Source organism: Streptococcus mitis (assembly GCF_009496285.1).
Classification (GTDB): Bacteria; Bacillota; Bacilli; order Lactobacillales; family Streptococcaceae; genus Streptococcus; species Streptococcus mitis_BP.
This window is the reverse complement of sequence record NZ_WIJK01000005.1, coordinates 1-88,884: the sequence shown is the minus strand read 5'-3', so window position 1 is coordinate 88,884 and position 88,884 is coordinate 1. Positions and strand designations below refer to the sequence as shown.

The following is an 88,884-nucleotide window of genomic DNA, read 5'->3' as shown; positions in this document are numbered from 1 at the left end:
GATAGGGTATGTCCCTTTTTATTTTTCTCAAATACAGATTTTTGAATGGAATATCAGATGATGAGACAAACTATTTTTGAAAAAAGAAAAAGACAAACGCCAAAAATAACGTTTGTCTTCGTTCTGAGAGGATCTAAAGTCCTCTTATCCTTCTAGCCTACTCTCTGCATCTGTCACCACTTGAGCAAGACTGGTTTGGCTCAGCTCCTGCTCCATGGCTAGCTGAATCTTTTGTAATTTCTCATCTAAAACCCCATGGATGTTAGCTCCTACTGGACAGGCTGGATTGGGATTGTCATGAAAACTAAAGAGTTGACCTGTCTTTCCAAGGCATTCGACCGCTTGGTAAACATCTAATAGACTGATATCCTCTAAGTCTTTGATAATCTCTGCCCCTCCAGTTCCACGCGCAACTGAGATCAACTCTGCCTTTTTCAGTTGGGACAAGGTTTTACGGATAATAACTGGATTGACTCCAACACTACTAGCTAGAAAATCGCTAGTCACCTTGCTTTCCTTCCCTTTTAGGGCAATAATAATCAACATGTGAGTTGCAATGGTAAATCGACTTGAAATTTGCATCCTCTTCTCCTTTTTTCGTCAGATTAGTTCTTTCTTTTCTTAAGTTTATTATATCTCTTCTAGTTGTAATGTCAAGAGTTACCACTAAGCCAGTCATCCAATTCAACATCATGTCCTTGACTCTGAGCGATTTCGTGCAACAAGTACTGATTGTGGGTATGGTGAATCCCATTAACTAAGCTTTCATAATAAACTTGGTAGTAGGGTAAATTTAAGTCTTTGGCTAGCTGTAATTCTGCCTCAATATCATAATCAACCCGACGAAAATCAGCATCTTTCAAGCCTTTTTCATCAAATTCTAAGATCATGTACTGGGCCCGCAAGTCCTTGCGTAAATTCTCAGATAAAAAGAAGGGTTGCCCAATGGAACCTGGATTCAGGATGAGCTGGCCACCACTACCATAACGAAGAAACTGCTGATGGATATGACCATAAATGGCAATATCGCAGTCCGGATTGGTGACAAGACGGTCAAAGTCCTCTTGCTTTCCAAGATGAATCAGCTCTCGCCCCCAATTTTTATCAGGCAAGTGGTGGCTAATCCCTAGCTTCAAATCTCCAAACTGGCGGTGCACTTGCAAGGGATAGTTCTGCAGTGCCTCAATCTCCTCGATGCTGAGTTCTTCCATAATATACTGACACTGGCGTAAGAGATAACGATGACTGGGTCTACTTTCATCTAACTGACGATGGCAGGCGCGCCATAAGCTCTCCTCCCAATTCCCTAAAACTCTATGGGTGATTGGTAAAGTGTCCAAAATCTGGAGAATATTTTTTCGTCCTGTTCCAGGCATGAGGATATCTCCTAAGAGCCAATACTCATCAACCTCTGACTTCTGGGCATCTGCCAGAACAGCTTCTAAGGCTGTTGTATTGCCATGTACATCCGATAATACTGCGATTTTTGTCATATCTCTTCCTCTTAGCTTTTCTAGTTTTATTATAACAAACTCCAAGTCAAAGTCAAAAAGCATCTATATTCCTATCGTTTTTTACTTTACTTTTTTAGTGAAAAGGAATACAATGAAGGTAATAAGAATGAGGAGGTTTTTGCTATGACACAACGTTATGAAAACATCATGGTAGCGGTTGACGGTTCCAAGGAAGCTGACTTGGCTTTCATCAAAGGGGTTCATTCAGCACTACGTAACCAAGCAAAACTAACTATTGCCCATGTTATTGACACACGTGCTCTTCAAAGCATCTCAACATTTGATGCCGAAGTTTACGAAGAATTGCAAGTAGAGGCCAACGATTTGATGGCTGAATACGAAAAGCGTGCAAAAGATGCTGGGCTCACAGACATTAAAGTTGTTATTGAGATGGGAAATCCTAAAACTCTCTTAGCTAAAACAATTCCAGATAAAGAAAAGGTTGATTTGATTTTAGTTGGGGCAACAGGACTCAATGCCTTTGAGCGTCTGCTAGTTGGTTCTTCATCAGAATATATCCTACGCCATACCAGCGTTGACCTTCTCGTCGTTAGAGATAAGGATAAAACTTTGTAATAAAAACAGAAATGAGGTTGGGATTTTTCTCCTAACCTCATTTTTTTATATAATAGATTGAATTAAGGTGTGAACAAAGAGATTGGGAAATCCAACTTAATTTCTAGAAGTTTTTTTAGAATCCGTAGTGTACTATTCTAGATTCAACCAACTATAAATTGTTGATGTCGTAGTTGGAGCTAGGAAATAAAAACATCATTCCCGGCTTCCTTTCCTACCGCCTATTTCTTATCGGCTCTTTCCTTGTGGCGTTCATAGGCCTTTATCTGACGCTCAATTTCCTTTTTAATGGCTGGTTCTGGAGCATATCTCTCCTCCCAGTCATCTGGTTTTAGGATTTTGTGAGTAACTGGATCAAAATGAGCTTTTCCATCGGGAAACATTTTACCCATATTGGCTTGATGGACAATATCAAAAATCCTTTCTGGATCCACTCCCATCAAAACAAAGCTACCATAGGTGAAATACAAGGTATCAATTAAGGCATCTACTTGCCCTATCAAATCTTGTTGAGCAGGTGTCTTCTTGACTACTTTCTCTGCTGCTTGATCCAATGCTTGGTGTAACTGTCCAACTGCCCGTTCGAAGTCTTCTTCAGAAGAGCTAGCAGCTCGAACAAACTCGACCAGTTCTTCTATCTTAAATCCCGCTCTATGGGTGGCACCTTCTAAATCCCAAGCCTTTGGTTCTTCCTGAGTTCGTTCATCCATCATGTGGTGGAAGGTCTTGACCTTATTGAAATGATAGTCACGGCTGACAAAGACTTTCTCTGAAGCCAAAACACCAAAGTGTTCCAAGGCCTTGTGAATCCCATCTTGCTGGTTGCTGGTTGTGATATGCTTCGCCACTTCCTTGACACTGCTACTACCATTGCCCATAGCAACTGACATCCCAACACCCGCCAACATTTCTAGGTCATTATCCGAATCACCAAAGGCCATGACTTGATTGAGATCAAAACCATACTCTTTTCCGACTCGGCGAATGCCTTCTAACTTGGAATTTCCTTGGTTGATGACATCGGCTGCAAAAGGATTACTACGAGTTAATTTCAAGTCTTTAAAATCAGCTGCTGCTTTCTCAGATTCTTCTGGCGTCATTAGCATCAAAACTTGATAAATGGGCTGATTCATCAACTGAAGCAAGTCTTCTTCCTTCTGAGGAACGACCTTACTCACCATTCGATTAAAGGAATGACTAACTGTACGAGTCAACATAGAGGGGACAAAATGACTCACTCTTTGTGAAAAAGAACCTAGGCCAAAAGACATAATTTTTGAACCCAGCATGGCATCCTTGGTCCCCAAAGCAATTTCCTTGCCCTCTTTTTTAGCATAGGCAATCAACTGCCGTAAATGAGATTTGGAAAGAGAACTTGTAAACAAGACTCTGTCTTTATTAAAGATATATTGGCCGTTATAGGTTATGGCAAAATCCAGATCTAAATCTTCCATTAAATCCTTAACAAAAAAAGGTCCTCGTCCTGTCGCTACTCCAACAAGCACTCCCTGTTCCTTCACAATCTTAATCGCGTCCTTAGTGGATTTCAAAACACTCTTGCGATCGTTGACTAGTGTTCCATCGATATCAAAAAAAACAGCTTTGACTTCCATCCTACCTCATTCTCCCCTTTTGTGATACAATGATTATACCACATTTCAGAAAGAGTGAGTAAATCATGCTTAAGAAAATCCTTGTTTTACATACGGGTGGTACTATTTCCATGCAAGCCGATGACTCTGGCGCTGTTGTAACTAGCCAAGAAAACCCTATGAATCATGTATCCAATCCACTTGAGGGAGTTGAAGTCCACGCCCTCGACTTTTTTAATCTGCCAAGTCCCCATATTAAACCAAAGCATATGCTGGCCCTCTATCAAAAAATTAAAGAGGAGGCTGATCATTATGACGGTTTCGTGATTACACATGGGACAGATACCTTGGAGGAAACTGCCTATTTCCTTGATACTATGGAGGTTCCTCACAAAACGATCGTACTAACTGGTGCCATGCGTAGTTCCAACGAACTTGGAAGCGATGGTGTCTACAATTATCTCAGTGCCCTACGCGTAGCGAGTGACGATAAGGCTGCTGACAAGGGTGTCTTGGTCGTGATGAATGACGAGATTCATGCTGCTAAGTATGTGACCAAGACGCACACGACAAATGTTAGCACCTTTCAAACGCCGACCCACGGCCCTCTTGGGCTCATCATGAAACACGAGATTCTCTACTTCAAAACAGCTGAACCCCGTGTTCGTTTTGACCTTGATAAGATTCAAGGCTTGGTCCCTATTATCCCTGTCTATGCTGGTATGACAGAAGAACTACTTGATTTGCTTCCTGTCGACCAACTGGATGGACTTATTATTCAAGCCTTTGGTGCTGGAAATGTTCCCAAGGAAACAGCACAAAAATTGAACGCCCTTATCCAAGAAGGACTTCCAATCGCCTTAGTCTCTCGTTGTTTTAACGGGATTGCCGAACCTGTTTATGCCTATGAAGGTGGTGGCGTTTGCCTGCAAAATGCTGGTGTCTTCTTTGTCAAAGAGTTAAACGCTCAAAAGGCTCGTCTCAAACTCCTCATTGCTATCAATGCTGGCCTCACAGGAGAGGAATTACGAGCCTATATGGAAGGATAATACTCTTCGAAAATCTCTTCAAACCTCGTCAACGTCGCCTTGCCGTAGGTATGGTTACTGACTTCGTCAGTTTCATCTACAACCTCAAAGCAGTGCTTTGAGCAACCTGCGGCTAGTTTCCTAGTTTGCTCTTTGATTTTCATTGAGTATAAAAAAGTCGGTGAGATAGAAATTACTAGATCAAGTCTTGTTTTCTAGTCACCCCCGCAAGACTTCTACCATCAACTTGATGCTTGAACTATTGGCTAAAAAGTTTTTACTACTAAAAAGCGAGGTCGGGATTTTTATCCCGACCTCTTCTTGTTAATCTTTACGAGTTGAATGACGTTCTACCAAACCATGTGGCAAAAGAACTTCACGCTCTTCTAACTCTTCCTTATGCATAATCTTCGTCAACATACGCATACTAATAGCACCAAGGTCATACAAAGGTTGCGCAATGGTGGTTAGGTTTGGACGAGTGTAACGCGCGATTTGCGAATCATCACTGGTGATGATTTCAAAGTCTTCTGGTACAGAAACTCCCTTGTCAGCAAGTCCGTTCAACACACCTGCTGCTAGTTCATCTCCTGTTACAATCGCTGCGGTTGCTTTAGAAGAAATCAAACGTTCTGCCAAGGCATAGCCATCATCATAACGGTATTTTGATTCGAAAACAAGACCTTCACTGTAGTTAATTCCCGCTTCTTTCAAAGCATCTTTGTAACCAGATAAGCGAATCTTGCCATTAATATCATCCACTAATGGTCCACTAACGAAGGCAATTTTTTTATTTCGTTTCAAGAGATGCCGGACTGCATCAACCGTAGCATGTTTATAGTCAATATTGACACTTGGAAGTTGGTGCTCCACATCCACTGTTCCTGCAAGAACCACAGGTGTGCGTGAGCGTGAAAACTCTGAGCGAATCTTCTCAGTTAAATGATAACCCATGAAGATAACGCCATCCACCTGTTTAGAAAAGAGAGTATTGACCACAGATACTTCCTTTTCATCATCCTCATCACTGTTAGCAAGGACGATGTTGTATTTGTACATCTCCGCGATATCGTCAATCCCTTTAGCAAGGGCAGAGAAATAAGTATTTGTGATATCTGGAATGACGACTCCAACTGTTGTCGTTTTCTTGCTTGCTAGACCACGTGCTACTGCATTAGGACGATAATCTAGACGTTCAATAACCTCTAAGACTTTCTTTCGAGTATTTTCTTTAACATTTTTATTGCCATTGACAACACGGCTGACAGTCGCCATTGACACTCCCGCTTCTCGGGCAACGTCATAAATTGTTACTGTATCATCTGTGTTCATTCCGTTTCCTTTCTACTTTGAAAATTTTGTTTTCATGATTCCACTGTTCTCATTTTACCACTAATTGTAAGCATTTTCAAGCGTTTGATGAAGATTCGTTGAAAAAATTTCAAAATCATTCTCATATTTTTAAAGGTAGTTGACTTTTCTTGATTTTTCTAGCAGTTTGCAGTATGATAATAAAAAAATCAATTAGGAGATAGGGATGGCTTTTACAGATTCTCATAGACGATGTGCCAGTTTCGGTGTGGTGACCAATTTACCCGACGATGTTATCGATTCAATCTGGTTTATAATCGATCATTTTTTAAAGCATGTTTTTGAGCTAGAAGATGAATTGGAATTTCGACTTTTGAATCATGAAGGCTCCATCACTTTTCGTTTTTCTAGTCAACATCTACCAACTACGATTGACTTCGACTTCAATCATCCCTTTGACCCACTCTATCCACCTAAAGTTCTGGTCATGGATATGGATGGGAAGGAAACCATTCTCCTACCAGAAGAAAATGACCTATTTTAAAAACTCTAGTCTCCTCTATCTACTTAGGAAACTAGAGTTTTCTTATTTTTTCAATCCTTGGTACAAGTGGCGAATCGGTTGTTTCAGTATTGGATGAATAAAATGCGGAGCTATTTCCTGTAAAGACTCTAAAACAAAGAGGCGCTCAGCAATATAAGGATGGGGCAAGATGAGGTCGTCTGTATAGATGATCTGGTCCTCTACAAAGAGCAAATCTAGGTCAATCAAGCGAGGTCCCCAATGCACCTCTCTGACCCGTCCCATCTCTGATTCAATCTCTAACAAGGTTTCTAACAAGATTGGAGTTGGCAACCAGGTTTCCACCTCAACCACTTGATTAGCAAAGCTATCCTGCTCCACTCCACCCCAAGGCTCCGTCGCTAAGACACTGGACTCTTTGAGAATATGGATGCCACGAGCTCGCAGTTTGTCAATAGCTTGCTCCAAGTTCGCTTGCTTATCCCCCATATTGCTTCCTAAAGCGATAAAGGCACGCTTTTTGCGACGGTGGATGGTTACTGAACAAGTATCAAGGGGCAGATGCACGGGTGCCCAAGGTTTTTTTAGTTCCAGCTCAATCTCTTGAACGAGAGGGTAGGTCTCAAAAGTACGCTCTACTAGTTTGTAGGCTACTGTTTCAATCAAATCCTCACTCGTTTCCTGAAACCATGTCGTCCATTGCTGGCAAAGTTCTCCGTAATGGACAGAAGCAGTTAAATCCAAGTCTGTCGCAGCCTTGGTCATATCATAGGATAGGGTGGCTGAAACGACAAACTTCTGCCCCAGTTCCTTCTCACTAGGAAAGAGTCCATGAAAGGCGAAAATTTCTAGGTCTTTAATTCGCAGTTGATCCATAACTAGTCCTTTCTAGAAAAATCCGCTTGACGCGGATTTTTTATAGTCCCATCAGACGATAAGCCTGATCCCGAAGATCCTTATCTGTCTCAAATAGACCACGAGCTACTGTAGTCAAGGTCGCAGTTCCTGGTTTTCGAACACCACGCATACTCATACACATATGTTCTGCTTCAATGACAACAAAAGCTCCCTTAGCACCCAAATACTCCATCAAGGCATCAGCAACTTCGATATTCAAACGCTCTTGAATCTGTGGCTTTTTAGAGTAAACTTCCACCGTACGAGCTAGCTTAGACAAGCCTGCTACACGCCCATCTGGGATATAGGCAATGTGAGCTCGACCATAAAATGGTAAGAAGTGATGTTCACACATGGTATGGAAAAAGATATCCTTTTCCACTACCATATTGTCATCGATAATCTCAAAGGACTTTGACAGGTGCTCTTCAGCAGTTTGCCCAAGACCTGAAAAAATCTCTTGGTACATACGAGCGACACGGGCTGGTGTTTCCTGCAAGCCTTCGCGATTTGCATCCTCACCAACTGCCTCGATAATCATTTTTACAGCTTCTTCAATCTTTTGTGTATCCATTCTAATTTTTCCTCTCCATTAGGTAGGCTCTCACTTGGGCTAAAAAGTATAATGAACCCGTGATAATCCTAACTGTTTTTTTCTCTTCATTTTCTGATAATTTTTGGTCTAGAAATTTTTGCCAATCTTGGTAGTTGAGATTTCTAGAATCAGACATCTCTTTCAAGACTTTTTCATCCGTCGCCCGACTATCCTCAAAATGAGTTAGCGTAATCTTATTATCGGGCAAGGTTTCTAGCAAGTCCAACATTTCCTCCAAGGCCTTGGTTTTGATACAAGTAAAGAGGATTTCCTTCTGATAGTCCGTAAAGCGTTCTTTCAAGGTAGCCAACAAGGCCTTGATGGCATGAGGATTGTGGGCCCCATCTAAAATCATCAAAGGTTCTCTAGAAACAACTTCCAAGCGTCCAGGCCAGCTTGTTTCTTCTAAAGCTTGAGCCACTAAAGCATTATCTGGCAATTCTCGACCAGTCGCTTGGCAATAGCTATCTAACAAGGCCAGCGCCATCCCAGCATTCTCAATCTGGTGCAAACCAAGCAATCCTGTTTGGAAACGACCTTGTCTAATAGAACTTGTATAGTCAAATGCCTCTCCAGTGACAATACTCTCATGATGGCTTACCTGATAATCTCTTCCATAAAAAATTCTAGCAGCCTGTTTTTCCTCTGCTATCTGGTCGATAACCACTAAGGCTTCTGGGACAATATTTCCTGTTACCAGGGGAACTCCTTGTTTGATAATTCCAGCTTTCTGCTCCGCGATAGCTTCCAAACTATCCCCTAGTAAAGCTACGTGATCCAGGCCAATGGTCGTAATACCTGTTAAGATAGGCTGACAAACATTGGTACTATCCAAAAGTCCGCCCATACCTACTTCCATAATAGCCACATCGACTTGCTCTGAGGCAAAGTAATCATAGGCTATAGCAGTGATAATCTCGAATTCTGTCGTTCCTTGTAAGGCTTGAGCATGCTCCCCTTCAAGTAATGAGCGATATTCCGACATTAAGACTTCTAGTTTAGCTTCTGGGATAGATTCCCCATTAATGGCAATCTGGTCTGTATAATGAATCAGATAGGGAGAGCTAAAGACACCAACTCTTAGTCCCATCTTTTCCAACATATTTTTCAAAAAAGCTATGGTAGATCCCTTACCATTGGTTCCACCGATGTGGATAACCTTGAGCTTAAGATGGGGATTGCCACGTAAGGCTAACAATTCCACCATCCTCTCCAAGCCGAAATGCGGTTGATCTGTCCGATAGTTTGCTATCCACTGATTGGTTTCGTTTTTATTCATCTTACTTATATTGTTTCAAATCTAAATTTTCCGCATGATCTGCCAGACGGATAGCAGACGCAATTTCGACTGCCATCTTGTGGCTGGCTACATCGTGCACGCGCACCACTTCCACACCTTGTCTAGCAGCGATACTAGTCACATGAGCCGAAGCCGTATCACGATTGCGGAAACCGACTTCTGTATCAGGACTGACTTCAAAGCCACTTTCTTCAAGGATATTGATAACAAAGCGCTTGCGAGAGACTCCTAGAAAGATTGGATAACCCATTTCGTGCAGTCTATCGATATCACGTAGGAGGAGCAAGTTTTCCTTCTTGGTCAAGCCAAAGCCAATCCCTGGATCTAGCATGATCTTGTCTTTCGAAATCCCTGCTTTCTCTGCTCTTGATAGAGCACGATCCAAGAAAGCTGCCATCAACTCTTCTACCGATAGTTGTTCGAAGTCAACTAAGTCTTCCTTGGTAAAAGGCTCTCCAAAGCCAAAATGAGGGAAGATAAGCGAACTAGGATGCTGTGGGCGTGCCATGACCGGATTAAACATGATGACTACTTGAGCTCTAGCCTTGGCAACTACCTCCGCCATCTTCTCATCACCCATGAGACCAGTAATGTCATTGACTATATTGGCACCAACCTGTAAAGCTGCTTCTGCAACCTGACTTTTCCATGTGTCGACCGAAATCAGAACATCACTTTCTTGACGGATAGCCTTAATGACTGGAACAATACGTTGAATTTCCTCTTCAATCTCAACATAGCTACTTCCAGGTCGAGTGGATTCTCCACCGACATCTAAGATAGTGGCTCCTTCAGCTATCAATTTTCGAGCCTGTTTCAAGGCTTCCTCAATAGCAAAAAATTGACCCCCATCAGAAAAAGAATCTGGGGTGACATTGATAATACCGCAAATAGCTGTTTTTGTAAGATTCCCTCTTTTTTCCACATTCATCACTCAAATTTCATTTAAATTGGTATTCCTCTATTTTACTGTTTTTTTTGGATTCTGTCCAATTATCCCTCACTACTCTCAAACTGTAAAAGGGCGCAAAAAAGAGAGTGGGATAGAAATCGGTAATTCGTTAGAATTCGATTTCGTCGTCCCACCTCCGCACAGTTGAGTAGGGCTGTAAAAGCTGATGAATTCAGCGTAGTAGAGCCCACTCAACCACTGCGTCTTGCTCGACAATCCAAAGACAATTGAGAGGCTAGGACTTTTGTCCCAGCCTCTTTTTATATTCTTATTTTTCAGTCAAAGCTGCAAGTCCTGGAAGAACTTTACCTTCAAGAAGCTCCATTGAAGCGCCTCCGCCAGTAGAAATCCATGAGAACTTGTCTGCACGACCAAGGTTGATAGCTGCGGCAGCTGAGTCACCACCACCGATGATTGATTTAACGCCTGGTTGTTTAACGATAGCGTCCATCACACCGATTGTACCAGCTTGGAAGTCAGGGTTTTCAAATACACCCATAGGACCATTCCATACAACTGTTTTAGCACCAGTCAAAGCTTCGTCAAATTTAGCGATAGATTTAGGACCGATATCCAAACCAAGGAATCCTGGGTCAACTGCTTCACCTTCAGTGTCTTTCACTTCAGTGTAGTCAGCAAATGCGTTCGCTTCTTTTGAGTCCACTGGCAAGATCAATTTGCCGTTTGCTTTTTCAAGAAGAGCTTTAGCAACATCCAATTTGTCTTCTTCCACAAGTGAGTTACCGATTTCGATACCTTGTGCTTTGTAGAATGTGTAAGTCATCCCACCACCGATAAGAACTTTATCAGCTTTTTCAAGCAAGTTTTCGATAACACCGATCTTGTCTGAAACTTTTGAACCACCAAGGATAGCCACGAATGGACGTTCTGGAGCTTCAACTGCTTCTTGGATGTAGGCAATTTCGTTTTCAAGAAGGAAACCAGCAACAGCTTTTTCAACGTTTGCTGAGATACCAACGTTAGATGCGTGTGCACGGTGAGCTGTACCGAATGCATCGTTTACGAAGATACCATCTCCAAGTGATGCCCAGTATTTACCAAGTTCAGGATCGTTTTTAGATTCTTTCTTACCGTCAACATCTTCAAAACGAGTGTTTTCAACCAAAAGAACTTGTCCATCTTCAAGAGCGTTGATAGCTGCTTCCAATTCAGCACCACGAGTTACACCTGGAAGAAAAGTAACTTCTTGACCCAATTTAGCAGCCAAGTCAGCAGCTACAGGAGCAAGTGATTTACCAGCTTTGTCTGCTTCTTCTTTTACACGTCCAAGGTGAGAGAAAAGAATCGCACGTCCACCTTGTTCAAGGATGTACTTGATAGTTGGAAGAGCTGCAGTGATACGGTTGTCATTAGTAATCACGCCATCTTTTACAGGAACGTTGAAGTCAACACGAACGAGAACTTTTTTCCCTTTCAACTCAACGTCTTTAACAGTCAATTTTGCCATTTGGAAAGACTCCTTAATTTTTTTTACGTGTTAATTATATCACAAAATCAATAAAAGAGATAGCAAAACCTTAAACTTTTATCCTGAAACAACTCGCTCTAGTAAATTAGACTTACTCTTTACTCTCTGAGGAAATCCCTCACTGTTTTTATCTTCATCTATGGTATGTTACTCATTTATAGAGAAAGAGCTACTGTCTGGAGTTGTGTCTTTATTTTTTGAACTAACTTTTCAGAAACCGTTCAATTTTTAAAAATCTATTTTGAAAGTTTTGCATTGCGATAGAAAAACTCTCAGAAATATCAGCATCGCATGTCTAAGAGTTGAATCACTTTTGTTCAGTTTAATTTCAAATTAAAGACTTATCCGCATCTCTAATTAAACCTATCCTGATACTTCATATTAAACAACCATTGAAGATTGACCACGGGTTTAGATTGTACATCAAGAATGGGTTTAAGGGTCTCTCTAATTTCTCCTTTTATCTTTTTTTCATCAATTGTTGCAGTATCAATTTTTTTATAATCTTTGTCGAGAGCCCACTCAAGCTCAAAATTTTTATTAAACTTATAGGACACATCGTTTTTATCACTGTAACTATAACCTCCAACAGACTCTCCAAAACTTGTAGGATAACCACTTGAATCGATAGAATTTTCGATAAAATTCGCTCCATTATCATAGCGAATACCTTCAATTTTCGGAGTATAAATCTCCCCCATGTTTTCAATCAACATGACTAAGTCGGGTTCTGTTTCTTCCTTATGAGGCATCCGTTGCGCATAATAAACTGAGTTAGATAGCAAATTAATCGTAGTAACAGCATACATACTCGCTCCTATAAATACTACTAAGCCAAGGCTCACTACTACAATGATTACAGCAATGACTACTTTTAACAATTTCATCTTCTTTTTCCTTTCTTATTCCCAAACCAATTCTTGATGAGAGTTACTAGAAATAACTCTATAAACAGACACAACCAAAAAAATTAAAAGCAGAACATGCAAACATTTCATTACAAGGTTTCTTATGGAGTAATAAAAATCTTAACACAAACATTCTAAGAATGCAAAAAGGCAGGAGCCAAAAATGATGGTCCTTGCCTTTTAAACTATTGTTGTTTCAAACTTTCGAATATATTATCCAATTTTGAATTCATCTATCATAAACATGTTTGTCCTATCAGACGGTCAATTAAGAAGTTTAAGTTAATCTTCTTTTTTCTTTTGAGCGAGTAGTCCAAAGCCACCAAGAACTCCAACCAAGCCTAAAGCAAGGAGATTTGCATCTACTTCTTCACCCGTACTTGGAAGTTGTTTTCCTTCAGGTTTTGAAACTTCCTGCTTAGCTGCTTGTGCTACTGGAGCAGGGGCAAGAGGTTTGTCATCTTGGACATCAACTTTTGACCCAATCTCAACAATCTCAGTTACACTTTCTTTGACAAGTTCTGTCCCCTTCAGACTGCGGTTTCCTTCTGCATCAACTTCTACAAGATTTCTACGAAGCCCTTCAACTCCGGCCTGAACAATTCGACGTTCTCCTGCTTGAAGGCTAGGATTTACTCGTTCTTCATGGCCGTATGCAACTTTTTCTTCTTCAATCACCAATGCTGGATTGCTAATTGTCAAATCTTTGACTCCATCTAGTGGCTGAACACGGCTTTCTACCTTCGTACCAACCTCAGTAATCTCTGCCACTGCTTCCTTGACTACCTCTGTCTGAAGAAGTGTGCGACTGCCTTTAGCATCTACCTCAATCAAGTGACGGATTTTCCCAGCCTCACCTGCTTGAACCAGACGGCGTTCACCTAGTAAAAGCTCTCCTGTCGGACGCTCTTGGTGTTTGAAGGCTACGGCTTCTTCTTTCACTTCCAATTCTAGTTTTTCGAGAACAAGATTTCCAGAACCGTCCAATGGTTGAACACGGCTTTCTACCTTAGTACCAACCTCAGTAATCTCTGCCACTGCTTCCTTGACTACTTCTGTCTTAAGAAGAGTACGGTTGCCTTTGGCATCCACTTCGATCAAATGACGGATTTGTCCTTCTGCACCAGCCTGAACGACTCGACGTTCACCCAACAAGAGGTCTCCTGACGGACGTTCTTGACTCTCGAAGGCTTGAGTTTCTGTCTCAACCACTAATTCAGGTAGTGCTTCAACTGTTGGGGCAGTTTCGCCTTCTTCTAAGCTACCTACATGATGGCTTTCTTTAACAAGGAGTTTTTTATTGAGTTCTTCCTTGAGGTTGGCAAATGCTTCTGGAGTTGGATTTGTTGAGCCAATAAGAGTTTCTGCTTGAGCGATGATTGGATCGTCTGCATTTTTCTCACGAACTTTTCCTAGAAGAGTTTCAAGCTCTTCCTTAGCTGTTTGATAAACCTGTACACCATTCAAGTCAGCACCTGCTTGTTTCAAGTCGTTCAAGGCTTGGTTGACTGCTTCTTGACTAGCGTCGTGGTTTTCTAGGACAGCTTTTGCTGCTTCAATCTTCTCAACGAGAGCTGCTTGTTTTTCAGCATCCGCAAATGTATAAGCTGTCGTTCCTTTGCGTCCTTGAGCAGATGTGATTTCTTGTTTCAGATATTCGTCGTTGACAGCTGCTTTAGGTGATACTAGAACATCAAATTCGACAGTTTGTCCTTGATAGTGCAATTGGAGTTTTTGACGGCCTGTTTTTTGAGCATCATAGCCTGTAATTTCGACTCCTTGGTCTGTAAAGCTATGTTCTGTCTCAGTTTCATCATCATACAAGACCTTGAAGCGTCCCTCTGATAAGTCAAGAGCATCGCCTACCAAGTAATCAATTTTCGGTTGTTTGCTAATATACAAGGCTGCGACTTCTTTTGGACCAGCTTCTTCACCAGTCACTTGAACCTTGAAGCTTCCTGCAACTGGAAGACCAAGATAAGTTACTGTTAACTCTTGTTCACCATGATGGTGAGCATCATAGCCGTTAACAACTACACCTGCATGACTGAGGTTGATGACTTCATCTGCTTCTTCACCCTCATATTTGACACGGAGAAGACCACCTTTAAGATTCAATTCCTCACCAACTTGATAACTTGCCTTTTTAGGTGCTACTTCTAGGCTGACAGCCTTAATCTTTCTCTCATCCTGAGGAATAGTCACAGCAAGAGTATTACTGATTTCTTTACCTGGCAATTGTGTACGATAGTAAAGAAGGCTCGGACGTTTTTCAAAGCTCAATGGATCTGTCGCCAAATCTCCTCCAACTGCTGTATTTAAGGTAGCGATTGGAGTTTGTGAATCTGCCTTGTCATAAACTGTGATGGTAGCTCCAGCAGGAACTTCTGAGAAGCCAAGCTGAATCTTATTGTCCGTTAGGACACGCGCTGCAACTTTAGCCATTGGAATATTTTGGCTCTCCGTATCAAGAGTTTCATACATCTTCCAGTTATAGATACGAATGGCTTTCCATGGTGTTCCATTGTCAGATGTAATAACGTGCAAACGCCATTCTTGCGCCGTAATTGGGCTATCAAGGGTAATGTCTGAAACGTGAGCTCTATTGCCACGAACAGCCTTGGCTAGTTTCCATTCTCCAGCTTCATCCTTGTAGTAGAGGTCGAAGTCTTTGGTATTCATCAAACCATCGTTGACAGATTCTCCACCAGCACCAGCGTGGTCCATGACCCATCTAACGACACGGCGTGGTTGTGTCAAACGGATATCTACGCTACCACTCAACTGAGCAGAAGACCATTTGTCAGATAGGCTGGTGATCGTACCATTCAACATACCTTCGATGCCTTCGCCGCCTTCTGTGTCTGGGAAGGTACTTCCGATAACAGTTGCTCCTGGAACGATATTTTCTGCTAATGGTCTTGGAAGACTTGTGTCTTGGACAGTCATCCCCCAGTCAAAGTTTGTTGTTGCTGCTTCAGAACGAAGGCCATTCTTACCAACTGCGACAACCTTCAACTCTTGACTAGTACCAGTTGCACTAGCTGAACGGCTAACTTTTGGTAGGTAGATAGTAGTGGCAGATGAGCCTGTCAATAGGCGCCAAGCATCGCCATCCTTCTCATAAACTTCATAGAAATCAGCATCTTTATTTCCAGTAAATTGGACAATAGCTTCTGCTTCTTGGGCATTTTTCAGAGATTGCTTAGCTACTTTTAGAGCTGTTGGTGCTTGAGGAGCCTCTTGATTATCTGTTACAGTCAACTCACCCAAGTTAAATTGATAATCCTTAAGGGCAGCAGTATTTTCAAAAGTAAGCTTGATGCCATAAATTGTCTTACCTGCCAAGGCACTCAAGTCAAATTCATCTTTTGTCCAATCGTCAGATAGAGTCAGTTCTTTACGAGCATTCTCTCCACCATAAGTATAGTTTTTCTGAGTCGCAAACTCTACATAAACCTTGCTTCCCTTACCACCCTTATGGGCAACCCGAAGTTTTGTTTTATCTGTTACTTCCAGTTTTGTAGAGTAGAGACGAACATCTTGATTGGTATTTTCAGCTAAATCACCCGCAAACTTAAGTGAGTTACCACCATTGTAAGCATCTTCAAAGTCATAGTCAGCTTGAAGTTTAGCACCTGATGAAGTTTGCCACCAGCGCCATGTAGGCAAGATACCTGATACAGAACGATAGTTCCATTCAGAATCCTTAGAAACTTTACCGTCCACAAACCATTTCTTACCATGTCCGGTGTTAAAGGATGTTGTAAAAGTACGTCCCACTGCTGGGGTGCGGTCAGCCACTAGGTTAGCAATACCGTACCAGTCCTTGTCTTCTGGTTTTTGTCCAGTTGGATCTCCTTGGTAGCCTGTGAAGAAGATATTTTCATTCTTGTGATAGTCTTCTCCTGTCTTCCCAAGACTAGTGATAGTATCAGGGGCAAAGAGACCTAGTGATAAGCGAAGTTTGCCATTTTCATCAAAAAGGGCATCCCATTTCACTTTTGTCTTGTAAGAACCACCTTGTTGCAATTCCAAACCTGCAAAAACATCATACTGACTGCGTCCTAGCCATTTCGCCATTGTTACAGAGTAATCATTTTTCTCTTTAGTCCAGTTAAAGTTGGCAAAGAAGTGATCTGCAGGAACCTTGTCCCCTTCTTTTTGCATGAATGGATAGTTGTATTCACCAAGTCCATCTTCGTGATAACGACCATATTCATAGGTCATGGCATCGTACCAAGAATACTTGACAGGATGGTTGACTTTAGCAGCATATTCCTTGGTATAAAGCATGAAGTCACGCATTTTCTTACCAAGAGGTGTTACGATATCACCTGTTGTTTCTTGGTTGATAAAGTAGCCGTCAAATCCATAATATTTGGCCAAATCAACCAACTTGCGAGCGATAGGGAATGTTCCGTCTTCGTCTTGTTGAAGGGCTGCAGCAAATTTTTCTTGGTCTGCAATGCTATTTGACCAGTTAAAGAATAAGGTACCCAATACAGGGACACCATTACGGTGACCAGCATCAATCACGTCCGGAGTTGGGACGAGCCCTTCCCAAAAGACCATGGAATTCAGGTACTGCCAGTAGTCAAAAGCGTAGGCTTTAAACTCTTCACCACCTACAGAAGCATGGTCTTTAGCCTTAGAGTTAGTGTTAGCAAGAGCTTCAACCTTAGCGTCCTTATTAGCTTTTTCGTTAACCACATATCCACGATAGCGCTTGGCTAGTTCTACTGAAGAGCGGTTAATAGCATCGTCTTCGCGAGCACCTGGTTCCCATTTCAACAAATCTTCCCATGTGTCAAACTTAATTTCTTTTGGTCGAAGACTTTTTTCTTCTTTCTTAGGAACGTCAGCGACAGTAGCTTTTTCTTCCAGCTTATTTTCTGTAGTTGCAGGCGTTTCTTCAGCCTTAGGCGTTTCAGCAACTGGATTAGTTGCTTCCTTATCAACTGCAGTCAATTGATCCAAGGTTGGCTTTTCTTCTGAAACAGGCTGCTCGCTTGTCTTGTCTTCCCTTGCTTCTAGCTCTTTCAATACTTCTGGTGCTGGTGTAGTTGCTTCTGCTGGAGTAGTGGTTGACGGTTGCTCCGAAGCTACTGCTGTTGTCCCCGTAGCATTTTCAGCAATAACTGCTTCTTCAGCTAAGACTGGTCCTGCAAATAGGATTGAACCAATCATCAAAGAGCAGGCACCCACTGACAATTTTCGAATACTATAGCGACAACGTTTTTCAAAAAATGGATTCTTCATTTTTTCTCCTTTTACTCTTAGAAAAGTAAGCGCTTTATTTTTGTTTTAAAAAAGTAGCTGCCCTAATAAAGATAATAGAACAGTTCATTACCATTTTACGCTATTTAAATGAAGAGTCAACATGAGTCCCAAAAGAACTATATAGAAGTGAAGAATTAATATAAATTAGACAATCATTGACCATTTTTTGAATAAAATCAACATTTTCTCAAAAAAAGAGCATTTACTACTTGTTAGATTTACTTTTATCCTTTAAAATAGAATGGGAGAGATTCCGCGATTATTTTTCGGAGGAAAAAGAAAATGTCCATTAATTGGCAGGAAATTATTTTTCACTTTTTAGGTGGTCTGGGACTATTTTTATATAGTATCAAGACCATGGGAGACGGTTTGCAACAAGCTGCTGGAGACCGCCTTCGATATTACATTGACAAGTACACAAGTAATCCCTTCTTAGGGGTCTTAGTGGGAATTGTCGTCACTGCCCTAATCCAGTCAAGTACAGGTGTAACGGTTATTACGGTTGGACTAGTCAGTGCTAGTCTCCTCACCCTTAGACAGGCCATCGGGATTATCATGGGAGCCAATATTGGAACGACCGTAACGTCCTTCATCATCGGTTTCAAACTTGGCGAGTATGCCCTACCCTTGATTTTCCTTGGAACCATGTGCTTATTCTTTACAAAAAACCGTACTGCAAATAATATTGGACGTATCCTTTTTGGTGTGGGTGGTATCTTCTATGCCCTCAACCTCATTAGTGCTGGGATGAGCCCTCTTAAAGACTTGCCTCAGTTTAAGGAATACATGGTTACCTTGGGTCAAAATCCTATCTTGGGAGTTGTGGCTGGTGCAGTCATTACAGTTCTGATTCAGGCATCTTCTGCAACCATCGGGATCCTACAAGGTCTTTATGCAGGTGGATTCCTCGACCTCAAAGGGGCACTACCAGTCCTATTCGGAGATAATATTGGTACAACCTTAACAGTTATCATCGCAGCAGCCGGAGCAAACATCTCTGCTAAACGAGTTGCAGCAACACACGTTACCTTTAACGTTTTAGGAACCATCCTCTGCTTAATCTTGTTAGGCCCATTCACTTCGATGATCGAGTACTTCCAGGCACTACTTCACCTCTCACCTGAGATGACGATTGCCTTCTCACACGGTGCCTTTAACGTAAGTAACACCATTGTACAATTCCCATTCATCGGTGCTTTGGCTTACTTTGTTACTAAGCTAATCCCTGGTGAAGACGAAGTTGTTAAATACGAACCTCTTTACCTGGATGAACAACTCATCAAGCAAGCTCCTTCTATCGCCCTAGGAAATGCCAAGAAAGAACTCTTGCACCTAGGAAACTATGCTGTTAAAGCATTCGATCTTTCTTACGACTACATTATCAATTCTAATGAAAAAGTCGCAGAAAAAGGACACAAGACCGAAGAAGCTATCAACACAATCGACGAGAAATTAACACGTTACCTCATTAGTCTATCTAGTGAAGCATTGAGCCAAAAAGAGAGTGAAGTCTTAACCAACATCCTTGACTCTTCTCGAGACTTGGAACGTATCGGTGACCACGCTGAAGCTTTGATTAATCTTAACGACTACTTGCAACGCAAGAATGTTCAATTCTCTAACTCAGCCCTAGAAGAGTTGGAAGAGATTTACCGTCAAACAAGCTATTTCGTTAAAGATGCTCTTGAAAGTGTTGAAAATAATGACCTTGAAAAAGCTCAAGCTCTTATTGAACGCCATGAAGCCATCAACAAGATGGAACGTGTCCTTCGTAAGACTCACATCAAGCGCCTAAACAATGGTGAATGTTCTACCCAAGCAGGTGTCAACTTTATCGATATCATTTCACACTATACTCGTGTGTCAGACCACGCTATGAACCTTGCTGAAAAGGTTTTGGCTGAACAAATTTAATATAAAAAAATGCTTTGATTCTTTCGAATCAAAGCATTTTAAATAGCTCTCCAATCATAATGGAAGAGGCAGCTGCACCCTTGTACCTTGCTTCTTCCTTTTGGATAAAACTGGCCAGATTGACTAACTCTGGCGCAGGTGTTCTAGGATTCTTGAGAAGTTCAAGTGTGACTAGCCCTGAAAGTCGAACTGCAAGCAAGCGCTCATTGGTGCTGGGCAACTGCTTAGCAGTTTCTAGGAGTGCAACCACTAAATCTTCACTCAAGTTTTGACGGGCATGATTGTAAAGGTCCCGTATCAAGGTTTCTAGGTTTGATTCTTCCATACCTATCACCTCCATCTTTTTAGTTTAATAATTTTTGATCAAATCTACTGTAGAACGATCCAATTTTTTAACCAAGGCTTGTAGAAAAGCTTGGGCTTCAAGGAAATCGTCCATAGCATAAAGTGTTTGGTGAGAATGGATATAACGAGCGCAGACACCGATTGTAGTAGAAGGTACACCAGCATTTTTCAGATGAGCTGCACCTGCGTCAGTTCCACCTTTTCCGCAGTAGTATTGGTACTTGATTCCAGCTTCTTCAGCAGTTGTCAAAAGGAAATCCTTCATTCCTGGGAGAAGCAAGTGACCTGGATCATAGAAACGAATCAAGGTTCCATCACCAATCTTACCTTGGCCACCATAAACATCACCAGCTGGTGAACAGTCAACTGCAAGAAATACTTCTGGATCAAATTTTGTTGTAGAGGCATGGGCACCACGAAGTCCAACTTCTTCTTGGACGTTAGCTCCAAGGTAAAGTTCATTTCCTAGTTTTTGGCCTGACAAGTTTTCAGCCAACTCGCTAACCATGAGCACACCATAACGGTTATCCCATGCTTTTGAGATGATATTTTTTTCATTGGCAGTGAGGATTGCGCTACTATCTGGAACAATTGTATCTCCAGGACGGATACCAAAACTTTCAGCCTCAGCCTTATCCGCAAAACCACCGTCAAAAACGATATCTGAAATAGCTGGCATAGTTGGTCCACCTGTGCTACGAGTCAAATGTGGAGGAACTGAACCTGAAATTACTGGAATCTCACGGCCTTCACGTGTAAAGAGTTTAAAGCGTTGGCTGCTAACAACCATAGGGTTCCAACCACCAATGCTGACTACTCGGAAGGTACCGTCTGCTTTGATTTCACTAACCATGAAACCAACTTCATCCATGTGAGAGGCTACCAAAACACGAGGTGCATTTTCAACTTCTGAGTGTTTAACCCCAAAAATACCACCCAAGCCATCAGTCACAACTTCATCCACGTGAGGTGTTAATTTTTCACGAAGATAAGCGCGAACAGGTGCTTCATGACCTGAGATAGCGGAAAGTTCTGTTACTTCTTTGATTTTAGAAAATAATGTTGTCATTTCTATCCCTTCTTTCTTTCAACCATTTTACCACTTTTTATAGGAGAAAGGTAGTGGAAATCAACATTTTACCAAGTAAGTTACTCTTATAACAATAAAAGAATCACAAATGTGATCCTTCTTCTCTTGTATTTCGCTTTAATGAAAAGTAGTCTGGTACTGGATCTTTACCCGTTTCAGACCAAGGATGGCAACGTAATATCCTAGCCAAGCCCATCAAAACTCCCTTGAATCCATGTTTTTCAATTGCCTGAATCATATAGTTTGAACAACTAGGCTCAAATCTGCAAGACGGTGGAAAGGCTGGCGAGATAAAGCGTTGGTAAAAGCGCACTGGCGCAATTAAGATTTTTTTCATTATTTATTATTTGTTACAGCCATGGTGTGTAGTTGGCTGATTTCTTTTTTATTGAGACGGCGTGATTCTCCTGGACGAAGTCCTGTCAAGTCTAGATGACCAAAACGAGTTCGAGAAAGTTTATCTACTTGGAGACCAACCGCTTCAAACATTTTTTTGACCTGGTGATTGCGTCCTTCATGGATGGTCAACTGAACAACTGAGCGGTTTTTAACTGGATCTACTTTAAGAATCTCATAAACAGCTGGTTTGGTTTTCTTACCATCAATCTCAACCCCTCGAGTCAAGGGACGGAGATTTTCTTTGTTGGCAATCCCTTTCACACGCGCAACATAGACCTTATCAATCTCATTACGAGGGTGAATCATCTCATCTGTAAAGTCCCCATCATTGGTCAAAATCAAAACTCCAGACGTATCCCAGTCCAAACGCCCTACCGGATAAATCCGTTCTTTGACATTGGGCAAAAGGTCGACAACAGTCTTACGACCCTTGTCATCTGTCACACTGGAAATCACTCCGCGTGGTTTATTGAGCAGATAGTAGACCTTTTCTTCGTTATAGATTGGTTGTCCTTCAACTTCAACCTTGTCGCCTGACTTGATGGTAGTTGCTAGTTCACGAACCACTTGGCCGTTAACCGTCACCAATCCTTGCTTGATCAACTCTTCTGCTTTTCTCCTACTGGCCACACCTGCGTGGGCAATATATTTATTGATTCTCATCTTCTTCTATCCTTTCACCAAACAATTGGCTTTCTTGTGCTTGAATATCAAGCTCATCTATCACTGGCAATTCTTCCAAATGATTAATACCCATGTAATCCAGGAAATAATCCGTCGTTACATAGAGATTAGGGCGTCCAAGAACCTCTTTTTTCCCGTCTTCTTTTATCAAGTCAAAGGCTTGCAACTTAGCTAGCGCTCCACTTGAATTAACCCCCCGAATAGCATCAATCTCGATCCGTGTGATGGGTTGCTTGTAGGCAATGATGGACAGGGTTTCAAGGGCAGCCCGAGACAGGCTCTGATTAATGGGTGCCTTAGAGTATTCTTTCAAAATGGCTGCAAATTGAGGCTTGGTTACCAATCTGTAGGCACCACCTGTCTCAATCAAGTCTAAACTGGAATCCTGGTCTTTTTCATACTTTTGGGCTAATTTTTCTAGACTCTGCTGAATCCCAGTCGGTGGCAAAGAAAGGAGCTCAGCCAACTGGCGAATCCTAATCCCCTCTTCACCCGCTACAAACAAGAGCGCTTCTATTTCTGCTAAAGTACTCATATTTCCCCTCTATCAAGATCGACTCTGCTCTACTTGATTTTCCTCATTCTTTTTCAGGAGATAGATATCTCCAAAGCTCTCTTTTTGAATTAAGAGAATTTCTTGGGTTTTAATCAACTCCAAGGTTGCTAAAAAGAGTGTGATGACCTCTTGTAAATCCTTGGTTTCTTTAAACAAATCTTGCAAGCATAATTGCTCACCTTCAACCAAGGCTTCTCGGACGATAACCATCATATCCTCAATCTTATACTCATCTCGCAAGATCGTTGTGTGACTTTGCGAGAATTCTTCCTTTTTCTTGGCAAGCAAGTTTGAAAAGGCTAAGAAAAGATCAATCGTCGTCTTATCATGCACAAGTTCAGCATCCTCATAAATCAGCTCTGTAGGTGCTTTTGAGTAATACTGAGCTCGTTCTTGATGCTTCACTTCCAACTGCTCTCCCAAAAGTTTAAACTTACGGTATTCTTCGATTTGAGAAAGGAGGTCCTGCTCTAAGTCATCCTCTAAATCCGTCACTTCTGCAACCTTCGGCAAGAGCTTGCGACTCTTAATCAGCATAAGTTGGCTAGCCATCACCATGTATTCGCCTGCAACTTCTAAACGCATGGCTTGTAAGGTCGAGATGTAGGCTAGATATTGCTCGATAACCTCTGTGATCGGCACATCATAGATATCCATCTGGTACTTTGAAACCAAGTGTAGGAGCAAGTCCAAAGGCCCTTCAAAATCTTTTAATTTAATATCCATTATCTATATTTTTCCAAGGTCATGACTGTCTTTAATCCTAATTTTTTAGCAATTTCGTACAAGTCAACCTTTTCTTCGATTTGTCTTAATATAAACTGTTCTCTCAATCCTTGGGCAGATAAGTCTGAAAAGCCTTTTTCCTTTAGAAAGGCTTCTAACTGACGAAAGGCCCACTGACGGGAGTATGGCTTCCCAGCTTTTTCAAAGAGGTAGTTCTGCCCCATCAAAGGTTCTAACTCCGCAAGCAGGTTTGTGGGAAGGCTCAAGATTCTTTGTTGAGAAGCTTTATTGACTCTCAACACTTGAAAATCTAGGTTCACATCACTTGTTTTTAAAGCTAGAATTTCACTTGGTAAGAGGCCCAATTCAACTATCAGTAAGGCCAACAAGCGTCCCTCTGGATAGGAACTTTCTTGCCAGAAAAAACTGAGGTCTAAAAGTTCTGAGTGAACTTGCTTTTTCTCAGCCTGTTTAGGCAATTCTAAACGATAAAAGGTGTCAATTTTCCCCTTCTGGTATAAAAAGTAAAGAAATTGATTGCAAGCAGAAACCTTACGCTTTTGGGCACTGATTTTAAACTGAGATAGTTGAGCTTGGTAGATTTTTAAACTTGTCTCAGAGATTCGTTCTCCCACAAAATCTAAAAACTGCTCCAAGTCATACTTATAGGATTGCTTAGAATTTACAGACAAACCTTGTTTTTCTTCTAAAAATGCTGAAATTCCTTCTCTCATTTGCTTCGAATCTCATATTCCTTACTAAAATCATGCAAGAGAGCATTGACAGCCTTAAGGATAGACTTCCGCGTGATAATGCCTTGGAAGATACCATCCTTGTCAACGACTGGTAGGAAAGACTCATCCACTAACTTATGTAAAACATCCGTCAGTGTATAGTCTGGACTGACAACTGCTACGTCCTTCTTGGTCATATGTACGATATCCGTATCTGCCATAGCTTCCTGACTCAAGCCCTGCTCCATCTGGTAAGCCAGAATATCTCTAAGTCCAATGGTTCCGACAAATTCTTTCTCATCAGTAACTACTGGCACTCTGGTATAGGTCATCTGGCTAAGGAGGAGAATTGCATGATCTGCATTGTGGGTATCAATGAGTACAGCCAAATTTTCAGCAGGAGTCAAAAAGGTTTCCTCTTGCTCCAGTAAAAACTGTTCAAACTCTTTGGCAATCATCGAGCGAACTCCTTAGATAAGCCTGGATAGACCTCATGGTTCCGTGTCAAAAAGTCCACTTTAAAGTAGCTATCATCAATCTCCACACGGGCATAGAGACATTCTCTGATAGTTCCACGTGGTTGACTAATAGAACCAGGATTTAAAAAGAGGGTCTTCCCTTCCATCCAAGCATTTGGAACATGCAAGTGCCCATAAAGACAGATATCTGCATCTTCCTCTTGAGCCCAAAAATCAAGCTTTTGGAAATTGAAGTTAATATCAAACAAATGTCCATGAGTCTGGATAATCTTGGTAGGACCCAGTTGAGTCACCAAACGTTCTGGATAGTCTGAATAAAAGTCCATGTTTCCTCTGACTACCTGGATTCCTTCCCAGAGTGGTGAATCTGGTCGAAGTTCCGAGTCACCATCGTGAAAAATGGCATCAACTTTCCCCAGATAGCGGTCACGGATTTCTTCTACAATTAAGCTATCGCCATGGGAATCGCTCATTACAATGATGGTTTGCTTTGCCATGATGGAAATACCTCCAAAAGTTTCTTAACGGCTAAGGCACGGTGAGATTGACTATTTTTTTCTTCAAGGGTTAATTCAGCTGAGGACTTGCCTGTCTCTCCCACAAGGAAGAGAGGGTCATAGCCGAAGCCATTTTCACCCTTAGGTTCAAAGTTAATGTAGCCAGGCCAGTCTGCTTCAACAACCAAACTTTCCTTGTTTGGACTGGCTACGACTAGGGTTGTATGGAATTGAGCCGAGCGGTCCTTGAGTTCAAAGACCATGGCCAATTCGTGCAAGAGTTTGGCATTATTTTCACGGTCAGTAGCTCCCATTCCTGCGAAACGAGCTGACCAGACACCTGGCAAGCCACCAAGGACATCGACTTTGAGACCTGAGTCATCTGCCAGAACCATCTTGCCCGTTAATTTGGAAATAGTTTCTGCCTTAAGGCGAGCATTTTCTTCAAAGGTCATACCTGTTTCGGCTACTTCAGGTAGGTCTGGATAATCATTTAGATTTTCTACGTCATAGCCCAGTTTGTCAAAGATAGCACGAAATTCCTTGGTTTTCCCCTCGTTACGAGTTGCAATCAACAAGGTTTCTCTGACTTTATTTGTCTCGAAAAAGTCCTGAACATTCACTCCTTCTTTAGGCAATTCTACATGAAGAAGTTGTCCATTTTCAACTAAAAGTAGGGCACCCTGACGTTGGATGACTTCCAAGTTTCGGTCCGCTTCTTGGTTGAGAATATCTACCACAAAGGAGAGTAGTCGATAGACTGAACCATATCGTAAAACAGTGACTGAAAGTGGAAATCCTCGCTCCTCATCTCGAAAGATTTTAGCCAAATCAAATAGCGGAAAATCTAACTCATCATCCGTCAAAGTCCGAATGCCACCAAAAACACTGTAGGATCCAACATACCAGTCTTGGTCATCCTTGTATTCATAAATTTTGTTTGTCATAATGTTACATGCTCCACATGAATCTCTTTTTCCAGCCACTTTGCTCCTATCTGGGCAAAACTTTGGCTATTTGCAGTTGTATAAAAACGGTGTTTAAGGGGCGCCGCATCTCGGCTACGGTTAATCTCAAAGTAATTGAGTAAGACTGAGATATCGCGCACACACTCAGCGCCACTATCGATCAGCTGAACCTTAGGCCCCATGACATTTTGGATGATAGGTCTGAGGAGTGGATAATGAGTACAGCCTAAAATCAAGCTATCCACTTTTCCGACTAAGGGACGCAAAGTTTCATAGACAACTTTCTTGGTCACACTGGTCGATAGAGCACCTGACTCGACCAAGGGAGCAAACTTAGGGCAGGCCAAGCTTTCCACTTGTAAATCTGGGTCTAGATCATGAATCTTTTGTCGATAAATATCTGATTTTACCGTCATCGGGGTTCCAATCACACCGATCTTCCCACCTTGACTCGCTTTGATGGCTGCTGATGCACCAGGCAAAATCACACCCAATACCGGAATATCCAACTTGGCTTTAATCTCTTCCCAGACGACTGCCGTTGCTGTATTACAAGCAATAACAATCATCTTAACATCCTTGGTCAAAAGAAAGTTGACCAGTTGCCAAGTATATTCACGAATCTGCTCAGCAGGACGGGGACCATAAGGAGCCCGTGCCGAATCTCCAATATAGACGATTTCTTCATGGGGAAGCTGGCGCATGAGTTCACGTACAACGGTCAAGCCTCCAACGCCCGAATCCAAAAAACCAATCGGTCGATTATCCATACAGTCTTCTTTCTAGTATTTTTTTCTGATTGATAGTTCATTATTATTCATTTCTTCCTGAAATTGCTGACAGACTGGGTAGCTCCCCACTGTCTCCCTCTTAATCATAATCAATTATCAATAGAATGCAAGGAAAAAGTCTTGTCCTTAAATATAAGTCAAATATAGTGAGAAGTCTGGAACTTTCATCCCAGACTTTTCCTATTTATTTCTTTTTATTGTTAGCAAAGGCTGCTTTTTGTTGGCGAATGATTTGGTGGTACACTTGTTGTACCTTAGCTTCGCTTGGCTTTTGACCATTTGCACTCAACAGAGTACGAACTGCTTCTGCGTTCAAACGTGGGTTATCCGCAAATTCTTTTTCGATTTGCTTACGTACCAAGTACATTCCTCCAAGAGCTCCCCCTAGAAAAGCTAAAACAATCAAGACAATTGCCAAAATAAGATCCATAATATTTCTCCTGTTTCTTTTTGAGTCTTCTATATTATACCATAAAGTCCCCCGCCTGACTAGTTTGATTTACGCTTACATCCACTGTGATTTCCTAAGTAATTAGCAGATACTTCATACTTAGTAAAACTTAGTAAAATAAGCCCATTTTCCTTGAAAGCCCTTGCAATAATTCCATTTATTTGTTATATTAAGATTATCCGAAAAAATCACATATATTTCTGAAGACTTATTTTTTTAAAAGAGAATGTATGCGCTTACAGATTTAAGGAAGGAGAATTTTGTGGATAAGAGATATTGGGAAAAATCCTGTAAGTATAGCATCCGCAAGCTAAGTGTCGGAGCTGCCTCTGTTTTACTTGGAGCTGTGTTTTTAGCAGCACAGGGTGTGGCTGCTGATGGTGTCGAGATTACGGAAAGTGAGGCAACAATTACTGAAACCTCTGCTAAACCGGATACGAAAGTAGAAGAAGTTGTTGCTTCTAACACAGAGACTCAACCTATAGCTGAATCAGCTGAAAAGCAAACAAACCCAGGGACAGAACTACCTCAAACTAGTAGTCAGTCAGAGACAAGTGCTACTACCGCCCCTGCTGACAATAAGGAGAGCGAGAAGCCAGAACTTCCTGTGAACAAGCAAGAACATTACGAATTACATTACAACCAACCAACTGCTCCTTCCTATGATGGATGGGAAAAACAAGCCCTCCCAGTCGGAAATGGGGAAATGGGTGCCAAGGTTTTCGGACTCATCGGTGAAGAAAGAATCCAGTACAACGAAAAAACACTTTGGTCTGGAGGCCCACAGCCAGATAGTCAAGATTACAACGGAGGAAACTACAAGGACCGCTACAAAGTCTTAGCCGAAATCCGTAAGGCCTTAGAAGACGGCGACCGTCAAAAAGCCAAACAACTAGCAGAGAGAAATTTGGTTGGGCCAAACAATGCCCAATACGGTCGCTACCTAGCCTTCGGTGATATCTTCATGGTCTTTAATAACCAAAAGAAGGGCTTGGAAAATGTTACTGACTATCATCGTGGCTTAGATATTTCTGAAGCTATCACAACTACCTCCTATACCCAAGATGGGACAAGTTTCAAACGAGAAACCTTCTCTAGTTACCCAGATGACGTCACTGTTACCCATTTGACTAAAAAGGGAGATAAGACGCTTGATTTTACCCTTTGGAACAGCTTGACCGAAGATTTGATTGCTAATGGAGATTATTCTTGGGAGAATTCTAAATACAAACAAGGGACTGTTAGCGTTGATTCTAATGGTATTTTACTCAAGGGAACTGTCAAAGACAACGGTCTGAAATTTGCCTCTTATCTTGGTATCAAGACAGATGGACAAGTCACTGCTCAAGATGGTTATTTGACTGTTACAGGAGCAAGTTATGCAACACTGCTACTCAGCGCCAAGACTAATTTTGCTCAAAATCCGAAAACCAACTACCGCAAGGATATTGATGTAGAAAAAACTGTCAAATCTATCGTCGAAACTGCCAAAGCCAAAGACTATGAGACTCTGAAAAATGACCACATCAAGGATTACCAGAGTCTTTTCAATCGTGTTCAATTAAACCTAGGTGGTAGCAAGTCTAATCAAACTACAAAAGAAGCTCTCCAAACCTATAATCCAACAAAAGGGCAAAAACTAGAAGAACTCTTCTTCCAATACGGACGTTACCTACTGATCAGTTCTTCTCGTAACCGGACAGATGCCCTCCCTGCCAACTTGCAAGGGGTCTGGAATGCTGTAGATAATCCACCTTGGAACTCAGACTACCACCTCAATGTCAACCTACAAATGAACTATTGGCCTGCCTACATGAGTAATCTCGCAGAAACAGCTAAGCCAATGATCAATTACATTGATGATATGCGCTACTATGGCCGTATCGCTGCTAAGGAATACGCTGGTATCGAATCCAAAGAAGGCCAAGAAAACGGTTGGCTGGTTCATACTCAGGCAACACCATTTGGCTGGACAACTCCTGGTTGGAATTATTATTGGGGCTGGTCTCCTGCTGCCAATGCTTGGATGATGCAGAACGTCTATGACTACTACAAATTCACCAAGGACGAGACCTATCTCAAAGAAAAGATTTATCCAATGCTCAAGGAAACAGCCAAGTTCTGGAATTCCTTCTTGCACTACGACAAGGCTAGTGACCGCTGGGTTTCTTCTCCATCCTACTCACCAGAACATGGAACCATCACAATTGGGAATACCTTCGACCAGTCTCTAGTTTGGCAGTTATTCCACGACTACATGGAAGTGGCTAACCATCTGAAAGTGGATCAAGACCTTGTAACAGAAGTTAAGGCTAAATTTGACAAGTTAAAACCACTTCATATCAACCAAGATGGTCGTATCAAGGAGTGGTTTGAGGAAGACAGCCCTCAATTCACCAACGAAGGTATTGAAAATCACCACCGTCACGTTTCTCATCTGGTCGGACTCTTCCCTGGTACCCTATTTAGCAAGGATCAACCTGAGTACCTTGAGGCTGCGCGTGCTAGCTTGAATCACCGTGGAGATGGTGGTACTGGATGGTCTAAGGCTAATAAAATCAACCTCTGGGCTCGTCTTCTAGATGGAAATCGTGCCCACCGTTTGTTGGCTGAACAGCTCAGATCTTCAACCCTAGAAAACCTCTGGGATACGCACGCACCTTTCCAAATTGATGGTAACTTTGGCGCAACCAGCGGTATGGCAGAAATGCTCCTTCAGTCTCACACAGGTTATATCGCACCATTACCAGCCCTTCCAGATGCTTGGAAAGACGGGCAAGTTTCTGGTCTTGTAGCACGTGGCAACTTTGAAGTCAGCATGAAATGGCAAGAAAAGAATCTTGAATCCCTCACCTTCCTTTCAAATGTTGGTGGAGATTTGGTTGTAGACTATCCAAATATTGAAGCAACTTTGATTAAGATTAATGGTAAGGAAGTCCAAGCTACCCGTATCAAAGATAACCGTATTCAGCTTGCTACTCAAAAAGGCGACGTCATTACCTTTGAAAACTTCCCTGGACGTGTGACTCGTTTGACAGCTGTTCGAAAAGATGCCATGACGGCTGAACTTGACTTTAACCCAGTCAAAGGAGCAAGTCATTATGTCATCCGACGAGAAAGCAAGGATGAAAACAGTCAAACTCCTAGCGTTCGTGAGTTTATCACCAACCAAACTCACTTTATCGATCGCTCAATTGATTCTAGCCATGCCTATACCTATACTGTTAAGGCTATGATGGGCGAACGTTCAACACCAGTTTCAGATGCTGCTTCTATTGATGCCTTTAGTGAGTTGGTAGATGACCGTGACAAACGCATCCAGTACGGCTCTGCCTTTGGAAATTGGTCTGACACAGAACTATTTGGTGGAACAGAGAAATACGCTGATATCTCAAATGGAAATTATTCTGATAAAGATGCGACTGCAACCATTCCATTCAATGGACCTGGTATTGAAATCTACGGACTCAAGTCATCTCAATTGGGACTTGCTGACGTTAAAATCGATGGCAAGTCTGTTGGAGAACTTGACTTCTATACAGCAGGAGCAACTGAAAAAGGGGTATTGATAGGACGCTACACAAATCTATCCTCAGGTCCTCATTTGATGACCATCACTGTTAAGCGCGAGCACAAAGGACGTGCCAATGAGCGTGCAAAAATTTCTCTCGATTACTTCAAAGTCTTCCCAGGACAAGGAGCAACTGTTGAGAAAATCGACGACCGTGACCCTCGTATCCAGTATGGTTCCATGTTTAAGGATTGGAGCGATGCAGAACTCTATGCTTCTACAGAAAAATACGCTGACATCAACGCTGATGATAGCCTCGCTTCTGAAGCCACTGCAACCATTCCATTCTCTGGAACAGGTATCCGAATCTATGGATTAAAAACAGCATCACTAGGCAAGGCACTTGTCACACTGGATGGAAAAGAGATGCCAGCTCTTGATTTCTACACTCCGGGAGCGACTGAAAAAGGTGCATTAATTGGCGAATTTACCAATCTAGCAGATGGCGATCACGTTCTTACTTTGAAAGTAGATCCGAATTCTCCCCAAGGACGAAAGAAAGTTTCTCTTGATTCCTTTGATATCTTAAAAGCTCCGTCCGTGTCACTCGATAGTCCAAGCCTTGAAGCCGTTAAGAAAGAAGACAAGACTGTTACTCTAACCTTACCAGCTGGTAATTGGGATGCTATCGCTGTGACCTTCCCTGGCATCAAAGATCCTCTCCTACTCAGAAAAGTCGATGAGGACCATCTTGTCACATCGGGCGAACAAACAGTATTAGCCATTAAGGACAACAAGGTTCAACTAGATATTCCTGAGGCTACAGATCGTAAAGCTGGCAATTCGATAGAAGCTTATGCCATCCAAGGTGCAACAACTACTAGTCCTGTTGTAGCTGTTTTTCCTAAGGACGAAACTGCTCCAGTTGAAGAAAAAATCCTTACAAGCAAAGGGGATGAGCCTGCTCCAGTTGTAACCATTCCTGAGTACACAGATCCTATCGGTACTGCAGGTGATCAGGAAGCGCCTTCTGTGGTTATCCCTGAATACACTGAGCCTATCGGTACTGCAGGTGATCAGGAAGCGCCTTCTGCGGTTATCCCTGAATACACTGAGCCTATCGGTACTGCAGGTGACCAGGAAGCGCCTTCTGTGGTTATCCCTGAATACACCGAGCCTATCGGTACTGCGGGAGACCAGGAAGCGCCTTCTGTGGTTATCCCTGAATACACTGAGCCTATCGGTACTGCAGGTGATCAGGAAGCGCCTTCTGTGGTTATCCCTGAATACACTGAACCTATCGGGACTGCAGGAGACCAAGAAGCACCTTCTGTGGTTATCCCTGAATACACTGAGCCTATTGGAACAGCGGGAGACCAAGAAGCGCCTTCTGTGGAAATACCTGAGTACACTGAGCCTATCGGCACAGCGGGAGATCAAGAAGCGCCTTCTGTGGTTATCCCTGAATACACTGAGCCTATCGGGACTGCAGGAGACCAAGAAGCACCAAGCATCACACTTCCTGAGTTTAAACTCAAAGTAATGAAAGATAAGACCACAAGAGCTCAAGTTATTAGTGGAACAACTGAACTCGAAGGATCAAGTTATCTTGACAGTCAAAAAGTTGAAAACAAAGAACTCTTAGGTAAAATATACGATGCTTATGCTCTTCAACTCAAGGATAAAGATGGCAAACCAATTCAACCAAAAGGTGCTGTACTCGTTCGTTTACCAGTTTTAGGTGCTGTCCAAGAAGTCTATCAGTTGACTCCGACAAAAGACTTAAAATCACAAGAGTTCACCATCCGAGATGGGTATCTTGAGTTTATCACTCTTGACCTGAACACCTATGCTATTGTTTACAAGACAGAAGGATCAACTATTAAACCTATCCCAGCTCATATGGAAGAAAGAAACCTAGAAACTACAAAACCATTGGTTGAAAGTAATGATGTCAATGACAAAGCCTCTACGAAGGAAAAACAACTTCCAGCTACTGGTGAACAGACTAGTCCTCTCCTCTTTATGGCAAGCCTCAGCCTAGCCCTCTCGGCTGCCTTCTTACTAAAAGGTAAGAAAGATTAAAAATTGTCCCCCAAAGGAATAAAAATTTATTCCTAGATAAAAAAGGATGGAAAATCATTCCATCCTTTTTCTGTTTTAACCTTATCAATAAAGTCACTGACAATCAAACACCTAGAAATCAAGCCCCAGAATAATCCATTCATCAACATAATCCCAAAAAGGTATCGGATATTCTGGCAACTCATCCTTTGACCAAAACACACCTCCTTCATCTATTGGTTTAGACAAGTCCAAAACGAGATACTTTCCCATACCATTGTTAAAAAAATTGTAATAACAGGAAATATCATCTGTTAACTGCTCCTCAAATTCCCAATCATAATCTGCTATTGGTTCAATCATATCTAAATCGTCTAATCCCATACTTTTACTCGTATAATCATTAAAACCTGCATGAATGTGTGTATAGAAATCACGGATACTTCCGTCAAGTTTTAGTTTTGACTGATTAAAGTGGTCTGTAAACTCTTGGTCCGAAATCGGCATTTTACCCTCATAAAATACTAGACTCTTGCTCTGATAAGTTCTAATGGAATAAAGCAAGGAATAGGTAGGTCCAATTTTGATAAGGTCTATAGCCTCCAGAAACTCTTCTAGATAAGAGATCGTATTGCTGAGTTCTTCAGCTAGATATTTTTTCCATTCTCCTAGGATGATTTGTTTTCTTTTAGAAAAATCTGATGTTTGAAACGCATCCCGCCAATATTGTGGAATAGGATGATTGGACAGATTTTCAAAATTAGATAAAATCTCGACCATCTCTCCAGATGGCACATATTTCTTTAAAAATTTAATTTTTCATTCATAAACTATCTCTATTCATTTCTGTAAAATCCCCTTGATGCCACTTTTCTTCAACTCTTAAGTCCTAGATAGATATAGTTTCGGGTCACAGGACAATCTTTTTCATCCTCACCCTAAAATAAAACCGATGTTCTCCAAATTCTTAATCCTTGCTTTTTAACTCAAGATCAAATTAGCTACAATAGGACTGACAAATACATAGAGAACACCTGTAACACCGATAGCTAATCCTCCCATAGCACCTGCAACTGGTCCATAGCGAAAGGCCGTTCCAGTTCCAACAGCGTGTCCTGTTCCACCCAGGGACAAACCAACCGCTACTGGATCGTCTATTTTTAGCCATTTTAGAAGTGTTGGTCCGATTACACTAGTCAAAATCCCCGTCGCTACGACAACTACTAAAGTCACAGTTGTCAAGCCCTGCAACTTTTCTGTAATCCCTACTGCCATAGCAGTCGTTACTGACTTAGGAAAGAGGGAAATAGCTAGGAAAAAGTCCATACCAAATATTTTGGCCACAAGGGCTGTGAAAGAGGTATTGACCACTACCGCCAGCAGACTACCAAAGAGAATACTGCGAGCATGATGCTTCATCAAGTGGAAACTCTTATAGAGGGGAATTCCTAAAGCCACTGTTGAAGGAACAATCAAGTTGTTAAGATAAACCCCACCTTGGTAGTAATCTTGGTAGGAAATGCCAGTCACCTTTAGAAAGATGATAATAAAAATAGCTGACAGCAACAAGGGAGTCGTTAAGGGATGAGGATAGCGTCTGAAAATCATCATTCCCCCGAGATAGGCTAAGATTGACAAGGCAATCCCAAATAGGGGATTGGATACAAATTCGCTCATTTAGCACCTCTTTCTTCGTAGTCACCTTCATAGCGTTTTTTGATAAATTGAACCACAAGCGCAATCAAGATGATATTGATTACTGCCGCAAAAAAGACAATCAAGACAATAGGTAGGAGATAGGGAGCAATCACATCAAACTTTTCCATAATTCCAACCGCAGGAGGTAGAAAGAGGATGGTCATGTTGGCCAGCAAAAAGTTCCCCACCATATTGACATGGCGGATACGCAGCCACTTGAACTGCAAGGCTAGAAAAAGAATAATCAAGCCGATAATACTGCCTGGAATGGGCAAATGAAAGAAACTGGAGATTCCTTCACCGATTAAAGAAATCACAAAGAGAATCATTAACTGAACATATAACTTCATTGTAAACTCCACAAATAGACTTTCTGCATACCAGTTTACTCTTTTTTCAGAAAATTTCAAGGAAATATATAAGAAACATCCTTCTTGCTATCCAAGCCAAAAAGGTGTATACTAATTGCGTGCGCAAGCATCATAGATGCACTAGTATGATTACACTATTATAGAGGGAAAGGAGATGGACATGACTTACTTAGAAAAATGGTTTGACTTCAACCGTAGGCAAGTAGAGCTAGAAGCTATTTTAGAAGAGACCATCGCTGAGCAAAGTGAACAAACCTTGACACTCAAGGAATTTTACCTCTTGCACTTTCTAAATCAGGCTGAAGGCAAATCCCTACGACAAATCGACTTGCCAGACAAACTCCACCTGAGTCCTAGTGCTGTTTCACGGATGGTGGCTCGCTTAGAAGCAAAAAACTGCGGTTTACTTAGTCGGAGATGCTGCGACCAGGACAAGCGAGCTAGTTTTATCTGCCTGACAAGCGAAGGACAGACTACCTTGGCTTATTTACAAACAGCTGTTGAAGAAAGCTTAGCAACAAAATCAAACTGGTTGGCCTAACATATTTTTTTGAAAAAACTTGCGTGCGCAATCATTTTTCTTGACATTCCTTTTTTCAAGGAGTAAAATGAAAACATGATTTAGCAAAGGAGAATCCTATGATTGAAATCACCTATCTTGATGCCAGCAAACAAAAGAGAACCGTAACATTCGAGTCATACGAAGAATTTGAACGTTCTCAACATGCCTGCCTGATTGGTGTCGCAGACTACTACCCTGTCCAAAAAGTAACCTACAAGGGGCATGATTTGGACTACCATGGGACTTACGGAGATGTTTTCTTCTATCTCATGAAACAAGATTTAAGCCAATATAATTAAAAGGAGAAATACTATGGCAAAAGCAATTACAGATGCAACATTTGAACAAGAAACTAAAGACGGATTGGTCTTGGTAGACTTCTGGGCAACTTGGTGTGGTCCATGTCGTATGCAAGGTCCAATCTTGGATAAATTGTCTGAAGAACTTTCAGAAGATGTTTTGAAAATCGTTAAAATGGACGTTGATGAAAATCCAAATACAGCTCGTGCTTTTGGAATCATGTCTATCCCAACTCTTCTCTTCAAAAAAGACGGCCAAGTGGTAAAACAAGTTGCTGGTGTTCATACAGCAGAACAAATCAAGGCCATCGTTGCTGAATTGAGCTAATCATACTAGAGACCAAGTACTTGCTTTGGTCTCTTTTTTCTTGTCCTTTGCCATTTTTCAAAAAATATGCTAGACTGTAGGTAGAATATTACGATGTTTGGGACATGCCATCGCTAAAAAAAACCTCTACTTGGTATTTTTTAGCTCCCTCATGGGAGCTTTTTGCGTGCTCTGAACATTTCCCATTTTGGAAGGAGTACTATGAAACGTCAATCAGCCTTGGTCGTCTTTAGTGGCGGTCAAGATTCCACAACCTGCCTCTTTTGGGCTAAAGAACACTATGAAACAGTCGAAGCTGTCACCTTTGCCTATGGTCAACGCCATCATCTCGAAATTCAAGTTGCCCAAGAAATCGCTAAGGAACAAGGCATTCGTCATCACATCTTAGATATGTCTCTGCTGGGGCAAATCACTGAAAATGCCCTGACCTCTGATATGGAGATTGAGCAAAAAGAGGGAGAGGTTCCCAATACCTTCGTTGATGGTCGCAACCACCTCTTTCTATCCTTTGCGGCAGTTCTTGCCAAGCAACGTGGCATTAAAGACATCGTGACAGGTGTCTGTGAGACAGATTTCTCTGGCTACCCTGATTGTCGAGATGTCTTTGTCAAATCCCTTAATGTGACGCTCAACCTTGCCATGGATTACGACTTCGTTATCCAAACACCTCTCATGTGGCTGGACAAGGCTGAAACTTGGGAATTAGCTGACCAACTCGGTGCCTTTGGCTATGTTCGCGAAAAGACCTTGACCTGCTACAATGGAATTATCGGCAGTGGCTGTGGGGATTGTCCAGCCTGCCACCTACGTCAACATGGGTTAGATGTTTATCTCTCACAGAAAGGAGAGGCCTAATGTTTTTTGCACCCAAAGAAATCAAACAGGAAACAGGGGAATCTCTTGTCTACAATCCTCACAGAACCTTAGTATCAAAAGAATTTACCTTTGATGCCGCCCACCACCTCTTTCACTATGAGGGAAAATGCAAATCTCTGCATGGTCACACTTATCATCTGCAGATTGCTGTCAGTGGATTTTTAGATGAACGTGGTATGACCTACGATTTTGGAGACATCAAAGCGATCTACAAGGACTACTTAGAACCCCACTTGGATCATCGCTATCTCAATGAAACTCTTCCCTATATGAACACGACTGCTGAAAATATGGTTTACTGGATTTTCCAAACTATGAACCAAGAGTTGCCAGACGAACGTGGTCTCCGTTTGGAATACGTTCGCCTCTATGAGACTCCGACTGCCTTTGCGGAATTTAGACGGGAGTGGTTAGATGACTAGGGAACGTGTCCTCAAACTACCAGTTCTGGAAATTTTTGGCCCAACCTTTCAAGGTGAAGGTCGTGCTATTGGGCAGAAAACCATGTTTGTCCGCACTGCAGGTTGCGACTACCACTGCGACTGGTGCGATTCTGCCTTTACTTGGGATGGTTCTGAAAAACCAACTCGCATGACAGCTGATGAGGTCATTGCTGAATTAGATAAATTGGGGAGCTACGACTACGTTACCTTGTCTGGCGGAAATCCTGCTATCCTAGCAGCTAACATGGCTGAACTGGTCACCAAGCTCAAGGAACGCGGTGTCACTCTAGCTGTTGAAACTCAAGGCTCCCGCTGGCAAAATTGGTTGAAAGATATCGACCAGGTCACTCTCAGTCCCAAACCTCCTTCATCCAAGATGGAAGTCAACTTTGAGACCTTGGACTTCATTGTTTCCCAACTGGATCCAAACAAGGTCACCTTTAAAATCCCTGTCTTTGACGATGCAGATTTGACCTTTGCTAAAGGGATACAAGAACGCTACCAACCAGATGTCCTCTTCTTATCGGCTGGAAATCCTGAACCCAAGGCTACAGGAAATATTGTCCAAGACCAACTGGACCGCCTCAAAGAACTCTGGGAACGCGTTGCTACTGACGATAGCTGGGGCAATGTCCGCGTCCTTCCTCAACTCCATACCCTCCTATACGATAACCAACGTGGTGTTTAAGATTAGAAAGAAAAAATCATGTCACAACAAGAAGAAATGAAAAACCTAAGCCTACTGGGCAATAAAGAAACCAACTACATTTTCGACTATCAACCAGAAGTCCTGGAATCCTTTGACAATCGTCATGTGGAAAATGACTATTTCATCAAATTCAACTGCCCTGAATTTACCTCACTGTGCCCAATCACTGCGCAGCCAGACTTTGCAACGATTTATATTTCCTACATTCCTGACAAGCTCTGTGTCGAGTCAAAATCCCTTAAACTCTACCTCTTTAGTTACCGAAATCATGGGGATTTTCACGAAAACTGTATCAATACCATCGGGAAAGACTTGGTCAACTTGCTAGACCCTCGCTATTTAGAGGTTTGGGGGAAATTTACACCTCGCGGTGGTATTTCAATCGACCCCTACTACAACTACGGTAGACCTGGAACTAAGTATGAAGGATTGGCAGAACAGCGCCTCTTCCAACACGACCTTTATCCAGAGAAAATTGACAACCGCTAAACTCATACTCAATGAAAATCAAAGAGCAAACTAGGAAGCTAGCCGTAGGTTTCTCAAAGCACTGTTTTGAGGTTGCAGATGGAAGTTGACGTAGTTTGAAGAGATTTTCGAAGAGTATCATACGAAAAAGCCCTGTTCCTCATCATGAGGAGCAAGGCTTTTTGAGTTTCAATTATTCTTCAGTTCCAAGGAAGTTTTTAGCAACAAGAGCTGCAAGAACTCCACCAACGATTGGTGCAAGGATGAAAATCCAAACTTGTTGAAGGGCTGCGCCACCTACCAAGACAGCTGGAGCCAAGCTACGAGCTGGGTTTACTGAAAGTCCAGTGATGTTCAAGCCAGCTAGAATCAAAGCTGTCAATGACAAACCAATGACCAAACCAGCGATTGCGCCATTCCCTTTGCTTGCTGATGTTACAGTCATGATCACCAAAACAAACAAGAATGTTGCGATTGTTTCAAACAAGAAACCACCAAAGACAGTTACTCCGTTTGCCAAGGCATTTTCACCAAGACTTGCAGTTGACATACCTGAATTTGCCAAGAGGAAGAGTACATATCCAGATGCAAGGAAAGCACCGACTACTTGACCAAGAATGTAGTTTACAAGCTCTGAAGATGACAAACGTTTGTTAACAAACATAGCGATAGAAACAGCTGGATTCAAGTGAGCACCTGAAACAGTTCCGATTGAGAAAGCTGCGACTACGATTGCCAAACCAAAGGCAAGAGCAATCCCAAGGTGTCCAAGACCTTCAACACCATTTCCAAAAACAACAGCTCCTGTTCCGATGAACACAAGCATAAAAGTACCGATTAATTCAGCAACAAATTTTTTCATATTAAGTCTCCTTTTTTCAAACTATGTATTAGTCTATCAGAAGAAGGAAAGGGTTTCAAGAAATGTGCTTGGAAACATTGTGTAAGTTTTCACATTTGATAATCAAAATCTAATATTGGAAAGATTGAATAGCTTCTTTCAAGTCATCTTGTAAACTATTTCTCTGGTCAAGTTGAACATAGACTTCTAAGAGACAGGATCTGAAATTGGAAAATTTATAAAAATCTTCCCTCTCTTCTATCGGAAAATCAAGTGACTTTATCCAAGAAGCCAGTGTCGCTTGCTCCACCTTGCCTTGCAAAATAGGTTCGTAAAGGACTCTGGCCAAGCGCCAGTCCTCGTCATCAATAAACCGAATCGAAACTCTTTTAAATAGTTGGCCAAGTATGTCAAATACTTCATGAACTCTATTTTTAGAAAAGTCTGGATGACAAACAACTTCAGTTAAAAGATCAGCCCCATGAGCAAAAGCATGCACCCAACCATACTGACTTGAAAAACCTGTCGTATCCTCTTCTTTTTCAAGGTAATGCAAACCTTGATCGAGCATCGTATTTCTGATATCAGTTTTAAGCACTTGATAATAAAGAGAGTGTTGGTTGCCATCGGCAGATAAGAGATTGGCATAAATAAGGGCCCTAAAAGAACGTTCAAGCGTTGAAGCTCCTAGCTTATAGAGCTCTTTATCTAGTCCACCATCAGAGACAATCACAGCAGCAATCAACTGAAATTGCTCCTTTGTAAACAACTCTTCTTGAATCCCCCTAGCCAGACTAGTAAAAACCAATTCATCGCGAATCTCTGGACTAGTATCCCCTAAGTGCTCAAGCAACCACAGGATTTCTTCTTGACGATAGCTCGGTTTTTCTTCTGCTATTTTTCTAAGTAACTTTTGATACATGGTCAATACCTCTACATTTCTAGCAACTTGATATAATCTAGACCCCATTTCTCGACAGCATCTAAAACAACTTTGAATTCCTGCCCCATTTCGGTTAAGCTGTACTCAACTCGTGGGGGAACTTCCTCATAGACCTTTCGTTGAACAATCTTATCCTTTTCTAATTGACGGAGATGACGTGTCAAAATAGTTTGAGTAATCCCAGGCAATAATCTCTGCAATTCTTTAAATCGTTTAGTACCCGTACTCAACTGATAAATGATTACCAGTGCCCATTTCCCTGTTAAAACCCTCTGCGTTGTCGCAAATGGACAAATACCATACTCACTCACTTTATTTGTCATAAAATATCTTCTTTCTATTTTTTTTAAAAAATTTATCTTTTAGTATCAATAAAAGTACTACTTTTGATACTAGCTATCAAAAAAGTGTCTACTTGTTTTTTTGTTTGTAACTGTTACAATTATATCATAAAAAAGAAATGGAGAATATATATGTCAACAAACTTAGAAATTTTCAATACTTATAACCAAGCTTTAATTGCTGGGGACTTTCCTGGTGTCTTTGAAACGATGGCAGACGATATTGTCTGGAATCAACCTGGTACTCATAGTATATCTGGTACAGTTGTTGGTAAGGACCAACTAGGACCTCACCTAGCTACATTTGCTGAGAAAACTAATGGAACCTTTAAGGTGATAACAAATTGGGTTTCTGATAATAAGGATTTTGTCGCAGCTAATGTTACTTTTCTTGGAACACGGGCTGATGGTACTGAACTCAATATGAACGGAATTGACCTCTTCCGTATTGAAGACGGAAAAATCAAAGAAGTTTGGCTCTTCTCTTCAGATCAAGCTAAAGAAGATAGCTTTTGGGGATAATTAAAGAGGTCGGGACAAAAAATTTTGATTTTAGGAATTCTTTATTATATAGCCGATTGAACTTAGAATAGTACACTACAGATTCTAAAACATTTTTAGAAATTGATTTGATTTTCCTAATCTCTTTGTTCATGTCTTATTTCAATCAACTATAAATTTTTTAAAGCAATAGATTAGATAAAAAAGCGAACAAGACCGAATTCTGAGTGTCAGATAACTCGTTTTGTTCGCTTTTTATATTTAAGATCAGACTTTTGTCCCAGATTCTTTTAATTTACTCTCCCAACTGGGCACTGTAGTTGATAATTCGGTCAACCGTATCAGACAAGAATTGAATGGTATCACGGAGTGGTTTGTCTGTTGAAATATCTGCTCCGATAATCATGGCTGACTCAAGCGGTGTTTTGCTACCTCCTGACTTGAGGAGATTGAGCCAGTCTTCAGCTCCAGTTTCTGATTGTTTCAGATGGAGATAGCCAGCAGTTGAAATTACAAGACCGGCAGAGTAAGTGTAACTATACAAGCCCATGTAATAGTGAGCTTGGCGCATCCAAGTCAGTGCTGCATCATCATCAATCTCAATAGCATCACCCCAGAACTCTGTCAAGACTTCCTTCATAATGCTGTTGAGTTTGCTTGCTCCAAAGGTTTCCCCTTCTTCAATCAGTGTATAAACCTTACGCTGAAAGGCTGCTTCCAAGAGGTGGGTGATGAAATTATGGAAGTAGGTATCTGTCAAGCGGTGAGCAAGAGCGAAGCGTTTTTGACGAGGATCATCAGACTGATGCTCCAAATAATCACTGAGAAGCAATTCATTGAAGGTTGACGGCGCTTCGACATAGTAGGTCGACATGTGGGCATTAAAATAGCTTTGGTGATTGTCTGAAAAGATGAATTGACCAGAATGCCCGATTTCATGAATCAAGGTATAAACATCGCTCAAACGACCTGTCCAGCTCATGAGAACGTATGGATGCACACGGTATGGATCAGCTGCATAGCCACCAGAATCCTTGCCGCTATTGGCAGCAAAGTCCACCCAGCGTTCTTCTTGATAGCGAGCAACTTCCTGACAATATTCTTGTCCCAAAGGTTCTACTGACTTCATAACCAAATCATAGGCATCATCAATGCTAACCTCTGGATTGAGAGCACTGTCCAAGTCCAATTTCCAATCAGCAAATGTCATCTTTTCAAGACCATTGACCTTGGCAACATGCTTGAGGTATCGCTGAGCAACTGGCGCAAAGTCCTTCATGATGAGGTCAATCTGACGATCAAACATGGCACGGTCTACTTCTTGTTCAGCCAGAAGATAATCAAAAACTGAGCCGTATCCCTTCATATCTGCCAATAGTTTTTCAGATTTGACTTGGGCTAAATAGGCTGCCGCAGCCGTATTTTGGTGCTTACGAAGTCCTTCTGAGAAGGAACGGAAGGATTTCTCACGAACCTCAGCATCCTCGTGATTTTGATAGAAATTCTCATAAGTAACAAAGCTGTTTTTGTAGGTTTTGCCATGAGCTTCAAAATCGGCCATTTCAAAGTCACCAGCTCGCATCTTAGTGTAAATGTCCTGTGGACTGTAGAAAACTTCACCCAGATTGATCAAAGCCTTCTCCACATCAGCCCCTAGATAGTGGGCTTTTTTGATTTTGGCTTGACGAATGGCTGCAGTCAAATGTGGCAAGTCACCCAAACGGTCCAAGACTTCTTCATCTGCTGCTACCAAGGCATCATCAAAGAAGGCCAAGGCTACGCTGGCATCTGTTTCAAACTCCATCCCAGCCTGGGCGATATTTGCAAAATCTTCATTGCTGTAGTCTGTCGTCTGAGGCATAAAGGCGTAATTACCTATATGACTCATCTGAATATAGATTTGTTCCAATTCTGCAAAGGCCTTCTCGAAATCTTCAAAAACGTGAAGATTGCCCTTGTAGTCACGACTAAATTGATTGATGTCTTCACGCACCTTTTCTATCGCACGCAAGAAATCCTCACGGTCTTGATATAGGGCTGTTAAATCCCAAAGTTCCTTTTCAGGAAATTCTGAACGGTGTTTTTGTTCCATCTTCTTCCTCTTATTTCTCTAATTCTAGCAATACACTGATGGCTGATAAGGCATAAAGCGGCGCTGTCTCTGCTCTTAGAATCCGAGGGCCAAGTCCTGCTAGAACAGCTCCTTTAGCCTCAAAACTCTCAATTTCCGCAGGTGAAAGACCACCTTCTGGACCAAAGACAAAGAGCAGTTTTGCTCCTTTTTCAAGACCCGAGACTGCTTGTATAAGCGCAGCTGCTTCTCCTTCTTTAGCCGACTCTTCATAGGCAACCACGATGCGGTCAAACTGGTCCAGTTGTGCTAGAAAATCTGCCTTTTTCTCAAAAAGGGTGATACTTGGAACGAAGTTACGCTTGCTTTGCTCGGCTGCTCCAAGGGAAATTTTTTCTAACTTCTCGACCTTTTTGCCCAATTTTTTGCCGTCCCACTTGGCAACGGACCAGTCAGCAGGGAAGGCCCAAATCTGACTAGCACCGAGTTCGGTTATTTTTTGAGTGATGAACTCCAGCTTGTCCCCCTTGGGAAATCCTGATGCTATGGTCACTTGGACTGACAGTTCCACATTATCAGGTAACTCTTGGACCAACTCAAACTGACGATTTTCCACATCCAGCACGCGCGCCAAGCGCTTGATCCCATCATCAAAAACTAGAGTAACCTCATCATCTTCCTTCAGGCGCATAACCTGAAACATGTGCTTGCTGGTCTCCTTGTCCTCGATGGTGACAGGTGAGCTTGCCAAACCTTTAACAAAATACTGCTGCATGCTAGCCTCCAATCACACCAGAGATATCTTTGGTCTTCTTGAAGACACAGGCATTCCACTCCCCTTGAATCATGTGGGTTTCAAGGAAGAATCCTGCTGACTCAGCCGACTCACGCACCATGTCCCACTTGTCCTTGATAATGCCACTCATAATCAGGTAACCTTCGTCCTTAACCAAACGATAAGCATCATCTGTCAGATGAATAAGGATATCTGCTAGGATGTTAGCCACGATGACATCTGCCTCAATCTCTACGCCCTTGAGCAAATCACCTGGCGCTACATGGATGTTTTCCATACCAGGATTGAGCTCAATATTTTCCTGAGCGACACGAACCGCCACATCGTCCAGGTCATAGGCGAAAATTTCCTTGGCTCCTAGGAGTGAGCTTGCAATAGAAAGAACCCCTGAACCAGTCCCTACATCTAGCACCGTTTCCCCACCACGAAGAACCTGCTCCAAGGCAAAAAGGCTCATCTTAGTCGTCGGGTGGGTTCCTGTCCCAAAGGCCATCCCTGGATCTAGCTTGATAATCTTCTCGCCAGCAGTCGCCTCATAGTCCGTCCATGACGGTACGATGGTTAGGTCATGGGTGATACGAGCTGGTTCATAGTATTTCTTCCAATTATCTGCCCAGTCTTCCTCAGCCAAGGCAGTCGTGCCAATCTTGACTTCGCCCAGATCCATAAAATCTGTCAATTCTGCAAGACGAGTTTGCAAGTCCGCTTCCACCACTGCTACATCAACTGTGTCAGGGTAGTAGGCAGTCACCACGATTTCTTCCTGTTGCTCGACTTCTGGGAAAATCTCACCAAAACGGTCGACATTTCCCACATAGTCCATGCTGTCTTCAATCGCAACACCTTGGGCACCTAGCTCAATCAAGAGATTGGAAACCAATTCCTCTCCCTCACGCTTCACTGTAACTTTTAACTCTTGCCATGTTTCCATCATTAAGATACCAAGCCCGTAAAACACAAAGCCAAAATAGGAAACTCTCTGAAGACGCTTGTGTCTAAGAAAAGTTTATCTTTTTGGCACAGTGTTTAGGGCGGATTCAGTTTAGAAATTTAACTGAACCATCCTTTCTATTTCTCTATCAATTTTTTCATGTAGACCATATCCATGCCTTCTTTTTCAGGTTCGATATGGGTTTGTTGGTAGCCATTCTTCTCGTAGAAGGCGACCATGCCTGCATCCTGTAATACCGTACACAAATCCCATTGTCTAACGGTTGAAAATTCCTCTTCTAGCAAGCGCAATCCTTCAGATCCATACCCTTTTCCCTGATACGGAGGCAAAATCGCTGCTGTTCCCAACCAAGCTTTCGTTAACTCTTCATTAGTCTGAATTCGTAGAAATCCGATTTTATCTTCGTTTTCTTTTACAAAGTAGTAATAGCTATTGGGACGCTCTACTAATTTCCACTTAATTCGTTCGTGGTCCTCCAGATAAGGATCGTATTCATCTTGGTATTTGTCATAAACAGCCTTAAAGCTGGCTCTCTGAATTGCAATGATGGTCTCCAAATCCTCTGCTCCTGCTCGTTCAAGTCTAATCATAGTTACTCTCCATATAATCTATCAGTCTATCCTGCAATTGGGGAACAACTTGACTGGATGCCAAAAATTCCTCAATGCTCATGAGTTTATATCCCTGACCTTCATCTCCAAAGGTGATACTGTCAAACTGATCCTGACTTAACTGACCGACCATAAATACTGACTGTCTGCCTTCATAGAGCATGCTGGGATAGACCTTACTCCAGAGCAGGCAGTTTTCATTTAAATGAATTCCCAGTTCCTCATAAACTTCACGCGCTGCGCACTCGAAAGGACTTTCGTTTCCTTCACGACCACCACCTGGCAACTCCCACATGTTGGGACAAGGGATATCGTCCTTGTCATCACGTAAGATGGTCAGTAGCTCTTCTCCACAAAATAGAGCAATTTTGCAGCCTGTGAAATCTGAAATGTCTATATCCACTACAATCTCCTAATATCTCGGATAAGGATAAAATTCTCCCTCTTCCAAGCCTGCTTTTCCTTCTTCAAAGACTTCTTGGTTCCATTCCATGACAAATTCTTCTGCTTCTGGGTCTTCCAAAAAGTCCATAAGGGCATCTAGTCCAACCTCTGCAGTATCTTTAAGAAATAGCGCAAAATAAGCTAAGAATTCACGAGAAAAACCTTTCTTCGGCAAATAAGGGATGACTGCCAGATAGTCTTCCTCATTAACTATTGACTTGGCAGGGTTGTAAAAAAGTACCGCTTCTTCAAAAAGGATATCATCTGACGACACCTCTCCGTCTTCATCTAACATCTCCACCCCTGCAGCATTTTGTGCCTCTAATAGAAAACTCACTTCAACCGCATGATTACGCTTGTCCCAACTAATCTCATAATCAAAAGGAAAGTTCTTATCCAACTCTTCTTGTAAAACATCTAAAAATCCGTATGTTGCCATTTTGTCCTCTTTCTATACGACTCTTAAATCGCCCCGAATACTCGGAAATATGCTAAAATAGATACTACCATATTACCACATTAGTATCAGAAAATCCATGTTAGAAAGGACTGCTATGCCAGACAATCTCGCGCTTCGTATGCGCCCCAAAACCATCGACCAGGTCATCGGTCAAGAGCATCTGGTAGGACCAGGAAAAATCATCCGCCGTATGGTGGAGGCTAACCGCTTGTCCTCCATGATTCTCTATGGACCTCCGGGTATCGGAAAAACCAGTATTGCTTCGGCCATCGCTGGAACGACCAAATATGCCTTTCGAACCTTCAATGCCACTGTTGATAGTAAAAAACGTCTCCAAGAAATCGCTGAGGAAGCTAAATTCTCAGGTGGACTTGTACTGCTACTAGACGAGATTCATCGTCTTGACAAGACTAAACAAGACTTTCTCCTTCCTCTTTTGGAAAGTGGTCTAGTCATCATGATCGGGGCGACGACTGAAAATCCTTTCTTTTCTGTCACTCCAGCCATTCGTAGCCGTGTTCAGATTTTTGAACTGGAACCCTTGTCTAACCAAGATGTTAAAGGAGCCATTCAAATAGCCCTGACTGACCCTGAACGAGGCTTTGATTTCCCTGTTGAGTTAGATGATGATGCCCTTGATTTTATCGCAACATCTACCAACGGTGACCTCCGTTCTGCCTTTAACTCACTTGATTTGGCAGTTCTCTCCACTCCAGAAAATGATGACGGTATCCGTCATATCACGCTTGACATCATGGAAAATAGTCTTCAGAGAAGCTACATCACTATGGACAAGGATGGAGACGGACACTATGATGTTCTATCTGCCCTGCAAAAATCCATCCGTGGATCCGATGTCGATGCTAGTCTCCACTATGCTGCTCGCTTGATAGAAGCTGGTGACCTTCCTAGTTTGGCACGCCGTTTGACGGTGATTGCTTATGAAGATATCGGCTTGGCTAATCCCGATGCCCAGATCCATACCGTAACTGCTTTGGATGCTGCGCAAAGAATCGGCTTCCCCGAAGCTCGTATTCTCATTGCCAATGTCGTCATTGATCTGGCACTTTCACCTAAGTCTAACTCAGCCTACGTGGCTATAGATAAGACCTTGTCTGACCTTAAAACATCGGGGCATCTGTCGATTCCACGTCACTTGCGAGATGGCCACTATGGCGGTAGCAAGGAATTGGGAAACGCCCAAAACTATCTTTATCCCCATAACTATCCTGGTCACTGGGTCAAGCAAGATTATTTGCCAGAAAAAATCCGTGACCATCACTACTTTTCTCCAGAAGATAGTGGAAAATACGAACGGGCCCTGGCTCAACGCAAGGAAACCATTGATAAATTACGAAACTTGTGAAATCCTTTTCAAAAAATTGCATTTTCCTCTTGATTTTTTTTGAAAAAGTGGTATTATATAAACATAGAAACGCTGTGGTGTACGACCTCACACTTAAGTGTTGACCGACTATTTTTTGTATTATTAGGGAAACAAAAGTCTTCTAACAGCATGTAGGCCGTCTCACACGGAAACAGCTTCAGTTAGAGCGAGTTGCCCACCTGCTTAATTGCGCGGGTTCAATACAAACCGTGAAGTTTCGGCACCAATACAGCTTTTTATTTGCCTCCTTAGCTCAGTTGGTAGAGCAGTAGACTCTTAATCTATGGGTCGCAGGTTCGAGCCCTGCAGGGGGCATCTAAATCAACAGGAAAAAGCCTTGATTTCAAGGCTTTTTTGCTTGTCTATAACTGATTTGCCCCATCATTTGCCCCACATTTTTTTTATGAGCAATCTTTCCAGACATCTCTGATTATGAAAAACAAAAAAGCTATCCTACCTTTGCAAATTTGGATAAGATAGCGGAATATTTTAATGCAACTCCAACCCAACTCTTTGGAACGAGTAAAGAGATTGAGTTAGAAAAGAGTGTTCTTGAATCTAATGAATACTCTGATAAAGTAAGTGAAATCTTAAAAGCTGTCAAATACATCGAGCATTTCCTACATACTGATGGACAGTACTTAGAGGATTTACTTTACCTAACAAGAGGCAACCAACTATACACAGAAGATGGAAAAGAGTTGTATATTGATCCAACTTCTCAGAAAAGAACACTTCATACCCAATATGAACCTGGTTTTATTGAAGCAAGAGATAAATCTCCACTAGAGCTCTTAATTGAAAATAAGGAATTGTTTGATAAATAGAAAAAGCGAGGATAACCTCGCTTCAGATTGAAGTTAAAATCTTTAGAAGACACTTTTATAAGGACTTTGTCTTCAATCTGTGAAAAGGAGTGAAAACTCCTTTTCTTTTTGTAAGTCAGACTGAAACTTCCAAATTGTTTATTTATTTTATTGACATTTTCTATAAAAATAAGTACAATAGTTTTATTAACAAACTATACTATACTATACTATATAGGGGGTATTGAAATGAAATTTTCTAATCGTTTACTGCTATTCCTTGCAGGAGTTGTTTTTGTCCTTTTAGGACTTTTCCTATTTACAAACCCAGTAGCTAATCTTGTTGCTTACAGCTGGTGGATTTCATTTGGTTTACTGGTTTCTTCTATAGCAGCTATTTTAGGCTATTTCTCTGCACCAAAAGAGCTTCGCTCACCTGTTTATCTTTTCCAAGGATTTGTTAGTCTTCTCTTAGCTCTTTACCTCGTTGCTTATGGCTTTGTGACCCTGCCGGTCGTCATTCCGACCATTGTAGGAATTTGGTTAATTGTAGAAGCCATTATTGCTTTCTTTAAAGGCAATCGTCTAAGATTGATTTTCCCTATTATTGGTAGCAATATCACGTGGGTAGCCTTGCTTGAATTTTTACTAGGTCTAGTGATTCTGTTCAATCCAGTGGCTACAGGTGTCTTTGTCGTTTATGTCATTGCCTTTTCAGTTTTAGTTACTGGCTTCACCTACATTATTGAGGCCTTTCGTAAATAGTCTAGTTGCTATTTCTATCGCATTCAAAAAAGCTGGGAAATCATATTCTCAGCTTTTTCTGTTGCCTCCTTAGCTCAGTTGGTAGAGCAGTAGACTCTTAAGCTATGGGGCGCAGGTTCGAGCCCTGCAGGGGGCACATCTAAATCAACAGAAATAAGCCTTGAAACCAAGGCTTTTTTTAACGTCTAATAGCTTTTTGTAGAAAAGTATTTAAAAATAAAAGAGAAGAGAATCTCTCACTCTCTTCTCAGTATATCTTATTAAATTCAGTCTTTCTCAATCTAGCTGATTTTCCTTTGCAACGACAAATTCCTTAACCAATCGATAGATAACAGCAAATATCGGTGTAAAGAATATCATCCCAAGTAAGCCAAAGAGATTGCCTCCAATACTAGCAGCCGCAAGCGTGAAAATAGCTGGCAAACCAATAGACTGACCTACAACTCTAGGATAAATAAGGTTTCCTTCAATCAGCTGTATAACTTGATATAGAAGAAGAGAAAGTAAGGCTTGAGTAGGACTCACTGTGAAGATAAAAATCGCTCCCACAACACAAGCAATCATAGGCCCTACATAAGGAATGAACGATAGCACTCCTGCAAAGATACCTGTCATTACTCCATAGGGTATCCCAAACACGCTGTAACCAACCGCTATCATAACTCCTATGATAACTGCTTCAATCAGCTGACTCATCAAAAATTGGTCATAAGTCTCTAGTGCTACTTGTCCAATGTAAGTCAACTTTATCACCACCTTCTCTGGAAGAAAAACTTTTAGAAGTCGACTCGTCATCGCTGCCAGATGTTCCTTACTGGATAAAAATAAAAAGGTGAAGACTATAATCAAAAAGGCATTCATCAAACTTGAAAAAATATTGCCGATATTACTAGTCAGACCTGATAAAAAACCTATCAAAGCTTGGCTAATAGAACTAGATTGTCCCTGTATGCCTGATACGATAGTTGACAACATGTCTTTGGTTACAAATTCCGAGCTATCTAGTAGTTTACCAAGTTGAGTCAGGACTGTTGAAAGGACTGTTCCCAGCTGACTAATAGTCTGAGCTAGGGTTGGCAGCACCAAAACCAAAAGAGCAATCACGATTAAGATAAGAGCTAGGAAAACAAGTACCATGGCAATCGGACGACGCAACTCTGCCTTTACCTTCAATTTAACTAAGTACTGTTCAATTTTTTTCATAGGAACATTAAGCACAAAAGCAATAACAGCACCATAAATCAAGGTTGATGTTACATCAAAGAGAGAGATTGCTCCTGATATAAAGCTCGATGCATTCAGAATTACAAGAGCAACCAGCCCTATAAAAAGGATTAACGGGGTATATTTTTTAACTAAGTTCATAAATTCTCCTTAATAAACATGTTTAGATACGACTATACTATTTGGTTTTTCAAACTCTCGATCAAGGTAGGCTTGGTAAGTTCCTGGAGCGATAAATCCTTTTGGTGAGAGGATATCTGTTCCAGCTTGACCGACTATGGTATCAGCCAAGAGCACACAGTTTGTGGACAAGACAAAGTAGGATTTAAACTTAGATTTGATAAATTTATAAAGTTCCCCATCCGTCTCATGTCTGATTTTATAAGCGTAGGTGTAGTCTTCCTTACCATCTTCCGTTTTAATTTTATCTGCGCTTGGCTCCCAAGGAATCGTCAGTTGTTTCAATTCAGCCAACTTTTTCTGAACTGCTTTTTCCATTTCAGGCGTCAAATCTATCCCATAACCAAAAAGCGTTTTTTGACTCTCACGTTTACATAGGTCAATGTACTTGTCACGATCACAGAAATATAAGACACCATCTCCTACCATGCCAAATAAGGTCTCAGAAGACGGATCATAGTTGCCATAAGAAATAACACGGCCTTGATAGCAGATATCCACATGACCAATTGCCGAAAACAGAGAGGTCTCAGCTGTATGAACAAAAATTTCAAGCTCCGCTGTCTTACCAGACTTCACCATTCCAAGATGGATATCCTCTCTCTCATCAGCATTTTCCTGCATGAATTTATTGATTTTTGCTAAAGTACTTGCAGGGATGAGAGCGGCTAGGGCAATAGGTAAGCTCATTCTGACACGACGTTTGAGATGGTTTTTCCCAATTTCCTTTTCAAATAAGAAACCGTCACGGATATTGGACACACCATAAAGGCAAAAATAAGCCCCTAAAACAAAGAGTTGAAAGACAGAATTTCCCGTAGAGGACAAAAGACTAGTCCCACCAAGAAAAACTAGTACGAGACCATCTAGTAAGAAACGAAAACGAGGTCGAATTTTGTTTTTGCGGTAGAGAACATAGGTGACAAGGTTGATACTAGCATGAAAAATCTGATAAATTCCAATCACAAGAGCCAAAATATAAATTGGCACATCAGTAGCAAGATTCGAGCCTAGCAAATATCCCATCACTAACAATTTAACCAGTGCAACTCCCAAGGTGTCCGTTGACTGACTTTTTTTGAAAATACGTAATACTAAATCTAAGACCGTTGCTATCCAAGCTAAAAACAGAACCAGTCGAATAACCGTCACTGGCAACCAAGTTCCCGTGACCATCAAGATAAGACCTAGCAGAACAAACAAGAAACCCTGAACAAGTAATTTCTTACCTGTCAGACCTAAAGAAAGAATTTTTTCCATAAAAGACCTTTCAAAAATAATAATTAAGCCCTTTGATCAAATTGACTGGTAAATAGCTGACGGCACAAACAGCCTGTGCCAGCAACATATGGTGACTAGAAATGACTGTAGTAATGTCACCATCTTGTCTTTTGCACTTCTGAAATTTGTTTTATTGAGTCGAAATCAGAGCTTTTAAAAACTAGCTAAACTTGAAAGCTAACCATAATTGCTAGATAAAAAAGGTGCAACCAATCCTTCTTGTAAAGGTAGGAAAGAATTATATCCATTCCATTAATTATTTATATATTACCTATTGTGACACAATACTCACTATAATTCAACTTTTTACTTATTTCAATAGTTTTGATTATTTTCAACATGAAAACTCTTCAAAAATTATGCAGGGGCATCTAAACAACAGGAAAAAGTCTTGGAATCAAGGCTTTTTTACTTGTCAAATCAATCTCATCCATACTTTTCACCACTCAAAAAGCGAGCCGTCGATTTGGCTCATTTTTTCTTTTTTCATTCTTAATTTCGGTAAAAATGACTATCTTTGTCGCTTGGTGATTGGCCGATTGCCAAGACGTCTTGGCTGCCATCCGTACCTGTCAATTCATTTGCTACACCTGCTGGTGTAAAGATAAGGCGTGCACCTTCTCCACCATCGACAAGATGGATTCCTGTTGAGTAGTAGCCATCTTTTTCCTCTACTTGGCCCATTTCATACTGGAAGGTTCCTTTTGAACTTTGAATGGTCACGATTCCATCAGCTGTGACTGTAGCAGTTGTTCCAGCATAGTTTTCCCATGTTCCAAGAAATTTTGCGTAAGCTTCTGGCGACTTTTTCTTCTCTTCCTTCTTATCCGTTTGAGTGCTTGCGGAACTTGATGGACTCGTTTCAGACTTCGGCTCCTCTTTTTGACTAGCTTCTGTTTTACTTGATGACTCCTTAGTTACTTTAGAGGAAGAAGCCTCTTTGCTTGAAGATGCTGTAGTTTTTTCAGTATTTCCTCCACAAGCAGCAAGTGTAACCACAGCCAACAAGGCAAGAGCTGAAAGACTGGTGTAGCTCAATGTTTTTTTCATGATAATCTCCTTTTAAAATGATGACCCAGTTTAGTCTGAGTCTAAAATGGCTAGTCCGAAATTACATATATTTTTGACGGCCAAGCCCTAGTCTTCAGTGTATCATTTATTTGTCTATAATTCAATAGTTATTTTGGTAACTTTGTGTAAGATCAAGCAAAAAACTGATCCAAGAATGAATCAGTCTCTCTTTATATCTTCTTTGATTTTTCAAAAGCTTTAATAGATAAACATGGCATCGCCAAAGCTAAAGAAACGGTATTTTTGGTCGATAGCATGTTGGTAGGCTTCTAAGACCAATTCACGGCCTGCAAAGGCAGAAACGAGCATGACCAAGGTAGACTTCGGCAAATGGAAATTCGTAGAAAAAGCATCCACCACCTTCCAGTCATAGCCTGGTTTGATAAAGATATTGGTCCAGCCAGAGTCTGCTTGGATTTGCCCATCAAACTTGCTTCCGATGGTTTCTAGTGTACGGATAGAGGTTGTTCCAACCGCAATGACACGACCCCCATTTTCTTTGACCTGTCGCAAGGTCGCAGCAGCTTCTTCAGACAATTGATAAAACTCTGAGTGCATCTCGTGCTCATCCAGATTATCTACGGAAACAGGTCTAAAGGTCCCAAGTCCAACGTGCAAGGTCAGGTAGACTAGGTGAACCCCTTTTTGCTGGATTTCTTCCAGTAATTCCTTGGTAAAATGCAGGCCTGCAGTTGGGGCAGCCGCTGAGCCGCTCTCCTTGGCATAGACGGTCTGGTAACGTTCACGGTCATCCAACTTTTCATGGATATAAGGAGGCAGTGGCATTTCTCCAAGACTTTCAAGTACTTCTAGGAAAATTCCTTCATATTCAAAACGCACAATACGGCCACCATGGGTCAATTCCTCAGTCACAACTGCGCTTAGCCGACCATCGCCAAAGACAACTCTAGCTCCGACCTTGAGACGTTTAGCAGGTTTTGCCAAGACTTCCCATTCGTCTCCTGCTGTATTTTTCAAGAGCAAGAGTTCAACATGGCCCCCTGTTTCTTCCTTTTGACCATGAAGTCGCGCTGGTAGTACGCGGGTGTCATTCATAACCAGGGCATCACCTGGCTCTAGCATTTCAATAATAGAGTGAAAATGGCGATCTTGAAATTCCCCTGTTTTGCGATTGACTATCAAGAGTTTAGAGGCATCGCGCTTTTCCAGAGGTGTTTGTGCAATCAACTCCTCAGGCAAGTGAAAATCAAAATCATTGGTATTCATTGTAGTCATATTTCCTTTTCTTTTCTAATGTACTTACGATTAGCTATCAAAACGAACTTCTTCAAGCAAATACTCGATGAAGCGTTCACCCATCTTAGATAAGCTAGTTTTCTCATGCTGGATATAAACCAGCTCAATCGGATCATCAATATCAAGTGGAATCGAAACAATATTGTCTCCATTGAGGTTACTATTAAGGATACCAGTCGCGATGGTATAGCCGTCCAAACCAATCAAGAGATTGAACAAGGTCGCACGGTCACTAACAACGATGGATTTCTTGTGGTGTTCCTGAGACAAAATCTCCTCTGAGAAATAGAAGGAATTATGGGTTCCTTGATCATAGCTCAAGTAAGGGAAGTCTTCTAGGTCTGCCAACTGCACCTTGTCTTTTTTAGCAAGAGGATTGGTCTTGCTGACAAAGATATGAGGTTGGGCTGTAAAGAGATGGTGAGCAACTAGATGGTTATCATCCAACATCTTAGAAAGGACATCACGGTTATAGCTATTTAAAAAGAGGACTCCGACTTCACTACGGAAGTTCTTGACGTCGTCGATGATTTCCCAGGTTCTGGTTTCACGCAAAAAAAGCTCGTACTTTTCCATATCGCTCTTCTTGAGCAAGGAAACAAAGGCATTGACTACGAAGGCATAGTGTTGCGAAGACACACTAAAAAGCTCACGATGAGCGATTGGGTTCTTATAGCGTTCTTCTAGGAGTTGCGTTTGCTCGACAACCTGACGGGCATAGGACAAAAACTCCATCCCATCACGTGTGAGGGTAATTCCCTTAGGATTTCGGATAAAAATCTCAATCCCCATCTCATTTTCTAGGTCACGAACTGCATTTGATAGACTGGGCTGCGTAATGAAGAGTTGCTTGGCAGCCTCATTCATCGAACCAGTCTCTACAATTTTGATAATATAGTGTAATTGTTGAATTCTCATGCTTTTATTGTACCATACTTGACGCAATATAAAAAGAACCAGTCACTGAAAGCTCTGTGGCTAAGCTTAGATGAGTGCTTTCAAAGGACTTTATCTAGCGACCTAAAAAGAGAGAGTGGGACAGAAATCGGTAATTCGTTAGAATTCGATTTCGTCGTCCCACCTCCGCACAGTTGAGTAGGGCTGTAAAAGCTGATGAAATCAGCGTAGTAGAGGCCACTCAACCACTGCGTCTTGATCGACAATCCAAAGACAATTGAGAGGCTAGGACTTTTGTCCTAGCCTCTCTCTTATTCTTTAGAGTTAATCTGCCTTCTAAAGCGAAACTTAGCTTCCTCTTTCCCAGAAGATGGCTAGTAAAATCATGGCCCCAAGAACTGATGGGATAATGGCTGTACCGCTTAGGCTTGGCCCCCAAGAACCAAAGAGTAATTGTCCTAAAAAGGCACCAATCCAGCCGAGAAACATTTTACCGAAGCATCCCATTCGTTCTCCACGATTGGTGATAGCTCCTGCTAGTAGTCCGATTAAAAGCCCGACAAACATACTTCCAAGCATAGTTTCTCCTTAAATTGCCCAATCTCCATTGCGGAAGAGTGGTACGCGTGTTCCATCCTCACGGATACCATCGATATCCATTTGGTTCGAACCAATCATAAAGTCAACGTGAACATCTGAACGGTTAAGTCCTGCAGCTTCAAGCTCTTCTTCGATCATCTCAGCTCCACCAACAACGCTCGTTGCATAGGCTGCACCAATAGCCAAGTGGTTAGAAGCATTTTCATCGAAAAGGGTGTTAAAGAAGGTAATACCTGACTGAGAAATTGGACTTGGATCTGGTACCAAGGCACATTCACCCAAGGCACGCGCACCAGCATTCTTAAAGACGAGGTCCTTCATTACTTGATCACCCTTTTCAGCTGTGATATCAACGATTTGACCATTTTCAAAGGTCACTTTGATGCCTTCGATGATATTTCCATTGTAGCTAAGAGGTTTTGTAGACGTTACATAACCATCTGCGCGACGGAAATCAGGGGCTGTAAAGACCTCTTCTGTTGGCATATTTGGCAAGAAACCTTCGCCTTGAGCATTGATAGCACCGGCTGATTCCCAAACGTGGTTCTTCGGCAAGCCAAGTGTCAAATCAGTTCCAGGTGCTGTGTAGTGAAGGGCTGAGAATTGTTCTTTGTTGAGCATCTCTGCCTTGCTCTTCAAGATAGCTGCATGTTCTTCCCAAGCCTTAACTGGGTCTTCTTCGTAGATACGGCAAGTCTTGAAGATTTGGTCCCAAAGGAGATCCACTGCTTCTTCGTCGCTCGCTGCATTTGGAAAGACCTTCTTAGCCCACTCGAGTCCAGCTGCAGCAGCAACAGTCCAACTAACCTTGTTGGATTGAGTTGCGATACGCATTGGTTTCATGGCAATTCCCATAGCTTTGGCGGAAGCTGAAAGTTTTTCTGCATCAACTCCGTTCAAGGCACCTGGGTCAGAAGAACGAACACCGAGACGACTTGCTTTGTTTTCAAGAAGGTAATTCATCTCAGCAATCTTGTATTCTGGTACATTGTCCAAACGCTCTAGTGGCGCGTGAAGGAATTTCTCACGATTCACAAAGTCATCTGCCCATTGAACGATAACTTCGTGTGCACCAAGTGCATAAGCCTCTTTAACGATTAAGTGAGCCAACTCACGTTGCTCCACATCGATTGAGAGAGCCAAGGTATGACCAGGTTGCACATTCACACCGTTTGCAACCAACAACTTCGCATATTTTTCTAGATTTTCTTTAAAATTTGGTAAAACCATTCTGTTTTCTCTTTTCTATTTTTATTTTTCTTTCAAAGCAGAAAATAATCCTGCCAAAGCAATAGCACCTGACAAGAGTGCTGTCGATAGAAGAATTGTCTGATCAGCAAGTTCAAATTGGTACTCAAACACCTTCTCAGCCGGTTTATCTTCCGCAAAAATTCTTAGTTTCATGAGAACCCCCTTAAAATTCATTAAAATAAATCACTATGACTTCCTGTCCTCAGCAAGTTTAAAATCAATTCCGACTTGTCTATTTTATAGACCAAAAGCCAATCTGATTGGATATGACACTCACGAACCCCTTTAAAATGTTTGGAGGTCGTCAATTGATGATCGCGGTATCTAGCAGGAAGTTCTTTTTCTTGAACTAAAAAATTCAATACTTCTTCTAATAATTCTGCCTTCAACCCACGCTTCATAGCCAACTTAAAATCTTTTTTAAACTGTTTATGGTAACGAATCTTAAGCACGCAAGTCCTCCATCAAGTCTGAGACTGATTCAAAAGACTGACTCATATTACGATTTTGGTCTAAATCCGTTAGTACTTGGAGCAATTTCCGATTCTCATCAAGCCTAACATCAAAAGGCAAACCCTGATATTGAATTGCCTGACGAAGGAAAATATTGATAGCTGTTGTCATATCCATTCCTAAATGATTAAAAACCTGTTGGGCCTGCTCCTTAACCTCACTATCCAGACGGATGCTCATACTCGTCTTTGGCATATTCTCACCTTCTTTCTATTTATTATTTTAACAAAAAAGACGGCTAATGTAAACTCATTGGATATACAATGGATAGCTATAAGCTAAAATATAGTAAAGAAATAAAATTAATGTCCCAAATATGGGAGATCTCAGCCTGAGTTTTAGTTTTAGAATATAATGTTGCTATCATAGATTAAGAGGTGAAAAATATGAACCAGATTACGAAACAATATAAATTACTATATTTCTTGCTTATTTTATTAAGTCTGACAAGTGCTCTTTTAATGACACTCTTCTCTCTGCAATTAGGAAGAATACTTGATAGTATATCTAATTCAAATAGTGGATTACTCTTTCATATCACTATTTGTGTAAGTTCGATTTTACTGTGGTTCTTGATTTCTTCTTCCTATTCCTATCTTAAAAACCAATATGTAAAAAAAGTTATTTTAGATCTAAAAAGGCGTCTCTTATTACATTATTTATCGCGTGAATTTAACCAAATTGACAACCGTAACCATTCAGATTTCTTAAATAATATCACCAAAAACAGTGACCTTATTCAAGAAAATTTATTGATTCCTAGAATCTCTCTAATCGCAAATTTAGGGAGCCTTATCATGAGTGTGGTTGCTATTATTTATATAGAATGGCGATTAGCATTAGTCTTTCTTTTATTGTCTAGTATAACGATTTTTCTATCTCAAATTCCTGGAAAGTTAATGACTAAAGCAACTAATAATTATTCCCTACAAAATAATCACTATTTATCAAAAATGACAAACTTTATTGATGATTTTGAACAAATTAAGTTATTAAATGTTCAAAGCTGGATTCAAGAAAAAATTCAGGGAATCAGTTTAGAATTTGAAGAGTCCAGAAAAACTTATCAATTTTTAAAAGACATAGCTTCAACTACTGGAACCTTACTAAGTTTTTGCTCTCAACTATCCTGTATGGTTGCTGGTATCTTTTTTGTAAGAAATAACTTACTGACTATTGGATTACTCGTAGCAAGTATTCAATTATTAAACGGTGTCTTTGCTCCTTTACAATCTATTCTTTACAATAAAAATTTAATCAACAGTTGTAAGTCCATTATTGATAATATCCAAGAAAATCTATATGAGACGAATCATGAAATTTTTCATAAAACAACTACAATTAATTGTGATAATATTTCGACCATTTCTATTAGCCAATTATATTATGAAATTGAAAATAGAATATTATTTGATCATTTTTCCTATGAATTTAAAAAAGGCAAGCGCTATGCGATTATCGGTGCTTCAGGAACTGGGAAAACAACTTTAGTAAAATTAATACTAAATTATTATCCAAAAAATCTTTATGATGGAGAAATAAAAATCAACGGAAAACAGAATATTGATATTCCCTCAGAGGAGTTATATAAAGATATTGCGTTTGTGCAAAAAAATGACTTTCTGATTGAAGGCAATATTCTAGAGAATATCAAATTGGCTAGAAACCTTCATTTAACTGAAAAATTAAGAAAAGCCTTAGGCTTTAATGAGGAATTTCTTAATAAGAATCTATCTCAATCAAATCAAACTATTTCAGAAGGGGAAAAACAACGAATTGATTTAGCTAGGTTTTTAGTCAAAACATATTCTGTATATATATTTGATGAACCTACAAGCAACCTTGATCCAATAAAAGCCAAAGCAATGATGGACTACATTCTATCCATTAGAGATGCAATTGTTATTGTCATTACTCATGATCAAAGTCCAAAAATATTGGAAGAGTTTGATCACGTTATTACCTTATAGATAAATGGCCTAGTCTACTAAATGAATGATGTGTTTCTCAAAGTATTGTTTGTAATTTTTGTAGATTGTTTTATTGAAGAGTTCGAAAATTTTTAAAGCTTCTTCGATTTTTAAAAGTGATTTTTGATTATGATAGAATTTCAGTTCCAAATATCCATCTAAATATAGCAAAATAGTTTGTTCAAAAAAATCTGTGGAATCCGCTAATATATTCTTCGTAGCCTGTTTTAAAAATAAAGATTCCTCATATAAGTCGTTCTCAATCATTATAATCAAAGAATTGAGAAGTAGTTGAATGAGAGATTGTCTATTTCTAGGTATAGGACTATACAACTTCCCTTTTTTGAGCGCCTCTTTGGCATATCTAAATAATAAATCTGGAGATAGAACACGACAGCAATTTCCAAGGATGAGCGTTTCGTAATAACCCCAGTTTTCAACGGAAAATAAATAGTTTGTAAGATAAGAGGCGTCTTGACGACTCAATTGATGATTCTTATCCATTCCCGAAACAATACTTTCGATGAAAATAGCATTTAATTTATGGTAATGAGAATTTGTCTCATGAAAAAGTTCTATTTCTTTCTCTACCATATCTAGTAATGCTTGAGCATCTTCATTATATGCGGCCTGTTTAACAGAAGCTATTAAGGTATTAAAATCCGAAGGTTGATAATGATTACAGATAAGCAGAAATTCTTCTAGTGTTACTCCTATTCTTTCAAGAAGATACAATAACTTAAAGACAGAAATCTCTGTTTCTCCTAATTCAAATCTAGATATTTGAGATTTTGAAATTTCAGCACCTGCTAATGAAGAAATAGAAATCCCCTTTTCTTCTCTTATTTTCCTATAAGTTTCACCTAAAATCATACTTATCTCCATTCCATATCGAAAAGTTATTAAGGTATAGCAAACACTACTTCCATTAAGCTTACTCTTGTTTGAGAGTATCATTATTAGTAATTTATAGCAATCATTTTTGATAATTTCAATATATAGCTTCCTAAAGTTTTAGTCTTTGGATAAAAACTTACTTATATTCTATCATATCTAAAAACCAGTAGAAATGAAAATCATAAAAAATCATCTCTACTAGTTTTACTGTTAAGTCTTAATTAGATGAAACTTAGTCGGCTTATTTGAACAAGTTGACTTTAAATTAAAACAAATCATCAAACAAACTGAGCTGGTTGTCCTCTGGCATATTGCCGAGAATTCCCATTTCATCCATCTTTTCAACTAAAGTTGAGGAAAGTCCACCACGCTTGCGGAGTTCAGTTTTAGAGAGGAATTCTCCTTCTTTTCGAGCGCGCACCAATTGCTTGGCAACGTTCTCGCCTAGCCCATCCATAGCGACAAACGGTGGGATGAGGGTGTCTCCATCGATGATGAATTCAGTCGCATCACTACGATAGAGGTCTAACTTGCCAAATTTAAAACCACGTTCCCACATCTCATTGACAATTTCAAGTGTTGTGTAGAGGTCAATTTCTACGTTGGAAGCTTCATTGTTCTTGCGTTTTTCAGCTATTTCTTCCATTCTTCGCTTGATAGCATCCAAGCCCGCTCCCATGGTCTTGATATCAAAGGCCTTAGCGCGGATGGAGAAGTAAGCACAGTAGTAATAAATCGGGTGGTGAACCTTGAAGTAGGCTACACGAAGGGCCATCATAACGTAGGCTGCTGCATGGGCTTTAGGGAACATGTACTTGATTTTTCCACAAGATTCGATATACCACTCAGGCACATTATTGGCCTTCATAGCTTCGATATAACCGTTACGCTCTTCTTCTGAGATTTTAAGCCACAATCCCTTACGTACACGCTCCATGATGGTAAAGGCCATCTTTGGATCTAGACCAGCGTGCATGAGGTAAACCATGATGTCATCCCGACATCCGATAACAGTTGATAAGTCCGCAATTCCAGCCTTAATCAAGTCTTGGGCATTTCCCAACCAAACGTCGGTACCGTGAGACAGACCAGAAAGCTGAAGCAACTCCGCAAAGGTCGTCGGATGGGTTTCATCCACCATTCCTCGAACAAAGTTAGTGCCAAACTCTGGAATTCCAAGCATACCAGTTGAAGTCCCGATTTGATCAGGCGTCACTCCCAGGATATCTGTACCCGAGAAGAGGGCCATGACACCTGGGTCGTCCATCGGAATATCATTTGGATCAATGCCTGATAAGTCTTGCAGCTTCCTAATCATGGTCGGATCATCATGACCAAGAACATCGAGCTTGAGGACGTTCTCATCGATATCGTGGAAGTTAAAGTGAGTGGTCTGCCATTCAGCAGTTACATCATCTGCAGGATACTGTACTGGTGTAAAGTCATAGACATCCATATAGTTTGGAATAACAACGATTCCCCCTGGGTGCTGACCGGTCGTCCGTTTAACACCTGCAGCTCCTTGGGCTAGGCGCTCTACTTCGGCTTCACGGTAGAACTTGCCATAGTCACGCTCGTAACCTTTGACAAATCCATAGGCTGTTTTAGCAGCCACAGTACCTACCGTTCCTGCACGGAAGGCGTATTCTTCCCCAAAGATATCACGAACATCCAAGTGGGCGCTCGGTTGATCTTCACCTGAGAAGTTCAAATCGATATCGGGAACCTTATCCCCGTCAAAACCAAGGAAGGTCTCGAAAGGAATGTCCTGTCCATTCTTGCTAAGCTTATTGCCACAGTTTGGACAGTCTTTATTTGGCATATCAAAACCTGAACCGTAGGAACCATCCGTGATAAACTCACTGTACTGACACTGACCACAGACATAGTGAGGAGAGAGAGGATTGACCTCGGTAATCCCAATCATGGTTGCAACGAAACTAGATCCAACAGACCCACGGGAACCAACCAAGTAACCCCGTTCGTTGGAACGGTGCACTAGCATCTGTGAAGCCAGATAAATCACGGCAAATCCATTCCCCAAGATAGAGGTCAATTCCTTTTCAATCCGCAAATCAACGATATCTGGGAGTGGATTTCCATAGATTTCAAAGGCTTTTTTATAGGTTAATTCAGCAACTGTTTCTTCGGCTTTGTCAATGAAAGGCGTGTACAAATCACCCTTTACAACCTCCACAGGTTCAAAGATTTCTGCTAGGGCATTGGTATTTTCAATGACGATTTTGCGAGCCAAATCTTCTCCTAGAAAGGCAAATTCATCCAACATTTCATTAGTCGTTCTAAAATGTGCCTTTGGTAGCGGAGCTGGTTGGGCAGCTTCTCCGTGACCGATCGTTCGGTTAATCATTGCTCCCTGACCCAGACTGCGGACAATGATTTCTCGATAAATTTCATCCTCGGGTTCGAGATAGTGGACATTTCCTGTCGCAAGAACGGGTTTCCCAAGGCGATCTCCAACCTCTATCAGGCTCTTGATTATGGTCTGGAGTTCCTCCATGTCCTTGACCTGCTCTTTGGCAATCAGAGGTGCATAGATAGCTGGAGGCATCACCTCGATAAAGTCATAGTATTTAGCAACTTCGACCGCTGCATCAACACCTTGTGATACGACTGCATCAAAGACTTCCCCTTCTGTACAAGCAGAACCCAAGATTAAACCTTCTCGATGGGCATCTAGTACTGTACGTGGAATCCGTGGAACTCCTTCAAAATACTGGGTATTTGAGAGAGAAACCAGCTTAAAGATATTTTTCAAGCCTACTTGATTTTTTACATAGATAGTTGCATGCTTGACGCGAGCTTTTTTATAAGAATTTGGACTGATTAAATCAAGGTTTAATCGTGCCAAATCTGTCACACCATACTTTTCTGCTACTTCTTTGATAAAGATGAAAAGCAGACGGCCAGTTGCTTCCGCATCATAGTTGGCCATGTGATGGTGTTCTAGGGCAACTCCAAAACGCTTAGTCAAAGGCCCTAGACCATGACGTTTATATTCAGGATAGAGATTTCTTGCGAATTCTAACGTATCAATAACAGGTTGAGTGATTTTTGGCAGGCCATGACGTTCATAGTTGGCATTCATAAAGCCAACGTCAAAGGTTGCATTGTGGGCTACAAGAACGGTATCCTTACAAAACTCTTGGAATTCTTTCAGAACTTGAACCAAGGGTTTGGCATTTTTCACATGCTCATCCGTAATTCCTGTCAATTCAGTAGTAAAGGCTGATAAGGGGTGACCAGGATTGATAAATTCATCAAATTCAGCTACGATATTGCCCTTATACATCTTAGAAGCTGCGACCTGAATCAAGTCATTATAGATAGCTGAAAGTCCAGTCGTTTCCACGTCAAAGACTACATAGGTTGCTTCAGACAAATCCATCTCAACTTCATTATAGACGATAGGTACACGGTCTTCAACGATATTAGCTTCCATCCCATAGATCAGCTGGATGCCTGCTTTCTTAGCAGCCTTATAGCCATGAGGGAAGGATTGAACATTTCCGTGGTCCGTGATTGCTACCGCTTTATGACCCCATTTAGCTGCTTTCGCAACGAGTTCTTCAACTTCAGGTAGAGCATCCATGGTCGACATATTTGTATGGGCATGGAACTCAACACGACGCTCTCCCTCTGGCATCAAGTCTTTACGCTCATAGTGAACGACTTCCTGAACATCCTGTACATTCATGGTCAAGTCTCGCGTGAAATTATTTACCTCGACATTTCCTCGAACACGGAGCCAAGAGTTTTTCTTGATCATGTCAAACTTCTGAGCTTCTTCTTCATTCTTGACCCATTTTTGCATAGAGAAACTGGAAGTATAGTCCGTCATCTTGAAGTTAATCAAGACACGACCTGTTCTAGTCACCTTATGCTCAACATCAAAGACAACTCCTTCAAAAACCAATCTATTTTCTTCAGTATTGACCTCGATCATAGGAGTAATCTCTGCCTTATCAAGTTTAGGCTTAGCAGCTGCTTTCTTGGCTTGGAAATCAAAGACAGGTTTATCCTCAGCTGGAGGAGGAGGAGCCATCTGTTCCAATTGTTCCATAGCCCGAAGTGTTTCTTCATTAGCAGCTTGGATAATCATTTGATTTTCCGTCTGAAAGGCCTCTTGCTCTTCCCTCGTGAGTTCTTCATTTTTTTCTAAACTGCAGGATAATTTAGGAAAGCCAAAAAGTTCCAGCTGTTTGCTAAGATTTGGCAGATGATTTTTTCTAAAATGCTCAGTATCTGCGGCTTCAGAAGCTTCAATGATTAACTGGTCATTTTCAAAGCGAACCTGAAAATTCTGATATATAGAACGAAAACCTTGACTAGCACAAGGACCATCCGAAAAAGCCTCTCGATAGTAGGCTTGTAAAAGTTCTATAGAAAATTCCTGATTTCGCGTTTTTATCTCAAAACTAGCCTGATTTCCCGTTTTTGAGAATTCTTCTTTCAAGCCTCTTTTCAACTCTAGAAAAAGTTCAAAAGGCAAGATATTTTCAAAAACAAAATGAAACTCCCAAACTTTGCTTCGTTTATGAACAATAACTTGTTCTATTTCAGCCTGAGAGAAGGCCTCATGATTTCTCATTTCAGCGGGTATTCCCAACTGATTCATTAAAATTTCAAAAGTGGTTGACATCCATTTTCCTCACAATATACTCCTTCTATTTTACCATATTTGAGGCACTTTTACCTATTTCTACCAAACAGAAAAAGAAGCCACAAAGTGACTTCTTTAAAAGTGACGGTGAATTATTCTTCACCTTTGTTTTTCTTAATGATTTCTTCTTGTACTGACTTAGGTACATCTTCGTAGTGGTCGAATACCATCATGAATGTACCACGTCCTTGTGATGCAGAACGAAGAACTGTTGCGTAACCGAACATTTCAGCAAGTGGAACGTAAGCACGAACGATTTGGCTGTTACCGTGTGCTTCCATACCATCTACACGTCCACGACGAGCAGTTACGTGACCCATAACATCACCAAGGTTTTCTTCTGGAACAGTGATTGTTACAAGCATCATTGGTTCAAGGATAGCTGGTTGTGCAGTCTTAGCAGCTTCTTTAAGTGCAAGAGATGCAGCGATCTTGAAGGCAGTTTCAGATGAGTCGACATCGTGGTATGAACCATCGTAAAGCTTAGCTTTAACGTCAACCATTGGGTAACCAGCAAGAACACCGTTAGCCATAGATTCTACCAAACCTTTTTCAACCGCTGGGATAAATTCACGAGGAACCACACCACCGACGATTGCGTTTTCGAATTCGAATCCTTTTCCTTCTTCGTTTGGAGTAAATTCAATCCATACATCACCGAACTGACCTTTACCACCAGACTGACGTTTGAAGAATCCACGTGCTTGAGTAGAAGCGCGGAATGTTTCACGGTAAGATACTTGAGGAGCACCTACGTTCGCTTCAACTTTGAACTCACGACGCATACGGTCAACAAGGACGTCAAGGTGAAGCTCACCCATACCAGAGATAACTGTTTCACCAGTTTCAACGTTAGTTTCAACGCGGAATGTTGGATCTTCTTCAGCCAATTTTTGAAGGGCGATACCCATCTTGTCTTGGTCTGCTTTAGATTTAGGCTCAACCATCAATTGGATAACTGGTTCTGGAACGTTGATTGACTCAAGGATAATTTTAGCTTTTTCATCTGTCAATGAGTCACCAGTTGTAGTGTCTTTCAAACCAACGGCAGCAGCAATATCACCTGAGTAAACAGTGTCGATTTCTTGACGGCTGTTAGCGTGCATTTGAAGGATACGTCCGATACGTTCACGTTTACCTTTAGAAGTGTTCAATACGTAAGAACCTGATTGAAGAACACCTGAGTAAACACGGAAGAATGTCAAACGACCTACGAATGGGTCAGTCATGATCTTGAAGGCAAGAGCTGCAAATGGCTCTTCATCAGATGCAGGACGAGTTTCTTCTTCATCTGTATCTGGGTTGATACCTTTGATCGCTGGGATGTCAAGTGGGCTTGGAAGGTAGTCGATAACCGCATCAAGCATCAATTGAACACCTTTGTTCTTGAAGGCAGAACCACACAATACTGGGAAGAATTCAACGTTGATAGTCGCTTTACGGATACCAGCTTTCAATTCTTCGTTAGTGATTTCTTCACCTTCGAGGTATTTCATCATCAATTCTTCGTCAGTTTCAGCAACTGCTTCGATCAATTTTTCACGGTATTCTTGAGCTTGCTCAAGGTATTCAGCCGGAATGTCTTCTTCAAGGATATCTGTACCAAGGTCGTTCGTATAGATTTCAGCTTTCATCTTGATCAAGTCGATGATACCACGGAAGTCATCTTCAGAACCGATTGGCAATTGAATTGGGTGTGCGTTAGCTTGAAGACGATCGTGAAGTGTGCTTACTGAGTAAAGGAAGTCAGCACCGATTTTGTCCATTTTGTTGGCAAATACGATACGTGGAACTCCGTACTCAGTTGCTTGACGCCAAACTGTTTCAGTTTGAGGCTCAACACCTGATTGTGAGTCAAGAACTGTAACCGCACCGTCCAATACACGAAGAGAACGTTGTACTTCGATAGTGAAGTCCACGTGTCCTGGTGTGTCGATGATGTTTACGCGGTGGTTGTTCCATTGAGCTGTTGTCGCAGCAGATGTGATAGTGATACCACGTTCTTGCTCTTGCTCCATCCAGTCCATTTGTGACGCACCTTCGTGAGTTTCACCGATTTTGTGGATTTTACCAGTGTAGTAAAGGATACGCTCAGTTGTAGTTGTTTTACCAGCATCGACGTGAGCCATGATACCGATATTACGAGTTTTTTCAAGTGAAAATTCGCGTGCCATGAGGTTTGTTTCTCCTATATTTTTTTATTTCTATTCTATTATAACACGATTTAATAAAAACGGATAGGCAGGACCTACCCGTTCTCAATGTTTATCTTGTTATTGTTGGTTTCAACTTGCGGAATGGTAAGTTGAGTTATAGCTAAGAGCTGACCGAGCTAAATTGAACCCGGGCTAAAAGCTCAAGTTAACTGATTTGAACCCGAGCGAGGCCCGGTGCAAAAAAGATAAACTGCTTTGTGTTCACGGAACACTGCATCAGTTTCCTATTTTTGCCTTGGGCCTTTGCCGCTTTTGGTATCATAATCTAGTTGAGCTCAAGCTAAAAGTCTGGAGAAAAAGATGAATCTCATTGGTTGCAATCGCAACCTGCTTCGATTCCCTATTTTCTCTGGGACTTTCTTAACGCTTTCGCATCCTATATTACCAACGGAAGTGTGCGAAGGCACGGTTAGCTTCAGCCATACGGTGAGTGTCTTCACGTTTCTTAACTGCTGCACCAGTGTTGTTAGCAGCATCCAAGATTTCTTTTGCAAGACGGTCTTGCATTGTGTGTTCACCACGAAGGCGAGCGATTGTTACCAACCAACGAAGTCCAAGTGTTGTACGACGTTCTGGACGAACTTCAACTGGGACTTGGTAGTTAGAACCACCGACACGACGTGCACGTACTTCAAGTACAGGCATGATGTTTTCCATAGCTGTTTCAAATACTTCAAGTGCATCGTTACCAGTAACTTCTTTGATTTGTTCAAAAGCACCGTAAACGATTGAAGCAGCTGTACCACGTTTACCGTCAAGCATAACGCGGTTGATAAGACGAGTAACTAATTGTGAATTGTAAAGCGGATCTGGCAATACGTCACGTTTTGGAGCTCTATTTTTACGACTCATTTCTCTTTATCCCCTTTCCTTATGCTTTTTTCGGACGTTTAGTACCGTATTTAGAACGGCCTTGTTTACGATCGTTAACACCTGCAGTATCAAGTGCACCACGGACGATATGGTAACGTACCCCTGGAAGGTCTTTTACACGTCCACCGCGAAGAAGCACCACACTGTGCTCTTGCAAGTTGTGTCCGATACCTGGGATGTAGGCAGTAACTTCGATAAGGTTGCTCAAACGTACACGAGCAAATTTACGAAGGGCAGAGTTAGGTTTTTTAGGTGTCATTGTTCCAACACGAGTTGCAACACCACGTTTTTGTGGTGAAGAAACGTTTGTTTGAACTTTTTTATGACTGTTATAACCAACGTTCAAAGCTGGTGATTTAGATTTTTCTACTTTTGATTTACGCGGTTTGCGAACCAATTGGTTAATTGTAGGCATCTACATTCTCCTGTGTTTTTTTATTTTTGGTGATGATACACTTGGTGACAGTTATCATCTGTGTGTACTTTTGCAACATTTGTCAGCACGTCCCTGTACACTCTTGAGAGACCAAAAGTAAAAAGTACCGTCTATTATTGTACCACGTTTTGTCTATTTTTGTCAATATATTTCTTCTTATTTTTTGACTTCCTTACTCTAAAAATTCTATGAAAACGGTCACCTGCCAGATAGGCTCTTCAACCGACCACATAGACAAACCTTCTTGTAATTGTCAACAAAATGGTGTTTAATAGATTTGTAAGCAAGAGATCTCTATTACAAATTTATAAAGGAGAAATTATGAAACTCAGACTTGATATTGATCAGCAATACACCGAAGAACAAATCATAATCGAAGCGTCAACCTTGTCTACTCGAGTTCAAAAAGTCCAAGACTTTGTCCAATCCCTGGATCAAAAAGAAACGCTTAAAGGAAAATTCCAAGACCAGGTCTACTTGATTCAGATTAGTAAGATTCAACGTATATATATTGAAAATCGCAAAGTCTTAGCTGAAACGGATAGCCAAACCTATGCGCTCGACATTCGTCTTTACCAAGCAAGTGAAATTCTACCTGCTTCCTTTATCCAAATTTCCCAATCGGAAATTGTCAACATCGACGCTATCAGTCATCTTAAACTAACCTCTAACGGCTTGATTGAAATCTATCTTAAAAACGACAGTTTCACCTACTCATCTCGCCGTTACCTCAAAACCATTAAGGAGAAATTAGAACTATGAAAAAACAAATTTTCCACGATGCCACAACTGGTATCCTCATCGGCCTCATCCTATCTATTATCTTTTCTTTTATCTACTCACCAAGCAACTACGCACCTCTCAGCCCCAACTCTTTGATTGGTCAATTCATGACCCAACATCAGGTGCATGGATCACTCGTCTTACTTTACTGTCTGCTTATCTGGGCAGCGATTGGAGTCCTCTTTAGTTTTGGCGGTCGTCTATTTGCTCAAGATTGGAGCCTTCTTCGTGCGACTGTCACTCACTTCTTCCTTATGTTGCTAGGTTTTGTACCTCTAGCAATCCTAGCAGGATGGTTCCCACTTCACTGGACTTTCATCCTTCAACTCATCCCAGAGTTTGCAATCGTCTACCTCATCATCTGGATTGTTCTCTACAAGAGAGAATCTAAAAAAGTTGCACACATCAATCAACTATTGGCTCATAAAAAATAATACCTAAAAACCCACTCACAAAACGGAGTGGGTTTTTGCTTATAATTTTTGTTTCCATTCTAACAAGAGATTCATGGCCTGCATCGGTGTCATATTGTACACATCTACTTTAGCCAATTCTGCTAGAATAGGATTTTCTTCCGCCGAGTCAAATAGGGAAATTTGTTCAGAAACTGCATGTGTTTGTTTCATTGGAGCAGGACTTTCCTGACCTTGACTCTCTAATTGCGTTAAAATTTCATCTGCTCTTTTCAGCAAGTCTGCCGGTAAACCTGCAATCTTAGCTACGTGAATACCGTATGATTTATCAGCTGGTCCGGCTTCGATCTTGTGAAGGAAGGTAACCTGTCCATTTTGCTCAAGCGTAGCCACGTGAACGTTAACCAGATGTCCCAGACTAGTCTCCAAACTAGTCAATTCATGGTAATGAGTCGCAAAGAGAGTCTTGGCTCCGATATGTTCATGGATATACTCGATAATCGCTTGGGCCAAGGCCATGCCATCATAAGTTGCCGTTCCGCGTCCAAGCTCATCAAAGAGAATGAGAGAATTCTCAGTCGCATGTGCAATGGCATTATTGGCTTCCATCATCTCGACCATAAAGGTTGACTGACCTGACACCAAGTCATCTGCTGCACCGATACGGGTAAAAATCGCATCAAAGATAGGCAAGTGAGCACGTTCTGCCGGTACATAAGAACCCATCTGAGCCATGACCGCTGTCATTGCTAATTGGCGCATATAGGTTGACTTCCCGCTCATGTTAGGCCCTGTAATCAGTTGGATGCTAGTATCTTCATCCATTTGGATGCTGTTGGGAATATAGGTTTGGGCTCCCATGACCTTTTCAACAACAGCATGACGCCCTTTCTGGATATCGATTTGTGAGTCGTCACCGAACTCAGGTCGAATCAAATGCTGGGTTTCAGCTACAACCGCCAGACTTTGCAAAACATCAACCGTCGCAATTCCTTGGGCTAGAACCTGCAAACGCTGGATATACTTGCTAACCTCCTCACGGATCCGCATAAAAATTTCGTACTCTAGGTTGGCTGATTTTTCACGCGCCTCTAACATTTCTCCCTCGATACGAGCCAACTCCTCTGTCCCAAAACGTTCAGAGTTTTTTAGCGTAGCCTTACGGAAAAAGTGGGCTGGAACATTACCGAGCTGCGAGTTGGTCACATGGAAATAGTAGCCATCCTTTTTATTGTAATCAATCTTGAGCGTGCTGATGCCAGAACTTTCTCTTTCCTTGGCTTCAATTTCAGCAATCCAGCTAGTTCCTTCTCTAAGCACCCGACGATACTTGTCCAAGGTTTCATCAAAGCCCGTCCGAATAATGCCACCTTCTGTAATTACATGAGGAGCCTCTGGAGCAATAGCTGCGCTAATAAGACTTTCCAACTCAGGAATAGCATCTAGTTGTTCAATCAGATAGGCAAGCGCTGGTTGCTCCATTCCTTCTAAAATTGCGCGAATCCTTGGAACACTGGCCAAGGTAGTCGCTAATTGCAAAAGGTCCTTAGGATTGCTTTTCCCAAAAGAGACTCGACTGGCTAGACGCTCGATATCGTAGACTCCCTTGAGGCTTTCTGTCAAATCACTACGCTCAAAGAAATAATCCAGAAAGACCTGTACAACCTCCTGACGTTCAAGGATACGATCCTTGTCAATCAAGGGACGGTGGATCCAAGAACGTAGGAGTCGCATCCCCATAGCAGTCTTGGTTTCATCTAACAACCAGAAAAGACTCCCTTGTTTCTTGCCAGAACGAGCATTTTCTACTAGATCTAAACTAGCCTTGGTCGCAAAATCCATCTGCAAGAAATCTTTAATTTCATAACGAATAACAGGTTTTAAGTGATTCAACTCTCTCATCTGAGTCCGATGGACATACTGGAGAAGCTTACTGCTAGCAGCCTGTTCAACAGGTACCAAACGTGGATCCAGTAGATGGATGTCTTCAAATGATTCTTGCTCATAGGAAAGTACCAAATTCATTTGACGTCTGAGAATCTGTTCTTCCTCTTCAGTTAAGGCATAGCCGATGACAACTTCTCTTGCCTTAAGATTTCGGATTTCACCACAGACCAGGGTAAAATCTAATAAACCTGTCACATAAAAATCACCCGTCACCAGATCCATATAGGCCAAACCAAATTGCTGACCGTCACGGTCGATAGCCACCAAAAAGTTGTTTTGGCTATCGGGTTTACTACTATCAACGACTGTACCTGGTGTAATCACCTGCACAACCTCACGCTTAACAACCCCTACTGCCTGCTTAGGATCCTCCATCTGCTCAGCAATGGCAACCTTGTAGCCACGATCAACTAGGACATCAATATACTGTTGAGCAGAGTGATAGGGAACTCCAGCCATGGGAATAGGATTGTCAGCATTTTTATTGCGACTGGTTAGTGAAATTTCTAGTATCTGGGCAGCATTGACTGCATCTTCGTAAAATAACTCATAAAAATCACCCATACGAAAGAGCAAAAAAGCATCTGGAAATTGTTTTTTGATATCCACATACTGTTGCATGCCTGGTGATAATTTTTCTGTCGTCATCCATTCTCTCCTTGTTAAAAATAGTCTTGAGAGAGACTCCCAAGACCTTATCTATCCTTCATCAAATCTAACAAACGATCTTCCATGAGTTTAGCAACATGCTGATCTCGGCAAATTACCAAGAGAGTATTGGCACCCGCAACTGTTCCCAAAATCCATTCATCCTTGTTGGCATCGACAACATTGGCTAAAACTGCAGCTTCACCCAATTTAGTGTGCAAAACTAAGGTAAACTCAGCTCTTGCTACACCTTCCAAATGATGGGACAAAAACTCAACCAGGTCAATCTTCTCTGTCTCATTTGCTAGTACGTAGTAGACCTTATCATTTTTCTTAACCTTGGTCAAGCCCAGTTCGCGAAGATCACGCGACAATGTCGTTTGCGTCACAAAAACATTGCGTGCTTCCAACCGATCCTGGATCTCTTTTTGAGTCCCTAATTTTTCCTCAGTGATCATTTGTTTGATTAACTGATGGCGTTCTCTTTTTCTCATAACATCCTCTCGAGTGAATATTTATAACATTTTCAACTATTTAATAAGAACATTATACCAAAAAAACCGAATATTTCAAAAAAATTCTTATCATTCCTCAAAATTGTGATAAAATAGAAGAAAAGTCCAAAGGAGTTTATAATGAATACAAAACAATTGATTGCTAGCGAATTGGCTAGCGTCATTGACAGCCTGGATCAAGAGGCTATTTTAAATTTACTAGAACAACCCAAAAACTCTGATATGGGAGACATCGCCTTTCCTGCCTTTACTCTAGCAAAAGTTGAGAGAAAAGCTCCACAAATGATCGCGGCAGATATCGCTGAAAAAATCAATAGCCAAGCATTTGAAAAAGTCGTCGCTACTGGACCTTATGTTAACTTCTTCCTTGATAAAAATGCCATTTCTGCTCAAGTATTACAAGCTGTTATCACTGAAAAAGAACACTATGCTGACCAAAATATTGGTAAACAAGAAAATGTTGTTATCGACATGTCTAGTCCCAATATTGCTAAGCCATTCTCTATTGGTCACCTGCGCTCAACTGTTATCGGAGATAGCTTGTCACATATTTTCCAAAAAATCGGTTATCAAACGGTCAAGGTCAACCATTTGGGAGACTGGGGTAAACAGTTTGGGATGCTGATCGTTGCCTACAAAAAATGGGGCGACGAAGAAGCTGTAAAAGCTCATCCGATTGATGAACTTCTTAAACTCTACGTTCGCATCAATGCTGAAGCTGAAAATGACCCTAGCTTGGATGAAGAAGCACGCGAATGGTTCCGTAAACTTGAAAATGGAGATGAGGAGGCTCTCGCACTTTGGCAATGGTTCCGTGATGAAAGTTTGGTGGAATTTAACCGCCTTTACAATGAATTGAAGGTTGAATTCGACAGCTACAACGGGGAAGCCTTCTACAATGACAAGATGGATGCAGTTGTAGATATCCTTTCTGAAAAAGGACTTTTGGTCGAATCAGAAGGTGCCCAAGTTGTTAATCTTGAAAAATATGGAATTGAACACCCAGCTCTTATCAAGAAATCTGACGGTGCAACTCTCTACATCACACGTGACTTGGCCGCTGCCCTTTACCGTAAAAACGAATATCAATTTGCTAAATCTATCTATGTCGTTGGTCAAGAACAATCTGCTCACTTTAAACAACTCAAGGCTGTCTTGCAAGAGATGGGTTACGATTGGAGTCAAGATATTGTCCATGTTCCTTTTGGATTGGTAACAAAAGAAGGCAAGAAACTCTCTACTCGTAAAGGGAATGTTATCTTGCTAGAACCTACTGTTGCAGAGGCTATTAGTCGTGCCAAGGCCCAAATCGAGGCTAAAAATCCTGAACTGGAAAATAAAGATCAGGTTGCTCATGCTGTTGGAGTTGGAGCCATTAAATTCTATGACCTTAAAACTGACCGTACAAATGGATATGACTTCGACCTAGAAGCCATGGTATCCTTCGAAGGTGAAACTGGACCTTATGTTCAATATGCCTACGCTCGTATCCAATCTATCTTACGCAAAGCAGATTTCAAACCAGAAACAGCTGGCAACTATAGCTTGAATGATGCTGAAAGCTGGGAAATCATTAAACTCATCCAAGACTTCCCACGTATTATCAACCGTGCAGCGGATAACTTTGAACCTTCTATCATTGCTAAATTTGCAATTAGCCTGGCTCAAGCCTTTAACAAATATTATGCACATACACGTATCTTAGATGAAAGCCCAGAACGCGACAGCCGTCTAGCCCTCAGTTACGCAACTGCAGTTGTTCTCAAAGAAGCACTTCGTCTGCTCGGCGTAGAAGCACCAGAGAAGATGTGATTCGTTACAAGAGACTGGAACGAAAGTCCCTAGTCTCTTGACGGCAATCGCTATATGGCGAATTGCCTAAACGCTTCACTAATTCACCAAACCAAATAATATCGACTTGGTTAGGCTCATGTCGTAATCTTTTAATTACTTCATTGCAAAGCAATCTAAGTAACTAAGACCAAATCCTATACGGACTTTGGCTAGACGTTTCACTAGTTTTAAGACATAAATATGATCGATTTATGTCCTAAAACGTCGTAATCTTAAAGTTATTGGAACTAAAGTTCCTAATTGTTGGATGCTAGCCGCTTTTATGCGGACTAGCTAACTGCTTCACTAGTCATGTTCTCTAAATATAATCGATTTAGAGAACATGACGTCGTAACTATGGCGAATTGCCTAAACGCTTCACTAATTCACCTAACCAAATAATATCGATTTGGTTGAATGAATGTCGTAATCTTAAAGTTACTGAATTGCAGAGCGTTCTAAGCAACCAATCCTAAACTTCTACGGACTTTTATTTGGTACTAGGGGCGGAGGGCATTACATCTACTATTTTAGATTAGCGATCACTTGCCTAATTTCTATATTGTCATTTCTTGAAAAGCGAAAAATCTTTTTCGCTTTTCTCTTGCTATTAACTTCTTTATCACTTAGGGAGAGACTTTATGAGCCAATATGCTTATATTTTAGTTGTTATCAGTCTTGTCGCTCTTTTTCTCATCAACAAATACGAAAAGGAAAAACTACAAAGACTTCTACAAGAACAACTGTTAAAGGATGAATCTTTTCGTGCAACTATCAAAGAGAAAATCCAAACGATAGAAAACATCAATGATGTCATCGACTACATCAACAAAGGTTACCGTTTAGGAATTCCCATTTCAAAAGAAATCGTTGACGAAATCCGCAGATAAGAAAAAAACTCGAGATACCATTTCTCGAGTCTTTTTATTTATTTCTGACAGCTAAGATTTCTACCAGGATAACAATCCCTAAGGATACCATGGTTCCAAATGGTGCTGCATCTTCATCAAAAATTTTCTCAGAGAACAGTAGCAGAGCAATCGCTAATAGTAGCAAAGCACTGCATAGCATAATATCCTTGAAGCTTGGTTTGCGTTTTATATACTTTAAAAATGATCTCTGTAGTTTACTCATTTCGATTGTTCCCTTTTGAAGTAAATCCTTTATCCATAGAATAAAACTCTTCCTCAGAAAATCTGGCCTCTTACAAAGCTTCTAATTCATAGAGTTCTGCAATAATCCCTGCAACCTTTTTAATATCTCCCAGCATTCCACGCATCTCAAAGTCAGCTAGAACAGGAAAACCAAAGCGTTGGCTGTATTGTTTAGCCGTCAAACAGTATTGGTTGTTAAAGTTACGATTACCGGATCCTACAACGCCAAAACACTTGCTGGCATTGTCACCGTATGCGATAAAATCACCTACTGAAGTGGTCAAAATCTCCACATCACCATTATCAACACCATTGCCACCTTCTAGATAAGTCGGTAGGAAAGCCACATATGGGTTGGTCATTTCAAAGAAGTCTTCCCCTTCCTTGACCAAATCTTTAATATGAATTTTTTCTACTTCAATGTTCTCATACTGTTCTAACAGGTAGGCCTTCAGACGTGTAACGAAACTCTCCGTATTTCCGCTCAGACTGATATAGACTAAGGAAATTTTTTTCATTTTCTCCTCCTTTTTTTGAATCATAAAAAATAACTACCAAGATTGTATCTTGATAGTTATGCTTTGTCAACTCTTAGGCAAGTTCTTCCTCTTCTTGAGTTTCTGTTAATTCTTTCTGCTGACGCCACATCTTATAGAAGACGATTGCTAGGAAGATAACATTGAGTACAATCCCAAAAATCGCATAACCTTTAGCACCTAGTTCAGCTCCCATACGGACGTTAGGGTCTGTAAAAAGTGAAAGTGCATCTTGGACTCCTACAAAGTTGTAGATAGAACCAAGGATAGCTAGAAAGACATAGCCGATATAGGTATAATTGGCCAACTGGATGTTTTTACGAACGAGGAAGACCAAAGCAACAACAACTAAAATAGCTGATAAGACAACTAAAATCATGTTGAAAATTGAATGACCATGCTCCGATACCTTAATAGTGTAATCAACGAGCTCCTTAGCATAAGTAGCATCTACACCTGACGACTCAATATTACCCATACTTTCTGCAGTAGGTACTGGAGAGATGAGCCCAAATAGCGATATTGCTGAGAGTAAGGCTGATAAAATCAGCAACACCCAAAGATAGATTGGTTTCTTTTTCATAAAAGTAACCTCCTCATAATTTTTTTAATTATTATAGCATATTTTACGAGGGAAAACAACTGTTACAAGTTGGCTTCCACCTGTTTACGGTAGGCTTTAGGAGACTTCCCACACAGTTTTCGAAAGACCTTATAGAAATACCCTACATTACTGTATCCAACCGTATAGCAGATATCCTCGATACTATCATTGGTGGATAACAAGAGCTGCTGAGCGGCCTTGATACGTTGCTTATTGAGAAGCTCTGCAAAGGTGGAATTGGTTTCCTTCTTGATCAACTGCCCCAAATAAACAGGATTGATAAAGAGATCCTTACTGATATCCTTAAGAGAAAGCTCTTTTTGGTAATCTCTACCAATAACTTCAAGTACACTGACCACATTTTCATTCATTCGATATTGGCCGAAGAAGGATGTCAAGGTTTCCTTGGTATAAGCGACTAAATCCTCAAAAGTTGTTATAGCATGAATGTTCTTGACAATATCTGTCATATCGTCTGCTTTCAAATGTTCAAAAAGATGGAAGACATCCATGACAAACTGGGTAAAGAGCTGCTTTGTGATAGATACTCTCGGTGTGTTTTCAAGGACAATCTTCTCAAGCAAGGTCAATTCATCAATAATTTGCTGGAGATTTCCTTGAATAATCACCCGATAGATGGGTTCGTAGTAAGAAAAGAGACTTTCAGACTGATCTAAATTGACCGAACCATAAAAGAGAGACTTTTCAACATCACGCTTCCACTTTTCAAAGTTGATTTGATAAGGAGCTTCAAAAGGCATGACTAGCAAACCCTCAAATTCCTGATCTGCAAGGACGATTTGCCAGTCCTGACCTAGAACATAGTAGGGAATGACAAAATCCCCTTGTTTTTCTTTTGAAAGCCCAATCCACCAGTTTTCTTTTTGTGTGAGATAAGCAAGAAAGGCTTCCTCATCCAGTTGCTGACTCAAGATTTCTGGCTCTTGAACCTTCTCACGAAGTTGAGTGACGATTTTTTCAAGTAAATGTCCCAGCTCGACCTTATCGACTGGTTTAACCAGATAATCAACCACGCTGAGATTCATAGCTTTTTTGACGTAGTCAAATTCTTGATAGCCCGATAGTAGGATATAATAAGCATCTGGCAACAAGTCCTTCATTTCCTGAATCATTTCAAGTCCTGTTTTGTCAGGCATGTTGACATCAGATATCACAATATCCACAGGATGTTCTCGGACATAGTCAAGAGCGTCGTCAGCATGATTGGCTGTAGCGACGACTTCCATATCCCATTTTTCAAAAGGAATCAAACGCTTGAGACCTTCGGTAATCATGTACTCGTCGTCCACTAATAGTACTTTATACATCTTTATCCTTTCTCCTCATCCTGAATAGTAATTCGATAACGAACACCTTGGTGTTCCATTGATTCCACACTAATGTTATAGCGATCCCCAAAATAGAGAACAAAGCGCTCATGAACATTGACGATTCCAATGGACTGTCGTTTTCCACTATAATCCACTGTGTGTTCAAACGTTCTTTGGGCTAATTTAGTTTGAATTTCTGCTAATTTTTCGGCAGACATCCCACGACCATTATCCACCACTAAAATTTCGACATAGCCCTCTTGTTTCAAAGCCTTTATACTGATAACATTATCCGTTCTTCTGTGATCAACTCCATGGGCAAAATAATTCTCCACCAAGGGCTGGAGGGTGAATTTTGGAATCCGCATTTCTTTTAACTTGGGATCAATTTTAAAGCCATAGGCGATTGACTTGGGATAGCGAACCATACAGAGATAGCTATATTTGCGACAAAACTCTACTTCTTGCTTGAGCGTCGTTTCTCGTTCATCAGAGATGTTGTTGCGCAAGAGACTACTGAATTCGTAGATAATATCTGCCAATTCGTTCTGATCTGCCATGACTGCGTACATTCGTAAAAATTCGAGGGTATTGTACATAAAATGCGGATTAATTTGAGCTTGTAATGCCCGCATATTGGCATCTTTTTGACTAAGCTCCAGCTGGTAAATATCGTGGATATTTCTCTCCAGTCGGTCCAACATATCATTTGTCGTTTCCGCAATTAAAAGCAACTCCTGATCTTTCTTCTTAAGATCAATTCTTTTGCCTTGTTCTCCCTGCGCAATATCATGGATTGTCTCCACTAGGTCAACAACTTGCGCTTGATACTTGGAGAATGTCTTCTTCAAAGTCGCATATAAAATGACGATAAAGAGGGCACTGAGGGCAAGGATGATGCCTGAACTAGCCATACTGCCACTAAGTACATAATCTCTAGGAACAGCTACTTGAACCTGATAGCCATGCGATGTTACAGCAAGCAACCAATTTTCACGATCATTTTTTTCACCTAGATGAAACATATCCGTTTCAAAAGGAGAGGTAATGGTCACAGCGATAGGAATGGTTCCTCTGGTATTGTCAATAGCCTTATAAAAAACATCAGAAATCACAGAAATGTAGATAACACCTAAAGGTAGATCTGATACTGGGTCCGATACTGGGATGGCAAAACTATTAGCTTCTGGCTTGAAACCTTCAGCAGGTAGTTTATAGCCACTACGATTGTCTCTTTTGGAGACATAAACTTCTGTCGAATCCTGTAAAACGATGGCTACGCCTGTTACAAAATCATTGCGCACATAGAGGTCATCGATATTTTCATAAATGGATACAGATATATAGGGTGATGCTTTACGCTCCAGTTGCCAGTAGAAATAATCTGGTGTACTGAGGCTAAAATACTTATAAATTCCCTCGATTCGCGCTTGATTATCTACTAAACTTTGGGCTGAACGCGCTGATTCTCGATAATAATACTCAACCTCACTCACTGTCCGAGTCAAAACCCGCTGGGAAACCTGTCTTGCTTCTTTTTCTTGACTATCCCAGTTCACATAGGAAATCAACAGGGCAAAACTAGCAATGATGACAATCATCACCCAAGTATAGGTTCGAAGGAGTGAATGAAGCCAAAATTGTTTCATTCTATTTGGACGCCAATTTTTCATGAATGCTTTCATAAACAGGTTCCAATAAATCACTAATAAAGAAATGCCACATACCAATCCCTACAAAAATGATAAGGGCTGGCATATAGAACCCAATAATGGCTAACAAGACGCTACCAAGAAGAACTTTAGCCACTGCTGACAAGCTCATAAAAATTCCGATAAAGGCAAGCTTTAAGGTATTTTGATAGGATAAGTCAAAATAAACTTGCAATTTTAGAGAAACTGTATAAGCCAAAAATACCAAGGCTACCAAAAAGATATTTAAAAATGTTGCTGCCAAATGGATAATGGTCTGATGCGGCAATTGGATCATGAGATACAAACCATAAATCAAGATCAAGTCAAGTCCCAAAAAGGTATAAAAGCTCAGATTGCTTTTGATAAAATTGCTTTTGTAGAGAGTCCAAGCCTCTTTAAAACCATAGGCACGGTAAGAATAGCCGTGTTCCGCAAATAAACTCATGATAGTCGCACTAGCTGGCGCTATACCAAAAACCACACCTCCCGCTAATGTCAATAACCAAAAATAAGCTGTAGCTATCATCCCCAAAAAGAAACGATGAAAGACTAGCTCAATAAAATTTCCCACGGTTTGCCTCCAAAAAAATAATCTAGAACTATTATAACATATTTCAAGCGCTCTCAAAAAAGAAGAGGAGAGAAAAGGTGGTGAGAGTTGAATTTACTACCTTTTAGAAGCAAGTTCGGAGCAGGTCTCCATCCTTGTCAAATGGTCAAATGTTAGTTTATAAAGGATAAATATAATTGTTTAATAATGTTATTTGTGCCATAATAAATATAGATAGAGATACCGATTAATGACCAAAGGAGTTTTCGGAAAAGATAAACATATTTGCAGATTAAATACTTACTATTCAACTTATTTACTGGATTAACAAAATAACGAAAGGAGTATGGACCATGACTATTTTTATTTTAAGAACTACTTTGTTTTTTATTGTGCTTGGATTGAGTCTTTTCTCTGATAAATTGTTCAAACAACAATATGTAAAAATCGTAAAAATAATTTGCACTATAATCTTATTATTCGTTTCATTATCATATCTGTTCTAAGTTATTTTAAGAATACAGGAATTTGTTTGTCCTGTATTCTTTTTTCTCTATAAAACGTGCATTGATAAAAACGAATAACAAAAACACCCCGTTTATGCGGGGTGCAGTAAAGAGAATTAAAAAGGTGATATGATCTAATTATTTTTCTTCATCTTTATGAAGCATGTTTTTTACACCTTCAACGACACCTTCTACAGCATCTTTTGCATCTTCAGCAACTTCTTTAACTTTAGAAACAACTTTTTCAGCAGCTCCTTCGTTTTCAAGTTCTTTATCGCCGATCAATTTGCCAACGCCTTCTTTAACAGATCCTGCTGCTTGAGTTAATTTTTCTTCTGTAGACATAAGTATGTCCTCCTTTTATTTTTTTCTAAATTAGTAATTAGTGAACACGTGGTTCTGCTTTGGCTGTAGCGTCTTTAACAGTTTCAACGCCTTCGCCAACTTTTTCTTGAACGAATTCAGCACCTTCGCCAAGTTTTTCTTGTGCTGCTGCGACACCTGAACCGATACCAGATTTCACTCTAGACAATTGTTCTGACGCGAACTCGCCTGTTGATTCTGCCACGTCAGTTACACGATCTTGAAGGCTAACTGAGTCTGCTTCATGTTGTTCTTTAGTTTTGATGTCAACAACATTAACGTTAACTTCAACTACTTCTAGATCAGTCATTTTCGCAACTTCTGATACGATAACGTCTTTGATTTCCTTGTATAGAGTTGGAACGTTTTTTCTGTACTCTACGATAACGTTCAAGTCAACTGCTACTTGTTCTTTACCAACTTCAACGTTAACACCGTGTGTTACATCGTTAGTGTTAACAATTTTTTCTGTAAGATTTGAGAAGAATCCGCCGTCAACATGTAATAGTCCTGGGACTTTATCTAGTGAAAGACCAATAATTTTTTGAATAACTTTATCTTCGTAAGTTAATTCTCCTCGAACATCTTTAGAAACAACATCTTGTTTTTCAGTTACATTTTTTTCTACGTTTGACATATGAAACTCCTTTATTTATTTAAATAATTCTTCTGTACATAGTATCCCAACCAAATTCCTAAAGCTCCACAAATTAAAACAAACATCGTTTTAAAGAAACCAAAGGATAGGATGAAGCAAGCTAGAATAATACCTACTACACCACATAGAATTGGGTATTGATATTTTTTAAACCATTCCATTTTTTACTTCCTTACTTTACACGACTAACAATTTTCTTAGCTGCTTTTTGAGGGTCATATTCTTTCACTGAAACTTCCAGTTTAACCTCTCGATCAATACCAAAGAATTCTTTCAATCCTTGAGTAATTTCGTTTTGAACTACTTCAAATTTGTTAGCAATGTTATCTGAAAGAACAACTGTACCTTCTACATAAACGAAACATTTCTTTTTCCGAGTATGTACCTGAATTTTGGGATTTTTGACCATCTTGTGTTCATCCAATAAACATCGAACAAACCCTTCAATAGCTGAATTTTTTAGTTTTAATTTATCGTCTTTAGTTCCAAGTTTTATTTCCAGATATTGTCTAGGATAAAACAGGATTACTAACATCCATAATAAAACTAAGATAGACAGGCCTAGAAGCCCCCAAAATACATATCTAGCGAGATAATATTCAAATGATGTCTGTCGCCAGCTAGTCAATTGAATTCCTAAATCACTAACCTGGTGGTAATCTATCAAAATAGGAAGGAAAATTGTCAAGATTAAAATACAGAAAATAAACAATAATATTTTCTTTGATTTTGACATATAAAATCCTTTCAATTAGTGCAACAAACCATAGCTTTACCCGTCATTATAAATTAAAAACTATAGTCTGCTTTCGAGTAAAACATTAACCTTTTTTACCCAAAAAGAACGATACCACAGAAACTACAATCACTGCACCAACAATAGATGGGATGATAGCCATACCAGCTAGTGATGGTCCCCAAGTGCCAAGGAGTGATTGACCTACTGATGGAGTGATTGACCTACTGATGAACCGATTAAACCAGCAAATATATTAGCAATTACTCCCATTGAGCCACCTTTTTTAGTGATTGCCCCTGCTGCAAGGCCGATAAAGCCTCCTACAATAATGGACCACAACATAATATGCGCCTCCTTTCATAACCTCAATATATCTGGGTTGAATATAGTATATCAAAATATGAGAGCGCACTCAAATTATATGCTCACGAATATGTGCTTTAATAAATTTTAAAACAACACAAAAACGCTCTAGACAATATGACTAGAGCGTTTTCTATATATCCGAACATCTAATTTATTTCACAAAAAATGTAGTTTTTCAGTTAATTTTTATTGCAATACATCGAAATTTTAAAATTCAATAATCTTGTTAAATCAAGGTTTTTAAACACCTGATAATATACTTTTATTTTAAAGACTTTTTGCCCGACCTCATTTCATTGTGAGATTTGTTATCTACATTATTTGCCTTTTTCTTTTGTCAAGCAATATGTGAGGACCACTGATGAAATTACTGACATAAGGATTCTCCTTTTAATTTTTTTCTATTTTTGTTTATCATATATTTTAATGTTTGTCTATCAGTCACACATTCGTAATACACATTTATACAAAAAAGCTTTTTGCTTTGGAAGCCTTTAATAATAACAGTTTACATTAATGATTATTTCCCATTTAATACTATTTTACTGTATGTACTAATTTCAAATATCTTTTTCATGCATTGTACCCTTTATTTATCACATCCTTAACTGTCTATAAAAATCAGCATTCATTTCTAACAATTCTTTAAAGGGAACTATTTTTCTATCTGCACCTGATGGAGTGTACTCCATTGACCAAATAAAAGGATAGGTCAAAACAACTTCATTTGATTCAAGCGATAAATCTAATGTGAACAAATCTGGTACTATCAGTTCTTGATAAAATGTGTCTAACTGATTTGTCGTCACCCAATACAAAAAGTCCTTATAATCTATCTCCAAATCCTCCCATTCTAATGTATCGGGAGCGAAATATTCTATTGCATTTAATTTTTCAATATTTATTGCAAATAGACCACACAAGATATCATAAGCTATCAAACAACGATTCGAATTATAACATTTTGAAAACAATTCATTACAGTAACTGAAGCCATTCTCTGAATCATTCCCCAAAATTTTTAAATAACCATTCACAGTTACATAAGAAAAATGTTCTAAGATAAACTTCAGTTCTTGTGGTCTTTCTATACTATCCGTTAGTTTTTTGTTAAATTCAAGGAATTTAATATCATTAGAACTTTTATCAAATTCTGCAATAATCTTTTTCGTAGTTAACATTTTATTCGTCTACCCTATCCCATTCAATTTTACACTCTTGCTCATTTTTATTTATATGCACAACATTAAAGAAGTTCAATCGCAGATACTTCATTATCTAAATTAACAAATTCAAACTTCTCAGGATATTGCAGATAATCAATACATTTTTTTAAAACATGAAAAAACTCAGAGAAACAATGTTAAAATCATCAAAACATTTGATTTCTCTGAGATAAAATTTGCTGATTGTACTCGAAACCTAGTTCGTTCTTATCTACGATACTGCTTCAAGAAACGGGTCATCTTTTCTTGAATTTGAGCTAACTCATCGACGCGCGGCAGATAAACAATACGGAAGTGATCTGGTTCTTTCCAGTTAAAGCCTCGTCCATGTACTAAAAGCACCTTTTCTTGCTTCAAGAAATCAAGGACAAACTGTTCATCATCATCGATACGGTACATATTGCGGTCAATTTTAGGGAAGATATAAAGACCCGCTTTAGGTTTAACCGCAGACAAACCTGGGATATCTTGAATGGCATTATAAATGAAGTTTCTTTGCTCGTAGATACGACCACCTGGCAAGAGCAATTCGTCCACCGATTGGTGACCACCTAGTGAAGTTTGAACAACCTGTTGAGCCAAGACGTTGGAACAAAGGCGCATGTTTGAAAGCATGTTGAGACCTTCAATGTAACCTTTCACGTGATGTTTAGGTCCAGACAAGACCATCCAACCTACACGGAAACCAGCGATACGGTGAGATTTAGACAAACCATTCATGCTGACACAGAAAAGGTCTGGAGCCAAACTAGCTACTGGTGTGTGGACATTGCCATCCATAACCATACGGTCGTAGATTTCATCCGCAAAAATAATCAAGTCATTTTGACGAGCAATCTCAATGATATCTAGTAAGAGTTCTTTAGGATAGAGGGCTCCCGTTGGATTATTTGGATTGATTAAAACGATAGCCTTAGTATTTGAACTAATCTTAGACTTGATATCATCTAAGTCAGGATACCATTCAGCTTCTTCATCACAGACGTAGTGAACGGCATTTCCTCCAGCCAAGCTAACTGCAGCTGTCCAAAGTGGGTAGTCAGGCATTGGAACCAAGACTTCATCGCCATTGTCCAAGAGACCTTGCATGGACATGACAATCAACTCACTCACACCATTTCCAAGGTAGATATCATCGATGCCTACATTAGGGAATTTTTTCAATTGGCAATATTGCATAATTGCTTTACGGGCTGAAAAGATACCTTTTGAATCTGAATAACCTTCACTATCACGCGCATTCATAATCAAATCATGGATGACCTCATCTGGTGCGGTAAAGCCAAACTCAGCTGGGTTCCCTGTATTCAAACGGAGGATTTTTTCTCCATTTGCTCGCATACGCATGGCTTCCTCAAGGACTGGACCACGGATGTCATAAGCCACATGCTCTAATTTGATTGATTTGTTAAATTCTTTCATTTGAGTTCCTCAATTCATCAGGATAGTTAATATTATACCACTTGATAGAAAAATCGTAAATCGCCTAGTACTATTCCACAAAAAAACCTTGCTTAACGCAAGGTGAACAGAGCAAGGTCGATTTCTTTCTATTTTTGGGAGAAGAAAGAGAAAAATATGCACCTCTAGTAAGATATACGTCTAAATCTAAAGTCTCGCATATAAACTTCGAATCGAAAACGAAGGCATCGTTATGGGTGATAGTTGCATGAACTCATGAATTTCTTCCTGTGTCCAGCAAAACGCAAAGAAAAAATAAGTCGACTCAACAAACAACATAGACGATGTCTGGGCTAATTCGAGTCTGTTTGTAAAGAATTTTACCATATCACTGACTTCTTTCCCTTGCCCTGTCACTTAGTATTATACACTAAAACTTTTGCATTTTCAAATAAGTACATATAAAAAGAACTCTTTTTAAAGCGTCACTTAAAAATTTATACTCAATGAAAATCAAAGAGCAAACTAGGAAGCTAGCCGCAGGTTGCTCAAAGCATGGCTTTGAGGTTGCAGATAAAGCTGACGTGGTTTGAAGAGATTTTCGAAGAGTATTAATTGAATATGATTCTGCTTTGGCAATAAAAAAGAGAGAACCATGTGATTCTCTCTGAACTAAGTTCTACAATTACTATAATTAAAAGTAGTCGAAACTTAGCTTATTTTGCAATCTCTGCCAACATTTTTTCGATATGTTGGATTGATTTTTCGCGGCCAAGCAAGTAGATGGTTTCTGGTAGTTCTGGCCCATGCATCTCACCTGAAACAGCGATACGGATTGGCATGAAGAGGTTCTTCCCTTTGATACCTGTTTCCTTTTGGACCGCTTTGATTTGTGGGAAGATGTTTTCCACCACAAACTCGTCGTCTGACATAGACTCAAGTTTCGCCTTAAAGGCCTCAAGTACAGTCGGAACAGTTTCACCAGCCATCACTTCTCGCTCAGCTTCTGTCAATTCCGGGAAGTCTGAGAAGAAAAGGTCTGTCAATGGAACGATTTCGTCAACTGACTTCATTTGTGGTTTGTAGAGTTCCACCAATTTTTCAGCCTTATCTGTCAAGCGTCCTGCTGCTTCGAGGAATGGTTTGGCCATTTCAAAGATGGTCGCAAGATCCGTATTCTTGATATACTCATTGCTCATCCAGTCCATTTTCTTTTGGTCGAAAGCTGCTGGAGACTTGCTAAGGCGGTTTTCATCAAAAAGTTTGATCAGTTCTTCGCGAGAGAAGATTTCGTCTTCCCCACCAGGGTTCCAACCAAGAAGAGCGATAAAGTTAAAGACTGCTTCTGGCAGGTAGCCCTTCTTACGGTAGTCTTCGATGAACTGAAGAGTATTGGTATCACGTTTAGACAACTTCTTACCAGTCTCAGAGTTGATAATCAAGGTCATGTGACCGAACTCTGGAGCTTCCCAACCAAGAGCCTCATAAACCATAAGTTGTTTTGGTGTATTAGCAATGTGGTCATCTCCACGGATAACGTGAGAAATTTGCATATCGTGGTCATCGATCACAACGGCAAAGTTGTAAGTTGGGTAGCCATCTTTCTTTTGGATAACCCAGTCCCCACCGATATTGCCACCTTCAAATTCGATATCACCTTTGACCATATCATGCCATTTGTAGATACCAGACTCATTAACTGCCAAACGAACCGTTGGGATGATTCCTGCTGCTTCACGTTCTGCAACATAAGCTGCTTTTTCTTCCTCGCTCATACCAAGGTATTCGTTAATGTAACGAGGTGTTTCACCAGCTGCTTCTTGGCGTTCACGTTCTGCTCCCAACTCTTCTTCTGTCACATAAGACTTGTAGGCTTTTCCTTCAGCTAAGAGTTGGTCGATATATTTTTGATAGAGTTCCAAACGCTCAGACTGGCGGTAGTTTTCATGAGTTTCTGGACTTTCATCCCAGTCCATGCCTAACCAACGAAGGTTTTCAAGCTGTGAACGTTCTCCGTCTTCGACATGACGTTTGCGGTCAGTATCTTCGATACGGATAATAAAAGTTCCACCATGGTGGCGTGCATACAAATAGTTAAACAATGCTGTACGGGCATTACCGATGTGTAATAGTCCTGTTGGACTTGGTGCATAACGCACACGAATATCTTTTGACATATCTTCTCCTATAAAGTCTCTAGGCGTCTGCCTTTTTGCTCTCTATATTATATCACAAGTCTTGCCAGAGTCCAATTTCTCTTTTCGAGAAAAAGTAAAAAGAGTGGAAAACCACTCTCAGATTGAAGACAAAGTCCTTGGAAGTCAAGTTTCTAAGGGCTTTTCTTTGTGTAAAGTCGTATAATAGAGGTAAGAAGAGTTGTGAGGTAATCCCTATGTTTCACAAAGAAAAACCTGATTATAA

General features: G+C 40.7%; 86 protein-coding genes, 2 tRNA genes and 1 pseudogene. 23 read left to right on the top strand and 66 right to left on the bottom strand.

What is annotated here, in order from left to right; all coding sequences use genetic code 11:
• Positions 1 to 144 precede the first annotated feature (144 nt).
• Positions 145 to 582: an Rrf2 family transcriptional regulator gene (locus GEZ89_RS02910; protein WP_153224898.1), complete on the bottom strand. Its 438-nt coding sequence runs from the start codon at positions 580 to 582 to the stop codon at positions 145 to 147.
• Between the two features lie 71 nt (positions 583 to 653).
• Positions 654 to 1,493 (bottom strand): metallophosphoesterase family protein, encoded by an 840-nt coding sequence (locus GEZ89_RS02905; RefSeq protein WP_153224897.1) that lies wholly within the window; start codon positions 1,491 to 1,493, stop codon positions 654 to 656.
• Positions 1,494 to 1,637: 144 nt separating this feature from the next.
• On the opposite strand from GEZ89_RS02905, the gene GEZ89_RS02900 reads away from it, so the two are divergent.
• A complete protein-coding gene (locus GEZ89_RS02900; RefSeq protein WP_000194258.1) occupies positions 1,638 to 2,090 on the top strand; it encodes a universal stress protein in 453 nt (150 codons plus the stop codon).
• A 221-nt stretch (positions 2,091 to 2,311) separates the two neighbouring features.
• Here the strand turns inward: GEZ89_RS02900 and GEZ89_RS02895 are convergent, their stop codons facing one another.
• Positions 2,312 to 3,703: a Cof-type HAD-IIB family hydrolase gene (locus GEZ89_RS02895; RefSeq protein WP_153224896.1), complete on the bottom strand. Its 1,392-nt coding sequence runs from the start codon at positions 3,701 to 3,703 to the stop codon at positions 2,312 to 2,314.
• A 65-nt stretch (positions 3,704 to 3,768) separates the two neighbouring features.
• Between GEZ89_RS02895 and GEZ89_RS02890 the strand changes: the two genes are divergently transcribed.
• Entirely contained in the window at positions 3,769 to 4,731 is a 963-nt protein-coding gene (locus GEZ89_RS02890) for an asparaginase (RefSeq protein WP_153224895.1), read from the top strand.
• Positions 4,732 to 5,034: 303 nt separating this feature from the next.
• Here GEZ89_RS02890 and ccpA read toward each other — a convergent pair whose 3' ends face one another.
• A complete protein-coding gene (gene ccpA / locus GEZ89_RS02885) occupies positions 5,035 to 6,042 on the bottom strand; it encodes a catabolite control protein A (protein ID WP_153224894.1) in 1,008 nt (335 codons plus the stop codon).
• Between the two features lie 205 nt (positions 6,043 to 6,247).
• Here ccpA and GEZ89_RS02880 point away from each other — a divergent pair, with 205 nt between their 5' ends.
• Positions 6,248 to 6,565: a DUF960 domain-containing protein gene (locus GEZ89_RS02880; protein WP_153224893.1), complete on the top strand. Its 318-nt coding sequence runs from the start codon at positions 6,248 to 6,250 to the stop codon at positions 6,563 to 6,565.
• A 42-nt stretch (positions 6,566 to 6,607) separates the two neighbouring features.
• Here the strand turns inward: GEZ89_RS02880 and folK are convergent, their stop codons facing one another.
• From folK to GEZ89_RS02840, 7 genes are all read right to left on the bottom strand, one after another.
• Positions 6,608 to 7,420, bottom strand: coding sequence for a 2-amino-4-hydroxy-6-hydroxymethyldihydropteridine diphosphokinase (gene folK / locus GEZ89_RS02875; protein WP_153224892.1), 813 nt, complete (start codon positions 7,418 to 7,420; stop codon positions 6,608 to 6,610).
• Positions 7,421 to 7,460: 40 nt separating this feature from the next.
• On the bottom strand, positions 7,461 to 8,015 hold the full coding sequence (gene folE / locus GEZ89_RS02870) for a GTP cyclohydrolase I FolE (protein WP_000380927.1): 555 nt from the start codon (positions 8,013 to 8,015) through the stop codon (positions 7,461 to 7,463).
• Position 8,016: 1 nt separating this feature from the next.
• A complete protein-coding gene (locus GEZ89_RS02865; RefSeq protein WP_153224891.1) occupies positions 8,017 to 9,315 on the bottom strand; it encodes a bifunctional folylpolyglutamate synthase/dihydrofolate synthase in 1,299 nt (432 codons plus the stop codon).
• A gap of 1 nt (position 9,316) precedes the next feature.
• The gene (folP, locus tag GEZ89_RS02860; protein ID WP_153224890.1) at positions 9,317 to 10,267 is read right to left on the bottom strand and encodes a dihydropteroate synthase; all 951 of its coding nucleotides are present in this window, start codon (positions 10,265 to 10,267) and stop codon (positions 9,317 to 9,319) included.
• Between the two features lie 289 nt (positions 10,268 to 10,556).
• Positions 10,557 to 11,756: a phosphoglycerate kinase gene (locus GEZ89_RS02850; protein WP_001096781.1), complete on the bottom strand. Its 1,200-nt coding sequence runs from the start codon at positions 11,754 to 11,756 to the stop codon at positions 10,557 to 10,559.
• A gap of 374 nt (positions 11,757 to 12,130) precedes the next feature.
• Complete coding sequence (locus GEZ89_RS02845; protein ID WP_153224889.1) at positions 12,131 to 12,664, bottom strand: hypothetical protein; 534 nt, start codon at positions 12,662 to 12,664, stop codon at positions 12,131 to 12,133.
• A 303-nt stretch (positions 12,665 to 12,967) separates the two neighbouring features.
• Positions 12,968 to 17,947, bottom strand: coding sequence for an endo-beta-N-acetylglucosaminidase (locus GEZ89_RS02840; RefSeq protein WP_153224888.1), 4,980 nt, complete (start codon positions 17,945 to 17,947; stop codon positions 12,968 to 12,970).
• Between the two features lie 303 nt (positions 17,948 to 18,250).
• Between GEZ89_RS02840 and GEZ89_RS02835 the strand changes: the two genes are divergently transcribed.
• Positions 18,251 to 19,882: a Na/Pi cotransporter family protein gene (locus GEZ89_RS02835; protein WP_153224886.1), complete on the top strand. Its 1,632-nt coding sequence runs from the start codon at positions 18,251 to 18,253 to the stop codon at positions 19,880 to 19,882.
• Between the two features lie 28 nt (positions 19,883 to 19,910).
• On the opposite strand, the gene GEZ89_RS02830 is transcribed toward GEZ89_RS02835, so the two are convergent.
• The 12 genes from GEZ89_RS02830 to GEZ89_RS02775 form a co-directional block, all read right to left on the bottom strand.
• A complete protein-coding gene (locus GEZ89_RS02830; RefSeq protein WP_075231972.1) occupies positions 19,911 to 20,207 on the bottom strand; it encodes a bacteriocin immunity protein in 297 nt (98 codons plus the stop codon).
• A gap of 24 nt (positions 20,208 to 20,231) precedes the next feature.
• On the bottom strand, positions 20,232 to 21,296 hold the full coding sequence (gene pepA, locus GEZ89_RS02825) for a glutamyl aminopeptidase (RefSeq protein ID WP_153224885.1): 1,065 nt from the start codon (positions 21,294 to 21,296) through the stop codon (positions 20,232 to 20,234).
• Between the two features lie 103 nt (positions 21,297 to 21,399).
• A complete protein-coding gene (yidD, locus tag GEZ89_RS02820; RefSeq protein ID WP_000721871.1) occupies positions 21,400 to 21,654 on the bottom strand; it encodes a membrane protein insertion efficiency factor YidD in 255 nt (84 codons plus the stop codon).
• Positions 21,654 to 22,379 (bottom strand): pseudouridine synthase, encoded by a 726-nt coding sequence (locus GEZ89_RS02815; RefSeq protein ID WP_016466836.1) that lies wholly within the window; start codon positions 22,377 to 22,379, stop codon positions 21,654 to 21,656. The genes yidD and GEZ89_RS02815 overlap by 1 nt, the downstream gene beginning before the upstream one ends.
• A complete protein-coding gene (gene scpB, locus GEZ89_RS02810) occupies positions 22,366 to 22,935 on the bottom strand; it encodes an SMC-Scp complex subunit ScpB (RefSeq protein WP_153224883.1) in 570 nt (189 codons plus the stop codon). The genes GEZ89_RS02815 and scpB overlap by 14 nt, the downstream gene beginning before the upstream one ends.
• Before the next feature lie 12 nt (positions 22,936 to 22,947).
• Positions 22,948 to 23,682: a segregation/condensation protein A gene (locus GEZ89_RS02805; RefSeq protein ID WP_153224881.1), complete on the bottom strand. Its 735-nt coding sequence runs from the start codon at positions 23,680 to 23,682 to the stop codon at positions 22,948 to 22,950.
• On the bottom strand, positions 23,682 to 24,416 hold the full coding sequence (gene xerD / locus GEZ89_RS02800) for a site-specific tyrosine recombinase XerD (RefSeq protein WP_153224880.1): 735 nt from the start codon (positions 24,414 to 24,416) through the stop codon (positions 23,682 to 23,684). The genes GEZ89_RS02805 and xerD overlap by 1 nt, the downstream gene beginning before the upstream one ends.
• Complete coding sequence (gene cbpB, locus GEZ89_RS02795; RefSeq protein ID WP_153224879.1) at positions 24,413 to 24,874, bottom strand: cyclic-di-AMP-binding protein CbpB; 462 nt, start codon at positions 24,872 to 24,874, stop codon at positions 24,413 to 24,415. The genes xerD and cbpB overlap by 4 nt, the downstream gene beginning before the upstream one ends.
• Positions 24,871 to 25,392, bottom strand: coding sequence for a metallophosphoesterase (locus tag GEZ89_RS02790; RefSeq protein WP_004251713.1), 522 nt, complete (start codon positions 25,390 to 25,392; stop codon positions 24,871 to 24,873). Before GEZ89_RS02790 ends, cbpB begins: the two co-directional genes overlap by 4 nt.
• Entirely contained in the window at positions 25,368 to 26,339 is a 972-nt protein-coding gene (locus GEZ89_RS02785; RefSeq protein ID WP_153224878.1) for a nucleoside-triphosphate diphosphatase, read from the bottom strand. The genes GEZ89_RS02790 and GEZ89_RS02785 overlap by 25 nt, the downstream gene beginning before the upstream one ends.
• Positions 26,336 to 27,130 (bottom strand): glutamate racemase, encoded by a 795-nt coding sequence (racE, locus tag GEZ89_RS02780; protein ID WP_153224877.1) that lies wholly within the window; start codon positions 27,128 to 27,130, stop codon positions 26,336 to 26,338. The genes GEZ89_RS02785 and racE overlap by 4 nt, the downstream gene beginning before the upstream one ends.
• A gap of 205 nt (positions 27,131 to 27,335) precedes the next feature.
• Positions 27,336 to 27,581 (bottom strand): YneF family protein, encoded by a 246-nt coding sequence (locus GEZ89_RS02775; protein WP_153224876.1) that lies wholly within the window; start codon positions 27,579 to 27,581, stop codon positions 27,336 to 27,338.
• A 283-nt stretch (positions 27,582 to 27,864) separates the two neighbouring features.
• Here GEZ89_RS02775 and GEZ89_RS02770 point away from each other — a divergent pair, with 283 nt between their 5' ends.
• Positions 27,865 to 33,198 carry an SIALI-17 repeat-containing surface protein gene (locus tag GEZ89_RS02770; protein WP_322741473.1) on the top strand — a complete coding sequence of 1,778 codons (5,334 nt, stop codon included), beginning with the start codon at positions 27,865 to 27,867 and terminating at the stop codon, positions 33,196 to 33,198.
• A 111-nt stretch (positions 33,199 to 33,309) separates the two neighbouring features.
• On the opposite strand, the gene GEZ89_RS02765 is transcribed toward GEZ89_RS02770, so the two are convergent.
• The 3 genes from GEZ89_RS02765 to GEZ89_RS02755 all read right to left on the bottom strand — a co-directional run bounded on the left by GEZ89_RS02765 (position 33,310) and on the right by GEZ89_RS02755 (position 35,225).
• Positions 33,310 to 33,957, bottom strand: a complete 648-nt coding sequence (locus GEZ89_RS02765) for a hypothetical protein (protein ID WP_153224874.1) — start codon at positions 33,955 to 33,957, stop codon at positions 33,310 to 33,312.
• A 201-nt stretch (positions 33,958 to 34,158) separates the two neighbouring features.
• The gene (locus GEZ89_RS02760) at positions 34,159 to 34,854 is read right to left on the bottom strand and encodes an LrgB family protein (RefSeq protein ID WP_153224873.1); all 696 of its coding nucleotides are present in this window, start codon (positions 34,852 to 34,854) and stop codon (positions 34,159 to 34,161) included.
• Complete coding sequence (locus tag GEZ89_RS02755; protein ID WP_000781321.1) at positions 34,851 to 35,225, bottom strand: CidA/LrgA family protein; 375 nt, start codon at positions 35,223 to 35,225, stop codon at positions 34,851 to 34,853. Before GEZ89_RS02755 ends, GEZ89_RS02760 begins: the two co-directional genes overlap by 4 nt.
• A gap of 181 nt (positions 35,226 to 35,406) precedes the next feature.
• Here GEZ89_RS02755 and GEZ89_RS02750 point away from each other — a divergent pair, with 181 nt between their 5' ends.
• The 7 genes from GEZ89_RS02750 (at position 35,407) to queF (ending at position 38,952) form a co-directional block, all read left to right on the top strand.
• Positions 35,407 to 35,787 carry a MarR family winged helix-turn-helix transcriptional regulator gene (locus tag GEZ89_RS02750; protein ID WP_045762814.1) on the top strand — a complete coding sequence of 127 codons (381 nt, stop codon included), beginning with the start codon at positions 35,407 to 35,409 and terminating at the stop codon, positions 35,785 to 35,787.
• A 98-nt stretch (positions 35,788 to 35,885) separates the two neighbouring features.
• Complete coding sequence (locus GEZ89_RS02745) at positions 35,886 to 36,107, top strand: DUF4649 family protein (protein ID WP_153224872.1); 222 nt, start codon at positions 35,886 to 35,888, stop codon at positions 36,105 to 36,107.
• A 13-nt stretch (positions 36,108 to 36,120) separates the two neighbouring features.
• Positions 36,121 to 36,435 carry a thioredoxin gene (gene trxA, locus GEZ89_RS02740; protein WP_001029581.1) on the top strand — a complete coding sequence of 105 codons (315 nt, stop codon included), beginning with the start codon at positions 36,121 to 36,123 and terminating at the stop codon, positions 36,433 to 36,435.
• Between the two features lie 201 nt (positions 36,436 to 36,636).
• Positions 36,637 to 37,290 (top strand): 7-cyano-7-deazaguanine synthase QueC, encoded by a 654-nt coding sequence (gene queC, locus GEZ89_RS02735; RefSeq protein WP_153224871.1) that lies wholly within the window; start codon positions 36,637 to 36,639, stop codon positions 37,288 to 37,290.
• A complete protein-coding gene (gene queD / locus GEZ89_RS02730) occupies positions 37,290 to 37,733 on the top strand; it encodes a 6-carboxytetrahydropterin synthase QueD (protein WP_125415378.1) in 444 nt (147 codons plus the stop codon). Before queC ends, queD begins: the two co-directional genes overlap by 1 nt.
• Positions 37,726 to 38,442, top strand: coding sequence for a 7-carboxy-7-deazaguanine synthase QueE (gene queE, locus GEZ89_RS09535; protein WP_075231901.1), 717 nt, complete (start codon positions 37,726 to 37,728; stop codon positions 38,440 to 38,442). The genes queD and queE overlap by 8 nt, the downstream gene beginning before the upstream one ends.
• A gap of 18 nt (positions 38,443 to 38,460) precedes the next feature.
• The gene (gene queF, locus GEZ89_RS09530) at positions 38,461 to 38,952 is read left to right on the top strand and encodes a preQ(1) synthase (protein WP_000082582.1); all 492 of its coding nucleotides are present in this window, start codon (positions 38,461 to 38,463) and stop codon (positions 38,950 to 38,952) included.
• A gap of 172 nt (positions 38,953 to 39,124) precedes the next feature.
• Here the strand turns inward: queF and GEZ89_RS02720 are convergent, their stop codons facing one another.
• The 3 genes from GEZ89_RS02720 to GEZ89_RS02710 all read right to left on the bottom strand — a co-directional run bounded on the left by GEZ89_RS02720 (position 39,125) and on the right by GEZ89_RS02710 (position 41,038).
• Positions 39,125 to 39,793, bottom strand: coding sequence for an MIP/aquaporin family protein (locus tag GEZ89_RS02720; protein WP_153224870.1), 669 nt, complete (start codon positions 39,791 to 39,793; stop codon positions 39,125 to 39,127).
• Between the two features lie 109 nt (positions 39,794 to 39,902).
• Entirely contained in the window at positions 39,903 to 40,694 is a 792-nt protein-coding gene (locus GEZ89_RS02715; RefSeq protein WP_153224869.1) for a DUF2785 domain-containing protein, read from the bottom strand.
• Between the two features lie 11 nt (positions 40,695 to 40,705).
• Positions 40,706 to 41,038, bottom strand: a complete 333-nt coding sequence (locus GEZ89_RS02710) for a winged helix-turn-helix transcriptional regulator (protein ID WP_153224868.1) — start codon at positions 41,036 to 41,038, stop codon at positions 40,706 to 40,708.
• A gap of 150 nt (positions 41,039 to 41,188) precedes the next feature.
• On the opposite strand from GEZ89_RS02710, the gene GEZ89_RS02705 reads away from it, so the two are divergent.
• Positions 41,189 to 41,578 carry a nuclear transport factor 2 family protein gene (locus tag GEZ89_RS02705; RefSeq protein ID WP_049548518.1) on the top strand — a complete coding sequence of 130 codons (390 nt, stop codon included), beginning with the start codon at positions 41,189 to 41,191 and terminating at the stop codon, positions 41,576 to 41,578.
• Positions 41,579 to 41,852: 274 nt separating this feature from the next.
• On the opposite strand, the gene pepF is transcribed toward GEZ89_RS02705, so the two are convergent.
• The 6 genes from pepF to GEZ89_RS02675 form a co-directional block, all read right to left on the bottom strand.
• The gene (gene pepF, locus GEZ89_RS02700; RefSeq protein ID WP_153224867.1) at positions 41,853 to 43,649 is read right to left on the bottom strand and encodes an oligoendopeptidase F; all 1,797 of its coding nucleotides are present in this window, start codon (positions 43,647 to 43,649) and stop codon (positions 41,853 to 41,855) included.
• 10 nt (positions 43,650 to 43,659) lie between these two features.
• On the bottom strand, positions 43,660 to 44,403 hold the full coding sequence (locus tag GEZ89_RS02695) for a 16S rRNA (uracil(1498)-N(3))-methyltransferase (protein ID WP_075231896.1): 744 nt from the start codon (positions 44,401 to 44,403) through the stop codon (positions 43,660 to 43,662).
• Between the two features lies 1 nt (position 44,404).
• A complete protein-coding gene (gene prmA / locus GEZ89_RS02690; protein ID WP_153224903.1) occupies positions 44,405 to 45,355 on the bottom strand; it encodes a 50S ribosomal protein L11 methyltransferase in 951 nt (316 codons plus the stop codon).
• Between the two features lie 137 nt (positions 45,356 to 45,492).
• On the bottom strand, positions 45,493 to 45,966 hold the full coding sequence (locus tag GEZ89_RS02685; protein WP_153224866.1) for a GNAT family N-acetyltransferase: 474 nt from the start codon (positions 45,964 to 45,966) through the stop codon (positions 45,493 to 45,495).
• Positions 45,959 to 46,390, bottom strand: a complete 432-nt coding sequence (locus tag GEZ89_RS02680; protein WP_322741472.1) for an NUDIX hydrolase — start codon at positions 46,388 to 46,390, stop codon at positions 45,959 to 45,961. The genes GEZ89_RS02685 and GEZ89_RS02680 overlap by 8 nt, the downstream gene beginning before the upstream one ends.
• 9 nt (positions 46,391 to 46,399) lie before the next feature.
• Positions 46,400 to 46,870, bottom strand: a complete 471-nt coding sequence (locus tag GEZ89_RS02675) for a DUF3013 family protein (RefSeq protein WP_153224865.1) — start codon at positions 46,868 to 46,870, stop codon at positions 46,400 to 46,402.
• A 115-nt stretch (positions 46,871 to 46,985) separates the two neighbouring features.
• Here GEZ89_RS02675 and GEZ89_RS02670 point away from each other — a divergent pair, with 115 nt between their 5' ends.
• The 5 genes from GEZ89_RS02670 to GEZ89_RS02650 all read left to right on the top strand — a co-directional run bounded on the left by GEZ89_RS02670 (position 46,986) and on the right by GEZ89_RS02650 (position 49,985).
• Positions 46,986 to 48,257 (top strand): replication-associated recombination protein A, encoded by a 1,272-nt coding sequence (locus tag GEZ89_RS02670; RefSeq protein ID WP_153224902.1) that lies wholly within the window; start codon positions 46,986 to 46,988, stop codon positions 48,255 to 48,257.
• A gap of 263 nt (positions 48,258 to 48,520) precedes the next feature.
• Positions 48,521 to 48,593: transfer RNA gene (locus GEZ89_RS02665), tRNA-Lys, on the top strand.
• A gap of 95 nt (positions 48,594 to 48,688) precedes the next feature.
• Positions 48,689 to 49,105 (top strand): helix-turn-helix domain-containing protein, encoded by a 417-nt coding sequence (locus GEZ89_RS02660; protein WP_235084148.1) that lies wholly within the window; start codon positions 48,689 to 48,691, stop codon positions 49,103 to 49,105.
• 228 nt (positions 49,106 to 49,333) lie between these two features.
• A complete protein-coding gene (locus tag GEZ89_RS02655; RefSeq protein WP_006150850.1) occupies positions 49,334 to 49,849 on the top strand; it encodes an HdeD family acid-resistance protein in 516 nt (171 codons plus the stop codon).
• A 63-nt stretch (positions 49,850 to 49,912) separates the two neighbouring features.
• Positions 49,913 to 49,985: transfer RNA gene (locus tag GEZ89_RS02650), tRNA-Lys, on the top strand.
• Between the two features lie 140 nt (positions 49,986 to 50,125).
• Here the strand turns inward: GEZ89_RS02650 and GEZ89_RS02645 are convergent.
• From GEZ89_RS02645 to GEZ89_RS02595, 10 genes are all read right to left on the bottom strand, one after another.
• Positions 50,126 to 51,214 carry an AI-2E family transporter gene (locus GEZ89_RS02645; RefSeq protein WP_194251821.1) on the bottom strand — a complete coding sequence of 363 codons (1,089 nt, stop codon included), beginning with the start codon at positions 51,212 to 51,214 and terminating at the stop codon, positions 50,126 to 50,128.
• A 9-nt stretch (positions 51,215 to 51,223) separates the two neighbouring features.
• Complete coding sequence (locus tag GEZ89_RS02640; RefSeq protein ID WP_153224864.1) at positions 51,224 to 52,513, bottom strand: DUF308 domain-containing protein; 1,290 nt, start codon at positions 52,511 to 52,513, stop codon at positions 51,224 to 51,226.
• Positions 52,514 to 53,026: 513 nt separating this feature from the next.
• Positions 53,027 to 53,584, bottom strand: coding sequence for a hypothetical protein (locus tag GEZ89_RS02635; RefSeq protein WP_000753298.1), 558 nt, complete (start codon positions 53,582 to 53,584; stop codon positions 53,027 to 53,029).
• Positions 53,585 to 53,803: 219 nt separating this feature from the next.
• Positions 53,804 to 54,832, bottom strand: coding sequence for a tRNA preQ1(34) S-adenosylmethionine ribosyltransferase-isomerase QueA (queA, locus tag GEZ89_RS02630; protein WP_001095263.1), 1,029 nt, complete (start codon positions 54,830 to 54,832; stop codon positions 53,804 to 53,806).
• A gap of 39 nt (positions 54,833 to 54,871) precedes the next feature.
• Entirely contained in the window at positions 54,872 to 55,780 is a 909-nt protein-coding gene (locus GEZ89_RS02625) for a LysR family transcriptional regulator (protein ID WP_025171295.1), read from the bottom strand.
• Between the two features lie 327 nt (positions 55,781 to 56,107).
• Entirely contained in the window at positions 56,108 to 56,338 is a 231-nt protein-coding gene (locus tag GEZ89_RS02615; protein WP_045763100.1) for a GlsB/YeaQ/YmgE family stress response membrane protein, read from the bottom strand.
• 9 nt (positions 56,339 to 56,347) lie between these two features.
• The gene (locus GEZ89_RS02610) at positions 56,348 to 57,589 is read right to left on the bottom strand and encodes an aminopeptidase (RefSeq protein WP_000243967.1); all 1,242 of its coding nucleotides are present in this window, start codon (positions 57,587 to 57,589) and stop codon (positions 56,348 to 56,350) included.
• A 21-nt stretch (positions 57,590 to 57,610) separates the two neighbouring features.
• Entirely contained in the window at positions 57,611 to 57,763 is a 153-nt protein-coding gene (locus tag GEZ89_RS02605; RefSeq protein WP_049504469.1) for a hypothetical protein, read from the bottom strand.
• Positions 57,764 to 57,783: 20 nt separating this feature from the next.
• Entirely contained in the window at positions 57,784 to 58,062 is a 279-nt protein-coding gene (locus GEZ89_RS02600) for a type II toxin-antitoxin system YafQ family toxin (protein WP_322741471.1), read from the bottom strand.
• Positions 58,055 to 58,318 (bottom strand): type II toxin-antitoxin system RelB/DinJ family antitoxin, encoded by a 264-nt coding sequence (locus tag GEZ89_RS02595; RefSeq protein ID WP_153224863.1) that lies wholly within the window; start codon positions 58,316 to 58,318, stop codon positions 58,055 to 58,057. Before GEZ89_RS02595 ends, GEZ89_RS02600 begins: the two co-directional genes overlap by 8 nt.
• A 191-nt stretch (positions 58,319 to 58,509) precedes the next feature.
• Between GEZ89_RS02595 and GEZ89_RS02590 the strand changes: the two genes are divergently transcribed.
• Positions 58,510 to 60,093, top strand: coding sequence for an ATP-binding cassette domain-containing protein (locus GEZ89_RS02590; RefSeq protein WP_153224862.1), 1,584 nt, complete (start codon positions 58,510 to 58,512; stop codon positions 60,091 to 60,093).
• A gap of 9 nt (positions 60,094 to 60,102) precedes the next feature.
• Here GEZ89_RS02590 and GEZ89_RS02585 read toward each other — a convergent pair whose 3' ends face one another.
• From GEZ89_RS02585 to rpsL, 5 genes are all read right to left on the bottom strand, one after another.
• On the bottom strand, positions 60,103 to 60,966 hold the full coding sequence (locus tag GEZ89_RS02585) for a helix-turn-helix domain-containing protein (protein WP_000600261.1): 864 nt from the start codon (positions 60,964 to 60,966) through the stop codon (positions 60,103 to 60,105).
• 289 nt (positions 60,967 to 61,255) lie between these two features.
• Complete coding sequence (locus GEZ89_RS02580; RefSeq protein WP_153224861.1) at positions 61,256 to 65,650, bottom strand: PolC-type DNA polymerase III; 4,395 nt, start codon at positions 65,648 to 65,650, stop codon at positions 61,256 to 61,258.
• 113 nt (positions 65,651 to 65,763) lie between these two features.
• Positions 65,764 to 67,845 carry an elongation factor G gene (gene fusA / locus GEZ89_RS02575; protein WP_153224860.1) on the bottom strand — a complete coding sequence of 694 codons (2,082 nt, stop codon included), beginning with the start codon at positions 67,843 to 67,845 and terminating at the stop codon, positions 65,764 to 65,766.
• A 423-nt stretch (positions 67,846 to 68,268) separates the two neighbouring features.
• Positions 68,269 to 68,739, bottom strand: coding sequence for a 30S ribosomal protein S7 (gene rpsG, locus GEZ89_RS02570; protein ID WP_000087876.1), 471 nt, complete (start codon positions 68,737 to 68,739; stop codon positions 68,269 to 68,271).
• A 19-nt stretch (positions 68,740 to 68,758) separates the two neighbouring features.
• Positions 68,759 to 69,175, bottom strand: coding sequence for a 30S ribosomal protein S12 (rpsL, locus tag GEZ89_RS02565; RefSeq protein WP_001142333.1), 417 nt, complete (start codon positions 69,173 to 69,175; stop codon positions 68,759 to 68,761).
• A gap of 342 nt (positions 69,176 to 69,517) precedes the next feature.
• On the opposite strand from rpsL, the gene GEZ89_RS02555 reads away from it, so the two are divergent.
• Entirely contained in the window at positions 69,518 to 69,958 is a 441-nt protein-coding gene (locus GEZ89_RS02555; RefSeq protein ID WP_153224859.1) for a LytTR family DNA-binding domain-containing protein, read from the top strand.
• A complete protein-coding gene (locus tag GEZ89_RS02550; protein WP_153224858.1) occupies positions 69,955 to 70,413 on the top strand; it encodes a DUF3021 domain-containing protein in 459 nt (152 codons plus the stop codon). The genes GEZ89_RS02555 and GEZ89_RS02550 overlap by 4 nt, the downstream gene beginning before the upstream one ends.
• Positions 70,414 to 70,452: 39 nt before the next feature.
• Here GEZ89_RS02550 and mutS read toward each other — a convergent pair whose 3' ends face one another.
• The gene (gene mutS / locus GEZ89_RS02545; RefSeq protein ID WP_153224857.1) at positions 70,453 to 72,987 is read right to left on the bottom strand and encodes a DNA mismatch repair protein MutS; all 2,535 of its coding nucleotides are present in this window, start codon (positions 72,985 to 72,987) and stop codon (positions 70,453 to 70,455) included.
• 47 nt (positions 72,988 to 73,034) lie between these two features.
• Positions 73,035 to 73,481: an arginine repressor gene (argR, locus tag GEZ89_RS02540; RefSeq protein WP_001231485.1), complete on the bottom strand. Its 447-nt coding sequence runs from the start codon at positions 73,479 to 73,481 to the stop codon at positions 73,035 to 73,037.
• Positions 73,482 to 73,622: 141 nt separating this feature from the next.
• Between argR and argS the strand changes: the two genes are divergently transcribed.
• A complete protein-coding gene (argS, locus tag GEZ89_RS02535) occupies positions 73,623 to 75,314 on the top strand; it encodes an arginine--tRNA ligase (RefSeq protein WP_153224856.1) in 1,692 nt (563 codons plus the stop codon).
• A 662-nt stretch (positions 75,315 to 75,976) separates the two neighbouring features.
• Positions 75,977 to 76,225 carry a MarR family transcriptional regulator gene (locus tag GEZ89_RS02530; RefSeq protein ID WP_153224855.1) on the top strand — a complete coding sequence of 83 codons (249 nt, stop codon included), beginning with the start codon at positions 75,977 to 75,979 and terminating at the stop codon, positions 76,223 to 76,225.
• Between the two features lie 34 nt (positions 76,226 to 76,259).
• Here GEZ89_RS02530 and GEZ89_RS02525 read toward each other — a convergent pair whose 3' ends face one another.
• The 14 genes and pseudogenes from GEZ89_RS02525 to gltX form a co-directional block, all read right to left on the bottom strand.
• Positions 76,260 to 76,469, bottom strand: coding sequence for a hypothetical protein (locus GEZ89_RS02525; RefSeq protein WP_153224854.1), 210 nt, complete (start codon positions 76,467 to 76,469; stop codon positions 76,260 to 76,262).
• Between the two features lie 70 nt (positions 76,470 to 76,539).
• Positions 76,540 to 77,007, bottom strand: coding sequence for a class Ib ribonucleoside-diphosphate reductase assembly flavoprotein NrdI (nrdI, locus tag GEZ89_RS02520; RefSeq protein ID WP_153224853.1), 468 nt, complete (start codon positions 77,005 to 77,007; stop codon positions 76,540 to 76,542).
• Between the two features lie 73 nt (positions 77,008 to 77,080).
• On the bottom strand, positions 77,081 to 77,608 hold the full coding sequence (locus GEZ89_RS02515) for an ABC transporter permease (protein WP_153224852.1): 528 nt from the start codon (positions 77,606 to 77,608) through the stop codon (positions 77,081 to 77,083).
• A 62-nt stretch (positions 77,609 to 77,670) separates the two neighbouring features.
• The gene (locus GEZ89_RS02510) at positions 77,671 to 78,957 is read right to left on the bottom strand and encodes a response regulator transcription factor (RefSeq protein WP_153224851.1); all 1,287 of its coding nucleotides are present in this window, start codon (positions 78,955 to 78,957) and stop codon (positions 77,671 to 77,673) included.
• A 2-nt stretch (positions 78,958 to 78,959) separates the two neighbouring features.
• Positions 78,960 to 80,633 (bottom strand): sensor histidine kinase, encoded by a 1,674-nt coding sequence (locus tag GEZ89_RS02505; RefSeq protein WP_153224850.1) that lies wholly within the window; start codon positions 80,631 to 80,633, stop codon positions 78,960 to 78,962.
• Entirely contained in the window at positions 80,611 to 81,225 is a 615-nt protein-coding gene (locus tag GEZ89_RS02500) for a YesL family protein (protein WP_322741470.1), read from the bottom strand. Before GEZ89_RS02500 ends, GEZ89_RS02505 begins: the two co-directional genes overlap by 23 nt.
• 623 nt (positions 81,226 to 81,848) lie before the next feature.
• Positions 81,849 to 82,055: a CsbD family protein gene (locus GEZ89_RS02495; protein WP_153224849.1), complete on the bottom strand. Its 207-nt coding sequence runs from the start codon at positions 82,053 to 82,055 to the stop codon at positions 81,849 to 81,851.
• A 37-nt stretch (positions 82,056 to 82,092) separates the two neighbouring features.
• Positions 82,093 to 82,710: an Asp23/Gls24 family envelope stress response protein gene (locus GEZ89_RS02490; protein ID WP_153224848.1), complete on the bottom strand. Its 618-nt coding sequence runs from the start codon at positions 82,708 to 82,710 to the stop codon at positions 82,093 to 82,095.
• An 11-nt stretch (positions 82,711 to 82,721) separates the two neighbouring features.
• A complete protein-coding gene (locus GEZ89_RS02485) occupies positions 82,722 to 82,892 on the bottom strand; it encodes a DUF2273 domain-containing protein (protein ID WP_060955197.1) in 171 nt (56 codons plus the stop codon).
• 11 nt (positions 82,893 to 82,903) lie between these two features.
• Positions 82,904 to 83,467 (bottom strand): alkaline shock response membrane anchor protein AmaP, encoded by a 564-nt coding sequence (amaP, locus tag GEZ89_RS02480; protein ID WP_153224847.1) that lies wholly within the window; start codon positions 83,465 to 83,467, stop codon positions 82,904 to 82,906.
• Positions 83,468 to 83,552: 85 nt separating this feature from the next.
• Positions 83,553 to 83,812: pseudogene (locus GEZ89_RS02475) on the bottom strand (GlsB/YeaQ/YmgE family stress response membrane protein).
• A gap of 620 nt (positions 83,813 to 84,432) precedes the next feature.
• Positions 84,433 to 85,017 carry a DUF2625 family protein gene (locus GEZ89_RS02470; protein ID WP_153224846.1) on the bottom strand — a complete coding sequence of 195 codons (585 nt, stop codon included), beginning with the start codon at positions 85,015 to 85,017 and terminating at the stop codon, positions 84,433 to 84,435.
• Positions 85,018 to 85,269: 252 nt separating this feature from the next.
• Positions 85,270 to 86,484: a pyridoxal phosphate-dependent aminotransferase gene (locus GEZ89_RS02465; protein WP_045762715.1), complete on the bottom strand. Its 1,215-nt coding sequence runs from the start codon at positions 86,482 to 86,484 to the stop codon at positions 85,270 to 85,272.
• Positions 86,485 to 87,179: 695 nt separating this feature from the next.
• Positions 87,180 to 88,640, bottom strand: coding sequence for a glutamate--tRNA ligase (gene gltX / locus GEZ89_RS02460; protein WP_153224845.1), 1,461 nt, complete (start codon positions 88,638 to 88,640; stop codon positions 87,180 to 87,182).
• Positions 88,641 to 88,884: the final 244 nt, after the last annotated feature.

Excerpts from the sequence above, each read along its gene's own strand:
- GEZ89_RS02615 (WP_045763100.1), bottom strand. The coding sequence starts at position 56,338 with ATGCTTGGAAGTATGTTTGTCGGGCTTTTAATCGGACTACTAGCAGGA.
- queD (WP_125415378.1), top strand. The coding sequence starts at position 37,290 with ATGTTTTTTGCACCCAAAGAAATCAAACAGGAAACAGGGGAATCTCTT.
- queA (WP_001095263.1), bottom strand. The coding sequence starts at position 54,832 with ATGAATACCAATGATTTTGATTTTCACTTGCCTGAGGAGTTGATTGCA.
- queE (WP_075231901.1), top strand. The coding sequence starts at position 37,726 with ATGACTAGGGAACGTGTCCTCAAACTACCAGTTCTGGAAATTTTTGGC.
- GEZ89_RS02760 (WP_153224873.1), bottom strand. The coding sequence starts at position 34,854 with ATGAGCGAATTTGTATCCAATCCCCTATTTGGGATTGCCTTGTCAATC.
- GEZ89_RS02585 (WP_000600261.1), bottom strand. The coding sequence starts at position 60,966 with ATGATTTTAGGTGAAACTTATAGGAAAATAAGAGAAGAAAAGGGGATT.
- trxA (WP_001029581.1), top strand. The coding sequence starts at position 36,121 with ATGGCAAAAGCAATTACAGATGCAACATTTGAACAAGAAACTAAAGAC.
- folE (WP_000380927.1), bottom strand. The coding sequence starts at position 8,015 with ATGGATACACAAAAGATTGAAGAAGCTGTAAAAATGATTATCGAGGCA.
- GEZ89_RS02470 (WP_153224846.1), bottom strand. The coding sequence starts at position 85,017 with ATGTTAACTACGAAAAAGATTATTGCAGAATTTGATAAAAGTTCTAAT.
- GEZ89_RS02755 (WP_000781321.1), bottom strand. The coding sequence starts at position 35,225 with ATGAAGTTATATGTTCAGTTAATGATTCTCTTTGTGATTTCTTTAATC.
- mutS (WP_153224857.1), bottom strand. The coding sequence starts at position 72,987 with ATGACGACAGAAAAATTATCACCAGGCATGCAACAGTATGTGGATATC.
- GEZ89_RS02705 (WP_049548518.1), top strand. The coding sequence starts at position 41,189 with ATGTCAACAAACTTAGAAATTTTCAATACTTATAACCAAGCTTTAATT.
- GEZ89_RS02645 (WP_194251821.1), bottom strand. The coding sequence starts at position 51,214 with ATGAACTTAGTTAAAAAATATACCCCGTTAATCCTTTTTATAGGGCTG.
- scpB (WP_153224883.1), bottom strand. The coding sequence starts at position 22,935 with ATGAGTACTTTAGCAGAAATAGAAGCGCTCTTGTTTGTAGCGGGTGAA.
- GEZ89_RS02555 (WP_153224859.1), top strand. The coding sequence starts at position 69,518 with ATGAAACTCAGACTTGATATTGATCAGCAATACACCGAAGAACAAATC.
- GEZ89_RS02745 (WP_153224872.1), top strand. The coding sequence starts at position 35,886 with ATGATTGAAATCACCTATCTTGATGCCAGCAAACAAAAGAGAACCGTA.
- GEZ89_RS02675 (WP_153224865.1), bottom strand. The coding sequence starts at position 46,870 with ATGGCAACATACGGATTTTTAGATGTTTTACAAGAAGAGTTGGATAAG.
- GEZ89_RS02485 (WP_060955197.1), bottom strand. The coding sequence starts at position 82,892 with ATGGAATGGTTTAAAAAATATCAATACCCAATTCTATGTGGTGTAGTA.
- GEZ89_RS02750 (WP_045762814.1), top strand. The coding sequence starts at position 35,407 with ATGACTTACTTAGAAAAATGGTTTGACTTCAACCGTAGGCAAGTAGAG.
- GEZ89_RS02900 (WP_000194258.1), top strand. The coding sequence starts at position 1,638 with ATGACACAACGTTATGAAAACATCATGGTAGCGGTTGACGGTTCCAAG.
- xerD (WP_153224880.1), bottom strand. The coding sequence starts at position 24,416 with ATGAGAGAAGGAATTTCAGCATTTTTAGAAGAAAAACAAGGTTTGTCT.
- prmA (WP_153224903.1), bottom strand. The coding sequence starts at position 45,355 with ATGGAAACATGGCAAGAGTTAAAAGTTACAGTGAAGCGTGAGGGAGAG.
- GEZ89_RS02805 (WP_153224881.1), bottom strand. The coding sequence starts at position 23,682 with ATGGATATTAAATTAAAAGATTTTGAAGGGCCTTTGGACTTGCTCCTA.
- gltX (WP_153224845.1), bottom strand. The coding sequence starts at position 88,640 with ATGTCAAAAGATATTCGTGTGCGTTATGCACCAAGTCCAACAGGACTA.
- GEZ89_RS02895 (WP_153224896.1), bottom strand. The coding sequence starts at position 3,703 with ATGGAAGTCAAAGCTGTTTTTTTTGATATCGATGGAACACTAGTCAAC.
- GEZ89_RS02515 (WP_153224852.1), bottom strand. The coding sequence starts at position 77,608 with ATGAAAAAGAAACCAATCTATCTTTGGGTGTTGCTGATTTTATCAGCC.
- GEZ89_RS02635 (WP_000753298.1), bottom strand. The coding sequence starts at position 53,584 with ATGAAAAAAACATTGAGCTACACCAGTCTTTCAGCTCTTGCCTTGTTG.
- rpsG (WP_000087876.1), bottom strand. The coding sequence starts at position 68,739 with ATGAGTCGTAAAAATAGAGCTCCAAAACGTGACGTATTGCCAGATCCG.
- yidD (WP_000721871.1), bottom strand. The coding sequence starts at position 21,654 with ATGAAAAAAATCTTAATTGCGCCAGTGCGCTTTTACCAACGCTTTATC.
- GEZ89_RS02765 (WP_153224874.1), bottom strand. The coding sequence starts at position 33,957 with ATGGTCGAGATTTTATCTAATTTTGAAAATCTGTCCAATCATCCTATT.
- GEZ89_RS02775 (WP_153224876.1), bottom strand. The coding sequence starts at position 27,581 with ATGGATCTTATTTTGGCAATTGTCTTGATTGTTTTAGCTTTTCTAGGG.
- GEZ89_RS02580 (WP_153224861.1), bottom strand. The coding sequence starts at position 65,650 with ATGTCAACCACTTTTGAAATTTTAATGAATCAGTTGGGAATACCCGCT.
- folK (WP_153224892.1), bottom strand. The coding sequence starts at position 7,420 with ATGGATCAACTGCGAATTAAAGACCTAGAAATTTTCGCCTTTCATGGA.
- GEZ89_RS02840 (WP_153224888.1), bottom strand. The coding sequence starts at position 17,947 with ATGAAGAATCCATTTTTTGAAAAACGTTGTCGCTATAGTATTCGAAAA.
- GEZ89_RS02890 (WP_153224895.1), top strand. The coding sequence starts at position 3,769 with ATGCTTAAGAAAATCCTTGTTTTACATACGGGTGGTACTATTTCCATG.
- GEZ89_RS02550 (WP_153224858.1), top strand. The coding sequence starts at position 69,955 with ATGAAAAAACAAATTTTCCACGATGCCACAACTGGTATCCTCATCGGC.
- GEZ89_RS02910 (WP_153224898.1), bottom strand. The coding sequence starts at position 582 with ATGCAAATTTCAAGTCGATTTACCATTGCAACTCACATGTTGATTATT.
- GEZ89_RS02695 (WP_075231896.1), bottom strand. The coding sequence starts at position 44,403 with ATGCAGCAGTATTTTGTTAAAGGTTTGGCAAGCTCACCTGTCACCATC.
- argS (WP_153224856.1), top strand. The coding sequence starts at position 73,623 with ATGAATACAAAACAATTGATTGCTAGCGAATTGGCTAGCGTCATTGAC.
- GEZ89_RS02465 (WP_045762715.1), bottom strand. The coding sequence starts at position 86,484 with ATGAAAGAATTTAACAAATCAATCAAATTAGAGCATGTGGCTTATGAC.
- GEZ89_RS02640 (WP_153224864.1), bottom strand. The coding sequence starts at position 52,513 with ATGGAAAAAATTCTTTCTTTAGGTCTGACAGGTAAGAAATTACTTGTT.
- GEZ89_RS02530 (WP_153224855.1), top strand. The coding sequence starts at position 75,977 with ATGAGCCAATATGCTTATATTTTAGTTGTTATCAGTCTTGTCGCTCTT.
- fusA (WP_153224860.1), bottom strand. The coding sequence starts at position 67,845 with ATGGCACGCGAATTTTCACTTGAAAAAACTCGTAATATCGGTATCATG.
- GEZ89_RS02685 (WP_153224866.1), bottom strand. The coding sequence starts at position 45,966 with ATGATTAGACTTGAACGAGCAGGAGCAGAGGATTTGGAGACCATCATT.
- amaP (WP_153224847.1), bottom strand. The coding sequence starts at position 83,467 with ATGTCAAAATCAAAGAAAATATTATTGTTTATTTTCTGTATTTTAATC.
- GEZ89_RS02525 (WP_153224854.1), bottom strand. The coding sequence starts at position 76,469 with ATGAGTAAACTACAGAGATCATTTTTAAAGTATATAAAACGCAAACCA.
- GEZ89_RS02670 (WP_153224902.1), top strand. The coding sequence starts at position 46,986 with ATGCCAGACAATCTCGCGCTTCGTATGCGCCCCAAAACCATCGACCAG.
- GEZ89_RS02720 (WP_153224870.1), bottom strand. The coding sequence starts at position 39,793 with ATGAAAAAATTTGTTGCTGAATTAATCGGTACTTTTATGCTTGTGTTC.
- GEZ89_RS02595 (WP_153224863.1), bottom strand. The coding sequence starts at position 58,318 with ATGCCAAAGACGAGTATGAGCATCCGTCTGGATAGTGAGGTTAAGGAG.
- GEZ89_RS02865 (WP_153224891.1), bottom strand. The coding sequence starts at position 9,315 with ATGAATAAAAACGAAACCAATCAGTGGATAGCAAACTATCGGACAGAT.
- GEZ89_RS02655 (WP_006150850.1), top strand. The coding sequence starts at position 49,334 with ATGAAATTTTCTAATCGTTTACTGCTATTCCTTGCAGGAGTTGTTTTT.
- ccpA (WP_153224894.1), bottom strand. The coding sequence starts at position 6,042 with ATGAACACAGATGATACAGTAACAATTTATGACGTTGCCCGAGAAGCG.
- racE (WP_153224877.1), bottom strand. The coding sequence starts at position 27,130 with ATGGATAATCGACCGATTGGTTTTTTGGATTCGGGCGTTGGAGGCTTG.
- GEZ89_RS02785 (WP_153224878.1), bottom strand. The coding sequence starts at position 26,339 with ATGACAAACAAAATTTATGAATACAAGGATGACCAAGACTGGTATGTT.
- GEZ89_RS02710 (WP_153224868.1), bottom strand. The coding sequence starts at position 41,038 with ATGACAAATAAAGTGAGTGAGTATGGTATTTGTCCATTTGCGACAACG.
- GEZ89_RS02625 (WP_025171295.1), bottom strand. The coding sequence starts at position 55,780 with ATGAGAATTCAACAATTACACTATATTATCAAAATTGTAGAGACTGGT.
- GEZ89_RS02845 (WP_153224889.1), bottom strand. The coding sequence starts at position 12,664 with ATGAAATTGTTAAAAGTAGTCATTGCTGTAATCATTGTAGTAGTGAGC.
- GEZ89_RS02610 (WP_000243967.1), bottom strand. The coding sequence starts at position 57,589 with ATGGTTTTACCAAATTTTAAAGAAAATCTAGAAAAATATGCGAAGTTG.
- argR (WP_001231485.1), bottom strand. The coding sequence starts at position 73,481 with ATGAGAAAAAGAGAACGCCATCAGTTAATCAAACAAATGATCACTGAG.
- queC (WP_153224871.1), top strand. The coding sequence starts at position 36,637 with ATGAAACGTCAATCAGCCTTGGTCGTCTTTAGTGGCGGTCAAGATTCC.
- folP (WP_153224890.1), bottom strand. The coding sequence starts at position 10,267 with ATGAATGTGGAAAAAAGAGGGAATCTTACAAAAACAGCTATTTGCGGT.
- GEZ89_RS02790 (WP_004251713.1), bottom strand. The coding sequence starts at position 25,392 with ATGGCAAAGCAAACCATCATTGTAATGAGCGATTCCCATGGCGATAGC.
- GEZ89_RS02590 (WP_153224862.1), top strand. The coding sequence starts at position 58,510 with ATGAACCAGATTACGAAACAATATAAATTACTATATTTCTTGCTTATT.
- GEZ89_RS02880 (WP_153224893.1), top strand. The coding sequence starts at position 6,248 with ATGGCTTTTACAGATTCTCATAGACGATGTGCCAGTTTCGGTGTGGTG.
- pepF (WP_153224867.1), bottom strand. The coding sequence starts at position 43,649 with ATGGAACAAAAACACCGTTCAGAATTTCCTGAAAAGGAACTTTGGGAT.
- GEZ89_RS02905 (WP_153224897.1), bottom strand. The coding sequence starts at position 1,493 with ATGACAAAAATCGCAGTATTATCGGATGTACATGGCAATACAACAGCC.
- GEZ89_RS02835 (WP_153224886.1), top strand. The coding sequence starts at position 18,251 with ATGTCCATTAATTGGCAGGAAATTATTTTTCACTTTTTAGGTGGTCTG.
- GEZ89_RS02505 (WP_153224850.1), bottom strand. The coding sequence starts at position 80,633 with ATGAAAAATTGGCGTCCAAATAGAATGAAACAATTTTGGCTTCATTCA.
- GEZ89_RS02495 (WP_153224849.1), bottom strand. The coding sequence starts at position 82,055 with ATGTCTACAGAAGAAAAATTAACTCAAGCAGCAGGATCTGTTAAAGAA.
- GEZ89_RS02830 (WP_075231972.1), bottom strand. The coding sequence starts at position 20,207 with ATGGAAGAATCAAACCTAGAAACCTTGATACGGGACCTTTACAATCAT.
- GEZ89_RS02850 (WP_001096781.1), bottom strand. The coding sequence starts at position 11,756 with ATGGCAAAATTGACTGTTAAAGACGTTGAGTTGAAAGGGAAAAAAGTT.
- cbpB (WP_153224879.1), bottom strand. The coding sequence starts at position 24,874 with ATGATTGCCAAAGAGTTTGAACAGTTTTTACTGGAGCAAGAGGAAACC.
- pepA (WP_153224885.1), bottom strand. The coding sequence starts at position 21,296 with ATGACAACATTATTTTCTAAAATCAAAGAAGTAACAGAACTTTCCGCT.
- GEZ89_RS02815 (WP_016466836.1), bottom strand. The coding sequence starts at position 22,379 with ATGAGAATCAATAAATATATTGCCCACGCAGGTGTGGCCAGTAGGAGA.
- nrdI (WP_153224853.1), bottom strand. The coding sequence starts at position 77,007 with ATGAAAAAAATTTCCTTAGTCTATATCAGTCTGAGCGGAAATACGGAG.
- rpsL (WP_001142333.1), bottom strand. The coding sequence starts at position 69,175 with ATGCCTACAATTAACCAATTGGTTCGCAAACCGCGTAAATCAAAAGTA.
- GEZ89_RS02605 (WP_049504469.1), bottom strand. The coding sequence starts at position 57,763 with ATGAAACTAAGAATTTTTGCGGAAGATAAACCGGCTGAGAAGGTGTTT.
- queF (WP_000082582.1), top strand. The coding sequence starts at position 38,461 with ATGTCACAACAAGAAGAAATGAAAAACCTAAGCCTACTGGGCAATAAA.
- GEZ89_RS02715 (WP_153224869.1), bottom strand. The coding sequence starts at position 40,694 with ATGTATCAAAAGTTACTTAGAAAAATAGCAGAAGAAAAACCGAGCTAT.
- GEZ89_RS02490 (WP_153224848.1), bottom strand. The coding sequence starts at position 82,710 with ATGTCAAACGTAGAAAAAAATGTAACTGAAAAACAAGATGTTGTTTCT.
- GEZ89_RS02510 (WP_153224851.1), bottom strand. The coding sequence starts at position 78,957 with ATGTATAAAGTACTATTAGTGGACGACGAGTACATGATTACCGAAGGT.